The following is a 111,881-nucleotide window of genomic DNA, read 5'->3' on the forward strand; positions in this document are numbered from 1 at the left end:
CATCCCAAACCGGCCACGGTAGCCCTTACGCAGTCCGTACCAACCGCCTACGGGGTTGTCCTCACTGCGACCCCAGGCCTCTACTGTTCCAGGAGCAGCATCCTTGCCTTCGTCCGCGGCGCCGAGGGGTACCCAATCACCCTGATCTACGAGCCATGCGTGCAGGTCCTCAATGGCACGCAACTGGTACAGCAGTTTTGTGGAACCCACCTGGCAAACAAGGGTCGGAGGATCGGCGGCCTCGTCCTTGTACATTGTGTAGTCGGACGAGCCTGGGGGAGTGGTGAGCTGCCAGGGATCGTCTTTGGTGCCAGCGGCCATGGGTAAGTCCTTCCTGAGATAGTGCCCACGCTACACAGAGTCAGGCTGTGTGTCTGCAGATTCCGTGTCCACAGCGCTGGAGTCCAGGGGGTTCTCGATCTCATCCTTCATCATTCGTGCGGCGAACAGCGCCACGAAGGCCATGATGGGGCACGCCAAACCACCAATGAAGAAAATGAGCCAGATGGGGACAACTTCGGCGATCGGGCCGGCGAGAGCCATGGACACCGGCATTAGCGCTAGCGAAACGAAGAAGTCCAAGCTGGAAATCCGTCCCAGCAGATGCCGTGGCACGCGCCGTTGCAGCAACGTGCCCCAGATGACAGTTCCGATCCCCTCTGTGACTCCGAAGATGAGCATGGCAACGCCGAGCATCCAGAAGCTGTCCATGAAACCAATGGCGGCAACCGGCAGGCTCCCCAACCCCCATGTCACCACCATCACGGTCAGGTAGCGGCGGGGAAGGCGCAAGGACGCCGTTGCCAGTGCAGCTATGGCACTGCCGACACCCATGATGGCCAGGAGAAAGCCGAACATCCTCGAGTCGCCGCCCAGCTGGTCCTGGACAACGAAGGGAAGCAAGACCTCAATGGGTCCGATGAGGAACAGCACGGACAGGCAAGCCCAGATCAGCGTCCACAGAAGCCACGGTGTCCGGATGGTGTAGCTGAATCCTTCCCGGAGGTCCTTGAAGAGGGAGGATTTTGCCGGGGCCTCAACCGTCCCGGGGGTGTTTGGACCCAGCGTCCGGCGGCTCAGGAAATTCACGATCCCGAACGCCAGCAAATGGCAGACAGCAACTCCTGCGACCGCGTGCGCCGGGGAAAGCGCTGCTACCAGAATTCCCGCAAGGGCAGGACCGGCCGCCTGCTGCAAGACCGGCCGTACAGTGCCTTCCAAGCCATTCGCTGCCAGGAGGTCGTCCGCAGGCAGGATGCGCGGCAGGATGGCCGAGTACGCGGGAAAGAAGAACGCCTGGCCCACTCCCAGGACGAAAGCACCGATAGCGAGGTGCCACAGTTGAAGGACATTGAACATGGCAAGTCCTGTGATCGTGGCAATGACGGCCAGATTGGCGCCTTCCACGGCGATGATCAGGAGTCTCTGCGGGAGCCTGTCTGCCGCTATGCCTCCCGCCAACACGAAACCCACCAGTCCGATGCTGGCCGCGGTGGCAACCAAGGACAGTTCCAGCGGACCGCCACCAAGATGGATCACCTCATAGACCATCGCCACTGCCCACATGCCGGATCCGAAGATGGAAATGGACAGCGCAGAAATCAGCACCCGGAATTCCCGGTGCGCAAAGGGACGCAGCGCTCTCAACGCGGCCATCCCACTAGCCTAGACCTGCGAAATGACGCTGTGGAAGGCGCGTTGAAGCTGTGGCTGGCGTCTGCTTGGTTGGGGTTCCGGTGACCGGAACGAAGTTCGGGAGGAAGCTAAGTTATGAAGCGCCCGACGGCGGGGCGTCGTCGTCGATGTCCGGACCTTCCGCTGCGTCCTGGCTGTGTATGCCGGTATCGTGCGAAACCCAGCCTTCCGTTTCACCCTCCGCCGGAGCGTCGGTGTGGTGCCGGATGACATGCTCGGTTTTGTCTGTCGCCTTCATTACGGATACTCCCTGTCCTCGCTTGGACTGCTTCCGTGAATGCATCCCAGTCTACGCCGCAGGACCCTGGTTTTGGGGTCAGCTCTGCGCGGAATACTGTCCACATACGGCGCAGAACAGGTCTCGCCACGTGGAGGCGTGGCATAGGCTGAAGCCAGCAGTTCCCCGTGAAACGACTAACTGCCAAGGAGAGGTGAAGATGCCCAAGCGCCCCAACCCGGCGGTGAAGATCGCCCAGGAAACAGCCCACAACGCAGTGTTTGACACCGAAGGCAACGCCAAGCCCGGAGTTCACAATGTGCTTCTGAAGGCTGTCGAAGTCCAGCGACCCCTGGTCCTGGCCAACCTTCGCAGGCTCCAACGCAGGCACCCCAACGATTCACCGGCGCAGCTTGCCGCCAAACTCGAGCGCCACTACCTACTGGCCATTTCCGGCGGGGGTGCAGCAGTGGGTGCTACCGCCGTCGTGCCTGGAATTGGAACCGCGGCGTCGCTGGGACTTTCCGCGCTCGCAACGGTGGGCTTCCTGGAGACCACCGCGCTGTATGCGTCGTCCCTGGCGGAGCTCCACGGCATCCGGCTCACTGACCCTGTGCGTGCCCAAACAATGGTTATGGCCATCATGCTGGGCGAGGAAGGCACGTCCATGCTGGGCGCCCTGAGCGGACAATCGCTAGGACGCGGTAAGGGCGTGACCAACGCCTGGGGCCGGACGCTTACCAAGAAGATTCCCGGGAGTGGCTTCGGTGTCATCCGCGACTCCATCCAGCGCGCATTCCTGAAGAACCTCGTGAAACGCCAAGGTACGGCGTTCCTCGGCCGTGCCCTGCCGTTCGGCGTCGGCGCCGTGGTGGGTGGTGCGGGCAACCTGATGATGGGCCGTGCCGTGGTGTCCACCGCAAAGGAAGCTTTCGGCCCGCTGCCGGATACCATCCCTGGCGAATTGCTCCCGAACGCACCAAAGAACGTCTTGGACAACACAACGCTGGAAGGCGGTAACGGTGGATCTGAACGCTGACCTGGGGGAGTCATTCGGCTCCTGGACCATGGGAGACGACGCCTCGATGTTCCGCATCGTGAGCAGCGCCAACGTGGCCTGCGGCTTCCACGCTGGTGATCCCCTCACCATGCTGGACAGCTGCCGTGCGGCGTTCGAACTGGATGTCCGCGTCGGTGCGCATGTTGGGTACAGGGACTTGGCCGGCTTCGGCCGGCGCTCCTTGGATATGACCTTTGACGAGTTGTTCGGTGACGTTCTCTACCAACTTGGCGCCCTCGACGGCATGGCCCACGCGGTGGGAGCTTCGGTGGATTACGTGAAGCCCCACGGTGCGCTCTACAACAGGATCGTTCGGGACGCCGAGCAGGCGGAAGCCGTAGTGGCCGCCGTCCACGCTTACGATCCCGGGCTGCCGGTCCTGGGTTTGCCGGGCTCGGCGTGGCTGACGCTTGCTGAGGAATCCGGGCACCCGGTGTTCCGTGAAGCATTCGTGGACCGCGCCTACCTGCCCGACGGAACGCTGGTACCGCGCACCCAGGAAGGCGCCGTGCTGCATGACCCGGACGCCGTGGTGGCTCAGGCGGTGCGTCTCGCAACACGCAAGGAGGTTCTGGCCATCGACGGAACCGTGGTGCCAGTGCTAGCCGACTCGTTGTGCATCCACGGCGATACACCCGGTGCGGTAAACATGGCTGCTGCCGTGAGGGAGGGCCTTGAACAGGCCGGCGTTCAGATTGAAGCGTTCGCCTAAAGCTGTGGCTGGGGAGGCCCTATGGGTGCGGTAGTGGTGGAGCCGGGATCGGCCACGTTGGTTCTCGGCCCGGAGCAAGTACTGGACCGCGCGTCCATGCACATGGCCAATGCCCTACTGGGTAACCCGGACTCTGCGGCCGGACTTGAGGTGCTGTTGGGTGGGTTGAAGTTGAGGTTCGTCACGGGGTCGGCCGTGGCAGTCACCGGGGCCGAGGGCATGGTGAGACTCAACGGCAACGAACTGCCCTTCAACAAGGCTGTACGGGTGGCGCCCGGCGCTGTGCTTGAGTTCGGCCCAGCCCTGTTTGGTCTGCGATATTACGTGGGGGTCCAAGGCGGCATTGCGGCCCAGGCAGAGCCGCTGCGAGCTGGTGCGGCGCTGACATTTGGTCGTCCGCACGGGCACCGTTTCCCCGAGGTGACGCACCCTGCACGGCGTGCTTTGGACCCGGAACGTCCTGTGGTTGCCAGAGTTTCGCCTGGGCCTCAGGCACGGAATTACGACGCCGGTACGTGGCTTCGGCTGACCAGCGAACCATGGATTCTCTCGCCTGAGTCGGATCGGGTAGGTGCGCGCTTGGCCGGCAGGCCGCTTGATGTTGCAGCGGCCTCTAAGGACGCCGGCGGTGAAGCACCCCAGCCCCAGCCGCTGGTATCAGGCTCCGTCCTGTTACCGGCGTCGGGCCTTCCGGTTATCGCGTTGGCCGCCCATCCGGATACTGCAGAGTCACCGGTGTTCGCAGTGGTCCGGGACGAGGACCTGGACTTGATCGGACAAGCAAGGCCTGGTCAGATGGTGCACCTGCTGGGCTGAACGGGAGAAGAGTTCTACGCTGAACCTGTTCATACTCTCGAAGAGAGGCTGCCATGGCACAGGATCCAAAACCGACGTTAGAGCAACTGAACATCCTCATTGGCGAATGGGAAACGTCCGTCCCTGGATTGGAAGTCCCCGGCCGGACCACCTTTGAATGGCTGGAAAGCGGAGGCTTCCTTATCCAGCGCTCTACTGTCGAGCGGTCCGAGTATCCCAATGCGGTCAGCATCATCGGTGGCACCGGCTCGGATGGTGCCTTCCAACAGCACTACTTCGACTCGCGTGGCGTCGCACGGATCTACGACATGACGCTCAAGGACAACGTGTGGACCCTTTTTCGGGATGGACCTGACTGGCCTCAACGCTTCGTTGGCCGCTTCAGTGCGGACGGCAACACCATCCATGCACGCTTGGAACGGGGAAGCTACCCTGGTGGTCCCTTGGAACACGACTTTGACATGGTGTACACGCGGATCCTGCCCTGAACTACTTCGTTCCTCTTTCTGCCAACCGCTGGAGTTGCCATGAATGCACGTCCGGCAGCCAATCCAAGGGGGCAGATGGGCCGACGCGCGGGTCCTTGGGATCTCGGCCAACCTGCAGTGCCTGCACGTAGGCGCGATCCATGGCAATGCGTTCCCGCAGCTGCGCAACGCCACCCACGGAACCATGGCCGGGGACCACAGCAGCAACGTTGCCAGCCACGGTCTCGAACTGGTCCAGAGCTTTGAGATAGTCATTGAGCGGATCCGCTGCTTCCAAGTCGAGGAACGGCATGAGGATGTCAGAAAGCATGTCGCCCGCGACGAGCACGCCGGATTCTCCAACCAAGAGAGCTGCGTGGCCTGGAGCGTGGGCTTGGTGCTCCAGGATGCGGACGGTGGGCCCATCCCACGGAATCTCCGTAGCGCCGGCGGGTAGGCCGGTGATGAGTCCGAGCAGATCCATGGGGATCTCCCCGGCGTGCTCCGGCGGCAAACCCTCAGCCACTTGGTCCCTCCAGTCCGCCTGGGACAGGACGTCCCGGATGGAAGCCGCGCAACGGGCTGTGCCGTAACGTGGCGCATCGCCGAAGTCCGGGTGCCACAGCACATGGTCCCAATCAGGATGCGTGGAGAAACCTGCGACGACGGGTTGGCCCACGTCGCGAAGGTCGCTGGCGATACCCGCCATCTCATTGACGGTGATACCGGGGTCGATCAGCAACACACCGTCCCGCCCCTGCACCACCGTGCAGTTGCTCTGGATGAATTCGCTCTCGTGCACCAGAACGCCTTCAGCAACTTGCTTCAGCATGGCCCTGCCTTCCCTAGAGCTCTTGCGCCAGCATGACCAGGATGCCGCTGGGGCCGCGAAGATACGTCAGCTTGTAAACGTCCTGATAGTTCGCCACCCCACGCAGTGGATGGCATCCGTGCTTTGCAGCGATCTCAAGGGCATGGTCGATGTCGTCAACTGAGAAGGCGACACGGTGCATTCCGATCTCGTTGGGAAGCGTTGGGTTCGTCTCGATTGCGTCAGGGTGGAGATATTCGAAGAGCTCAAGTTGACCGTTGCCGTCCGGGGTTTGGAGCACCGCAATCTTGGCATGGTTGCCATCCAGCCCAACGGCAGTGTCGGCCCACTCGCCACTGACCGTGTCCCTGCCCAGAACCGTGAGGCCGAGATCCGTGAAGAAGGCGATTGCTTCCTCAAGATCGCGAACAGCTATACCGACGTTCTCAAGTTTGATAGGCATGCGTTGAAGCTACCAAGGCCCATCGGATAGCTCCAGTGCTGCCGATTACCCAAACAGCAGATGCGCCACTGTGAAAATCGCCAATCCGGCCAATGCACCCACCACTGTTCCGTTGATGCGGATGTACTGGAGGTCTTTGCCCACCTGGAGCTCAATCTTCTGGGACGTTTCCTCGGCATCCCAGCGGGCTACGGTGTCTGAGATGACCCCGGCGATGTCAGAACGGTACGTATTCACCAGATAGCCTGCAGCATCACCGATCCAGGTGTTGACCTTGCCGGCCAGTTCTTCGTCGTTGACCAGGCGAGTGCCGAAGTCCCGGACGGCGCTCTTGAAACGCTGGCTCAGTTCGCTGTCGGGATCGTCGACGGCGTTCAGCAGCGCAGTCTTCACCGTTCCCCACGTGCGTGACGCCAGTTCGCGGACCTCGGGATCACCGAGGATCTGGGCCTTGATGGATTCCGCGCGCTCGATCATCGCGGGGTCGTGCTGCAAGTCCTGGGCCAGATCAGTCAGGTAGGCGTCGATCGACTGCCGCACCTGGTGGTTCTGGTCCGCCTGTACTGCGCGGACAAACTTGGACAGTTCCACGTAGACGCGGTCACCCACCAGGCCATCAACGAATGTCGGCACCCACAGAGGCGAGCGATCCGAAACGAGCCTGTTCACCGTTGTATGGTTGGCGTCCACCCAGTCGGCTGCCCGGTCAACCAAGAGGTCAACCAAGGTGTGGTGGTGGCCGTCGGCGAAGATCCGTTCGGCCATCCTGCCCACCGGTGGCCCCCAGGGCGGCGTGAGGAGGTGCTTGCGGACCATGCCCTCGATTACTGCCTGGACGTCGTCGTCGTTCAGTACTGTGAAGGCGCCTCTAATCACGGCCCCGCCTTCCTTGGCCACGCGCTCGGCACCTCCTGGCCCGGATAACCAGCGCCCGGCCTTGCGGGCAATATCAATGCTTGCCAGCTTGTCGTGGACAACCTCTTGGGACAGGAAGTTGCTCTCGACGAAGTCGCTGAGTGATTGCCCGATCTGGTCCTTGCGACGCGGAATGATGGCCGTGTGCGGGATCTTCAGGCCCATGGGGTACTTGAACAGCGCAGTGACAGCGAACCAGTCTGCCAGCGCACCCACCATGCCGCCTTCGGCTGCCGCCCGGACGTATTCGAGCCACGGGTACTGCTTCTGGAACGCGAACGCCACGGTAAAGATCACTGCCATCGCGATCAGCAGCGCCACTGCCAAACGTTTCATCCGGAGCAACGCGGCCGCTTTTTCCATATCTCCCGCGGAGGGAGCGACGACGGCGGATGCGCCTCGTGCGGGTGCGGCGCCGGCGGTGGGAGCGGGGTTGGTGACGTCTTCGGTTGGGATTTGTTCAGAGTTCACCTGCATTAGCCCAGCGTAGCCCCCGAGCGTCCGGCAGGGTGGGCTAACGTGTCTGCATGACTAGCGACGACTTCACCCCGAGCCGGCCCAAGGTCTACGCCCACCGCGGCGCCAGTGCCGCCTTCGCCGAGCACACCCGTGCTGCCTATCTGAAGGCCCTCGCCGATGGCGCCGACGGTGTTGAATGCGATGTCCACCTGACGCGGGACCAGCATGTGGTGCTGCTGCACGACGCGAACCTGGACCGGACCTCCACGGGCACGGGCCCGGTTGGTGAGCACACCCTCGAGGAGCTCCGGGCTTTGGACTTCTCGTCGTGGAAGGGTGCCCGCATACCGGATGCTTACGGGGGAGTAGCTGACCAGTTCCTTACCCTGCCGGAGTTGCTGGATATCCTCCGTGCAGCCGGGCGCGACATTGGTTTGGCCATTGAGCTCAAGCACCCCAGCCCGTACGGACTGAAACTGGAGGATCGTGTTCTTGCCCTGCTGAAGGAGGAGGGTTGGACACCTGAGGAATCCCGGCTGGAGAACATTCGGGTCTCCTTCATGAGCTTTGACACCGACTCCGTTCAGCGTTTGCTGCAGACCGTTCCCAAGGAGTACATCTGCCAATTGGTGGACGATTTCACCGTGAAAGAGATCCGACAGGAGCTCGGCCTCGGGTTCCTTACTGGCGGCGCAGTAGCGAACGTTATGCGGGCAACTCAGCTCGAGGCCGAACGCGTCCTGGATGCAGGCGAAGTAGCTATCGCCGGCCCGGGCATCGATTACGTGAGGGAGCATGCGCGGAACGTTCAGCGCTGGTTGGAGTCAGGCCGCATCTTCCGGGTGTGGACCGTTGACTCGGAGAAGGACGTCGCCCTGTGCCAAGGACTCGGCATCCACGAAATCACCACCAACAGGCCAGCCCAGGTGCTCGCGCAGCTGATGGTACCCAACTGAGTCGCAGCAAAGCGCGTTTTGAGCCGTCAAAACGCGCTCTGCTGCTACATAGTTGGGTCTCGCTTTGGGGGTCACCGCGCTTGTGATTGAGTGGTCTCATGTCTTTTCGCTGGTCAGCACAAGCAACCCGAACCGCCTCAGCATTAGCTTTGAGCACACTGCTCCTGGCCAGCGCCGCCAAGCACTTCCGTACTCCCAAGTTCTTTTACCCGGTGGTTCCGGATTACCTGTGCCGCAAGGATGAGCCGGGAAGCCGTCCAAACGGCCCCTTGGCAGTTATGTCCCGCGAGGAATGGATTGCGTCGTCCGGCCTACTTGAGGTGACCGCCGCCGTCGGACTCTTGCTCCCTGCTACCCGCAAGATTGCCGCGAACGCCACCACAGCGATGTTCACTGCATTCCTTGCAGGGCATATAGATGCGCTCCGACGCGCGTATGGCCCCAACGGTACGGCCGCCGAACGCCGCATCCACACGGTTCGGCTGCCCCTGCAGATTCCGCTCATCCTGTGGTCCTGGAGCCTGCGGAAATGAGCGCCGGTACTGCCCCTATAAAACTTAGGGAGTCGCCGGCATTCAAGGTCGCACTGTCCCTCAGTATTGCCACCGGACTGTATGGCGTGTCATTCGGTGCTTTGGCTGTGGCGTCAGGGTTCGATTTCTGGCAGACGATGGTGCTGAGCTTGCTGCTGTTCAGCGGAGGTTCGCAGTTTGCCTTCATCGGTGTCGTTGCCGGCGGCGGCTCGGGGGTCGCAGCCATGACGGCCAGTGCGTTGCTGGGTTTGCGCAACGGCATTTACGGCATGCAGATCAACGCCATGCTTCGCCCCGGTGGGTGGAAACGTTACGCTTCCGCGCATGTAACCATCGATGAATCAACGGCGACGGCGTCCGGCCAGTCTGAACCAGACGAGCAACGCCGCGGGTTCTGGACAGCCGGCATAGGAATATTCATCTTATGGAATATCTTCACCGCCATTGGTGCGTTGGCTGGTGACGCCATGGGTGATCCCAAACAGTGGGGCCTGGATGGTGCTGCAGTTGCGGCGTTCCTGGCGCTGCTGTGGCCGAGGCTGAAAGGCCGGGAACCCTGGGCAATCGCCGCAGCCTGTGCGCTGGCCACCATCCTGGCCGTGCCGTTCGTTCCCTCCGGAGTCCCCATCCTCGTGGCGGCAGTAGTGGCGGGCGTCATCGGTTGGTTCAGCCACGCACGCATGGATGAAGGACTGGAACCGGACGTGGATCCGTATGCCGAGAAGCACCAGCGTGAACGCGGAGGCAAGAAATGAACCTCTGGCTTTGGATCCTCATTGCCTGTGCGCTGGCGTATTTGACCAAGCTGGTGGGCTACTTCGTCCCGGCCAAACTGCTGGAAAACCCGCGCATCATGCACATCGCCGGCACCATGACCATTGGGCTGCTGGCATCCTTGACGGTTGTTAATGCTGTGGCTTCAGGGCAAGGCCTGGTCCTCGATGCGCGCATCGGCGCCTTGGTTGCCGCCGCCGTCGCGCTTTGGCTCCGCGCGCCGTTCCTCGTCGTAGTGATTTCAGGCGCAGCAGCCGCAGCATTGCTGCGGCTGCTGGGTTGGGGCTAGACGGCCTCGGTGAACGTCACGCCCGGGATGCCCGACTGATCGGGGAGCGGCCGCGAGGGGCGTTCGGTCCGGATGGCATCCTCAATCAATGCCACGGGACGCTTCCAGGCTTCGGATCCAGGTTCCATGGTGTCCACTGCGCCGATCAGCATCGCCAGCAGCCTGACCATGTCCTCGATGGTGATATCGCGGCGCAGGGTGCCTTGGCTTTGCCCTCGCTTGAGCAGGAACTCCATGGATCCGATGAGGCCGCCCGTGATGCCCATGAGGAGGCCGCGTCGGCCTGCGACCGCGTCGAGGAGGTTCGCGTCATCGCTGGCGACCTTCATCACGGCGTCGATGACGTTGATGAGACCTTCGGCGGCGTCCATGCCGTCAGCCGCGGCGGCGGCAACCGGGTCAACATGGAGGCGTAGCTGGCGCGACAGTGCCGCAAGCACCAACTGTTCTTTGTCCGAGAAGTTGCGGAACAGCGTTGCGGGGCCAACTCCAGCGGTGGCGGCGATGGTCTGAAGGGGTACGTCGGGGCCGTGTTCCCGGAAGCACTGCCTGGCGGCGGTGATGATTTTGTCCACATTACGTGCGGCGTCTGCCCTGAGGGGCTTGCGTTCAGAGGGCTGTTCCATGCTTGTCAGGGTAGCAATGGAGGCCTCCCGGCCCCTTGTTACGCGGGAGTAGGTTGTTTTGTGACAAACCGGCACGTGAAACACTGGATTTCATGTTGCTTGCATTTTCAGTCGCCCCTTCGGGCCAGCCTGCTTCCGCCGCCAACGGCGGACCCACCCCCGACGCCTCCGTGCACGACGCCGTCGCTGCGGCGGTCAAGATCGTCCGCGAGTCGGGTTTGCCCAACCAGACGGATTCAATGTTCACCACTATCGAGGGCGAGTGGGATGAGGTCTTCGACGTCGTCAAGCGCGCCACTGAGGCTGTTGGCCGTTACGGCAGCCGCGTCTCGCTGGTGATCAAGGCTGACATCCGTCCCGGATTCAGCGGAGAGCTGACCGGCAAGGTGGAGCGCTTGGAAGAAGCCATTTCCGCCACGGACTAGATCCTTTCCCCGAGCTGCGGTGAGTGCCAGACTGGGGGCCATGATTGAACACGGAACCGAGCCTGGTTGGGTTGACGTCGAGCATTACCTGACTGACGTCGTCGTGCGTCCTGATCCGGTCCATAAGCGCGCCGTGACTTCTGCCGCTGAGGCAGGAATGCCTGCCATTGAAGTGGCACCCAACGCCGGCAAGCTGCTGCGCATGCTGGTTCAAATGTCGGGGGCCAGGCGGGTCCTCGAAATTGGGACCCTTGCGGGGTTCAGCAGCATGTGGATGGCCCAGGGACTGCCCGACGACGGCAGGATAGTCACGTGCGAATTCCTCCAAAAGCACGCCGACGTGGCGCGCGCCAATTTGGATGCTGCCGGAGTGGGGCACAAGGTGGACATTCGCGTTGGTGCTGCGTTGGACACCCTGCCAACCTTGGCCGGCCAGGAATCGTTCGACTTCGTGTTCATCGACGCCGACAAGGAAAATGACGCCAACTATCTCGACTGGGCCATCCGTCTAGGTCATCCGGGAACGGTGATCGTGGTGGACAACGTGATTTGGGATGGGGCCATCCTGGCGCCCGAGCGGGACGAGGTCAACGCACCAGGCATTGTGGCCATGCTGGAAAGAATGGGTCAGGATCCGCGACTCGATGCCACCGCCATCCAAACTGTGGGCAGCAAGGGTTGGGACGGTTTTGCGATAGCGCGGGTGCGTTAAGTGGATTTCACGATTCGGCCGGCAACGGTGGATGACGCCGAGGCCATGGCGCTCATGCATGTTCAGTCGTGGAGGGAGAGCTACGCGCATTTGCTGCCTCCGGAGTTCTTCGAGAAACAGGAAGCGGCGTTGCCCGACCGGATCGAACGGTACCGGGCCTTCATCGCTGCAGGCCACATCCGGATGCTGGCCCACGATCCCGATGGCCAACTGGTTGGCCTCGGCGCAGCTGGTCCCGGACAGGACGAGGACGCTCCCTACGATCGGGAGCTCTACATGCTCTACACCTTGGAACGCATCCATGGCCGGGGTGTTGGGCAGGCGTTGGTGGAGGCGCTGATCGGCGATGGACCGGCGTACTTGTGGGTGCTGGACGACAATCCCCGGGCCCAGGCTTTCTATCGTCGCAACGGTTTTGTGCCGGACGGCAAACGTCAGCTCTGCGACCCATCCTGGTACTCGTTGCCCGAACACCGGATGGTGCGCCCCGCAGCCGGGACGTAGCGGAATCCCAGCGCTCGCGAGCTGTTCCCACAGCTGACTCATGTCGATATGGTGATCACGGGCGGTGTCGGTGACGACCCGTCCGGTTGGAATCAGGCGTCGATAACCGGAGCCTGTGTACGCCATTCGATTCTCGGGAGGAAGCATGACCATTCCAGAGCAGGATCCAAGCGAGCAGGAAGGCCCGGCAGACGGCGGCGCGGCCGGTGTCCCGGGAACGCACGACGGCGGTGCTGACGGTGGTGCCGATGGCGGCGCTGATGGTGGTGCCGAAGGCCCGGCGGACGGTGGCGCCGCTGGAGTCCCGGGAACGCACGACGGCGGTGCTGACGGTGGTGCCGATGGCGGCGCTGATGGTGGTGCCGAAGGCCCGGCGGACGGTGGAGCGGGCGGCGTCCCAGGTACCCACGACGGCGGTGCTGACGGCGGCGCTGATGGCGGCGCCGGACAACAAGGCAGCTAAGTTTGAGCTCTACCAGTACTGATTTCCAAGACCCCGGCGCTGTGAAGGAGGCCGGGGTCTTGGAAAGACGCCTGATCGACATCGGTCAGGAGAGGTTCGCCAGCGAGGTCTGGGGGCGCACCGCGTTACTCACGCGTGGTGCCAGCGATTTCTCCGATTTGTTCTCGGCCAACGCGGTTGACGAGCTGATTTCGCGCCGGGGTCTGCGGACACCCTTCCTGCGCGTCGCCAAGGGTGGCTCCACTCTTCCCGAGTCCTCCTACACTTCTCCGGCAGGCGTTGGTGCCACCATCTCCGACCAGCTGGACGACACAGCGCTTTGGCGCAAGTTCGGCGACGGAGCCACCCTCGTGCTGCAGGCGCTGCATCGCACGTGGGAGCCTGTGTCGAGCTTCAGCACAAAGCTAAGCACCGAGCTCGGACATCCTGTGCAGGCCAACGCATACGTCACCCCGCCTCAGAACCGTGGTTTCGACGATCACTACGATGTCCACGACGTCTTCGTCCTGCAGATCGAGGGGACCAAGCGTTGGATCATCCATGAGCCGGTCCACGTGGACCCACTGCGTAGCCAGCCGTGGACGGATCGCCGCTCCGCCGTCGAAGAAGCCGCTCAAGGTGAGCCTTATATTGACACCGTCTTGGAGCCCGGCGACGTCCTCTACCTGCCGCGCGGTTGGCTGCACGCCGCACAGGCGCAGGGGAAGGTCTCGATCCATCTCACCCTGGGGATACACAGCTGGACCCGCCATGCGCTGGCCGAACACCTGGCGCAGGCCGCTCTTGCGGCCCTATGCGACGATCCCGGGATGCGACGGTCCTTGCCAATGGGCGTGGATGGTCCTGAAGGGGAGATCGCCGCGATTCGCGAACGTCTCGCCGCCGCTGTCCTGGAGGCTGATACCACTTCCCTTTTCCAGCGTGCACGGCGAGGTCAGGGACGCCCGGCCCCGCTTGGCCCGGTGGCCCAGCTTGCGGCCGTCGAGGGCCTCGGCCCGGAGACGCTGGTGCGGCTTCGGGAAGCACTTGAAGCCCGGTTTGAGGGCTCACGTTTGACTACCCGCGTCGGCTGGCTCGACTTCCCGGAGGTGGATCTGCCGTCCGTGCGGCGCCTGCTGGACGGCGAGGCTCACCGCGCGGCTGATCTCGGCGTTGAACTTGTGGAGAGGCTGTTACGCGCAGGAGTTCTCGTCCCCATTGAACAGTGATGTCGGCGTGAACAGTGATCTCGGCGTGAACTGCGACCCTAACGCGAACTGCGACCCCGAACCGTGACATCCCCAGCTGCCGCAACGGGCCGTTTCTTCTGCGCGGAACGTGCCCGGCTGCGTGGCGACTCGATGGCAGGCACGGCGTCACCGGGCCTGGTCTGGGTTCTCGTAGAGTATCCGGGCGCCTGGCCGCCCAACGGTTTCGAGGGCCTTGATCTTGACGCCGGGACCAAGGTCCTGGTCAGCTCCGCCGCGCGGACTGCGAATGCACGGATCCTCCTTGTGCGGCGTCCCGGCCCCCGGCGGCTCGGTGCTCGTCAGCGCCACGGTCCGGGCAGCTGGGCCGTACTCCGCCATCAAAGCTCCGGCGCCTATCAACAGCTATGGGGAACATGGAACCGCGACGAGGACCTTGCAGGGATCGTTTCAGCTCTGGCATCTCCCGGGGATCCCGGCCTTCCGCCGGTCATCCTGGTCTGCGCTCATGGGCAGCATGACGCCTGCTGCGCAGTGCGGGGCCGGCCTGTGGGGCGTGCGCTCAGTGAGCGATGGCCGGAATTGGTGTGGGAGTGCTCCCACATTGGCGGTGACAGGTTCGCGGCCAACGCGGTCATCGTCCCCGACGGTGTGTACTACGGAGGGCTCGACGCCGGTAGCTCCGTCGCCACTGTTGAGGGTCACCTCGCCGACCGCATCGGAGCAGAGCACTTGCGCGGTTACACGGACCTCCTCCCGCCGCAGCAGGCTGCCGTCGCGGCCGTGATTGAACGTTTCGGCCCTGCCGGGCGGCATGATTATCTGGTCACGGAGACGCTGCGCGAGGGCGACCACTGGCGCATCCACATCACTGGCAAGCCGCCCCAACCGGCGCATATCGATGTAGAATTGCACGCCCGCCGCACGCCATTACGTCAACTCACCTGCCGGGCGCCCATGGAGGGCTCGGTGATAGTTTACGAACCCACTTCCGTCCGTAGAACCTGACATTTGCGGACGGTGGCACGGATTACCAGGCTCTAGCGGGGCTCTGGATCTTCAGGGTGATCCATATCCCGCGGTGAACCCTCCAGTGGTGAATCGAGGAGGCTCGGTGGCTTAGGGACGCGAGCGAGTATCAGGCAGACCACCGTCAGCCATGCGACTGCGACCGTCAAAACCTCCGCCCACACCGATGCTCCGAGTTCCATGTAGAGATCATATGGCTCCTGAAGGCAAAACGGTAAGTAGCCTTACTTTCAATGTGGACGTTCGGAGTAATGTGGCGCTCCACTAGGCTTGGAGCATGACTCATGCAGGGCTGAAGTAGTGGCGAAACGCGGCAAGGCAAACAGGTCCCAGAGGTCGACGACGGGAGTCGTCGAAGTGCCTTCCGGCACCCGTCCTGACGGTCCGGTCGCGGGGGTCTACTACATCGATACCGGCGACTGCGAGCTGCTGCAGGACCAGGACAACTCCAATGGCTGGCTTCTCAGAATCAACGGCGTCATGAGCTCGCACATTGACCTGGCTGACCCCCTGTTCCTGGACTTTGAGTACATGCGCTGGATCGCTGCCCTGGTTGAATCGCGCTGGCCGCGCGAGCAGAAGCCCAAGCTACGTGGCCTTCATCTAGGTGGGGGAGCTTGCTCCATGGCACGCTACTTCCACGCGGCCTACCCTGAAGCGCGGCAGGTACTTGTTGAGCTCGACGGCAAACTGGCTGACTACGTGCGCGGCTGGTTCGATCTACCCAAGGCGCCCTTCCTCCGGATCCGCGTGGGTGAAGCCCGGCAAGTCACTGAATCCCTTACTCCGGACAGTCGGGATCTCATCATTCGCGACGTCTTCGCCGGAGCTTTCACGCCCCGCGCCCTGACCACCCGGGAGTTCACAGCGCACGCGGACTCGGTTCTCGCACCCGACGGACTGTATGTGGTGAACTCGGGCGATGCCCCGGACCTCAAGAACGCCCGGGCTGACGCTGCCACCATCGCGGACACTTTCGAGCACACCATGATCATTGCCGATCCGGCCATGCTGAAGGGGCGCCGCTACGGCAACATGATCATGGCGGGCAGCCATGCGCCGTTCGGCGATGACCCCACGTTGGCCCGCAAGCTCCTGGGCGGAGGCGTCCCCGCGCACATTTGGGATGACGCAAAAGTGCGCGCATTCGCCAGGGGAATCCCGGTGCGGCACGACCCGGCGGCCGAGCCATTGGTTGAAGCCTCAGTTCCGGCTGAGTGAACTGTTCCAGGCTTCCCACAGGTGTGCGTAGCGGCCGCCGCCGGACAGCAGTTCCTGGTGCGAACCCGACTCGACAATCCGCCCCTGCTCCATGACCACCACGGTGTCCGCCGACGCTGCCTGGGACAATCGGTGCGCGATCACCACGGACGTCCGGCCCGCCAACGCGGCTTCGGCAGCCTGATCGAGCATGGTGGCAGACCCGGTTCCCGCTTCGGCCGTGGCTTCGTCGAGCACTGCAATGGGCGGGTCCTTGAGCATCAGCCGAGCCAAGGCCAGCTGTTGCGCCTGCTCAGGTGTGAGCTGATGCCCGCCTGCGCCTACGGAAGTCTCCAAGCCGTCGTCGAGCGTTTCAACCCAAGCAGCCCCGACAGCCTGCAGGGCGCGTGTGAGTTCCGCGGGGGAAGCGTCCGGTTTGGCAAGCTTGAGGTCCTCGGCCAGCGTTCCGGAGAAGACGTGCACCTCCTGGCTGACCATGGCAATGCGCTGATGCAGGTCCGTCGGGGCAGCGGCGGCTGAGTCCAGTCCGCCCACCCAGGCTGTCCCGCTGCCGGGGTGCTCCAAACCCATGATGATTTTGGCCAATGTGGTCTTGCCCGCACCGGAAGTGCCGACAATCGCCACCCGCTCGCCCGAGGCAATCGTGAGGGAAACTCCTTTGAGGGCCGGCCGCTGGCCCGGGTAAGCAAAGGTGACATCGTCCAGGACGATGCCGGCATCAGAGGCAGCTGGCGATACCGGGGCAGTGGTTTGCCCCGCGGACATCGTCAGGCCGAACATGCGCCCCAATCCGGCTGCGGCTTTCTGAAGCTCATCGAACTGCCCCAGAACCAGCCCGATCGGATCGAACAGCCGGTAGAAGTAAAGTGCGGCCGCCGTCGCCGCGCCGATGGTGACGGCGCCTTCGGCGTGGAGCCAGAATCCCACTAGTAGAACCGCGGAAAGTCCGATCAATTCCGCAAGGTTGAGGCGGTTGTAAAAACGGGTCAGGTAACCAACCCCGCGCAGCGAATGGCCGATGTTCTCGTGCGAGGCGGCTGCCACAAGATCCGCATGGCGTGACCCGAGGCCCAAGGCCACAACAGACGGGGAGCCATGGACGGTCTCGATGATCTGCTCGGTTCGGCTGGCCTCTGTGATCCTGACCGTCCGGTAAATGGGTGCTGTTCGCTTGAGGAACCAGCGAAGGGTGAAGATCTGCAGGGGTGCTGCGATGAGCACGGCCACCGCGAAGCGCCAGTCGATGACGCCCAAGCCCAGCAGGGTCACCCCAATGGTGAAAGCTGCGCTGGTGAACGCGGGCAGCACCCCGGAAATGGCCTCGCTGACAGCCTCTACATCGCCGGACACCCGGGCCACGACGTCGCCGATGCCCGCCTTTTCCAGTTGTGCCAGCGGCTTCCGAACGGCTGCCGCGAACACTTCCTCGCGCAGCCCGGCGAGCGCTTCCTCGCAGATACGGGCCAACAGGTTCTGGCCCGCGATGCCCAGCAGTGCGCCCAGGCCACCGGCCACCAGCAAGCCGATGGCCAGCCACAGCAGGGACAGGACGTCCCCTCCGGATGCTGCAATGTTGACCATGACGCCCAGAAGTGCCGGGGCTGCCAAGCCGCAGCAGGATGCCGCCAGCAACACGAAGATGGTGAGGGTGAGCCTACCGGGGCGTTGCGCCAACAGGAGCCACATTGCTTTCCGGGTCTCGCGAGGGGTGGCTATAGGCAGGATTTCCGAGTTCACGAGCCCACCACTTCCCGGTAACCAGCCGACTTGGCGAGAAGTTCCCGGTGCGTCCCGGTCTCCGGTGTCCCACCGGCTCCGCCTACCACCACCCGATCGCAGATGGCCAGCAGGGTGGGGCTTGTGGTGATCAGCACCAATGCTTTGTCCGGGAAGTTCCGCAGACCGTCCGCGATGACGGCTTCGGTGGCAGTGTCGACGGCGGTTGTGGGGTCATGCAGCACCAGCACCGGCTGTTGCTGGTGCAGCGAGCGGCCAAGAACCAGCCGCTGGCGCTGCCCACCGGACAGGCTCTGGCCATGCCCGGTCAGGACGGTCTCGGTGCCTTCCGGCAGTTGTGACACGAAATCCTCGACGGCGGCAGCCGCCATGGCGCGTTCCGTCAGTTCGGCGTTGGCTACTGCCACGTTGTCGCGGATACTGCCGCTAAACAGGACCCCGTCGTGGTTGTCTGCGAAGACCCTTGAACGGGCGTGGTGGGGGTCGAGGTCTGCGGCGTCGTGGCCGTCGATGGACACTACGCCGCGGGGTGCTGGGGTGCGAAAGCCCAACGTGTCTACCAACTGCCGCGCTTGTGTGCTGTCCGGAAGGACGACACCCACGATTTCGCCGGCGGACGCCGTGAAGGGCGGGAAAGTAATGTGCGTAGCGCTTGGCTGGAGCTCCAGCAGCGGAGCTGGTCCGCCCGGTGGGTTTGCCGGCGAGACTGAGCCGATTGCCGTCGTCGAACGTTCCGCTGCTTCGGGTGCGGGCACCGCCTCGGGTTCTTCCAGCAACACTGCTATGCGTGCGGCGGAGGCGCGTTTGCGGGCGAGTTCGACGCTCACGAAACCGAGCCCGGTCATGGGTCCCTGAACAAACTGCGCCACTCCAACAACGGCCACCAACTGCCCCACCGTGATGCTGCCTTGGAGTGCAAACCACGCTGCAAAGAAGGCGATACCGGCCAGGAACGCTGCGGACAGTGCGGTGCTCGCGCCCGTGTAAGCGGACTTGGCGCGGATGGCCTTCAGGGCGGAAGTCAGCGACGCCCGGCTTTCGGCGCGATAGCGCGCGATGGCAGCGTCCTCTGCGCCTAGCCCTTTCAACGGGCGGGAGCCGGTTATGAAATCCGTGGCCAAGGCGCCCGCGCGAGCTGCTGTGGACTGCTCCACGTCGCTGCGGTTTTCGAGCGGTTTGGTGAGCCGGTGCATCACCAGCAGCATCACCGGTGTTGCCAGGAGAACGGCAAGCCCCAGAGGTACTGAGATGAGCAGGAGGGTGACGGCGGATGTGATCACACCGGCGGCCGCAGCAAGACCACCGCTGATCAGCCAGGACAGCCCGGCAACCCTGTCGGCGTCGGAAGAAGCGATGGCTACGATTTCGCCCGGTGCCCGTCGGGCGGCCATGCCGCGGGGATGAAGTGTCCGCTCCACCACCAGTTGGCGGAGATCATGCGAGCCGTAGTTAAAGGAGCGCTCCGTGGCCAGGGTGCCGAAGCGCCACGAGAGAGCCAGCACGACGAACACCATAGCCAAGGCGCCGAGCCACCCCAGGAGGGCGCCGGCGTCGTTCGGTTCAATGGCGTTGTCCACCGCGGCTCCGATGGTAGCTGGCACCAAAGCCTCGCTGACCTGATGCAGGGAGAGTCCGGCGCAGCCCGCCAACAGCAGCTTCCAGCGGCCGTTGGCGAACAAGGTGAAGCTGAAGAGCCGGGAGGCCGAACTGGAGGGCATGCTTACCATAGTAAGGCTTGCCTTACTTCAAGATGGCCACATTACCCGCCCACCTCCCGCCGAGATGGCAGTTGATGTCCATGTTTCCGGCAAACATCGGCATTAAGTGCCACCTCGGCGCGGTCTGCCACCTCGGCGCGCTACTCAGCGCCGAGCAGCTCCTCCCGCCGCTGCTCCGTCTCCTCCCGCAAAGCCTGCACGACGGCGGCTACCGCAGGGCGGCGCATCGAGTCCGGGCGGAGGACCATCCAATAGGGGAGCAGCTCGGCGAAGTCGAAAGGTAGGAGGCGCACCAGGTCAGCGTGCCGGTCGGCCATGAAGCAGGGGAGGAAGCCCACGCCGGCGCCGGCCCGGGTAGCTTCCACATGCACGAAAACGTTGGTGGAACTTAGGCCATCACGCATGGTCGGGACAAGCCTGCGGGGAGCGTCCAGGTCATCCACTTGCAGCATGGAGTCAACAAAATAGACCAGCTGGTGCTGCGTGAGTTCCTCAATGCTGGAAGGCGTTCCGTTGTCCGTCAGGTAAGCGCGCGAGGCATACATGCCCAGCCGATACTCGCCTAGTTGGATCGCCTCGGCCCGGTGAACCTGCGGCGTCCCCACCACCACTTCGATGTCCAGCCCCGAGCGCTGTTGCAACGCCCTTCGCGTCACGGTCACGATCTCAACGCTGAGTCCGGGATGTTCGCGTCGCAAGCGGGCCACTGCTGGTGCGGCGATATAGGCGCTGAAGCCATCAGTCGCGGTCATGCGTACGACGCCGGTGATGGGGTCGGGGGCGCGGTCGCTTGGTCCCAGCGCGCTCACCGCAGCTTCAATCCGCTCAGCGACAAGTACGGCTTCGGCACCCAGCTCTGTCACTTCCCAACCACCGGCCGCACGCGCGAGGACCCTGCCGCCCAGCGCCTTCTCCAACGCCGCTATCCTGCGCGAAACGGTGGTGTGGTTGAGCCCCAAGGCTTGGGCCGCCGTCGTGAATTTTCCTGAACGTGAGACGGCCAGGAAGATGAGGAGGTCATCCGGGTTGGGATTCATATCTGCAATTCTGCACACATAGGGTGCCACTTTGGTCATTGAGCGCGGGAGAATCTGCAGCAATACTCAGTGGAGCATTTCGCGTTGTGGATCACATCACGTTCACAAGGGTCAAAGAGGACACTGAGGAGATGGATATGAGCGTAGAGCAGCGCTCCGCATCAAAAGCAGGGAAAGGCGCCGGCGAAGGTTCCGGACTCAAGAAGATCGTCGCGGCGTCGATGGTGGGCACCGTGGTGGAGTGGTACGAGTTCTTCCTGTACGCCACGGCCGCCACATTGGTTTTCGGCAAGTACTTCTTCCCGAGCACAGGCAACGAACTGGACGGCATCATCCAGGCGTTCATTACCTACGCGGTTGGCTTCGTGGCCCGTCCGCTCGGCGGCATCGTGTTCGGCCAGATCGGCGACAAGCTGGGACGCAAGCCCACCCTGCAGCTGACCATCGTGATCGTGGGCGTTTCCACCTTCCTGATGGGCTGCCTCCCGGGCTTCGTGGAGATCGGCTACTGGGCACCGGCCATGCTGGTGGCGCTCCGTTTCATCCAAGGCTTCGCGCTCGGCGGCGAATGGGGAGGTGCTGTGCTGCTGGTGGCTGAGCACAGCCCCAACAAATCCCGCGGGTTCTGGTCCTCGTGGCCGCAAGCAGCAGTGCCGGTAGGTAACCTCCTGGCCACAGCCGTCCTGTTCACCATGTCCACAGTGCTCAGCAGCGAAGCCTTCCTCGGTTGGGGCTGGCGCGTAGCGTTCTGGCTGTCCGCAGTGATCGTGTTCGTCGGCTACTACATCCGCACCCACGTCACCGAAGCCCCCATCTTCCTCGAAGCCAAGGCACAGGTGGAAGAGTCCAAAGCCATCAGCTACGGCGTCGGCGAAGTCATCCGCAAGTACCCCAAGGGCATCCTCCAGGCCATGGGCCTCCGCTTCGCAGAGAACATCATGTATTACCTCGTGGTGAGCTTCGCGATCGTGTACCTCAAGAGCGTCCACAAGTACGACACCTCATCGCTCCTCCTGGCACTCCTGATAGCCCACGTCATCCACTTCCTGGTCATCCCGCAGGTCGGGCGCCTGGTGGACTCGTGGGGACGCAAGCCCGTGTATCTGGTGGGCGCGATCACCGGCGCAACCTGGCCGTTCTTCGCCTTCCCCATGTTCGACACCAGGAACGCCGTGATCATCGTTCTCGCCGTGACCATCGGCTTGTGCTTGCACGCGTTCATGTACGCAGGTCAGCCGGCCATCATGTCCGAGCTCTTCCCCACCCGGATGCGCTACTCCGGTGTTTCGCTCGGCTCGCAGGTCACGTCGATTTTCGCCGGCTCGCTCGCTCCGCTGCTGGCCACACAATGGCTCAAGGACACCGGTTCCTGGGTTCCCACAGCGATCTACCTCGTGGTTGCTTGCGCCGTCACCGTCGTCGCAGTTGTTTCGCTGAAGGAGACCAAGGGCATCGCCTTGCAGGAAGTGGACCAGGCCGACGCCATCCGTCACGGACTGGCCACTGCATCTACTTCGAAAGGCTAGCTCCATGGATAACTCCCTGAACGGACGCAAGGCACTGGTTACCGGCGGGGCGAGCGGAATCGGGGCAGCCTGCGCGCGTGCGCTCGCCGCCCGCGGGGCGAAAGTAGTAGTGGCCGACGTCGATGCCTCCGGAGCTGCGGCCCTCGCCGACGAGTTGGGCGGCACCGCCTGGACGGTGGATCTCCTGGACGTCGACGCCCTGGCCGCCCTCAGCCTCGACTGCGACATCCTGGTCAACAACGCCGGCATCCAGAAAGTTGCCCCGATCGAGGAGTTTGAACCTGCGGAGTTCCGGCGGATCCTTGCCCTGATGCTGGAGGCGCCGTTCCTCCTCATCAGGGCCGCCCTCCCGCACATGTACGCCAACGGATTCGGCCGGATTATCAACATCTCGTCCGTCCACGGCTTGCGCGCCTCCGCCTACAAAAGCGCTTACGTGTCCGCCAAACATGGGCTTGAAGGGCTGAGTAAGGTCACCGCCTTAGAGGGTGGAGAGCATGGCGTCACGTCCAATTGCATCAACCCCGGTTACGTGCGGACGCCCTTGGTGGAGAAGCAGATCGCCGATCAGGCCCGGCTCCACGGCATCCCCGAAGCCGAGGTCCTGGCCAAGGTGATGCTCACGGAGTCCGCTGTGAAACGGCTCGTGGAGGTGGAGGAAGTCGCGTCGCTGGCAGCGTGGATGGCCTCCGACGACGCCGGCATGGTCACCGGCGCGAGCTACACCATGGACGGGGGATGGTCCGCGCGATAGTTCCGCCCCGCCCCGCGCCCCGCGCCCCGCGCCCGCGCCCCGCGCCCCGCGCCCGCGCCCCGCGCCCGCGCCCCGCGCCCCGCGAGGTGACAGTTAATGCCAATGTTCGGCGTGAACATTGGCATTAACTGTAGTTTCGGCGCGGGGAAATCAGGCTGTCTCGTCCACCAGCTCTGCCCGGCGCAGCCCACCACCGCGAACCCACAGCTTGTAGGCCACGAAGAGGAGCACCAGCCAGGTGCCGCCAACATAGAGCGCAACCCGAGTGTCCTCGAAAACGCCCAGGATCACGATCACCATGGCCATGAACGCCATGGTCAGGATGGATGCGAGCGGCCACAGCGGAGAGCCGAATTCCGACGCCGGCAGGCCCTTGCGCTTGATCTCCCGTTTCATGGCGACGTGCGAAGCGAGGATCATCACCCAGACCCATACGGTGGCAAAGGTGGCGATGGAGGCGATGAGCACGAACACGTCCTCCGGAATGACCGCATTCAGCACGACGCCCACCAGCAGGATGCCGCCCATCATCACCACGGTCATCCATGGAACGCCGTGTCGGGAGATCTTGCTGAAGCTCTTGGGTGCGTGTCCCTGCTGGGCCAGGCCGAAGAGGATGCGTCCGGCCCCGAAAATGTCGCTGTTGATCGCCGAGAGAGCGGCTGTGATGACCACGGCGTTGAGAATGTGAGGTGCGGCAGGAATGCCCAGGCCGTCAAAGATCTGCACGAACGGACTGCCGCTGCTTCCGATTTCGTTCCACGGGAAGATGCTCATCAGCACGCCCAGGGTCAGAACGTAGAACAACAAAACGCGGACGGGCACAGTATTGACTGCCTGCGGGATGACCTTCTTGGGGTTTGTGGCTTCGCCCGCCGTGATACCGATCGTTTCGATCCCGCCAAAGGCAAACATTACGACGGCGAACGCGGCCAGGAGCCCCTCGAAACCGTTCGGGAACAAACCACCGTGATTCACAAGGTTCCCAAGTCCCGGTGCCACGCCACCGCCGTCGCCCGTTTGGAAGCCGAACACGACGATCGCTGCGCCGCCCACGATCATGGCGATGATCGCCACCACCTTGATGAGCGAGAACCAGAACTCGAGTTCCCCAAACACTTTCACGCTGAGCAGGTTCATGGCGCCCAGAAACAGGATGATCGCGAGCACCCAGATCCATCTGTCCACCTGTGGGAACCAGAAGCCCATATAGATACTGAAGGCGGTGACGTCGGCTATGGCCACGATCGCCATCTCGAACACGTACGTCCACCCGGTCACGAACCCGGCGAACGGCCCCAGATACTTGCTTGCGTACTGGCCGAACGAGCCGGAAACAGGGTGTCGGACGGCCATCTCACCGAGGGCGCGCATCACCATGAACACGGCCGCACCGCCGATGATATAGGCCAGCAGGACGGCAGGACCGGCTTTCTGGATGGCGGAGGCGGAGCCGTAGAAGAGGCCGGTGCCGATCGCAGAGCCGAGCGCCATGAAGCGTATGTGACGGACGTTGAGGCCTCGGCTGAGCGCCGTACCTGCGGCTTGGAGGACAGAGCTCTCCGCAGCCAGCTTGGTTTGTTGCATAGTAAAACCTTCTCGTCTTTGGGAGGGGATCGCTATCCAGCAGATCACTTTTGGGCGCCTTGTGATCGGACTCACGAGGCTTTGGTGTCTTTGATCGCAGACAGTGGGCCAACGGCAGCCGCTCACCGGGAGCATGGTTCGGGGGGTGTCCGGTATTCCGGACGCTGTTGACCGGTCCGTGCTGGTGATTGGCCTGCGAAGGGTGCACGCTAGAGTACGGGATACCGGACAGCAACGGTTCGACGATCCCGAAATCCGAGCAGCGAGGAACCATGACAAGCACGCCAACCGCATCAGGCAAAGCCACGTCCAAAGTCCCGGCTGCCGAAAATACGCTGCGCATCCTCAAGCTGTTGGCCTCGCGCCGTGGTCCCATGGCGGCGTCGAACATTGCAACAGCGCTCGGCCTGCCGCGATCCAGTGTGTACCACCTGCTCGGCGTGATGGAGGCGAACGGCTTTGTCCTCCACCTGCACGAGGAACAGCGTTACGGGCTTGGCATCAGCGCATTCGAGCTCAGCTCGGCGTACTCGCGGCAGGAGCCGTTATCGCGGCTAGGGCGGCCGATGCTCGCCTCGCTGGTTGACGTCATCGGTGAGAGCGCGCACTTGGCGGTGCTCCACGGGCGCGACGTTCTCTACATCGTGGAGGAACGCGCCAAGAACCGCCCGAGCCTGGTGACCGACGTCGGCGTCCGCCTGCCTAGCCACCTCACTGCCTCGGGCCGCGCGATCCTTGCCGCGCTACCAAAATCGCAAGTTCGCGCGCTGTATCCGAATGCCGCTGCCTTCACCTCGCGGCACGAAGTCGAGTTTCCCATCATGAAGTACTCCGCGTTGTCATCCCATCTGGATCAGGTTCGGCAACGCGGCTACGCCACGGAAAACGGCGAAATCACGCCGGGTTTCGGTTCCATCGCGGCCGCTGTGACGGACCATGTGGGATGGCCGACGGCGGCAGTCGCCGTCACGTTCCTGGAGGACAAAGTGCCGGCTGAGCAATGGCCGGTCCTGGCTGCCCGCATCCGTAAAGCGGCAGACGAACTATCGGTGCGGATCCACGGCCGCCCCGCGGGCTAACCCGGCCCCAAGGCATCGCGCTCGACGAGTTTTCGGAAAGTCTCCAGCTCGCCCCGGAAGCTGCCGCGGTAGGAGCCCATGGCGAACAGCCGCCCGAAGATTCCGGCGATAAACCCCCGGGTCACGAACTCCTGGTGGATGCGCGTGCCCTGTCCCTCGCTGGCAAACCGCACATCTGACTCGCCCTTCAGGATGGCATTGCCGAAGCGGGTGCGGATGTGCCAAGGCCGCTCGACCTCAAGGATTTCGGTGGGGCTGGCCATCCGCCCGAACCAGACCGTGTAGCGGCTGCCAGCCTGGTCGGTGGAGCCCACGCGGTCTGTCACGCGGGTTACTCCGCCGATCCATTCCGGGAACCGGTCAAGATTCGTCCATGCTGCGAAGACGCGCTCGGGCGGCGCGGCGACGAGCGTGGTTACCCGGTGCGTTCCCATGGGTCCAGCATGCTCTTTTTGTCGGGCGAATGCGAGGGGTTGGGCGGGTCTGTAATCCCGGACAGCACCACTCAAAAAGCCGTTCCGGCCGCAGGATAAAGGGGCTTTAGTAGAAGCAGAAGATCTTTCCACCACATACTTCCCACAGACGAAGGAGTCACCATGGCACCCGCCGATTTCACTACTGGTGCCCGTCCGGTTAAGGCCGCGCGGGGTACTGAGCTTACTGCCAAGTCGTGGCAGACCGAGGCGCCGTTGCGCATGTTGATGAATAACCTGGATCCGGAGGTTGCTGAGCGTCCGGATGATCTGGTGGTTTACGGCGGCACGGGCCGCGCGGTCCGTTCGTGGGCTGCGTTCGATGCGATCACCCGGACCCTGGAGACGATGGAGAAGGACGAAACGCTCCTGGTGCAGTCGGGCAAGCCGGTGGGTGTGTTCCGTACTCATGAGTGGGCTCCGCGGGTGTTGTTGGCGAACTCGAACCTGGTGGGGGATTGGGCGACGTGGCCTGAGTTCCGCCGTCTCGAGGCCGAGGGCCTGATGATGTATGGGCAGATGACGGCCGGGTCGTGGATTTATATCGGCACGCAGGGCATCCTGCAGGGCACGTATGAAACCTTCGCCGCGGTGGGGAACAAGCTGGCCGCGGAGGGCCGTCACCCGGCCCCGGCAGTTGAGGGTTCCACGGAGGGCCCGTTGGCCGGGACGCTGACGTTGACGGGTGGGTGTGGTGGCATGGGTGGCGCCCAGCCGCTCGCGGTGACCCTGAACGACGGCGCGTGCCTGATCGTGGACGTGGATGAGTCCCGCCTGCGTCGCCGGGCCGGGAAGCGGTACCTGGACGAGGTCGAAACGGATCTGGATGCTGCGATCAAGAAGGTCCAAGCCGCGAAGGACGAGCGCCGCGGCTGGTCGGTGGGGTATGTGGGCAACGCCGCCGAGGTGTTCCCGGAACTGCTGGCCCGGCATAAGGCCGGGGAGGTGACCTTTGATGTGGTCACGGACCAGACCAGTGCCCATGATCCCCTGTCCTACCTTCCGGAGGGTATTACCGTGGCGGAGTGGCATGTTGAGGCCGGGGCGGATCCGGAAGGGTTCACCAAGAAGGCCCAGGCGTCGATGGCACGGCAGGTCCAGGCGATGGTGGAGTTCCAGGACGCCGGTGCTGAGGTGTTCGATTACGGCAACTCGATCCGTGACGAGGCACGCACGGGCGGGTACGAGCGGGCGTTTGAGTTCCCCGGTTTCGTCCCGGCGTATATTCGTCCGTTGTTCTGCGAGGGCCTGGGCCCGTTCCGCTGGGTCGCGCTCTCCGGGGACCCGGAAGACATCGCCGTCACGGACAAAGCCATCAAGGAACTCTTCCCGGAGAACAAGCACCTGCACAAGTGGTTGGATGCTGCTGCGGACCGGGTGGAGTTCGAGGGCTTGCCGGCACGTATTTGCTGGCTTGGGTACGGCGAACGAGCCAAGGCCGGGTTGTTGTTCAACCAGCTCGTGAAGGAGGGCAAGGTCAAGGCCCCGATCGTGATCGGCCGTGACCACCTGGATTCGGGCTCGGTGGCGTCTCCGTACCGGGAGACCGAGTCCATGGCCGATGGTTCGGACGCGGTTGCTGACTGGCCGTTGCTGAACGCCCTGATCAACACCTCTTCGGGTGCTACCTGGGTGTCGATCCATCACGGTGGCGGTGTCGGTATCGGCCGGTCGCTGCACGCCGGTCAGGTCTCTGTTGCTGACGGCACGGACCTGGCCGCGGAAAAGCTCGAACGGCTCCTGACCAACGATCCCGGCATGGGCGTCATCCGCCACGTCGACGCCGGCTACGACCGCGCCGTCGAGGTCGCCAACGAACGCGGCGTCCGCATCCCCATCCCCCCGAGCACCCTAACCTCGCAAGCTCGGTCAGGGAACCCTGCTCGCGTGGCCCCAGAGAAGTAGGCTACAAAGTGACTACCACAACCCACGAACAGCTCACCGTCACCCTCGGCTCCAGCGGCGTCACCCCGGAAGACGTCGTCGCCGTCGCCCGCCACGACGCCAAGGTGACCATTTCCCAAGACGCCCTGGTCAACGTGGCCAAGGTCCGCGCCCACATTGACGAGCTCGCTACCAGCGATGTCCCGGCGTACGGCATCTCCACGGGCTTCGGTGCCCTGGCCAACCGCCACATCCCCAACGATCTCCGCACGCAGCTGCAGAAGTCGTTGATCCGCAGCCATGCCGCCGGCATGGGCCCGGCCGTGGAACGTGAAGTGGTCCGCGGCATCATGTTCCTCCGCGCCAAGACCCTCGCCTCCGGCCGCACAGGCGTCCGGCCGGTGGTCCTGCAGACCATGGTGGACGTCCTCAACGCCGGCATCACCCCGCTGGTCCGCGAGTTCGGTTCGCTGGGTTGCTCCGGCGACCTCGCGCCGCTGTCCCATTGCGCGCTGGTCCTCATGGGCGAAGGCGAAGCAACGGGTCCCGACGGCGAACTCTACGGAATCGCTGGCAAGCCGCCTGTCGCTGAGCTGCTCGCGCAGCACGGCATCGAGCCGGTTACCCTCGCTGAGAAGGAGGGCCTGGCCCTCGTCAACGGCACCGAAGGCATGCTCGGCATGCTCCTGATGGCCATTGCCGACATCCGATTGCTGCTTGCGACGGCGGATGTCACCGCAGCGCTGAGCGTCGAGGCATTGCTCGGCACTGACCAGGTATTCCTCCCGGAGCTCCACGCAGCACTGCGTCCCCACCCGGGCCAGGCTGCCAGCGCTGACAACATGCTGCGCGTGCTGTCCAATTCGCCCATCGTCGCGTCCCACCGGATCAACGACACCAAAGTGCAGGACGCCTACTCGCTGCGTTGTGCCCCGCAGGTTGCCGGGGCTGTCCGCGACACCGTGGACCACGCCGCACTGGTGGCTTCCCGCGAACTCGCTGCAGCGATCGACAACCCGGTGGTCCTGCCCGACGGCCGCGTCACGTCCAACGGCAACTTCCACGGAGCTCCCGTGGCCTACGTCCTGGACTTCCTGGCCATCGCTGTGGCGGACCTCAGCTCCATCGCCGAGCGCCGCACGGACCGCATGCTTGATCCGGCCCGCTCGCACGGACTTCCGGCTTTCCTCGCCGGAGACCCCGGCGTCGATTCCGGCCTAATGATCGCCCAGTACACGCAGGCAGGCCTGGTTTCGGACAACAAGCGCCTCGCCGTTCCGGCATCCGTGGACTCAATCCCGAGCTCCGCAATGCAGGAAGACCACGTCTCCATGGGCTGGCACGCTGCCCGGAAGCTGCGCAAGGCGGTGGAGAACCTCCGCCGCGTGCTCGCCGTCGAGCTTGTCACCAGCGCCCGCGCCATTGACATGCGGACGCAAATGTCCGACGGCGAACTCACCCCGGGTCCCGCCGGTACGGCCGTGCTTGAAGTGCTTCGTGAAGTGGTCCAAGGCCCGGGCACCGACCGGTTCCTGTCGCCGGAACTGGAAGCAGCTGACCGTTTGGTTGGCTCCGGCGCGGTCCGCGCGGCCGCCGAATCCGCCGTCGGGATTTTGGCCTGACGTCGAATAAAACGCTCATTTGATGGGCATATTTGTCACGCCCCGGTCTTTGTTCGCAACGCAAGCACCGGGGCGTGGCAAATGTAGTAAAACTTATGGTGTACGTCACGTCCACGCCAACGATGTCGTGGGCCTGACGGTCAACCGTTTCACACAACTCAATACACAACAGAGAACATCCACAAAGGGGTAGAAGTTCAATGAAGGCACGCGGAGCAGTCCTGTCCAGGCGAAGCGCTCACACGGCTACGGTTACCGACTGGAAGACGCTGAAAGTTGGCGAGCGGGTGGAAGTGGTCAAATACGCCCACGTGATCGCCGCTGGCCGGGTCGAGGAAGTTTCCGGAAGCGGGAACGTTGTATGGCTTGAGCACGCGGGGTCGGGTGTTACCGAAGAGGGCAAGGAACTCTTCATGAAGTCCGACGGCGTGACTCTCCGCCGGGGGTAGGCACCCAACTGAGTCGCAGTTAAGCGCGTTTTGGACGCTCAAAACGCGCTTAAATGCGACCTACTTGGGTGGGGATAGTTGTTAAAACAGAAACCGGGGCTCGTTCCCTTTCCGCGGGTAGTAGATGCGGAAAGGGGACGGGCCCCGGTTTTTTGTTCGTTGCCGTGAGTGCCGTCAGGGGCGGCAATCAGGCAGCGAGTACTTCGCGGGTCTGACCGAAGGGAACGGATTCGTCCAGAGCCACTGTGTAGGTGCCGGGTTCGTGCCGGGTCACCAGAATGCCGCAGTTAGCGTCCGCTGCTGCGTTTTCGATCAGGGCATCCACGGCGCGGTCGAGTCCGTCGTGGATCTCGTCTGCCTTGGAAAAAGACAAACGAATTTCGCGTTCTGCAATCATTGCAGGGGTCATTTGGGGGCCTCCTATTACTTGCCGCATGCGAGGGCGACCCATCAATCATAGAGTGTGAGCGTCAAGTATTTGTAAGATGACCGGCAGCTCAGTGATCCGGGTCTCATCTGCGAACCATGGCGCGGAGTAGTTTTACTGCCACCGAAAGCGCGGCAATATCCACCGGACCTGGCTTGATAGCCTCCTGGATGGTCTCTTGGATGCGCGCCAGTTGTTCGATGTTTCCGTGCTCCCAATCCATGATCCTTTCCACGGGGTCAGCCGCAGCCGGGGTGCGCGGCGTGTGCCGGACCACGGCTTTGGTCATATCGGCCAGCACCAGATACATGTCGTCCCTCAACGCGGCTCTCGCCAACGACTCCCAGTGGGTATCGCGCGGGAGCATGGTGATGTGTTCCAGCAAAGGGATGGCGGAAATCCGCTCGAAGACAGCGAAGTACACCTCTGCCACCGCTTCCGCCGGTTCCTGAAGCTCCTCGGCAATAGCCGAGATGTCCAGCAAGCCATAGCTGACCAGGAGTTCTGAAGCGCGGATCCCCAAAGGGCGGGGCAACCCCACGGCGTCCGTGTGCGCAAGGCGCTTCAGGGAATGCGCAAGGTTGATACCGTGGAGGAGCCCGGTGAAGCTGCCCCGCATCAAGGACATCGGATGTTCCAGTCGTTCCAGGGCGTCGGCAATGGGTTTATCGCGGAAATCGTGGGTCACGTACCACCGCACGGAGCGGTCAAGCAGCCGGCGCATGTCCAGCGCGACGGCGGAGCCATGCTCGCTGGGTGTGCTGGCCGGCAGTTGGGCGATGGCCTGCGTGACGGAATCCAGATCCCAGATTTTCCGCATCACCACGAAGGCGCGCGCTACGGCCGCCGCTGACACGGTGGTCTCTTCCATTGCCCGGAAAGCGAAGGCGATGCCACCCATATTGATCATGTCGTTGGCCAACACTGTGGCTACGATTTCCCGGCGGAGCGGATGCGTGGAGAGATGCTCGCCGAACCGTTCCGAAACCTGTTGGGGGAAGTAGTCGCGGAGTGTCTGCGAGAACCAGGGATCGTCGGCGAGGCCGCCCTCAGTGAGCTCGCGGGCGAGCTCGATCTTGGCGTAGGCGGCCAGCACCGCAAGTTCGGGAGTGGTTAATCCCTTGCCCGTGAGGACGCGGGCCTGCAGTTCCTCGTTGCTCGGGAGAAACTCCAATCCCCGGTCCAGGTCCGTGACGGACTCCAGCCAGTCCATGGTCCTTTCGAAGCTGGGGCTCCATTCGACGGCTAATTGCTTGTCATTGAGGAGCAGGGCGTTTTGGTCATCGTTGGTCCTGAGCACCAGCCGGCCGACTTCGGCCTGCAGGGAATGAAGGAACGCCGGCCGTTCCGCCGCGGACATCCTGCCCGCGGCGATCATGCGGTCCAGGAAGATCTTGATGTTCACCTCGTGGTCGGAGCAATCCACGCCCGCAGAGTTGTCGATCGCGTCAGTGTTCACCAGGACGCCAGCCAGCGCAGCCTCGATCCTGCCGCGCTGCGTGACGCCGAGGTTGCCGCCTTCGGCGATGATGTGGGTCCGGAGCTGGTTGCCATCGACGCGGATGGCATCGTTCGCTTTATCCCCGACGTCGGCATGGGACTCCGTGGACGCCTTGACGTAGGTGCCGATTCCGCCGTTGTACAGGAGGTCAATCGGCGCCATGAGGATCGCCCTCAGAAGCTCCGGCGGGCTAAGGGCCAACTGCCCCTCTGGATCCGCGTTCTCCGTCAATCCGGGGCCCTCTTCCAAACCCAGGGCGAGTCTGACCTCTTCAGTGATCCGGATGGACTTGTCCGTGCGCGCGAAGACCCCGCCGCCGTGGCTCAGTTTGGTGCGATCGTAGTCTGCCCAGCTGGAACGGGGCAGTTTGAAGAGGCGTTCCCGCTCTGCGTAGGACACCATGGGATCTGGTCTGGGGTCCAGGAAGATGTGCCGGTGATCGAACGCGGCTACCAGCTTGATGTGGTTGGAGAGGAGCATGCCATTGCCGAAGACATCGCCGCTCATATCCCCGATGCCCACCACGGTGAAGTCCTCGGCCCGGGAATCGATCATCAGTTCGCTGAAATGGTGCCGCACGGATACCCAGGCGCCGCGGGCCGTGATGCCCATCTGTTTGTGGTCGTACCCCACCGATCCACCGGAAGCGAAGGCGTCCCCAAGCCAAAAACCGTACTCCACGGCAATGGCATTGGCGAGGTCCGAGAAGGCGGCTGTTCCCTTATCCGCAGCGACAACAAGGTAGTAGTCGTCGCCGTCGTGCCGCACCACGCGCGGCGGCGTCTCGACGCGACCGTTGGCGCCGCCGTCGGGATCCGGCACCAGGTTGTCCGTCACGTCCAGCAGCCCTCGTATGAAAGTCCGGTAGCTTTCCTGGCCCTCAGCGAGCCAGGCCGCGCGGTCCTCCATCGGATCGGGGAGCCGCTTGGGAAAGAAACCGCCCTTGGCGCCCGTGGGAACAATCACGGCGTTCTTGACTGTCTGCGCCTTCACCAGCCCAAGGATTTCCGTGCGGAAGTCTTCGCGCCTGTCCGACCATCGGAGTCCACCGCGGGCTATCGGTCCGAAGCGCAAGTGGACCCCTTCAACCCGTGGTGAGTAGACCCAGATTTCGAACCTTGGCCGGGGCGCCGGGGCAGCCGCAATGCTGGACGGATTGAGTTTGAAGCTGACGTACGGTTTATCCAGGTAGAAATTGGTGCGCAGTGTGGCTTCCACCAGGCTGGAAAGTGTCCGGAGGAGGCGGTCGGCGTCCAGGACAGGGATAGCGTCAATCGCTTCTGCCAGTTTGGTTCGGGCTGCGTGGATGGCCTGCGTCCGATGGCTCAGTTCGCTGCTGCCTTCCTCGAAAACGTCGCCGTCAGTCTGGTGCGGGTGGCTGATGAGTTCGGGATCAAACAGGTCCGGCGCGTAGTTGTCCGGGTTGAACTTCGCCTCGAAGAGCTCCAGCAGCGCATGTGTTGCCTTCGTGTTTGCCCGGAGGGTGTCTGCGATGAAGCCGTAAGAGTTAGTGCTCCCCAGCTGCCGCAGGTACTTTGCATACGCACGCAGGATAGCCACCCTCCGCCAGTCGATGCCTTCCCTGATGACCAGGGCATCAAAGGCGTCCGACTCGGCGTCCCCCCGCATAGCGGCGCAGAACGAACTGGCCAACAGATCCCCGGTGGCCAACGGGTCCACTCCGCGCGGGTACTTGAGCCCCAGGTCGTAGAGGAAGAACTGCCGGCCGTCCTCACGCTGCACGTCGAAGGGCCGTTGGTCCAGGACCTTCAAGCCAAGATTATGGAAGAACGGCAGGATCTGGGTGAGACTCTGTGGCCGGGTCAGATACAGACGGATGCGGGCATCCTCCGTGAGGACGGCAGTGCCGGGACGCTTGTAGACCGTCAGCAGCGGGTCGCTTTCTTCGCTTGGTTCGGTCGGGAAGCTCTCGAACTTCGAGATGTCCTCAACAGCGTCTTCCACCTCGTAATCGGCCTTGTAGCTGGCAGGGAACGCGGCAGCCCACCGTCGGGAGAGCAGGGCCGCTTCATCGGACGGGTATCGCGCCTGCAGCGCCTCGGCGAGGCCCTGCGCCCAGGTCCTGGTGGCGGCGATGATCCGCGGCTCCAGGACCAAAGCATTGACGACGCCGGGAGTCCCCTGATGCGCCGACGCCGCCTGCGGTAACAGCACGCGGAAGAACACCCTGGCCATGGCGGATTCGCCCAAACGGAGCTCAAACTCGATGGAGTCCGAACCGAAGGCCTCGCGCAATTCACGTTCAATGTTGAGCCTGACGGCGGTGCTGTACCGGCGGCGCGGGAGGAAAACGAGCGCTGTCATGAACCGTCCATAGGAGTCCGGGCGCAGGAACAGCCGTGTGCTATGGCGTTCCTGCAAGCGCAGGATCTCGCGGGCATGGGCAGCCAACTGCTCTGCGTCAATGTGGAAAAGTTCGTCCCGCGGATACGACTCCATGACAGCCAGGAGCTCCTTGCCGTGATGCGAGCTTGGCGGGTAGCCAAAGGCCTGCAAAACGTCGTTCACGGTGTCGCGGATGACCGGAATCTCCAAGGCTGAGTGGGACGTGGAGCTGGGGGAGAAGAGACCCACAAACGTATGCTCGCCGCCCGTTTCTGTACCGGTCGTTTCTATCCCGTTCGTGGCGATGCTTATTTCGTCGAGGTACGCCCGGCGCAGGACCGTCGAGCGCTGCGTGGACTTGGTGAGCGTGAGGAGGCGGGACTCCGCCTCTGGAAAGCCTCTGTAGGGATCTTCTCTTGGTTCCCGCAGCAAGCCAAGCCCATGCTGCCCGCGGTACCCGAGGAAGACAAAGTTCCCCTCACCCAGCCACGCCAGCAGCTCCTGGGCTTCCTTGGCTTCGGCGTCTGATGGTGCAAGTTCGCCCAATGCCCTGACGAGCCTTGCGAGTTCCTGGTGGATTGCTTCGGTGTCCTCTGCCGCGGACCGAACATCCCGCAGGACTCCCCGTAGCCGCCCGACAAGGAGCTCCGCCGCCGCCTCATCCGGGAGCCGTGGGATCTCGATCGCCATCCACGCCTCGGTGAGCAGTCCGCCGTCGTGATGCTGTTGGGTGGCCGGCCCGGCCGGGGCGCCGGTATTGGAAGGTTCGACGCCGGTGGGCAGTGCCGTGCGGTGCGGTGCCCTGTGGATGTCGGTCAGGCGGTGCGTGACGGGGTCGCGCTCGACGCTGAAGGTTGGATGGACCAGGAGCCGGATGGAAGCGGTGTCCCTGGCGATCTCCGCGGTGACGGAGGGGAGAAGATAGGGCATGTCATCGGCGACGATCGCAACAACGCTGGCATCGGACTCGTTCAAGACCCCGATCACGGCTTGCCCCGGTTCGCGCCGTTCGGCCAAAGTTCGGTGGTAGCGGGCACGTTCCAGCAGCGTTTCGGGGGTGTAATAGCGGACGTCGTCCTCTGAAACGTGCTCGTAGTAGTCGGTCAGGAATCCGTCCGCCGGCTCCACCCTGGGTGACATTTCCGTGCGCCTCCGCTGCGCAAAGGAGAGGCCGTGCGTTGCGGCCCGGCGAAGTCCCTGCGCCTCACTTCATGCTCCCGCGAGGTGGCATTTAAAGCCAATGTTTGAGGGAAACATTGGCATTAAGTGCCACCTCGCGGGGAGGTTTGCGCCCCCAAGACGTGGTGGCGGGATTCGAACCCGCGTGCGCTGCTTTGCAGGCAGCTCCCTGGCCTCTCGGGTACACCACGTGCAAACGACACTAGGCGCCGGGATGCGGCGGGATCAAAGTTCATTTCCCAGGCTTTCGCAGGGCTACGCAGGGTTTCTCTGAGCTACTGGGTGGTGTCGGCGGGCTACGGGAAGGTTGCGCCGCGTTGCCTCCAATGACGGCGGATCTGTGCCCCGGCGCCCCTGTGCCCCTGCGCCCCTGCGCCAGCGGATCAGCGGCTTGTTCGTTGAGCGACACGTTCAAGGGTGGGATTCGCGGATAAGCGCGGGATCCGCGCCAACGCGGCGCTTGGCACTCATGTCGGCCAGCTTCGTGACTCCGGCTGCGACCAAGAGTGTGAGGATGGCCGCGGCCGTGTGCGTGTAGAGCAGGAGGTGAACGGAGCCACCACTGGCTGCTGCCCCTGCCGGCGCGTCCCCCAAGACCGGGCCGCCGTGCAAGTGGTCCAGGAACCCGTTACCGGGAAAGTACCCGCCAAAGGCGTCAAAACCCAGGTGCAGCAACTGCTGGGCAAGGCCGGACAGCAGCAGCAACAGCAGGGGTCCGTGCACCCAGCGGGCAACGAGTTGGGCCGCCAGGCAGGACAGTGCGGCGAAGCCCAGAAGGACTGGAACGGCGGGAATGCTGCCGCCAGCCAGCATGTGCGCGGCCAATCCAAGGGCCACCGCGGCCAGCCCTGCAACCCAAGCCCACTTCTCCTGCACAAGAGGTGTGCGCATCGCCGTCCTTTCCTCCACACAGGCTATGTGGAGGAACGTGTCCATGAACAGGGCCTTCCAAATGTCCGCCCAAACCCGTCTACGCCAGGAGCGTGTTGATCAGCCGCGCGGCAACCTTCGCGGTCCGGGAATCAATGTCGAACTCCGGATTCAGCTCTGCCACGTCCAGGTGCAGCAGCTTTCCGCTGGCAGCAACTTGCCTGCAAATCGCACTGATCACCGGCAGCGGCACACCGTATGCGGCGGGCGCGCTCACCCCGGGTGCCACCGACGCCGGCATCACGTCCAGATCGATGGTCAGGTACAACACGTCCACGCCGGCCAGGAAGTCGGCAACAAAGACCTCCACGGCTTCCGGAGTGCACTGCTCATCCAGCAGGTACTTCACGCCCAAGCGCCGGGCCGTGTTGAAGAGCGTCCGCGTGTTGTTGGGCTCCGAGATGCCGACGACGGCGTAGTGAAGTTCACGCCCCGCGGCGGCTTCCGCGTGGGCCATCTGCAGGAAGGGCGTCCCTGAGCTCGGCGTCGGTTCATCCCGCAGGTCAAAGTGGGCGTCCAGGTTCAGGACACCCAGTCGCTTGCCGCGAACTGCTGCAGAACCGGCCACGCCCAAGTAGCTGGCGAAGGCGGTCTCGTGGCCCCCGCCCAGCACCACGGTGAGATTGCCGGCGTCGAGCAGTCCTGAGATGGCGCGTCCGGCGCGCTCTTGGCCCGCCTCCAGTGAGTCGTCCTCCACAACCACATCACCGGCGTCGAAAACGTCACGATCAAGGTGGAACGCCAGCGGCCCCAACGCAGAGCGGATGGCGGCGGGAGCGGCAGCAGCGCCAATGCGCCCCTGGTTTCGGAGGACGCCGGCGTCGCTGCAGAAACCAAGCACGACGGCGGGACGCGAGGCTGCTTCGGAGGTAGACGTCTCGTGGGGTGCTACGGCTTGCCACCACCGCCGGTGTTCATCGCCATCGCCATCAAAACGACCCGTCCAGGGGGCAGGCGCGACATCTACGGTGAAGGGGCTGGTTTCCATGCTTCAAGCACACCGGACATGGGAACCCAAAACCAGCCATTCCGTCGCGGGAGTGTCTGAAACCCCGGACTCACGCTCCCCGTAGACGCCGCGAGATGGCATTTAACACCCATGTTGGCGCCAAACACCGTCATCAAATGCCATCTCGGCGAGGACCTACTTGACGCCCAACAACTCCTCCACAGTTCCGATGCCGAAGAACAGCAGGAACGCGGCTGCCACAGCCCACATCAAGGGGTGGACTTCGCGGGCCCGGCCCTGGAACGTGCGGATCAGGACGTAGGAGATGAAGCCGGCGCCGAGGCCGTTGGCAATTGAATAGGTGAACGGCATGAGGGCGATGGTCAGGAACGCGGGAATTCCGACGCCCCAGTCCTGCCAATCGATCTTGCCTACCTGGGAGACCATCATGAAGCCCACAACCACCAGGGCGGGAGCCACGGCCTCGAACGGCACCAGGTTGATGAGCGGCGTGAAGAACATGGCCACCAGGAAGAGGACACCGGTGACGATCGAGGCGAGACCGGTTCGGGCACCTTCTCCAATACCGGCGCCGGACTCGACGAAAATCTGGTTGGAGGAAACGGAGGCTCCGCCGCCCACGATTGCACCGAGGGCGTCAACCTGAAGGACGCGGTCAACGTTGGGGATGTTGCCGTCTTTGTCCACGGTTCCGGCCTCGTTGGCCAGCCCAACCATGGTGCCCATGGCGTCGAAGAAGATGCTCAGGAGGATCACGAATGCCAGCAAAGCCGCCGCGATGAAGCCGAGGTGTTCAAAAGCACCGAAAGGGTTGGCCTTGCCGATGAGGGACAGATCCGGGGCGCCCCATTCGGTGAGAGTGGGGGCCACCAATGACCAGCCGCGGGGGTTGACGTTGGTTCCGTCAAAGCTTGGGCCGATGTGCAGCGTGAATTCGAGGATGGCGGCCAGCGCCGTGGAGACCACGATGCCAATCAGGATGGCGCCGCGGACCTTTCGGACCACCAAGGCGATGGTCAGGATCAAGCCCACTGCGAAAACGAGTGTCGGCCAGCCCATGAGCTTTCCGTCCACGCCCAGGCCCAACGGAACGGTGGTGCCGGCAGCATCAGGGATGCGGCGGACGAAACCGGCGTTGACCAGGCCAATGAGTGCGATGAAGAGGCCGATGCCCACAACAATTGCCGTCTTCAGGGCCTCCGGAACCGCCTTGAACACGGCTGTTCGGAAACCGGTCAGCACCAGGATGAGCATGGTGATGCCGGACAGCACCACGAGCCCCATCATGTCCGGCCAGGTCAATCCGGGATGGGAAGCCACCGTGACTGCCACGAAGGCGTTGACGCCCAAGCCTGTGGCCACGGCAAACGGATGTTTGGCCCACGCACCCATGAGGATGGTCAAGATGCCGGCAACGAACGCCGTGGTGGCTGCCACGGCCGTGAAGCCCAGCGACGCGCCACTCGAGTCGGGTCCGGAGAGGATCAGCGGGTTCAGCACCACGATGTAGCTCATGGCGAAGAAGGTCGCGAAGCCGCCACGGATTTCCCGCGAATACGTAGATCCACGTTCGGAGATTTTGAAGTAGCGGTCGATTGCAGAACCTTGTTTGAGCATGAAGGTCTCCGGGGATCGAGGGGAGTTTGCTCTCAAATCCTATGTTGTCCGGTGTGGGCCCTTTGAACGATTCGCCTAGTCTGTAAGGAAGCCAACACTAGGAGAAACCGCCCCATGCGTACCATCCGCCCGCTTCTGGCCGCCGTCGTCGCTGCCCTTGCTTTCGCGTCCGCCTTGCTGTTTTCCGCGGCTCCGGCGTCCGCGCACGACGTCGCCGAGTCAACCGCGCCAGCCAACGGTGCCAGCGTGGCGGAAGTCCCGGCGTCGGTCTCCATCACGTTCAACAACCGCCCGCTCGCGATTGGTTCCGGCGTCACCGTGACGTCCGGCGGTGAGAACTGGGCGGACGGTCCGGTCGAAATCATTGACAGCCAGGCTGTCCAAAAGCTTCGCGAGGGCGCTCCAGTTGGTGAATACACCGTGGTATGGCGTGTAGTCAGCTCGGATTCCCACCCCATTGAGGGCACCTTCACGTTCACGGCCACCGCGGGAAGCACGACGACGGCGACTGGCCCGGTTGGTGCCTCGCCGTCGGTGTCGGCGCCGTCAGCCGCAGTACCGACGGCGGGTACCGCAGCGCCGGGAACGGGCAGCAGCGAGCCTGCCGCTGACGCCTCCCAACCCTTCCCTTGGAGCATTGTCGGGCTGGCTGTTGTTGCTGTGGGTCTCGTTATTTACCTTGCTGTTACCGCACGGAAGAAACTTGCAGCTTCCAACAGCCCTGATGGCGATACTTCCGCGGAATAACGCGGTTTTCTACGTACCTGCGAATATCTCGAAACGGACACTGCGACACGCCAGAAGCCCACTTCCCGTTACTTAAATGTGACTTCGGAGGAATCATCGCGTACGGTAGTACCTGTGCCTGTTCCACGTAGCGGGCACTTCCGGCCTGATTGCCTAGCTCTGCCGCAGTCCGGAATCCGTTCGCAGACAAACCTACGGCAGAGACGGGGAACCCAATTTAGGCCGCTTTCGAGCGTGCCTTGGGGTGAAGTCACGAAGCTTCCGCTGAACAGCGGGGGATAGTGGCCGGGTGACTCCCATCCGAATCCGACAGCTAACCTCGCAGGCATCGGGAGAGGCTCTTTCATGTCTTCACGCATTCTTCGCGGCCGTCGTAAGGCGGACAGCGTACGTCCTAATCCGTTCATCTCCATCTCGAAGGCAGTAGCCAGCAACGCTTCCGGCGCTGGCCGCCAGGCAGCTGTTATCGCAGCAGCCTCGGGCCTCGTTTTGACCGGTTCCATTGCTGCTCACGCAGCTGAGGCACCGGTTCAGCGCGACTCCAGCCCCGCAACGGTCGCTGAGACCGTTTCCGAGGCACCCACCAAGGTTGTAACCGCCCTGGCGACGGCTACCGTCAACTTCGAGCGTCCGGCCGTTGCTTCCGTAGCAGCTCCGGTCATCGAAAAGCCGGCTCCCGTTGTTGAGGCCCCTGTGGTCCAGAAGGCAGCCGTCACCACTGCTGCTGCAACAGCTCCCGTCGCCGCCCAGGCTGCGGTTGCTGCTCCTGTGGCCGCCGCACCGGCTGCCCCTGCTCCTGTAGCTGCTGCTCCCGCCGTTGGCGGCGTCAACGCAGCCATGGTTGCCTCGGCTTACGCACAGATCGGCGTCTTCCAGGACTGCACCGCCATGGTCGAGAAGGCTCTCGGCTCCGCTGGCATCCCGGTAGGCGACCTCGGTCCCATGCAGTTCATGAACTACGGCAAGGTCGTTAGCGATCCCCAGCCCGGTGACATGATCGTCCAGTCCGGCCACGTTGCTATCTACATCGGCAACGGCCAGGCAATCAGCGGTGGCATCAACGGCAACCAGACGGGTATCCACCCGATCAGCTGGTTGACCGCAACGGGTCCCCTGACCTACGTACGCGCTGGCGCATAAAGCCTCACGCTTCAGTTCAAAGGCCGGTGCCTTCAAAGACTAATGTCTTTGGAGGTACCGGCCTTTGGCGTTAAGTTCTGTTTGTTAATGTTCAGCAGGGAGAGATTGTTCAGCGAGGAACGTTCGACGGCGGGTCGATAGTCGCGTGGGCGGCGGGGCCCGTGTGGGCCCCTAGGCGTAGTGCCCCTAGGCGAGGTGCGCCCAGGTGTAGTGCCCCTAGGCGAGGGCGATGCCCGGACCTGCGGGCAGAGCAACCTTTGAGGAGATGGCTTGGCCCACTGCCTTGGCTTGCCGCAGCACTTCCTTGGGAGACGGGGTGATGAGGTCCCCAACGCCCACCAGGTGCATCCCTACCGCCCGCATGGCGGCCGCGAAGTTCTGGCCAACGGCTATCCCAAGTTCGGCGAGCATGCGCCGCAACTGGCTTTGGGCGCAGCGTGTGACTACTACGTGGTCTGCCAAGAGGACGCCGTTGGCTGTGTGGACTGCCCACTGGCGTGGAGTGGATTCGAGGGGGCCGGATACGTGGAGGCCTGTTCTGAGACCGGCCGTGGTCATGCTGGCCGCCAATCCGTACCCGATCTGCCGGGAGGGGTCTGACCCCAGGAAATCAAGGCGGACGGCGCGGGTGGTGTTGCGAACGTCCAGTTGGTGGTTGGCGGCGTAGTTCCGCAGGTGTCGGAGGATTTCGTTGCGCTCCTGCATGGCTGCAGGATCGGCCACCTCGGTGCGTTGAAGCATGCCTGTGTGGACAGAAGGCCCTGCGGTGGACAGTGCACCAAACCCGTCTACGACGATTGAGCCCACGCCATAGCGGCTGAGCTCGCTGGCAACTGCCAAGCCGGACAGGCCGGCTCCGATGACCACGGTGGTGGTGCGCTCCGTGCCGGAATCAGGCGTGAGTGACACTGCTTGGTTCCTCCTTGACGTGTGTGCCTTACGGCATCGCGTGGGATCGCGTCCGAGTTCCCCAAGCGGCCGCAAATAAATGGCCGGAGTGTGTGGTGTGAAACACGTTTGCCGGCCATTCGGTGACTCGAACACTACCGAACTTTTTCGGCCATGGATAGCCTCCGCGACTGCGCGTTTTGTGTGTTCGTCCGCAGCGCAATGTGGGAGCCCGGGAACCGAGCCCGGACCGTTATGCACATAGCCCGATGTCGCCTTGATTCGGTACTCCTGACCGAGAATAGTTGGCCTTGGGAGGAGAAATTTCCCGGTTTCTCCTGCTCCGGCCATTGACAATGAAACAGTGAGGGAATCCGACGCGGAGAACCTCTGGCAGAATAGCCGGAACATCAAGCAGTAGGTGGAGAGGCAGGCCCCCATGGACCAGCACGGCAGACACAGTGAAGAGCCACAGGACGGCCAGGAGCAAGCCGTGGAACCCGGTGGCATCGTGGTGGGAGTGGACGGTTCAGAGCATGGTCAATGTGCTTTGGTTTGGGCCGCGCGGGAGGCCGAACGTCGGCAACTTCCCTTGCATATCGTCACGGCATATTCCGTGCCCATCTTCGCCGCCTCCGGGCTGGATGGCGGCTACGCAACGGTCGACGATTCCGTGATTCGCGAGGGCGCGGATGCGATCGTCCGGCAGGCCCTGGATAAGGTGTCCGGATATGCCATCGACGTCGACGCTTCTGTCGAGAACGGCGACGCCGCCGGTGTCCTGTTGGATCTTTCCAGCGAGGCCGCCCTCCTTGTTTTTGGCAGCCGGGGCCGCGGTGGATTCGTTGGACGTTTACTTGGCTCGGTCAGCAGTGCCTTGCCCGCCCACGCCAAATGCCCCACGGTGACAGTCCCGCTCTACTGTGCCGACCGCCTTGGTGAAAGCACTGAGGACAAACACATCAAGGCTGAACATGCCAAGGCAGGCCCACGTACTGTGGAAAACGTAGTTGCCGTAGGCGTGGACGGTTCCGAGCAGGCCCGTGTGGCCGTGCTCGAAGCTGCCGAGCAGGCACAGCGCATGGGTGCCAAACTCCGGGTGATTTGTGCTGTGCCGCAGTACAGCGGTTCCTTGGCATGGGTTCCGGCACCCTTGGACCGGGATGCCTTGTTTGCGGATATCAAAGTCCAGTTGGACGCCGGGGCTGATTGGCTCAGAAGCCACTTCCCTTCATTGCCCATGGAAACGGAACTCCGGGACGGTTCCCCGGTTGATGTTCTGGTGGAAACCAGCCGCAGCGTCGAGCTGGTGGTTCTGGGTACACGGGGCCGTGGCGGTTTCGCGGGGATGCTGTTGGGTTCTACATCGGACGGGGTCCTGCACCACTCCAAGGGACCGGTAATGGTTGTCCCGGACCGTGAAGATCCGCGACTTGCTGACCGTCAGAAGTTTGGGCCGATGCTCGGCGCTGCCTAAGCCGGAGCCTGTTACGTCCATGGACAAGAAGCAGCCCGGGGAGCCGTCGCAGGAACACGACGAGGGGCTTGGCGCGTCCGATCCGCAGTTGGTTCTGGACATCGCCGAAATCCAGGGAACCATGCTTCCCCGCGTCGGTGGCAAGGCAGCCAACTTGGGCGAACTGGCCAGCGCTGGCCTGCCCGTGCCTGGCGGATTCTGCCTCACAACTGATGCATACCGGCGGGCGCTCTCAGGTGCTGGCCTGGAGGTTGTCTTTGCAGCTTTGGCTGAAGCCAGCGCCTCCGGGACGGACGCCTTCGGCTTGGACCAGCTCAATGAGCTTGCCGCCCGCGCCCGGTCCTTGGTGCTGGACGCCGGGGTACCCGATGGAATCGCCGAAGCCGTCCGGTCTGCGTACGAAGAATTGGGGGACAACGTCCCTGTCGCAGTACGGTCTTCGGCCACTGCAGAGGACTTGCCTTTCGCCAGCTTCGCGGGACAGCAGGACACTTTCCTGAACGTCGTTGGTATTGACTCAGTCCTTGATGCCGTGAGCCGCTGTTGGGCATCGCTCTGGACAGGTCGTGCAGTGACCTACCGGACCACCAACGGGATTGACCATGGAACTGTGTCCCTCGCTGTGGTTGTGCAGGAGATGGTGAATGCCGTCACCGCGGGCGTCATGTTTACGGCTAATCCGGTGACGGGGAATCGCTATGAAACCGTGATTGATGCCAGCCCGGGCTTGGGGGAGGCCGTAGTTTCTGGTGCTGTGAATCCGGATCATTACGTTGTGGACGCCCATCGTGGTGCCATTGTGGAAAGGACCGTGGGCGATAGGCAAGTGGAGATCCGTGCCAGGCCCGGCGGTGGCACAGAACGCTTGGAACGCCCCGGCCAGCCCGGAAATGAGCAACCTCAGCCCTGCCTCAATGATCGCCAGGTCCTCGAGCTTGCCAAGTTGGGCCTTGAGGTCCAAGAGCATTACCGCGCTCCGCAAGACACCGAGTGGGCAATCGACCACGACGGAAAGTTGTGGCTTACGCAGGCGAGCCCCGTCACCACGCTGTACCCGCAAACCACACCCACGCCCCCGGCTCCCGGCGAGCACGCGTTCCTGAACTTCAGTCTCGCTCAGGGCCTCACCAGGCCCATGACGCCCATGGGGTTGGCCGGAATCCGGCTGATAGCCTCAAGCGTCGCCCAGACAGCGGCTTTCGACGTTCCCAATCCCCGGTCAGGTCCGCCTCCCTACTACGAGGCCGGACAACGAATCTTCTTCGACTTCAGCGCGGTGCTGCGAAGCCGGGTGGGCCGGACAATCGTGCCACGGGTTTTTGACGTTATGGAAGCCCGCTCCGCATCCATTATGCGTGGGCTCTTCGACGACTCGCGCTTCGCAGTGACCATCAAGACACCCAGGAAACTGATCCGCCATGTGGCTCCGGTAGCGGCTAAGTACCGTGTCCCCGAGTCACTGTTCCGTGGTCTGTTCCGCCCAAGCAAAGCAATGCAGCGTGTGGAGCGGCTCAACACGGAGTTACCCACCACCTTCTCCGTCCCCACGGAAGCCACACCCCACCAGCGGCTCGGCCACGTCCAGAGAATCCTGGGAGAGGAAGTCTTCGCCACGGTTCCCCAGGTGCTGCCCCTTCCTGCTCTCGGATTCGCGATGTTGGCACTGGTGAGGCGGATTCTTGGTGACCAAGCGCCGTACAGCGAGCTGCAAACAGTAATCCGGGGCCTACCTAACAACGTCACCACTGAGATGGACCTGGCTTTGTGGCAGCTCGCCTCTGAGATTCGTGACGATCCGGACGCCGTTGCTTCCATGGTTGGCCGAACGCCGCCAGAGCTGGTGCAAAAGTATCGGGCAGCTCAGCTCCCGGCAGCTGCACAGGCCGGCTTGGAGAGGTTCCTGCGGAAATATGGACATAGGGCGGTTGCAGAGATCGACCTTGGCATGCCCCGCTGGTCCGATGACCCAACGCACATCCTCGGTGTCATAGCCAACTATCTGAGGCTCTCGGGCGACGCCGCAGCGCCTGACCAACAGTTCAAGCAAGCAGCCCTCGACGCCGATGAACAGGTAGCGCGTTTCGTGGCCCGCGCCCGGTTGAAGAGTCCGTTGCACGCGGTGATCGTGAGACTTGCTTTGGACCGAACACGGCGCTTCGCCGGATTGCGGGAGTTGCCCAAGTACAACCTGGTTCTGGGGCTTTCAGCTGCGAGGAAGCAGTTGCTCCTGATCGGGAATGAGCTTGCGGCAGCACAGCGCATCGAACGGGCTGAGGACGTTTTCTTCCTGGACCTCGACGACGTCGAGATCGCCCTGGCAGGAGAGGGCCTCCACGAGGTCATTGCTGAACGTCGTGCTGCTTACAATCAGGAACTCCGCCGGAGGCACATTCCCAGGGTGTTGTTGTCAGACGGGACTGAACCTGAGGCTACGCCCGGCCGGAACGAAGGCAAGCAGCGCCCCGGCACTTTGTCTGGCAGTCCGGCGTCGGCAGGTCTTGTATCTGCTCCCGCTCGCGTCATCATGGATCCGGTTGGCGCCCACTTGGAACCGGGAGAAATCCTCGTGGCACCGTCAACGGACCCTGGTTGGACGCCCCTGTTCCTGACCGCGGGAGGGCTGGTCATGGAGATGGGAGGAGCCAACTCGCACGGTGCTGTGGTGGCCCGTGAGTACGGTATCCCTGCTGTGGTGGGCGTCCCGGACGCCACATCGCGCATCAGCACAGGCCAGCACATCACGGTGGACGGCGCTGCCGGGACCGTCAGCACCGAAAACTCCGGGCAGTGAAACGGTCTCAGGCGTGCTGGTGTGACTCGTGCTCGGAATGGCTCACCGGTTCCAACTGGAAGGTGCAATGCTCGGTGTCGAAGTGCCGGCCAAGGCAGGAGCCCAGCTGATCCAGGATGCTGTCCGCCCCGCTGGCATTGAGGACGGCATCCTCCACAACCACATGGGCTGAGAACACGGGAACGCCGGATGTAATGGTCCAGATGTGGATGTCATGGGCATCCACAACACCGTCCACGGCAATGATGTGCTCCCGGATCATGTTCACATCAACGCCCTTGGGTGTGGCTTCCAAAAGCACATCCACAACGTCCCGCAGCAGATGCCAGGCCCTCGGAATGATCATGAGGGCAATCAGCACGGAGGCCAGAGGGTCCGCAGCGCTGAATCCCGTGGTCATGATCACTACTGCCGCCACAATGACCGCAATGGAGCCAAGGAGGTCACCGAGGACTTCAAGGTAGGCACCACGAACATTGAGGCTTTCCTTCTGCGCTCCCTGGAGGATCAGCAAGGAAACGAGGTTGGCCACAGCGCCCAAAATGGCGGCCCACAGCATGACGTCCGTCTGGATTTCGGTTGGCTCGCCAAAGCGGCGAATGGCTTCGATCATGATCACCACGGCGATGACGATAAGGATGAGGGCGTTGGCCAAGGCGGCCAGAACCTCAGCCCTTTGGTAGCCGTAGGTTCGCTGGTCGCTCGCCGGTCGGGTGGCAATCCACGCCGCCATCAGGGCAATGAACACACCTGCCGCGTCAGAGAGCATGTGTCCGGCATCGGCCAGCAGGGCCAAGGACCCGGACACGACGGCGCCAATCACCTGGATGCCCACCACACCTAAGGTGATGGCGAGGACGGCAATAAGCCGCTTCCGGTGCTTGCCGGTTGCTGTGACTCCGTGGGAGTGGTTGTGGTCGTGCCCCATGCCTATAAGGCTAGCCCCAGCCGAGCTCATGCAAGCGGTCGTCGTCTATTCCGAAGTGGTGCGCAATCTCGTGGACCACGGTGATGGCCACCTCGTCAATGACTTCTTCGCGGGTGCTGCAGATGTTCAGGATGGGTTGGCGGAAGATCGTGATCCGGTCAGGCAGGGAGCCTGCCTCCCACCAGGAATCGCGTTCAGTCAGCGGAACTCCCTCATAGAGTCCCAACAGCACGGTGTCCGGATCTTCGCCTGGCTGTGGCGTGTAGTCGTCCTCGATGAAGATCGCCACGTTATCCATGGCGCTCGCCGCTTTGGGCGGGATCAACTGCAAGGCGTCGCTGACAGCTTCTTCAAAATCTTCGGGCGACATCTCGTAAGGCCCCGAAACATAGGCCTCATCAACGGGCTCATTCTCAACAGGGCTGTGCACCGCATTCCGTTCCCGTAGCGGCGATGAAGGGCGCTCGCCGTCGGGGACTATTGGCAGGCCGGGAGGAAGATTCGCGGGCATGATTCGACTTTAGTCCGCCTTGGCATCATTGGCGCCGTGCGTGATGGGAGATACTGAACTCAATCCTCTTTTCAACAGACACAGGAACCGCATGACCGGCACCGCTTCCCTCGCACCTGAGCCCCTCGACGTCGTCGTTGTGGGTGAGGCATTGATCGACATCGTCCAGTCGGCTGACGGGCAGAAGGAGTACCCGGGCGGATCGCCGGCCAACGTCGCTTTCGGCTTGGGCCTTCTGGACGTGAAAACGGGCCTGCTGACAGCAATTGGCCGGGACGAGCGCGGCGATGCCATCGCCGCGCACCTCCAGCGCGCAGGTGTGGTCCTGCTGCCCGGATCCATGTCGGCAGGAAAAACCGCCACGGCGACCGCCCGGATAACTGCCGACGGTTCGGCCGATTACACCTTCGACATTGACTGGGCGCTGGCTCCACTTGCCCTGCCCTATGCGCCGAGGATCCTGCACACCGGCTCCATCGCGACTTTCCTGGAGCCCGGCGCAAGTGTCGTGAGGAGTTTGCTGGAGCAGGCGCAGGGCGGATGCATGGTCACGTACGACCCCAATATCCGTCCCGATCTCCTTGGAAGCCACCATGAGGCTCTGTCCTTGTTCGAAGAGATGGTGCCGCTGACCGACGTCGTAAAAATGAGTGGCTCGGACGCCCGCTGGCTGTACCCTGGCAAGTCGTTGGAGGATACGGCGAACCACCTCTTGGCCCTTGGGACGGGGCTTGCTGTGGTGACTCAAGGAGTCAAGGGAGCGCTCATGGCAACCAAGCACATCCACATCAATATCCCGGCCGTCCCGGCTACCGTGGCAGACACCATCGGCGCCGGGGATTCCTTCACGGCTGCGCTCATCATGGGGCTGCTCTTGCGGGGCAGCGATGGAATGGCGCCCACTGTGTTGGAACGGATCGGCACCATCGCATCCATGGCCGCCTCAATTGCTGTTGGCCGCTCCGGCGCCAACCCTCCCACACACCGTGAACTTCTGGTCGGTATGGCCCGCTAGTCGCGGAGGTTAGCGGGTCCGGCGCCGGGTCAAACCGACGCCGATCAGGCAGATGACGCCGCCGATCAGTCCCCAGATGGTTGGTACTTCCTGAAGCACCGCCCAGGAAATCAAAATGGTGGTGCCTGGAACCAGGTACGTCGTGGCAGCCAGTTTTCCGGCCGAGATCAGGGATAGCGCGTAGGCCCACGTGGTGAACGCGATGGCCGTCGGGAAGATCCCCAAGTAGACCAGGCCGAGCGTGGCGGGGAGCGGCGCCGCTTGGACTTCGGAGATGAGCTGACCGGTCCACGGCAAGCAGCAGATCGCGCCTACCATGATGCCGAACCATGTCGCTTGGCCTGCCGTGAACTTCCGGAGCACGGGTTTCTGCAGGATTGCGCTCACCGAGGCGAGTACAGCGGCAAGCAGGCACAACAGCACACCGGCCACGTCCGCCGTCGAACGCTGTCCGGAACCCAAAGCGATCATCGCGACGCCGCAGAACGCCACACCGCTGCCGATCAACAGCCAGCGCGGGAAGCCCTCTTTGAGGAAGACACCGGCAAGGATGGCGATGAGGATCGGCGAGACGTTGATCAGCATGGCGCTGGTGCCGGCGTCGAGCATGTGCTCCGCGGCGTTCAGCGCAACGTTGTAGCCGCCGAACCACATCACCCCGTACGCCACAATCGGCAACCACTCACGGCCGCTTGGCCAGACCTTCAGCGTCGGCAGCACCACGATTCCAAGCACGACGGCGGCAACCGCCAACCGTCCGAGCGTCAGGGAACCGGGGGAGAAGCTGGGGCCGACTGCACGGATGCCTACGAAAGCCGAAGCCCACAGGACGACCGTGATGATGACGGCAGCGATGCCGAGTTTGCTGATGGCTGCTCCCGGCGCGGGGGTGGTGCGCGGGGGCAAGCCCGGGGAAGGCTGACCGGGTTCGGCCGGGGTGGTGGTTGTCATGAGCCAAATCTATCCGTCGGGGGCCGGGGGCGGCTGGCGGTTTTCGGACGCGTCAGGACAAGATCCTGCCAATGTTCGGCTGGCACCCTCGATGGGGCCCGTCGAGGGCCCTGATCTGTGGTCCGGGACACCATGCAGACCTCGATTTGGGAATATCGCCATCTATGCTCTAAAGTTTTAGAGTCCAGTTCGGACGAGCGAGACACGGAAAGAACGCGTAAAGCGTCCCTTTTCTTTGCGAAATCCGAATTGAGTTCAGGCCCCCATCGTCTAGCGGCCTAGGACACCGCCCTTTCACGGCGGCGGCACGGGTTCGAATCCCGTTGGGGGTACGCAAGGAAGTGGTAAACCGGATGAAAAAAGTCTGGTAAGCTAGAAGCCTTGAAAAAAACGCGGTAGAGATACTGCAAACGCAAGGCCCTGTAGCGCAGTTGGTTAGCGCGCCGCCCTGTCACGGCGGAGGTCGCGGGTTCAAGTCCCGTCAGGGTCGCTCTGAGCGCCGAAGAAATTCGGTTCTCAAGGTGACATGTCACCTAGGCTCTGTAGCTCAGTTGGTAGAGCGTTCGACTGAAAATCGAAAGGTCACCGGATCGACGCCGGTCGGAGCCACCACTGGGAAGCATCAGTTCTTCGGAACTGGTGCTTTCTTCTTTAACGCGCGGCTGGCACGGCGGTTCCCGGGGTTTCTTGTTGCCAAGGCGGATAAGGCCGATCAAGACGAATCCAATTGCTGCCTTACGGCGGGGTAAAGCCGCATCTCGCCCACGGGAGGTGCTCAGCGTAGTCGCTGCTACACTCTGCTCATGATCGGGCTTCCCTTCGCGGGAGACGGGCTGGTGCACGCCGGCCTGTTAGGGCTGGGAATCTTCGCAGCTCTGCTGTTCTACGCCTATGAGAAGCGCCGGCGCGGCCTATCCGATCCCCGGTTGTGGCCCATTGCCGGTTTCGCTATCGCCTTCGGGGCGATCGGTTCACGCGTGCTCACGTGGGATGTTTCCCGGCAGGTCTCCTTGGCGGACTGGTGGGGCAACGGCGACCGCAGCATCCTCGCCGGCCTTGTGGGCGCGTGGCTGGGCGTCCACATGGGCAAGCGCCTGACAGGTTACCGCGAATCCACCGGGGACTTGCTGGCACCCGCGGTCGCCCTGGCACTGATCATGGGACGGGTGGGCTGCCTCCTCACGGAACTGCCCGGCACCCCGACCAGGGGCGCATGGGGGATAACGCTCACGCCCGGGCAGGCTGCCATGCTGGGCGGACAGTCCGGGGTAGGGCTCCACCCGTCCTTTGCCTATGAAATCGTGTTCCATATGGCCGCATTCGGGCTCATGTGGCGTTATCGCGATCGTCTGCCCCATCCCGGCGACCTCTTTATCTGCTACGTGACGTCCTATGCCTTGTTCCGGTTCGGAGTCGAATTCGTCCGCGGCAACGAGGTGCTCTGGCTGGGGATGAGCCGTTCCCAATGGTTCCTCCTGATGATCCTCCCCCTGCTGTCCTGGCGGATGCTGCGGGTATTCGGGAAACCCCTCCGCCCGAAGGTGGAAGGAACGGTGGCATGAGCAAGGACAATTCCCGCCAAGAAGGTGATGACCCCCCTGAACCAGCGCTCGGCCCTATGGGGTATGGAATCCTGTTCGGGACTACTGCCCTTTATGCCATCTATGTCGGCGTACCGATTGCTTTCGGTGGACCCCAGAACATGCGCTTCCTGACCGGGCCGTCCGCCTTCATTCCCATCGGCGTCTACCTGTCGATAGCCGTGGTCCTGGCGGTCCGGCCACGAACATCCCGGTGGGGTGCGGGCCTGCTCATTGGCCTGGGAATCTTCACCCTGCTCGGCGGAGGAATTTGCGTCGGAAGCCTCGCCGTGCAGATGAGAAGTGACTTCTGAGATGAATCCCTTACCGTTCTCTTCCTGGCAGGTCCTGTCCGGCCGCGGCCAGCCACTCCATGGTCACTGCAAACCGCTCCGCCCAAAGTTGGAAAGAAGCATGGCATGAGCGATGACAACCCCGAAGAACCCTGGAGCCCACTGCCACCGCCCCGGGAAGAAGAGCCGCCGTCCAAACCGGGCCTCGGCCTCATGGTGCTCGGAATCTTGTTAGGGACTCCTGTCCTTTATGCCCTCTATTTTGGGACACCAAGGGGTATCGGTCCGGATGAAGGGTACAAGACTTCCCTCGCGGGGCCGTCGGCCCTCGTTCCAATCGCCATCTATCTTGCGATAGCGATTGTACTGGCGGTTCGGCCACGCACGTCCCGGCTGGGTGCGGGGCTGCTCATGGGCCTGGGAATCTTCACACTGCTCGGCGGCGGGATCTGCGTTGCATACCTCGCACAGATGAAAGGCGATATCTGAGATGAATCCGTCACCGTTCTCTTCCCGTCAGGCGTTGCCTGGCCCCGGCCAACCCCTGCGCGGGGACCGGATCCACAGATATGTCACGGCCTTCTGTCCGCTCTGCCACGAGACAAACTCTCCTCTCGCGCAGGTTCGGCGCCTCTCTGGTGCGCTGCTGATCCGCGATGACCGGGTCTGGCTTGAACGCGGTTGCCCGGACCACGGACTCATCAGTACCTTGTACGACGAGTCTCCGGAAATCCTGCGCTACCTGGAAAAATGGCAGGCGCCGACCAAGCAACACATCCCGGACCAACCTGGCAACTACCGCCAGATACCGGAGGCCTACGCCTACGGGCTGCCCGCCATGCAGACGCAGCACACGTGCATCCTCCTGCAGGACATCATCGAACACTGCAATTTGCGCTGCCCAACCTGCTTCACCGCCTCCGGCCCCCAGCTGGAGGGAGTGGCGCCGCTCAGCGAGGTGCTCACGAATATCGATACCCGGCTTTCCCGCGAAAACGGGCGGTTGGACGTGCTGATGCTCTCCGGCGGTGAGCCCACGCTTTATCCGCATCTGGCTGAACTTCTCGATGAGCTCGTCGCCCGACCGATCGTCCGGATCATGGTAAACAGCAACGGCATGCTCATAGCCACCGACGACGAACTCCTCGCACTGCTGGCAAGTCACCGGGACCGCGTGGAGGTGTACCTCCAATACGACGGCCCGTCCAAAGCAGCATCCATCCACCACCGAGGCGGAGACCTGACCCGCTTCAAAGACCTGGCCATCGCACGCCTGTCCCAGGCAGGTATTTTCACCACCCTGACAATGACAGCGGCACTGGGTGTGAACGATGGTGAGGTCGGTGCCGTCGTCATGAGGGCATTGGAAACCCCGTTCGTAGGTGGGGTTGCCCTGCAGCCGGTCTTCGGTTCAGGGCGCGGCCACGGCATCGATCCCATGGACAGGCTCACCCATACAGGCGTGCTAGAACGGCTCGAGGAGCAGACCGGAGGCGTGGTCGCATGGCACGACCTGACAGCACTCCCGTGCTCAACCACATTGCGCGTCCGTGGGCTACATGCTGAAGGACGATGCAGGAGTCTGGCGGTCGCTGACAGCCCTCATCGGGCACGATCAGCTGCTCGCCTGGCTGGAACTCAACCCTGACACCATCGCCAACCGCATCGCCGACAGCGCGATCCCGCTCGAGCTGCGAAATCTCATGAAGTCCTCCCTGCTGGACCTGCTAAGCGAGCAGTCCTCGCTGTCCCACCCGCGGACCGTGGATCTTTGGAAGAACATCTGCACCCAGTGTGACCTCGGCATCGGCACACTCACCACACTGGCAGCCGGTAAGCTGCCGGGGCAGCAACAACGTCTCCGTCGGCTCCTTGCCGAACGGGTCACCCGCATCATGGTCAAGCCCTTCATGGACATCTCCACCATGATCGAGGAACGACTCACGCAGTGCTGCATACACGTGGGTACGAAGAGCGACGCCGGCGATCATCAGTGTGCTCCTTTCTGTGCTGTCCAAGCGTGGCCAGCCCTGGCTAGGCAACGAATGAGCACAGCAACGGGCACGCGGCTTCTCCCGGTCCGCCAGGTTTCACTTAACGACAGGGAGGAATGATGAGTTCTGCTTCGGATGCACGACGCATCGCAGGCGGATCACCGCCTTCGGAACTCGTGCATCGCACGCATCCCGGGAACCAAGCCGGCGGCGGGCCCGATTCAGAGGGCCAGGCAGCGGCACCGTTCGATCCGCTGCGGCTCTGCATCTTCACCACTATTTCCTTACTGGGTTGGCTGGGAGGCCCTGTTGCCGTGGCCGTGTTCGCTGCCATCGGATTTGCCGGGTACTGGAAAGCTCGACGGAGCGGACTGGCGAAATCGAAATGCTACCTCCGCGACACGAGGCTGGTCCTGGCCTACCTCGGCACCCTGTTAGCGGCTGGGCTGTGGGGGATTTATTCGATGGCAGCTCAACTGTTCGGCCCTTAGGAGCAACATCAGTGGACTATGGTCAAGATTCTTGAACCTGAGTCGAGTGTCGAAGCCCGTCCCGATGCCCCTCATGAAGCGGCGTGCGTCTGCCGACATGCCCCGCAGAATGAGTATGGCGCACTCCAGCCGCGGTTTACGGTCCTGAGCCCGGTCAAAAGACAACGCCAGTGACATGAAGGAGGGCTGCTAGTGGATCACAGACCGCCCAGCCCCACCGACACCGTTGCCCTGAATGCCTTTCCGGGGAGGAAGGTTCCCCCAGGATGCTGGTGACACCGCGCGCGGCCTTTTAAGGAAGACGTCCAAGCGATACTCGGGATGCACCGACAGCCTCTTCCATCAATGGCAGCAAATGAAAAGTTCTTGAGCTTGCTGAACTCGGACCCGCCGGAAATCAGGTACTCCCAATCGATGACCAGATCCCCCAACAGGCGTACGGTTACTGCTACACACCCGCTTGAATCGTGCATCAAACTTTCTAAGGGGTAAAAATGCGGCATTCAGCAGGAGGACGGCGGCTCGCCGTATTCGCGACTGTACTGGCTACCACGGTTATGGCAATCGGGTTGGCGGCCATGCCGGCACAGGCGGCCCGGCCGCCCCTGCCGCTGGACTATGTTGCGCTCGGGGACTCTTACGCGTCCGGGCACGGCGCGGTCCCGTATACAGACCTCAACTGTTTCGTCAGCCAGAAAGGTTACCCTGCCATTGCGGACAAACTCCGGGACGTACAGCTGACAGCCAACACCGCATGCTCTGGATGGACCATGGACCAAGTGTTGGCCAACATTCCTGTCGCTGCTCTGGAGGAAGCGGAAATTGTCACGCTCACTGTAGGTGCGAACGATTTGAACTCCACAGAACTCCTGTTCGCATGCCTTCCAGCGCCATCATCGTCTGAATGCCTTGCAGCTCGTACGCGTGTGGAAACTATGCTGACGGACGGCAGCTTTGCCATGGAACTGGCCACTTTGGTGACCACGATCCACGTCCTCGCACCTGACGCGAAGATTGTCCTGACGGGATACCCATTCCCCTTAGACTCCAGTCACCCCCTAGCTGCCCAAGTCAATTCTTTGGCTGGTGGACTCAACGCCGTGATAGCCGGCGTCGCTCAGTTGACCAATGCTCAGTTTGGCGATGTCCAGTACGTCGACGTCACCGGAGCCTTCATCGGTCACGGAGTCGGTTCGGCTGACCCATGGATCAACCTCAACCCCGATAACCTGCAGGATCCTGCAAACTTCCATCCAACGGCGGAAGGCTACAGGCACGGTTACTTCGCCTCATTGGTCAGTCAAGATGCGTTCGTCCTGAACTAGGCCTCATGTCCGCTAACCACCCTAACGGTGCTTGCTGAATTCGCTGTTCCAGCGCCGATGTTGTCGTCAGGCAATCTAAGGCGACCATGAATGATCTTGCGTCTCGAGCGGAGAGTCACGGGCTAGAAGGGGCGCGCCGCGGAGCCTGATCCTCGTTCCGAACCAAACACGTCCGAACACGGTCATTTTTGACCGTAGCGAATTGGCCAAGTAATCCCGGTTTTGGCGACGTCATCCTCGTTCCTAGGCACCCTTTCTCCGATTCGTGCCCGGGCGGATAATCAGCACATGGACGAGTTGGAGCGCCTGCGGCGACGCGCGTACGGACGGGATGGCGACATCGCGGGGGATGTGGCGGCTCAGGCCCGGCTTTCCGAACTGGAGGCCGCCCAACACCGACAGCTGACTCCAGTCATCGATCGCGCCCCGAGCGTCCCCGCTGCACTGTGGTGGCACCGACGCCGCTGGTTGATGATCTTCGGCAGCGCCGCCGTTGCCCTCGCCCTGACGGTTCACGTTGCGTGGCTGTCGCAGCTGGGTGCTGATGAGCCGACAGCGCTCCCGTCCAATACTTTGACGGACATGGCGCAGCCCGTCCCACCTGCGCAGCGTTGGAACGACGTGCCCTCGCCGGACTTCGTGCTCGAATTGAAGCCGCCCGGCGCAGACGCCGATGAGCCGGAAGACAACCTCGGCACTCTCGACGCGCTGGGTCTCAGTGCCAATGAACTGCGGCAATACGAGAACTTCCGGGGCTTCGGCGTCTGGAGCGGAGAGTCTCGCTACGGCATCGTCTGCCTGTTCGTGGCCGACTTTGGGATTCGCGAGAGGAACGGCGCCGAAGGGTGTTCCCCCAAAGGCCTCGAGACCGTCGCGGAGGTGATGTGGGCCCAGGACCAGGGTCTCGACCGATTCGTGCTCAACGGCGACCACGTCGAGGTTTACGTGTTCCAGAGGGCGGCTGACCCGTCTGGCTAGATGGGGCGTGCCGCGGAGCCTGATCCTCCTTCAAACCAAGCAGTTCCGAAAACGGTCGTTTCTTAACTCCTAGGCATGTGTGTGATGTGGCGGGTATCGCGGGTGATCGATGTTTTCTGGACAGCAGCCTTGAACTCCTTTTCGGAGGCTATTGCTTTGCTATCGAAGTGAGAAGTTAATGGAGCTCGGAGCGCAGCCTGCGCTCTGTTAATAGAGGAGAGAGCTAATGAACCTGACCAAGAGATCGCTTGCGGTTTCTGCCATCGTTTTTCTGGGAGCTTTAGGAATTGCGCCGGCAGCGTCTGCAACGATCCACCCGATTGTAGAATCCTATGACTGCGCCTCGGAGACCGCCTTCGCACAACATCCACTTGGAGACGTCGCTGATCCGCCCGGCGTAACACCCGGATACGGCAGCCATTCAGATACAAGCTCCCTACGCTCACTGAACGTGATCACAGACGGCTTCCAGGATTTCTCGAGCCCGGCGCTTTCTGATTTCAAGCTCAATGGCGAATGCGGCCACTCTGGCCCATAACCTCCCGCTCCGGAGCCCGGACTGGGCCGGCTCCGGACCTTTCCAGCTACTCACGCCATGGATGACAGAGTACAAAATGACCCACGGGACCACTCACAAATTGCTCGATGCCTACCCCAAAGACCTTGGCGACATTGATCAGCACAAACTGGCCGAATGCATCTCGGCCTGTTTCGCATGCTCACAAGCCTGTACTGCCTGCGCAGATGCCTGTTTAAGTGAGGACATGGTGGCCGAGCTGACCAAATGCATCCGCGCAGATCTGGACTGCGCGGACATCTGCACCACGACGGGAAACATCCTCTCCCGCCATACCGGTTACGACGCCAACATCACCCGAGCAGTGCTCCCCGCCTGCGCCACGGTATGCAAGGCATGCGGCGAGGAATGCCAGCACCACGTGGACATGCATGAGCATTGCCGGATCTGTGCCGAGGCTTGCCAACGCTGCGAGCAAGCCTGCAACGAACTCTTAACTTCACTGGGCTGATTGGATCATGCACATGGGCAGCCGAGATGCTTGACCCCTTGTAGGCCGTACCAAACTTCGCGGCTTCGGTGCTCTTTGCTGTTTCATTTCTAAGGAAGTGGAAGACCAGACAGATCATCTGAATTGGCTCAGGTCGATGCTGGCCTAAAGGGCTGCCTTAAACGGTGGTCCCATTAGAAGGTGGTGAGATGGGCTCATGTTACCTAACCGTGGTTTCGACCGATGGTCGCCTTCAGTGACGCGGTCGTGGCAATCGCCATCACGCGCGTTGTTCTGCCGCTTGTCGATTTAGCCCACGATGGCACCCATGAAACGGTCGCTCAATTCCTAAGAGACAATGCCTTGGCTCTTGCTGCAGTTGCCTTGAGTTTCGTAGTGATCGGGAACTTGTGGCAGGCTCATCATGAAGTCTTCGAAAGCATCAACGGCTTTACAAGAGTGATGATGCAGATCAATTTCATTTGGCTTGCTGCGATCGTCTTTCTACCGCTGCCGACTGTGCTGATCGTATCTGAAACCAATTCGGACCAGCTCGGCACTGTGCTCTATATCGGAACAATTGTGGCCGGGCGCCCGGGAACACTTGACCGGCGCCTCCAGATAGCAAAGTGGGGTCTCGTGCCGTCCTGGGCAAAGGACACCAAGATCGGATCCAAGCTGATAAATGCCCGCAGCGAGAGCATCCTGGAGAAGCCCTCCTTCCGGTCAGCTGCGGTCAAGCGCAGGGCTATCGTTCCCGCCGAGGGCTACTACGAATGGCAGAAGACCGAGGACGGCAAGAAGATCCCGAACTATCTGTTCTCCGAGAAGGAACCGTTGCTGGGCTTCGCTGGCCTGTATGAGTTCTGGCCTGATCCTGCCCTGCCCGAGGCCGATCCAGAACGTTGGCTGCTGACCTGCACCGTCCAGACCCCAGTCACCCAGGACGCTCTGGGGCACGTCCATGACCGGCCCCCGGTCATCATCCCGAAACACCTCTTCGTGGAATGGCTTCGACCCGGACCTAACCGATAGAGCCGACGTCCAACACTTCATAGAGTCCCTGCCGGAACCCACGCTAACTCCGCGCATCGTCACCACCCGCGTGAACAGCACGGGTCAACAGCGCCCCGAGCTGATGAACCAGCTCAGGGGCGGTTCCGCGGGCAAGGTGACCTCGTCAGGGCACCCATGAGGACGCCCTAACGTTTCAGCACGCCGCGGCAACTTTCCTACTCCCAGAAAACCACCCCGGCCCCACCTATTGACGCCCCCGATTCCCCATGACACCATGATGACCACATATTGATACCGGTATCAACATGTTTCAACTCTCTCAGGCGTCATATCGAAAGGACCACCCGTGCTTGGCTTCAAAGAAGAGGAATTCCTCACGCAGACCCGCAGCGCACTGGCGTTGCAGGGGCAGATCGAATCGGTTGTTGACTCCATCCAGGAGCGGGAACTGACCAACCTGTTCCTTATCGGCGCCGGCGGAACCTACGCCGCGATGCTGCCCTACGAGCACTTCATCCGGTCCCGCTCCACCCTGCCTGTCCGCGCCTCCATCGGCAAAGAGCTCATGCTCACGGATGACCCCACATTCGGCCCCGGTTCCGTGGCTGTCTTTGCCTCCGTTTCGGGCACCACGGAAGACGTTATCGAGGCCATCGAGTTCGCGAAGGCCAAGGGCGCCTACACCGTAGGGTTCACAGGATTCGGAGATAGCCCGTTCGCCAAAGCCCTCGATGTCGCCTTGGTGACCGAACCCAAAACCTGGCCGTTCGACATCCCGATGATTCTCTTGAGCACCCGTCTCCTTGCCGCGCGGGGCGAATTTGAAGGGTACGAAGAACTGGCGGCGGAACTAAAGACCGTCCCCGAAAGCTTGGTCGGCGTCGCCCGTCAAGCAGAATCCGTGGCGGAAGCCTTTGCCGAGAAGAACAAGGACGCTGACTACCATTTCCTTGTCGGCACCGGAAACCTCTGGGGCCTCACCTACCTCTATTCCATGTGCATCCTGGAAGAGATGCAGTGGCTTCGCACAACCCGCGTGCACGGTGCAGAGTTCTTCCACGGCTCCCTGGAACTCATCGAAGAAGACACCAGCCTCATGCTGCTCCTGGGCGAGGATGAGACCCGCCCGCTGATGGACCGTGTGGCCAAGTTCGCCGAAAACTACAACAAGAACACCACTTTGCTGGACAGCAAGGACTACGAACTCCCGGGGGTCAGCCCACGATTCCGTGCACTTCTTGCCCCGCTGATTCTGGACACGGTTCTTGACCGTTTCAGCAAGCACCTCGAACGCGTCCGCAACCACTCCCTGGACCTGCGCCGTTACTACCGGGTGGTCGAATACTGACCAAAACGACGCCCGCAAAGGCATAAGGCCGCGCTGCGGGTCCGGTTCTGTCCGGGCCCGCAGCTTCGAGACAGGAAGAGCATGAAAGTAATCGGGTTCGGGGACAACATCGTGGACCGTTTTCTCGACCGCAAAGTGATGTACCCAGGGGGAAACTGCGTCAACGTCGCGGTCTTTGCCCGCCGGCTGGGCGTTGAGTCTGCCTACCTCGGCGTCTTTGGCTCGGATCCGCTGGGCGCTTTTGTCCGCGATGCCATTGATGCGGAGGGCGTTGACACGAGTCAGTGCATCATCCGCGATGGCGGCCTTAACGGGGTCACTGAAATCAAAGTGGTGGACGGCGACCGGATCTTCCTGGGCTGGAACGAAGGCGGCGTCACCACTAGTGACCCCTTCGCGCTGGAGGATGATCACCTGAAGTACCTGGCTTCAGCCGATCTGGTGCATTCGAGCGTGTATTCCGCGTCCGAAACCCAGCTGCCTGCCGTTCGAAGCACAGGGACGCTTGTCAGTTTTGATTACTCGTCCGAGCCTGAGCGTCGAACAGACTCCTATTTGATGCAGACGGCGCCCTACGTGGACCTGGCGCTTTTGTCGTGCGGAAACATGACCATTGCCGCCGTCGAAAATGACCTCAGGCGAGTACATGCGGCGGGCGTTTCACTTGTGGTGGGGACGCGCGGTCAGTCAGGCGCAGTGATGTACGACGGCGAACGCTTCCTCACGCAGGCGGCGGCACCTACCGACCCGCTTCGGTTCGCCGACACCATGGGTTGCGGCGATGCCTTCCTGGCAGGACTCGTAGTCAGCCTGCTTGGCTCCGGCTGGAGACGGGCGTACCGGCCGCCGACCGACGCTTTGCAGAAAGCCCTGGTCCGTGGGGCGGAGTCGGCCGCGGCTCAGTGTTATGTGGAGGGCGCCTTTGGATACGGCAGGGCAGTCGAGGTAGCGGCCGGGCAGCCGCGGTAGCTACTAGGATCTGATGCAAAGACAAATCAACGGACGGAACCGCAAACGCGGTTTCCACAACTGAAGGGGGCCGGATGGCGACGGATCATCAGAACCACCCGGCTGCCCCCACCATTACCGAAGTAGCAGCAGCTGCGGGAGTGGGGAGGGCCACGGTCGCCCGAACCCTTGGGAACTATGGTTCGGTCAGTGAAGCCACGCGTGCCAAGGTGATGCGGGCCGCCGAGAAATTGGGCTACCAACCGAACACGCTGGCTCGAAGCATGACCACAGGGGTCACCAAAACCCTTGGAATTGTGCTGGCGGACGTGGCCAACCCGTTCTTCTCAGGCGTGCTCAAAGGCATCTCGGAAACGGCGAAAACAGCCGGCTATGACGCCATCATTCTGAGCACCGACGAGAAGCTTGAGCTGGAGCGCGATGCCATCGCTGTCTTGCTGGCAAAGCAAGTGGATGGCCTCGTTGTGGCCTCCGCGGCAGGCCGGAGCGACGACGTCTCGCATCTGTCCAATGCCATTGATCGCGGAACTCCTGTAGTGCTTATCGACCGTTTGGTGGACAAGCTGGACACGGATTCGGTGGTCATCGACAACCGGGAAGCTGCGCGATCGGCCGTAGCCTCGCTCATTCACAACGGGCATCGGCGCATTGCGTTCGCGTGGGGGCCGGTGACCCTGAGCCCGGCGACGGACTTGAAACAGATGCACAGCATCCTGGATGAGGCCCTCTGGAGTGATGGCGAACGGTTGAGGGGTTACCTCGACGCGCTCGAAGAGGCCGGGATCCCTTTTGACACTGCACTCATCACTCACGTCCTCAAGAACGAGGGCCAGGCGACGCGGGCTGTCAGTGGAATGCTGGCTTTGGCGGACCCGCCAACTGCCATTTTCACTACCGAGACTGAGGCGACGGTTGGGGCATTGCATTCGCTCCGCGCCAAAAACCTGCGCCTGCCAAAGGACGTCTCCCTGATCGGGTTCGACGACAGCCCTTGGGCTGCCGTCATGGAACCGCCGCTGACCATGATCCAGCAACCCATGCGCCAGATGGGGGCCGTTGCTTCCCAGCAGCTCATTGCCAGGATCGACGGCGATACGTCTGCCGCGAAGAAACACGTCCTGCCTTCCCTGCTCGTCGCCCGCTCCTCGGACGGCCCTGTGCGGGCTGCCCGCAGCGACTAGAAATTCCTCCCTGTAAATTTCTGTAGCTCTCTTCCCCGCTGCCCCAAATCATGATTCACTGTGGTACCGGTATCACAAATTCCATCCCCAAGTCCCATCCCAGGAGTTACCCCTTCAGCCCGTCTCCGTGAAGCACATCCCAACGGCGGGCATGACTTCCCACTCCCATAGGGTGGCCCCCGGCTGATCGGCCCTTCGACCGAAAGAAGACATGATGCGTAAAAGCACCCAATCACTGATGGCATTGATGGCCGGCGCCGCTTTGGCGCTTACCGGCTGTTCCGACGGCGGTAGCCAACCGGCTGCTGTCCTGGATCCCAACGCTGAGCCACAGTACACAGGAACCCTCAGCATCCTCACGAAGTTTGGCGGAGACCCGCTGGAGCCGTACTTTGAGGATCTGGCTGCGGAATACAAGAAGCAGCATCCGGAAGTGTCCTTCGATCTGATCCAGGAGACGGACCAGAGCATCAAGGACAAGACCAAGACGCTGACTGCGTCCCAGGCAATGCCTGACATCTACTTCACGTGGGCTGGCAGCTGGGCCAACAACTTCATTGATGGAGGACTCGCGGCAGATTTGACCCCGGTCATTGCCCCCGGCACAGAGTGGGGGAACAACTTCGGCGAATCCGCACTGAAAGCATTTGCCAAAGACGGCAAGTACTTCGCGGTCCCGCTCTACAACAACGGCAAGTTCATGGGTTACAACCAGCGGATCTTCAAAGAACTCGGCCTGACACCGCCAACCACCTTCGATGAACTCATCTCATCGTGCTCCGTGCTCAAGGGAGCCGGCTACGAGCCGATCTCGTTCGGTAACAAGGACGGCTGGCCGGGGCTGCACTACTTGCAGCAACTTTTCGCCTACGAGGTGCCGGCCGAGACGCTGCAAGCAGACTTCAGCCCGGAAACGGCCAAGCTCGAGGACAAGGGTTACCTCAAGGCCATGGACCAGTTCACCACCCTGGTCAATGAGTGCACCGGCAGCGGCAAGGATTCCAACGGTGTTCTCTACACCACGGCGCAGCAGGCATTGGCTGAGGGGAAGTCAGGTATGTACTACCAGGAGATCCTGGAGTTCGACTCCACCGCATCTGCCGAGTCAAAGCTCAAGCAGGATGGATTGGGTATCTTCAAGCTTCCGGCGGCAACAGACGCCAAGGGCGATCCGAAAGCAATTGAAGGTTCCCCCGAGGGCTACATCATCAATGCGCGTTCCAAGAACGCCGCACTGGCAGCAGATTTCATGAAGTTTGCCACCAACAGCCAGAATGCTGCGAAACTCTCCGCTCCGCCGTATGGGCAGCCCAGCGCAGTCAAGGGCGCAGTTTCCACTGAAAATTCTTCCGGACCTGTCATCGAGGGCATCAAGCAAGTCAATGAAGCGTCCGCGGCGATAACCTGGCTGGACTCCGTAACTGTTCCCGCGGTGGCTGATGCCTGGCTCGCCGGCGGGGAGGCCTTGGTGGCCGGAACTCAGACCCCCGATCAGGTCCTTGCCTCCGTCCGAGCAGCTTCCAGTGCAGCAAAGTAGCAGGCGGAGCCATGACCGTTTCCGATACTGCCTGGAAGCCGGCGGCCCCGCCACCGGCGCCCGTTTCCACTAAGTCCCCGAAAGGCCGGGCTGCCAAGTCTGCCCGAACACGTCGCTGGCGCAACGTTGTGTGGGTGCTGCCGGCTGTCCTGCTGCTGGGCGTGTTCGCCTACCTGCCCTTGGTGCAGAACCTTGGCTTCAGTTTCCTCAAGTGGGATATCTACAGTGGCCGCCAAACCTTTGTGGGGGCGGACAATTACGTCCGCATGTTCAACGACCCCATCTTCTGGAAGTCACTCCTTAACAACACGCTCTACGCGATCATCTCCATCGCATTCCAGGTATTCGGGGCGATGCTCCTCGCTGCGATGATCGAGGGACTACGAAGCCAACGTTGGAGGGGAATCCTTCGAGCCGTCTACTTTGTACCCTCCGCGATCTCTCTGACAGTCGCTGGTCTCTTGTTCTACTTCATCTACGAACCCGAGATGGGCATCCTGAACGCGTCCCTGGACTTCCTGGGCCTCGGAAACTTCACTCAGGCCTGGCTGGGCCAGGAAAACACGGCGATCTTTGCCATCATCGCCATGAGCCAGTGGCAAGGCTTCGGGTACTGCACGCTTCTCTTCTCGGTGGCACTCCAGCGGATCCCCTCGGAGCTGTATGAAGCCGCATCCATCGACGGCGTTGGTCCCTTCCAGCGATTCTTTTCGATTTCCTTGCCGCTCGTCAGGGAAATGACCGGCCTGATGATGATTGTCACGGTGTCCGGAGCCTTCCAAGTGTTCAACGAGGTCATGGTGATGACCAGCGGAGGACCGAACAATTCCAGCCAGGTCCTCGGCACCTGGCTCTACAGAAGCGGATTCGTCCGCAACGACTTTGGCTACGCGGCCGCCGTCGCCACTGCTGTTTTCATCATCACGCTGGTCCTGGCCGTCATTCAGCTTCGTATCTCCAAGAAAAGGAGGGTCCAATGGTGACGCGCTCAGCTGTACTGCTGGTACTCGGACGGGTCCTGATCAAAGCGTTCCTGGTTGCCCTCGCCGTCGTCGTTATTTATCCGCTGGTTTGGATGATGCTGAACGGTGTCAAGTCCAACTCCGAGCTGTTCTCCAATCCCTTCGCCCTGCCCATTGCCTGGAAATGGGATAACTACGTCACTGCATGGAATCGGGGAGTGGGTGACTACCTGACTACCAGCGTTTTGGTCACGGTTGCTTCCACCGTTGCGACTGTATTCATCAGTGCTTGGGCAGCCTATGGACTGACCAGGGTGAACATCCCCTTCAACAGGGTGGTGCTCGTCCTCATCCTTGGCGGCCTCATGCTTGCTCCCACGGTGGCTCTGATCCCGCTGGTCAAGATGTTCCAGAGCTTGGGTCTCTACAACAATCTCTGGGCATTGCTGATTCTGTACACGGCGTTCCGTGTTCCGTTCACAACGTTCCTTATCCGGGCTTACATGATGGACCTGCCCGCAGAGGTGGATGAGGCAGCATCAGTGGACGGCGCTTCCAAAGCCCGGGCGTTCTGGCAGGTCATCTTGCCCATGTGCAAGCCGATCCTGGTTTCGACTGTCCTCCTCAACATCCTGTTTACGTGGAACGAGTACCTGTTTGCCATGGTCTTCACCAGCGGGGGAGCGTTGCAAACCCTGCCGGTTGGGCTGACGAATCTTATGTCCAAGCACGGCACGGACTACCCCGTGGTGTTCGCGGGCATGGCCATCGCCGCAATTCCAGTGATTGTGCTCTTCTTCGCCGGGCAGCGGTACTTTATCCGTGGACTTGCCGATGGAGTTGGTAAGTAGCCATGAGCAAACTGGGCTTGGATCAGGTCAGCGGTTCAAACTTCGCCTACCAGCACCACACGCTTGAGCGTTGCCTTGATGATATGGCCGAACTGGGAAGGACCAAGGTAGAGCTCTGGGGCATCGCCCCGCACCTTCACATACCTCAAACTGATTCAGCACATCTGCGCAAGGTGAAAGGGCAGTTGCTGGAGCGGGAGCTCGCCGTCGCCTGCCTTACCCCTGAACAGGTTGCTTATCCCGTCAATATTGCTTCGGGGGAAGAATGGCTTCGAGATCAAAGCCTGCAATTCTTCTTACGTGCGGCGGAGGTATGCAGCGAGCTGGAGTCTCCGCTTTTATTCCTGACTGCGGGACGAGGCTACGAGGACGAACCAGTTGAGGGCGCTTGGGTGCGTTCCGTGGAAGGCCTCCAAACCATCACTCAGCGGGCTGCCGAACTTGGTGTAGCTTGCGTCCTTGAGCCTCTTCAACGTGTCGAGTCGAACCTCGTCACTGACGTCGGCTCGCTTCGTTCAATGCTCGACGACGTCGGATCCTCGACTTTGGGGGTGGTGATTGACACTGTTGCCCTGGCAGCAGCGGGAGAAAGTATCAGCGACTATTCAAAGGCTTTCGGCGGGGGCATCCGACACGTTCACCTGGTTGACGGCGCTCCCACTGGACACCTGGCTTGGGGCGACGGTTTTCTGGATCTGGATGAGATTCTGCGCGAACTCAGCCAGCTGGACTACAGCGGAGCCCTGACGTTTGAACTCTTTGGCGACGGCTCCTACGCCTTGAATCCCCGCGCTGCTGTAACGCAATGCCTCGACGCTGTTGAGGTTAGCTTGGCGCAGATGGCGGCTTAACCGGCTAGAGTGCCGGGGCAAGGGATTGGGGTTCTCCTTCCGCCAAGCGAGCGTCGCACACCCTAGGGGCGGCGACGCTCGCGCGGTACATCACGCGATGCTAAGCCTTTAGTTTGGGCTTCACATCCTTGTTGTAGATACCTTCCAACGTTCCTCTGAGCTCAGTGAGAGTCGATTTCACATCCGCTTTTTCGTTCATGATTTTGGTAGCAGCCTTGGCCAACTCCTGGTCTCCGCCGGGGAGGAACGTTCGCGCGAAGTCCTGGGTCCTGGTTACCTCGAGCTGGTCCACCACGGTTTGGAACTCCGGTGTCTGAGCAACAATCGCCGAAATATCTGCTGCTGCAGCTACCGGAAGGTATCCGGTAGCTGCAGACAAAGCCGTTGTGCTCTGCGCGTTGGTCACAAAGGTCACAAATTTGGCGGCTGCCAGCTGACGTTCCGGAGAAGTCTTGCTGGCCACCACCAAGCCTGAGCCGCCGGTTGGGCAAACTTGCGTACTCGCGGCGGAGCCTCCCGGCAAGAATCCGACGCCGATCCTCATGTTTGCTTCCTTCGCCGCCTTTAAGGTGGCAGCCAGGTCTGCGGACGAGCTGATGGTGGCACTTACCGCCCCTGCCTGCAGATCCGTGATGGCGTTCTTGGACGAGACTCCCGCCCAGCCATGTTTCACAATGGAATCCTGCACCCACTGCATTGCAGCGGTGGAAGCCCCAGAATCAGCCGTAATGTCCCATTCCTTTGACCAACTGCCGCCTTGTCCCCAGAGAACGTTCTGGAGGGTCCACCCGGCATAACCCGCGATCGCCGGGTATTGATAGGCATTCTGGTATCCGGAGCCCGCCGAATTTGCCTCCTTTATCCTGGGCGCCCACTCTGCGAACTCCTCCCAGGTTGCCGGTGCGCGTTCAGGAACGCCGGCAGCCTTGAAATGGTCCTTGTTGAAGTAGAACAACGGCGTGGAGCGGGCATACGGGACGGCCCATTGCTGGTTAGCGTGTTTGTAATCGCCGATCAGGCCGGGGTTGTAGTCGGAAGTGCTCACACCGACGGCTTTCAGGAGATCGTCAATTGGCAGGATGGCCCCCGAGACGGCGTACCGGAACCACCACACGTCAGAAGCGACAACGACGTCCGGTACTTCACTGCCTGCCTGGGCGGTTTGGAACTTTTGTGCCACTTCCTCGTAGTTTGAGCCGCCCGTGATGAGGTTGACGGTGATACCCGGGTTTGCTGACTGGAAGGCTTCAATCAGCTTCATTTCCGTGTCCCGGGATTTCCCTGGGTGGCTGGACATAAAGCTGATACTTGAGGCCGGCTTGATCTTGGACCATTCGTCCGGGGAGAGAGTCTTGAGCGCCGTGCCGGCACCGTCGGTGGAGGGGCCTGCGCACGCTGCCATAGCGGCGGCGCCGATAGTGGCTCCGGCCAAACCGAGGAAGTGCTTTCGGGTAAGTGATATCGACATGGAAAAGCTGCCTTTCTAGTGGTCGAAGTGCATTGAGCAGAACTTCGATGTGGTGGGCTTCAGCCTGTGACTGAGCCTTGAGTGAGGCCGGAGACGATGTAACGCTGCAATGCAGCAAAGATGACCAGAATCGGCAGGAGGACGATCACGGCGCCGGCCATGAGCATGCCCCAGTTCTGCGTGCTGCCATCACTATTGACCAGCTGCGTCAGCCCGACGGGAAGGGTCATCATGTCCGGATGGTCCGTGACGATGAGCGGCCAGATGTACTCGTTCCACTCGGAAACGATTGTTACCAAAGCAACGGTCGCGATGCTTGGCACCGACACGGGCACAACAATCTTCCAGAGCTTTCGCCAGTGTCCCGCGCCATCGATTTCCGCTGACTCCATGATCGCCTGAGGCAGGGTAAGGAAGTGCTGCCGCAGGAGGAAGGTGCCGAACGCGGTTCCCAGGCCGGGAAGGATGATCCCCCAATAGGTATTCAGGCCTCCCATTCCAGCTATCAACACATAGTTGGGAAGAACCGAAACCTGCGGTGGGACCATCAGCGCCACCAGGATCAGCAGGAAGATGACCCTCTTGAACGGGAATCGGACAAAGACCAGGGCATAGGCCGTAAATACGGCCAGGATGCATTTGATCGTGGACCCAACAACGGTAACGATGACGCTGTTGAGGAAGAACCGGGCGAACGGCACGGTGGACGCTGCGTCCGCATAGTTCTGCAGGTTCGGGTCTTTCGGGAGCAGGGTCAGGTTTGTTGTGACTATTTCCCCTGGTGCCTTCAATGACGACAGCATCATCCACAGGAGAGGAACGAAAACGACGAGCGTTGCCAGAATGAGTGGAACGTAACCTCCCGCGATGGTCCTGCCCAGGTTTTGCCAGGAGAGCGGACGGTCGCGGGTGGGAGGAGCTTCAGTGGTATCGGTGCTCATGAGTAGTGAACCTTTCGCTCCACAAACCGCAACTGCACGGCTGTCATGATGAGCAGGCCCACAAACAAAACAACGGAGATAGCCGCCGAGTATCCCGCCCGGTTGTAGGAACCGAACGCTTGAAGGTAGGAATCGAAGATCAAAGTGCTGGTTCCGTTGCCTGACGGAGTCATGATCCGAATGATGTCGAACGCCTGCAGGGAGCTTAGTAATGAGGTGATTAGGAGGAAGAACGTGGTGGGGGATAGCAGGGGAACCACAATCGACACGAAGCGCCGGACATTGCTGGCACCGTCCAAGGCCGCTGCTTCCATGAGCTGCGTGGGAATGGACTGCAGGCCGGCTAGATACACCACAGCGCAGTAGCCGAGATTTTTCCAGACATAAACGATGGTGACCATCACAAGAGCAAGCTTCGGATCATTTACCCATTGCGGACTTGCCTGCCCCACACCGCGAAGGATCCAGGAAAGGACGCCGTACGTCGGATCGAAGATGAACAGCCATACCAAGCCGACGCCCACGCCTGATAGGACGTAGGGGGCGAAGACCACAGCCCTTGCAAAGGTCCTGCCCTTGAGTCTCTGATTCAGCGCAAGCGCCACCAGAAGACCCAGAATCATGGCGCCACCAACAGTCGTGATGGTAAATACGGCGGTGACGCCCAAGACGCTTGAAGCATCCGGAGACGTGAAGAACTCCACGTAGTTGCCTACACCCACGGCGGTGGCACTAGCGGACCCGAGGGTCCAGTCCAGAGTGGAGTAGTAGATGTTCGTAATGAGCGGACGGTAAGTGAATAGAAGGATGAGCAGGACATTGGGTGCCGCAAATGCAGCAAATACCCAGGCGTCCCTTTGCGTTCTTCGATTCCAGCGTCGCCTCTTGATGCCGGCTATTGGCGGTCTGTTGACCGACCCCCGGCTTGATTCAGCACCGTGGCTTTCCGGGTGAACCTGTTCATGCATTCCACCCGGCGCCGTAGAGGCGGCGACCGGTGCGCCATTTGTGTTTGATCTGCCCATAGAGAACCCTCACGTTGACCCCCTCGTCATCGCTGTCCGGGCGATTTAGCACTTGCTGAAAAACATCTGTTTCATATTTGACCTGACAACTTAACCTCAGGTCATTGCTCAACCTACACACTTACGAGAGCTATCACAAGACTCATTTTCGGAATTGTGGATATCGCCGATTCCGCTGCCAGCGCGGGGTTTCTGACCTCACGCGAGCGCTGAAAATAGCATGTAGTTACATTCTGACAAAGCCTTGGGTGAAGATCTGCACAAACGTGCAGATCCATTGACTGGAACGTCCACACGTTGGAAGCATTGCAGCCAGACCGGCTCACGCCGCGTTTACTTTTCGAACAGCTTCTGCCTGGAACATCCGCTATCGGACTGGGTCTTCCACTTGGACTACAGAAGAAGGGGGTCTTACCGAGTAACAGGAACAGGAGCATCAAGTGATCTTCAGCGCTGATACGCAGTGGTGGCATATGTGCTTGGCTTTGGCCGTGGCGCTTGTATTGTCGACAGCCATCGGATTTGAACGTCAAAGCAAAAACAAGTCGGCGGGTATGCGAACACACGCCATGGTGGGTTTGGGTGCAGCGCTGTTCATGGTGGTCAGCAAATACGGGTTCAGTGATGTGCTGGCGGTGGATTTGGTGAGGTTGGATCCCTCCCGCCTGGCCGCACAGGTAGTGTCGGGCATAGGTTTCATCGGGGCTGGGCTTGTATTCGTAAGGCGAAATCAGGTGCGGGGCCTCACCACGGCCGCCTCCGTTTGGGTGACTGCAGCTGTCGGAACTGCCGCGGGAGCTGGCTTGGTGTTGCCCGCAGTGTTCGTTACTGCAGCCCATTTTGTCATCGTCTACGTCTACCCTGTGGTGACCGGGAAACTTCGCTTCGGCTTTCCGAGCCAGTGGCTGCTCAGAGTTAGCTACGTGGATGGGGTCGGCGCCCTGAGGGATGTTCTCCATACATGTACCGAGCAAGGATTTCGCGTTCAGGGCTTTGCCACCATGCGGGGTTCGGGAGAATCCAAGGGCGTGATGGACCGATTGATGCAAGGCTCGGAAACCGCTGTGGCTGACCTCGTTGAAATTGAGCTGGAAATTGAAGGAACCATGGCTGCATCGGACATCGTGGCCAGGCTCTCCCAGCTCTCCACTGTTACTGAAGTTTCCGTCGTTGACGAAGCCGAATAGGGAGCACAAGTGATTGAGATTCAAGGACATCGGGGCGTATTGGCCGATCGTCATGGCAACACCCTGGCGAGCTTCGTCGAGGCGCTCCGTCTTGGCGTCGACGCCATTGAAGTGGACGTCTGGCTCACTTCTGATGGCCAGCTTGCGCTGCGCCACGATGCGGTTATCGATGACAGGGACATCAGGCTTGAGAAGCTTCGTGAAGCCAAAGTAGAGAAGCACCTCGCGACGACAACCGACGTCGATATCGAAACCCGTGTGCCATCACTTTCTGAAACCTTGGCTCTTCTGCGTTTTGCCAATGCCAGTGGCGTCATTTTGGATATTGAGGTCAAAACTGAGGGGGCAGCCTGGGACGAGTACGGTCATGGGATTGTGACGGCGCTGTCCAAGGTCTTGGCGGCCCATCAAGATGAACAAGCTTTGCGGGTCCGGAGCTTTGATCCCCAAATCATCAAGGCAATGTCCGGCGTATTGCCGGGAGTCCCTTTGGTCGCGCTCAGCAGGGCAACCCCGACCCGCTCTCCCGGACTTTACCCGTCGACTGCTCAAGACCTGGTGGACGCGGCCTTGGCCACCGGAGCGTCCGCCGTTGCGCCGGCTGTTGGAATTCTCGACGCCGGTTTGGTCGCCGCAGCCCATGCCGCTGGGCTGAAGGTGTTTCCGTGGACATTGGAGACAGGCGAAGAGATTAGCGCAGCAGCCGCTCTTGGCGTGAACGGTATATGCGTGAACGACGTCGCCATGGCCCGGCGAGCCTTGACTGAGCTGGGCAAACCGCTTCCACCAGCCCGCCCGATATCGCTGCCTCTTCTGCACCCCGCTACCTCCGCCTGATCGGGAAGGAGCCGCTGGGCTCAATGTCACTGGATTCCTGTGCCGGGGCAGCCCCAGGAGTTGGGGTTTTCCTGGCAGGTGTCGGCGACGAGTGCTTTTTCTGTTTTCCAGACTTGGATGGTTTTTGCGGGTGTGGTGATGTCCAGGGTTCCGTTGATGGGTAGTGGTGGTCCGTTGTTGACGGAGTAGGTGCCGGTGAAGCTGGTGGTGAGGGTGGCTTGGTAGTTGCCGGTGTCTGTGTAGGTGTGGCTGGTGCGTGTCTCGTTGTTGAGCCATTCGGCTTCGGGGATGGAGTATCCGGCGGCGGGTGTTGGTCCGAGGGTGGTGCCGTCGCCGAAGGTGTAGGTGTAGTTGGCGGGTGTGGCGGTCAGGTGGACTGTTTGGCCGAGGATGGTGACGTTGAAGCCTTGTTCTCCGGTGGTGGCGTAGAAGTTGGTGGGTCCGCCTTTGAGGGTGTGGGGGAAGGGCTGGGCTTCGAGGTTTCCCGGGTTGACGGGAAGTTGTCGGAAGTCGGTCAGGATCCTGGCCGCGATGTTGGCCAAGACGTTTTCGGGCTCGGGGTCGTAGAGGCAGGTGGGCCCGCTGACCGGGATCCAGTCTGTCCAACCGGGGTTGGTGATCGCCTTTGGTGCCTCCTTCCAAATGACTGGGGTGCCTTCTTCACCTGCGGGCGTGGTGGCCGGGCAGTTGAGAGCGTCGCAGCCGGGGTCCTTGGTGTCGGGTCCGTCGGCACGGCAGTGGGTATCAGCCAAGTACTGATTTGGATCCTCCGAACCTGCAGGGGAGCTTGACGTTCCACCGAGATTGGGTGTGAGCTGTCCGGTTGTAGGGTCGATTTTGAACCGGGCACCAATATCAATTCCACCATCGCCTGCATTGTGTGCAGCCCATGTGTCATCAGCATTCGCGGACGGTAATGCCAGAGTGCAACACGCTATTAACCAAAATGCGATCCCGATGGCTGCGCGGATGACCGCGGAAGTCCTAGTCGATGACGCCAAGGTCTACCACCGTCCAAGCGCCGTCAGCAAAGCTAGCGAAAAAGGCGAATGCATCATTTGATGCTTCTGATCTCGGCCGCCCGACACTTCCGTCCGCGTTGTAATAGTCGATTTGGTCTTGAATGACCTGCACCTTGGCCGTCTTCAGCCTGTCGATAGTCCACTGCATCTCTATGACCGGCACGGAAATCTTGCCACCTGCTAGCCATCGCCCATCCACAAATCCGTCCTCGCCGGACTCTTTGAGACGAAGACAAAGCCGGCAATCTTGGGAAATCAGGGGTAGCCAGGCCGACATGTCACCTGTCTCTCCTACGTAGGACAGCTGCGCATACCAGTACCCGATAAACGCCTCCAGCCCCGCCTTTGAATTCTCCTTCGCCAGCTCGGGCATAACAGGCACGGGGACATTCTGTGCTTTCCCTTGTGCATCAGCTGGCTTGTAAACGGCGGGCGTTGGCGGAGTAGCCGAAGCCTCGGGAACTGAAAAGCTTGAGGTGGGCGTCGCCGTCGTCGTGCCTGTTTCTGTCGGTGGGCTGCCGGGTGTGACGCCGCCCTGGCAGCCGCTCAAGAGCATCGCAAGAGCGAGAGCCAAAACCGCTGGACGGGCGCGAACAAAAGACGAAGACATGAACGAGTGGCGTGGCATGACAGGCTCCCCAGCAGCTGTTTTGGTGGTGTGTCGGCCAGTCTAGGTGGGGCAAACAACCGCGTCCCAGTCAGGAATTCGCGATTGTGGATAACCCGCCTATGGTCTCCGAATGTTCCCCGGCGTATTCTTGCCTCGCCGGCTTGTCATCGCACGCATCTTATTGGGGGAACCATGTCCACGATCGAACGCCCACGCCTGTCCACGTCAGGACGCCTGCTATCGGCAGCCTTGCTCGTCGTGATGCTGGTACTCAGCGCCTGCTCGTTTCCAACGCCTGTTGCGCAGTCCACGCCTGCGGCGTCGTCCGAGGCGCCAGCCGCCGATGTGGGCGCAAGCGCGAATCCTGACGCAAGCACGGGAACGGGTGGTGTCTACGGCGAGTTCGGATCTATGTCCGAGGCCTGTCTTTCGGTAAGCGCCACCATGCTGAGCGTCACCATCCTTCCGCTTGCGGCAATGGCTGGAGGCACGCCCGAGGACATCGAGAAGGCTAAGCAGGAGTTGTCCCAAATGGAGGGCAAAGTGCCGGAAGAACTAAAGCCGGCCTTCGAGAAACTTCGGGCCTTCACAGAGGCTGCGGGCTCGGACTTCAGCAAATACGGCGACGGGCAGTTTGAAGAACTGATGAAGCCCATCCAGGACTGGACCGAGAAGAACTGTAAGTAGCTGCCACCGGGCACGCTCCCTTCTCTCCGACGCTTCTCCCAAAGCGTCGGAGCTAGACGCTAGGGTGGTACTCAAGAGAAGGGGAGTGCTCCGTGGAAGACCAGAACGTGCAGCTTGATCCCGTGCCTGGGGGCGAAATCCTTGGTACCGGACGCACCATCATTTCCGAGGCGGCCGTCGCCAAAGTAGCGGGTATCGCTGCCCGCACAGTGCCCGGCGTCTACTCCTTGGGCTCGGCTCCGTCCCGCGCGCTGGGTGCCATTCGCGACGCCGTCGGCAGCTCGGACCACGCAGCAGGCGTCCGCGCCGAGGTGGGGGAGACCCAAGTGGCCGTGGACATCACGTTGGTTGCACTCTACGGTCACCCTTTGCACGGCGTCGCCAACCAGGTCCGGGCTGCGGTCTACCGGGCTGTGGAGGAACTGGTCGGCCTTCAGGTGATTGAGGTCAACATCGAGATCACTGATGTCTTCATTGCACCGCCGGCCAAACCCGCGGGTAGCAAGGCAGTGGTAGTGGAAAGGGAGGTTCTCCAATGAGCATGACCGTGGTGGGAATCGCTATCGGCGCTTTCGTGGCTTTCATGTCCTTCTCGTTCGGACTATGGGGCTTCCTGATCTCGCTGCTGTTCATGGGCATCGGCGCGCTGCTTGGCCGCGCGGCTGACGGCAAGCTGGATCTCCGCAGTGTGCTGGACGCCATTACGGGCCGGCGCTCTTCGTCATGAGCGTGGCTGAGGCTGTGGACTACACCACCAGCCTGGCCGGCCATAACCGGATCAGTACCCAGGCATTGACATCGTTGGCTCGGGCCGCTGCAGCGGAGGCGCTCGGCGTTGAGGCCCACGACATCCGAGCTGATTGGGCGGACGACGACGGACTGTTGGCTTTGTCCATCGTGGCACCTATCAGCGTCCCGGCTTTGACCGGGGTGTTGCGTGATCCGCAGCGTGTCCAAGGATTTGGAGGGTCCATCTGGGATCGTGCCGTGGCGGCCAAGGCTTTTGTTCTTGAAACGGTGACGCGGCTTAGCGGCTCCCAACTCAGCAGGGTGGATATCAGGATCAGTGGAGCGCACGTCACTGAGGGAGGCCGCGTCCAGTGACCCAGGATCAGGAAACACAACAATTGAAGTCAATGGACCCGAACGCGGGAGCCAGCCCGGTTGCCGGGGAAGACCCCGGGATGAGCCGTATCCTGCGCCGTGAGACGCATTCGTCCCGCGCTGGAGCATCCGTTATCGCGGCCGTCCTGGTCATCGTTCTGTGTGTCTACGCACTCCTCGAAGCAGGTGTCCGCGCCATCGGGCAGCCACCCTGGCTGATCGATCCCACCACTGCGGCGGAGCGCATCATCGCACTCCCGGAAGGCATCTCACCTCTGCTGCTCGGTGCGAGTGGTGCCGTCATCGCCATGGTTGGGCTCTTCTTCCTCCTCCATGCTGTTCTGCCGGGCCGGCGCGCCCGCCACTTGCTCCGGGACCCGCGTACCGCCGTCGTGGTTGATGACGAAGTCCTGGCCTCTGCGTTGGCGCGTCGTGCACGAACTGCCGCGAACGTCACCCAGGAACAAGTCATGGTGGTTGTCTCGCGACAGATGGTTGTGGTGAACGTGCGGCCAACCTCGGGCAGCCGGGTCAGCGAAGAAGCCGTGCTTACTGCTGTGCAGGCTGAACTTGAAGAGATGTCGCCGGTGCCCATGCCTGTTGTCAAGGTGAACCTGGCGTCGTCGGGGGTGATCGGGGCGTGAACGGAACACCGCGGGCCCTCAACCGTGTACTGCTCTTCATTATCGGTGTGAAACTGCTGGCCGTCGGCCTGCTTCTCCTGCTGTTGGCCACCGTCCCGGCAGTGGCCACGTGGTGGCATGGTTGGTCGGCTTCTGTTTGGGCGGGCGCCGAAGATGCCTTCAGGCAAACGCACCTCCCAGGACGTGAAGAGAGCTGGCTGTGGATCGTGGCAGGCCTCATCCTGGTGGCGATCATCATCGCGATGATCGCTTGGTTGTCGCAGCAAGGCAAAGGCAGGGCCAACCTTCTGGTGGCCAGCGACGACGACAGCGATGTGGACGGTGAAGTCCGGATCGGCGGGGGCGTCGCCGAACAGGTGCTACGGGCCGCCTTATCTGAACGGACGGACTTGGCTGGTGCATCGGTGGCGACCCTGGAGGTAAAGGGCAAACCGGGTCTACGTATTCGTATCCAACCGAGGCAAGGAGTGGCGCCTCATATCCTCGCGGCTGAAGTGTCTCAGCTCGTTGAAGCGCTGGACCTCGTGATCGGACAGAAGACCCCGGTGCTTGTCCACATGGTTTCCGGTGCCCGATCCAGGTTTACCAAAGCCGAAAGGGTCCGCTGACAAGGCCCACACAGAGAAACATCCACAAAAATACAGCGCATCCGCATCCATAGCCTGCCTTGTGTCGGTAGTAGGGGTATCAGCAAAATCCCCGCACGTCGGGCCGATTGAGGAGAAGGATATGCGCAGCAGAATACTTACGGCAGGAGCAGGAGCCAGCGCCGCAGCACTGGCAGCAGCAATCGTCTTGGCTGTCCCCGCACAGGCGGCGGAGGGTGACGCGCACCTGTCCGTACTGCACGGAGTGCCTGGGTTAACCGTTGACGTCTGGGTCAACGGAGCACGAACCCTGGACGACTTCGCTCCCGGCACTCTGGCCGGGCCATTGGCACTTCCGCCCGGTGCCTACGATCTGGCCATTACCGCCTCGGACGCTGCCGATGCCTCTGCCCCCGTTATCGGGCCAGTGACGGTGACCTTGGCAGCGAACGGCAACTACACCGCCGTCGCCAACCTCGATGCGGCCGGGAAGCCAACCGCGAACTTCTTCACGAACGACGTCTCGCGCATCGATGCCGGCAAGGGCAAGCTGACGGTCCGGCACACGGCCGCGGCGCCAGCTGTGGATGTGCTTGCCGGCGGCACAGCCGTGGTGACCAACCTGGCCAACCCCAATGAGCAAACGCTCACCCTTGACCCGGGTACGATTTCGGCCGCAGTGGCAGCAGCGGGTACGACAGCACCTGTCATTGGCCCGGCCGATGTGACGGTGGCCGAAGGCACGCACACCATCGTCTATGCGTGGGGAAGCCTGACTGACAAGAACCTTCAACTAGCGGTGCAGACCATTGACGGGCTGCATTCGGCTCCCGGATCGGTACCAGGCGCCCTGGACGGCTCATCGGGCAGTGTCCCGACAGAACAGATGATTCTGGGCGGCGGACTCGCGGCGGCAACGTTGCTGCTGATCGTCGTGGGGCTTGGAAAGGTTCGCACGTCCGCCGCAAGGAAGTCCTAAGGCCAAGGCAACAGCATGACATAAGAGCGGAACAGGTCCTGGTCGTCCGATAACGACGGCCAGGACCCCGCATCAATCACGGCAGCCGGAGCATCCTGCCGTAGACCGCCAGGAAACAACCGTAATGACACCAAGTAAGCCAAGCCGAAGCCGCCGGATGGCGGCGCTCGCCGGGATGGCAGTGCTCGTTCTGACGGCATGCGGAACCGCGACACCGTGGACGGCCGGTAGTTCTTCCAGTGAGGCGAGCGGCCCGAACCCCAGCCAGCAGCAGACCCAACCGTCGCTGCCCCCTGCCGAGCCTTCCCGACCACCTGCCGAAGTCTGGCTGAAGGGCACAACTCCCACGCAGCCCGCGGCGGCTCCCCCTCCTGTGTCGCTCAAGGTGGCCGGAACGTCGATTGACATGGCCGTTATCCCCGTGGGGGTCGCGCCCGGTGGGGCTATGGAGATACCGGAGACCTTCTACCAGGCCGGATGGTACCGATTCGGATCCGCCCCTGGAGCCGCGGAAGGCACAGCTGTCCTGGCCGGACACATCGACACCACCTCTGACCAAGCGCCGTTTTCCCAGCTGAAATCCTTGCCGGCCGGAACCTTGATAACCGTAGGGCGGGAGGGTGCTCCCGCACTCAACTATCGGGTTGTCTCCGTCACGCTGATGGCCAAGGACGCCTTTGACGGCGACTCGCTGTTCCGCCGGACCGGACCGCACGAACTCAAGGTGGTCACCTGCGGCGGCAGATGGCTGGACGAACGAATGGACTACAGCGACAATGTGATTGTCACCGCGGTCCTTGAATAAGCACCCCAACCCGGCCGTGGTCCTCGTCGCTGACGCCGGGAAGGAGTCTCCTTTGGTATCCCCAAACGAGGTTTCTTCCGAGTGGGACGATACGTTGACCGCCTCATTCATAGCGGGGGATGAGTCTGCACTTGTGGCTGCTTACAGGCAGTTTGCCCCGCTGATTCACACGCTCGCTTTGAGGTCCTTGAGGGACCGTGCCGCGGCCGACGACGTCACCCAAGAGGTGTTTCTCCGGGTGTGGCGTTCGCGGGACACCTTCAACCCCGAGGTCGCGCGCCTGCCGGCATGGATAGTGGGCATTGCACGCCACGTCATTGCGGACGCCCACTCAGCGTCGAACCGGGAAGTTCGTAGAGTCCTTGCCGTCGCCCAGGTGCAAGACACCGGCGGCGGAGGTCCTACGGAGGTAACTGTCGAGGTGCTGGCCGACAAGCTGCTGCTGGACGGCGAACTCGACCGGCTTGGTGAACCGCAGGGTGCCATCATGAAATTGGCATTCTACGAAGACCTGACGCATGAGCAGATTTCCCGCAGGCTTGAACTACCGCTTGGTACCGTCAAGAGCCACATTCGGCGCAGCTTGATCCACCTAAGAAGCAGACTGGAGGTTGACCATGCCGCACATTGATCCGGAAGAGTTGAGCCTCCTGGCGCTATACGGTGACTGGCTCGATGAGGAGGGCCGGCAGCACCTTAGCGGCTGCGATGCCTGCTCGGCGGAGTACGCCGCATTGCGCCGCGCCGTTGACGCCATGAAAACCACGCCGGACAGCAGCACCCTTGAGGTGCCCGGGCCCAGCGTGTGGAGTGGTATTCACCGGGAACTGGGTTTGTCGGACGCAATCCGGGAAGACCCCTTGGGCTCCGCAGCGGGCCCTGCAACAGGAACTGAAGCCAGCAAGCCCGGCATTAACGGTCCAACCGAACCAGAGCAACCAGCAGCACCACCCGCGAACATACGTTCCGTCAAGAAACGTCCCCAAGGGTGGCAACGCCGCGGGACCTGGCTGGCGGTCGCCGCAGCAGGTGCCTTGGTCATCGCCGGTGCAACCCTATGGAACATCAACCAGGCGGCAACTCCGTTGGCGCGAGCAGAGTTGTCGCCACTTGCCCAGCACACTGCTACAGGATCGGCGACAGTCCTTGAGTCCCCTGATGGAACGCGAACCCTGGAAGTGAAACTGAGCAAAGAAGAAGCGCAGGGCTACCAGGAGGTCTGGCTTATTGGCACGGACCTCACACGGCTGATCAGCCTGGGAATCATGAAGTCGGACTCAGGTACCTTCCCGCTTCCGGCGGACCTGAATCTGGCCGATTTCCCCATCGTCGACGTTTCGGATGAACCACTGGACGGAAATCCCGGCCACTCCAGCGTCAGCATCGTCAGGGGCTCGCTCACTTCCTGAGGGCCCTTCACTGGTGTGAATCGCATTGGCGTGGGCGGCCCTGGCGCTCTCAGTTGCGGGTAGCCTGAATCCCATACCGAAGGACAGGAGGCCCCAGTGGCTGGAACAACAGTGGCTTCAACATCTGCGCCTGACAATTCTCTGCTCGAGACCACCGTGGCCGGGCTTATGGCGGAACTGGCGGCACTGGAAGAACCCCGCGCCCGCGAGGTGAATGAGAAGCATGGTGATGACCATGGGGTAAACCTCAGCAAACTGCGGGCCGTCGCGAAGCGGCTGAAGACCCAGCAGGATCTCTCGCGGGAGCTCTGGGACACGGGTGACACCGCCGCCAGGTTGCTGGCACTCCTGATCTGCCGACCTAAGGCTTTTGAGCGGGCCGAATTGGACAGCATGCTGCGCGAAGCTCGGACTCCCAAAGTGCAGGACTGGCTAGTGAACTACGTCGTCAAGAAAAGCCCGCACTCTGAAGATTTGCGGGTGGCATGGTTCTCCGACCCCGATCCCGTGGTGGCAAGTGCCGGCTGGGCGCTGACCTCCGAACGAGTTGTCAAGAAGCCCGAAGGCCTGAACCTCGTGCAACTGCTCGATGTTATCGAGGCAGACATGAAGGGCGCTCCCGACCGCCTCCAATGGGCCATGAACCACTGTCTGGCCCAGATCGGGATTGAGTTCCCGGAGCACCGGGCCAGGGCCTTGGACATTGGTGAGCGCTTGGAAGTGCTCAAGGACTATCCCACGCCGCCTAACTGCACCTCGCCGTTCGCGCCGGCCTGGATCAATGAGATGGTGCGGCGCAAAGGCTGACCATCCGCGAGGATTAGCCCCTGTTCCGGTGCATCATCCGGTAGGTGAGTTCGGCAAGGAGCTCTTCGTCGGAGAGGTGCGAGGCCCGGGCAACGGGAGCGCTCGGAACGGAAACGCGGGGAGGTCCGGGGCGTGATTCCTCACCTGAGCGCATGTCGTCAGGGGTGATCATGTCCGGTGCGAAGTTCGACTTACCTTTCAGGACCTCCGATACGGATCCTGCCCTCCAGCCCAAGGCGTGCTCAAGCTTGCGTTGGTTGATCTCCTGCGTCCGGCGGGTCCCGGATTCCAGTGTTCGCACTGTCTTGATGGCAGTACCAGCCTGCTTGGCCAACTGAACCTGGCTCAGGCCTTGGGCCAGTCGTTCTTCTTTGATCAGGCGGCCTATAGTCTGCAGTGCTTCAAGTTCATCCACGATTCCCAGTTTTCCATAGGCAATAGTAGGCAATCAAATCAGGGTGCGGAATGGTGGGGCAGGGAGCCCTTCCGCCACTGCCTGTTCGAGCCCCCGAGGGGCGCCTCTGCGCAGACAAGCGAAGGCTACTTGGTATCAATGCGGTTACTTTATGTGTAAGCGCTTGCATTGCGTTGCGGATCATGGCTAGTGTGAGCGTCACCACATCAATTGCGCCGCCGAATCTTTGTACTCAGCGAGGAGTCTTTAGCATGAAGAAAACCAAGTACCTGCTACCGGTCGCAGCCGCCGGTGTTCTGGCACTTACCCTTTCCGCCTGTAGTGGAGATGGTGGCGGTGGAGGATCCACCGCCGGATCGGATGATTGCTCCGCCTACGAAAGCTATGGCAAGCATGACGGCAAGACCGTCTCCGTCTACTCGACGATCGTCGACATCGAAGCCACCAACCTCGAAGAATCCTGGAAGCAGTTCGAAGACTGCACAGGTATCACCATCAAGTACGAGGGCAGCAAGGAATTCGAAACTCAGATTGGCGTGCGTGCCCAGTCCGGCACCGCCCCTGATGTGGCGATCTTCCCGCAGCCCGGCCTTCTTGCCACCCAGGCACGGGCAGGCTACTTGAAGCCCGCTCCGAAGACCGTCTCTGATCTTGTAGATAAGAACTGGTCCCCGGACTGGAAGAAGTACGGCACCGTGGACGGTACGTACTACGCCGCTCCGATGCTTGCGAACGTCAAGGGCTTTGTTTGGTACGCGCCCAAGACCTTCAAGGACAAGGGCTGGGAAGTTCCCAAGACGTGGGACGAAATGATCGAACTGTCCAAGAAGATCGCCGCGGATGACCCGAACATGAAGCCTTGGTGCGCCGGCTTCGAATCCGGTGAGGCAACCGGCTGGCCCGGCACGGACTGGATCGAAGACGTGGTCCTGCGCGCCCACGGACCCGAGGTCTACGACCAGTGGGTAGCTCACCAGATCCCCTTCAACGACCCCAAGATTGTTGACTCCTTCAACAAGGCCGGCGACATCCTGCTCAACCCGGACATGGTGAACGGTGGCTTCGGTGACGTTCGCACTATCCTTAGCACCGGTTTCGCGCAGGCTGGCCAGCCCGTTCTGGATGGCACTTGCGCCATGCACCACCAAGCCAACTTCCAGGCAGCCAACTGGCCTGCAGGAACCAACGTTGCTGAAGATGGCGACGTATGGGCCTTCATGACCCCGCCGATTGACGAAAGCAAGGGCAAGGCAGTCACTGGTGGCGGCGAGATGGTAGGCGCCTACAAGGACAACGCTGAGGTTCAGTCGTTCCTGGCTTACCTGGCCAGCGCCGACTTCGCCAACAACCGCGTCAAGCTTGGCGGCGTAGTCAGTGCAAACAAGGGGTTGGACCCCAACAACGCACAGTCGAACCTGGACAAGCTGACCGTTCAGATCCTCCAGGACCCTGACACCGTCTTCCGTTTCGATGGTTCGGACCTTATGCCGAGTGCAGTTGGTTCCAACTCCTTCTGGAAGGGAATCGTGCAGTGGATCAACGGCACGTCCTCGCAGGATGTTGCCAACAGCATCGAATCCAGCTGGCCTAAGAGCTAACTCCCAAAGTGCTGCCTCCCCTGACTGGAACTCCCAGCCGGGGAGGCAGTGCTTTTCCCGGAACTTAGTGATTCACTCACGCCCCGGAGGTTGGGTATGGAATTTATTGGAGAAAAACTCCTACAAGTAGTGATAGCCCTGGCGATATTCGCAGCGGTTATCGGCCTCATCATGCTGCTGGTGGACAGGGCACCCAAATCGGTCAAGGACAAAGTAACCGTCGCGGGCTTCCTTGCCCCCGCGGCCATCCTGATGCTGGTGGGCCTGGTTTATCCGGCCATCCGCACGTCAATGTTGGCCTTCACGGATGCCAGTGGCAATGGCAATGGTCTTGACAACTTTGTATGGATGTTCACGCAGCCCGAGGCTCTGACCACGCTGCGGAACACCGTGATTTGGACCGTCCTGGTTCCCCTGCTGTCTACGGGCTTCGGACTCGCCTACGCAGTATTTATTGACAAGGCCCGCGGCGAAAAAGTACTCAAGTCGCTCGTCTTTATGCCAATGGCTATCTCCTTCGTGGGAGCCGGCATCATCTGGAAGCTCGTCTACGACTACCGCGGTCCGAACATCGAACAAACCGGTGTGATTAACTTCTTCCTCGTCGCCTTGGGGATGGAACCCAAACAGTTCCTCCTTGATGCACCGGGAAACACCATGTTCCTCATCATTGTGATGGTCTGGATTCAGACCGGCTTCGCAATGGTGATCCTGTCGGCAGCCATCAAGGGAGTGCCGGTGGAACTCACCGAGGCAGCCCGCCTGGATGGTGCCAACGCCTGGCAGCAGTTCCGTAACGTCACGATCCCGGGTATCCGTGGAGCTCTGGTGGTTGTCCTGACCACCATTACGATTGCCACGCTCAAGGTCTTCGACATTGTGAGAACCATGACCGCCGGAAACTACGACACCTCGGTAGTTGCCAACGAAATGTACACTCAGGCCTTCCGGGCCGGCGAGCCGGGACGCGGTGCGGCTCTGGCCTTGATCCTGTTCCTGATGGTGCTGCCCATCGTTGTGTACAACGCACGAGTCCTTCGTAAGCAAAGGGAGATCCATTGACAGCCACGCCAGCCCCGAAAGAGGCCTCGAAGGGCGCCACCCGGCAGCGTCCTGGATCCGATCCCACCGAGGACGCCCAGCCGATGATGCGGCGGGTGAAGACCAAGCTCACGTCCAAGTGGGCAACAGCGGCAGCGATCATTATCGCCGTCGTATGGTCTGTGCCGACGTTCGGTCTCTTTGTTACCTCTTTCCGTCCCGCCGCCAAGCAGGTTGGCCCCCGCTCCGACGGTTGGTGGAATGCGTTCACTGACTGGCAGTTCACGTTCAAGAACTATACGGACGTCCTGGTCCCGGCGGGGTCGCAATCTGCCAACCTTTCCCAGTACTTCGTCAACTCCATAGCGATCGTCATCCCGGTCACCATCTTCGTGCTGGTGCTGGCGTCCATGGCCGCATACGTCTTCGCATGGGGGAAGTTCAAGGGGCGCGACGCACTCTTCATCTTCGTCTTCGCACTGCAGATCATCCCCCTGCAGATGGCGCTGATTCCGCTTCTGCAGTTCTTTACGCAGACTTTGCAGCTCCCCGCGGGTTCGTACGCGCAGTTGTGGATCGCCCACACCATGTTCGGCCTTCCGCTGGGCATCTTCCTGCTCCACAACTTCATCTCGGAAATTCCCGGTGAAGTCATCGAAGCAGCAAGGGTGGACGGTGCCGGACACAGCACCATCTTCTGGCGGATTATCCTGCCGCTCTCCGTCCCGGCATTGGCATCACTGGCTATCTTCCAGTTCCTCTGGGTCTGGAATGACCTGCTGGTGGCCTTGGTGTTCTCCGGCGGAACGGCGGACGTGGCTCCGATTACGCAGCGTTTGGCGGAGCTTTCAGGTACCCGTGGTGCCAGGGACTACCTGAACCCGGCAGCAGCATTCGTCTCCATCATCATCCCGCTCCTGGTGTTCTTCGGATTGCAGCGCTACTTCGTGCGCGGCCTGCTGTCCGGCGGCCTCAAGGGCTAGGAACTGCGCCCTCGGTTACGCAGCGCATTACATCGCTGCGTAACCGAGGGCGGCAAAGCACAAGTCCACATTTAAGGTGAAGGCGGAGCAACGGCGGCCGGAGAGGGGAGCCTGTGTCAAAAACAACGGGTAGGTCCCAACGCGGCGGCCATACCGGCGTCAGTATTGAGGACGTCGCCGCAGCTGCCGGAGTTTCCACGGCGACAGTTTCCAGGGCGGTCCGGGGACTGCCCCGGGTATCGCCCACGACCCGGGAAAAGATCCTCGAAGTCGCCAGTTCTTTGGGGTATGTGGCGTCGTCGTCGGCGTCGGGCCTGGCGACGGGCCGTACACGCACCATCGGCGTGCTTGCCCCTTTCGTTAGCCGCTGGTTCTTCTCCAAGGCCATTGAAGGCGCGGATCGGGAACTGCATTCACGCAAGTACAACCTTTCCCTCTTCAACCTGGGCGGCCACGGCAGCAACCGTGAGCGGCTCTTCAGTTCCACCATGGTCTACAAGCAGATCGACGCCCTGCTGGTGTTGTGCATGTCTTTGACCGAGGAAGAGCTGGAACACCTCCACAAGATCGATATCCCGCTGGTTGTGGTGGGTGGCCACGTGGAGGATTGCGCATACATCGGCATCAATGATTACGACGCCGCGTCCACCGCCGTGCGGCATCTGCTGGACCTGGGGCACAAAGACATCGCCCTGCTCCATGGCGACGACGAAACGGACCTGAACTTCGACGTCCCCCGCGTGCGTATCCGCGCCTTCCAGGAAGTTATGACCGACGCCGGCCTGGAAGTCCGCCCGGAGTGGGACCAGTGGGGGGATTTCACCGTAGCCAGCGGGCAGCAGGCTTTCAATCGTCTCTGGAGTCAGCCCGGCCGCAAGCCAACGGCCATTTTCTGTTCCTCGGACGAGATGGCGATGGGTGTCATTTTCGAAGCAGCCCGCCACGGTGTCCGCGTACCGGAGGACCTCTCGGTCATCGGGATCGACGACCACGACTTCTCGTCGTCCATCGGGCTCACCACCGTCGGGCAGCGTCCAGACAACCAGGCCGAGCTCGCCACCAAGATGCTGCTGGATGAACTGGACGGCAACCCGGGAGCAGTGCATTCAGAGGTGGCCCCCCACAAACTGATCGTGCGCGAGACAACGGCCCCGCCAAGCTAGCGCCAGAGCCAAGCTAGCGCCGAAGCCAAGCTAGCGCGGAAGCCAAGCTAGGAAGCGCGCGCCAACTGCCGGATGGGAATCCACCGCGAGGCGAGCCGACGGTAGGCGGCGGCCGCACCTGTCATGTCGCCTTCAGCCAGGCACTCGATCCCCAACCGAACATCCATGGGGGACTCGTCCGGATACACCTTGTCAGCTACGGCACCGTAATCGAGCTCCACCATGGACTGGACGTGGAAAAGTTCCAGCCATTCCGTGAGCTGTGTCAGGTCATCCAGCATGTCCAAATCCGGTGCTGCCAACGCCAGGTGGGCAACGGCGAACCGTGCCCGGTCCAGGGCCTCAGTCAGGGGCGTCCATACCCGGACGGTCAGGATGCGCCCCTCGGATTCCACTACGTCCTTGCGGTCGGACTCGTTGAAAAGCGAGAACCAGCTGAACGGGATCCCCCATGTTGAGGCACGGGTATGCACGCGTTTGGCGGCCTCCCCGGCGTTGATGCGATCGATCCTTGCCTGGTGCTTGTCGCGCTGCGAGACCGGAATGAGGAGGTCGGCCAGGGGACTGTGCACGCCGTCCATCAGCGCGTTGGCCGCCAAACCAGCCCTAATCACCAGCTGGCTGGGGCAGTAAAGCAGCCGCCCGGCGTCGTTATCTTCTTTCCCGGACACCGCGGCGTGACGCCCGCTGGGCACGCGCGTCATCCGGACCAGGTCCGTGCGGCCCGTGGGGAAAGGATCGCCGCCGGAGCGCGTGATGCGTCCCAGCGACGCCTGGAGTTCAGCATTTTCGACGGCGGCCCGGGATCCGTTCTTGCTGCCCTCCGCAACGAGTTGGCGCTGCTGTTCAGGCGGGAACGCGTCCAGGGGCTCGTAAATGCGCAGCGACGAAGAGAACGGCAGACCTGCCTGGCCCCGATACAGGTTTCCAGTCATGTCAGCCGCCCCTTTCGTTAGTGACCTTGTACTTGGTCTGCGAGGTACTTAGTCTGCGATTTCCACGATGACGGGAGCGTGGTCCGAAGCACCCTTGCCCTTGCGCTCTTCGCGGTCGATGGAGGCTCCGGTGACGCGTGAAGCCAACGCCGGGGAGGCCAGGCAGAAGTCGATGCGCATGCCTTCCTTCTTGGGGAAGCGAAGCTGCGTGTAGTCCCAGTACGTGTACACGCCGGGGCCCGGAGTATAGGGACGGACGACGTCGGTGAACCCTGCGGTTTCGAAAGCGTGGAACGCGGCGCGCTCGGGTTCGCTGACGTGGGTGTAATTGTTGTTGCGGAAGAGCTCGATGTCCCACACGTCGTCGTCGAACGGGGCGATGTTCCAGTCACCCATGAGCGCGATCTGGGTGGTGGGATCGGACTTCACCCATTCGGCCGCGTGGCCCTGCAGAACGTCAAGCCACTTGATCTTGTACGGCATGTGTTCGTCGTCCAGCGAGCGGCCATTGGGAACGTAGAGGCTCCAGATGCGGATGCCGCCGCAGGTGGCTGCGATGGCGCGGGCTTCCTGCGCGGGATCCTTGCCTGCCTTGCCGAACGCAGGCTGGTCCAGGAAGGTTCGCTGCACGTCCTCCAGGCCCACCCGGGAAGCGATGGCAACACCGTTCCACTGGTTGACGCCAAAGTGAGCAACCTCGTAACCCATGCGCTCGAAGAGCTCCCACGGGAAGTTCTCGTCCTTGCACTTGGTCTCCTGGATGGCCAGGACATCACAGTCGCTGCGCTCAAGCCAGGCTTCTACGCGGTCGGCACGGGCGCGGAGGGAGTTCACATTCCAGGTTGCTATCTTCACAGCCACTAACTTACCGAACTTGGCGCTGAGCGCATCCCCTGCTGCCCTTTTTGCCGTTCACAACCACCGTAGAACCAGCGTGCAACTAGCGCGCGAACAGCGGCGGTGAACTGGCCAGCTTGCGGAGCCCGATGCCCGAGGCGATGAGGAGCAACCCTGTCAGGATCGCGAACCCGGCCAGCATCCACACCAGGCTTAGGAAGCCCAGCCCCGGGTTGAAAAGGACAACGATCCCAAACACAGTGGTGACGAGTCCCGTCAGGAACCAGATGCCCCAGCTCCGGATGAAGCTCCTCGCGGCGAGCGCCAGAATGATTTGCGACAGACCCAGGACCAGGGCCCACAATCCGATGAGGACGCCAATTGCTGCTGCCGTTATTCCCGGCAACGCAATTGCCACGATGCCGGCCGCGATGGAGATAAGGCCGCCCACTACAGTCCAGCGGGAACGGCCTGCGGGATCGTAGAAATAATGCGCCACGCTGGTAATGCCGTCAATGATTGCGAAAATGCCGAACATGACAACTACCACCAAGGCAGTAGCGCTCGGTAAAACAGTGATCAATAGACCAAAAACTATGGAAAGGACTCCCCGGACCAGCAAAGCAGTTCCCGGGTTTTTGAACATTTTGCGATCCGCTACGTCCGACATACGGTCAGCGTAACCAACGGCGTGCCTTTACCGCATCCCCTCGCGCCGGATAGCTGTGGCAATTGCTGCGGCCCGCGTCTCCACACCCAGTTTGGCGTAGATGTGGGCGAGGTGGGTTTTGACTGTTGCCTCGGAAATGAACAGGCGTTTACCCAGATCGCGGTTGCTGAGTCCTTCTGTGAGGAGGCTGAGTAACTCGGCTTCGCGGGGAGTGAGGATCTCGTCAGGATTCCGCAATTGCTGGAACAGGCGTGAGGCCACCGGTGCACTCATCACGCTCTTCCCCTGCACAGCGCCGCGCACGGCTGCGAAGATCTCCTCCGGTGCGGCGTCCTTGAGCAGATAGCCCATTGCTCCGGCATCAACTGCGCGGACGATGTCGGCGTCGGAATCGTAGGTGGTGAACACGATGACGGCCTGCTTCGGGTTCCACTGCCTGAGTTGCTTGATTGCTTCGATGCCATCCATTCCGGCGCCCATCGCGAGGTCCATGAGGACTACCCCGGGCGTATGCTCGTGCGCAGCTTCCAGTGCTTCCTCGCCAGAGGCTGCTTCCCCGACGACGGCGATATCACCTTGGGTGCCCAACAGCGCCTTGAGCCCGCTCCGGACTACGGTGTGGTCGTCCACGAGGAGCACGGAGATGGTGTTCACAGGGCCTCCTTCAGGGCATTTGCCGGATCAGCAAGCCGGGTCAGCGGGAACTGCGCCGCAATGATGGTTCCTTCGCCGGGCGAGCTCTCCACAGACAATTCTCCGCCCAACTGTTCCACACGCTGTCGCATCGCCCGCAGGCCGTATCCTCCGTTAGCAGAAGGCGGAGGTACTGCGTCGGGATCGAAGCCGCGGCCGTCGTCGAACACGTCCAAGGTGACGGCATCCGGAAGGTACCCCAAGGTCACACTGGCGTGCTCCGCGCGGGCATGGAGTTTGATGTTGGCAACGGCGCTTTGGGTGACGCGGAGCAAGGCATGCCGCACCTCGGAAGGAAGGGGGCGCACTTCACCCGTGACCTGAATGTTGACGGTCTCAACGTACTGCCGGGCTGCGTGTTCCAAGGCCTCCGGGAGCGGGCCTGTTTCCAGGCCCGGGGCGGAAAGTTCGTGCACCAGGCTACGGGTATCGGCGAGGTTGCGCCGGAGCAAATCTGTTGCCTTGCGTACGTCTTGGTGGGCGGTTTCAGCGGGCCACGCGCGCTGGGCGGCCTCGAGGAGGAGCAGGCTGCTGGCCAAGCCTTGGGTGACGGTGTCGTGAATCTCGCGGGAAACACGCTCGCGCTCAGAAGCGACTCCGGCTTCACGTTGCTTGGTGGCCAGCTGCTCCTGGGCTTGGGTGACGTCGTCGAAAAGTTTGCGTTGCAGGGCCGCGTCGCGCTCGATCTTGTCGTAGATCAGGGTGAGCAGGGCGCCCGCTGCGAGCGGGCCGAGCAGCATGGCGATGTCCGTCCAGTCGCTCATCCGGAAGAGCCCGACGGCGGTAGCGGCCGCCGTCGCGCCTCCCGCCACGTAGCCGGCCCAGCCTCGGAAAGCCGTCCGCGTGAGGAAGAAGATGGCGAAGGAACACCACGCGAAGCTCGGGGCGATCACCACCAACGCGGCCCAGGCTGCAATCAACGCCACCATCCACGGAATCCACAGCTGTTGCTTGCGATGGTCCGGGTGCTGACGGTGGACCAACACGGCGGTGACCGCGTACAGGGCACACACCGCAACGGCCAGGGCAACGGTCCACAAGTTGTCCGCGGGGGAGTGGCGCATGACGTACCTGACCGCAGAGGCCACCATCAGGACGGCAAAGCCCAAGTGCACAACTACATCAATGCGGCCATCGATCCTGTTGCCCGGCTCTGGCCGTGGACGTGCTGTTGGCATGGGTGGTTCCCGTTTCCGGTTTTCGGTGGAAGGCGTTCTTTCCATGCTAGATCCCGGCGCTGTCATTGGTCTCTCCACCTTTTGGCTGATACCGGTGGCGGAAAGGCTGAGGGCGGGAGGGGCGCCCGGCCGATGTGGCTGCGCGCCGTCCGCGGAAGCATGGAGGTGTACCCGATGCTCACAACGAGGAGACCCCGTGAAGAAGTCCAACAAGATGATTGCCGCCGCTGCTGCCGGAGCATTGTTGCTCACCGGCGGTGTCACTGCCGTTGCCAACGCAGTGTCACCCGCAGCCGCGCCTGCTGCCGCGCCGGTGAAGGTTGCCGCAGACGTTCTGCCTGCCCCGGAGAACGTCGTAGCCCAGAACCGCATCTCCGTGGGGGCGTCCAGCAAGGCCGTCAACGCCGCCCTCGCAAAGTGCCAGGCCGACAAGCTGCCGTTCGTGACCGTGGCACTGGTTGACCGCTTCGGCACCGTCCAGGCCCTCCTCCGTGGTGACAACGCCGCCGAGCACACCATCGAAGCCGCCAAGCAGAAGGCCTACACGGCAGCAGCTTTCGGTGCCACCACCAGTGAACTCGCCAAGCGCGTCAATGGTAACGGCCCGTCCATCGCCGACCTTCCCGGCACCTTGTTCCTGCCCGGCGGCGTTCCGCTGAAGGTCAACGGCGTTTCAGTGGCCGGCATCGGAGTTGGCGGCGCCCCCGACGGCGCCCTCGACGAGGCCTGCGCCACAGCCGGTGCCGATGCGTTGGCTGCGGCCGCGAAGTAGCCTCGACAGTATGGATTCCCTGAAGGGGCGGGGCCTGGCCGCGGGTTCGGTGATCGGCGCTGGTTTGCTGATCGCCGGGCTCGTGGCCGGCTGTGCTCCGTCGTCGCCTCTGCCGGCAGGGACAGGCACGACGGCGGCCCAGCCTTCCAGCCCGGCCCCGACTCCCGTAGCCCCCAGCCCGACCGCGACGTCGAGCGCAAGTCCCGGCCCGACGTCGTCGGCTGCTGTGCCACCCAAACTGTCACCGGAGGCCCAAATCGAAACCGACCGGCTCCTGATTCTCGCCGCGAAGGCCAACGATGTTGCCCGAGTCCGGGAATTGATCGCGGCGGGTGGGAACGTCAATGCCAAGGACGACATCCAGGACTCCGCGTTCCTCTACGCCGGCGCTGAAGGCTTCAACGAGGTCCTGCAGCTGACGTTGAATGCTGGAGCGGATGTTCGCAGCACCAATCGGTACGGCGGCACCGCGCTGATCCCTGCGAGCGAACATGGGCATACGGAAACGGTCAGGATTCTGATCGCAGCGGGTGTGCCCGTGGACCACGTCAACAATCTGGGCTGGACCGCCATGCAGGAAGCCATCCTGCTCAACAACGGCGGGCCCAATCAGCAGGACGTGGTCCGGCAACTCCTGGCTGCCGGAGCCAACCCGGACATCCGTGACCCCCAAGGCCGAACCGCCCTGCAAAATGCAGAGCGGCTCGGGTTTACGGAAATCGCGGCGCTGATCCGGAACCGCTGACCCGACTGAGTCGCATTTGTGCGCGTTTTCAGCCCTCAAAACGCGCTGTGCTGCTACTTACTTGGGTTAGAGGGCTTCCAGCACGCTCACGTAGTTGGCGATGCCCACTCCGCCCATGTTCTGGACCGCGCCTCGGCGGGCATTGGACAATTGCATATCGCCCGCGGTGCCGCTGAGCTGCATCGCGGCGATGACGTGCTGCGACACACCAGTGGCACCCACCGGGTGGCCCTTCGCCTTGAGTCCGCCGGAGACGTTGACGGGCAGCTTGCCGTCCTTATAAACCCAGCCTTCCTGGACGGCTCGCGCGCCCTCACCGCGGGGAGTGAGGCCCATGGCTTCGTACATGATGAGTTCGGCGATGGTGAAGCAGTCGTGCACCTCCGCGAAGTCCAGGTCCTGGATCCCAACTCCCGCCATGCCCAGCGCACGCTCCCACGAAGCCCTGGTGGCAGCAAACTCGGTGGGGTCGCGCTTCTCCGCCGGGAAGAAGTCGTTGGCGTGGCCGAAACCAGTCAGACGTACCGGCGCGGTTGCGCCTCCGGTAGCGGACGTGGAAAGCACGACGGCGGCGGCACCGTCCGAGACCGGCGAACAGTCCGTGCGGCGCAAGGGTTCGGCCACCATGGGGTTCTTCTCTGAGATGGTCCGGCAGAACTCCTCGCCGAAGTCGCGGTGCATTTGGGCGTAGGGGTTGTCCATGCCGTTGTGGTGGTTCTTGGCAGCGATGGAACCTAGGACATCACCGAGGCCGCCTTCGAATCCCGGGCCGGTGATGCCGGCCCCGTAGCGCTTCCCGTAGTGCTTGGCGACCTCAGCGAACAAACCTGTGAATCCCGTGGAAGAGGCTTTTCCTGCCATCTCGTACGAAGCACCGAGCAATGCCGCCCCCACAACGTCGGCGCCGGCGTCGGTCATCTTCTCAGCCCCGATCACCAGGACGTTGCGGGCAGTCCCGGCCAGAACGGCTTTGACGCCCTGCTGGAAAGCCGCGGAACCGGAAGCGCAAGCATTCTCGGTGCGCGTCGCGGGAACGTTAGCCAGATCTGCGGACAACTGAAGTGCCAGCGACGACGTGAATCCCAGAGGCTGCATTCCGGAGTTGAACTGCCCGAGGTAAATTTCGTCGATGTCCTTGGGATCGAGCCCAGAGTTCTTAATCGCTTCGCCGGCAACCTGGACGATGAGCGACTCCAAGGTGTCATCAGTCAGTTTGCCGAACTTGCTGTGCCCCCACCCTGTGAGCAGGATGTCCTTGCCGAATTGGTCCTTCAGGCTCATGCGTTTACTCCTTCAAGTGCGTGTTCCTCAGAGGCGAGCGCCACCGTGAACTCTGCCTCGGTCTTGCTGCGGATCTCTTCCACCGTGACGCCAGGGGCGAGGCGGGTCAGCAGCAGCTGCGTGCCGCCGTCGGGTGTTTCCGCTGTGGACGGTGTTTCCTCGATGTCGAAAACGGCGAGGTCCGTGATGATCCGGTCAACGCACTTGAGTCCCGTCAGCGGGAGCGTGCATTCGGCCACGATCTTGGCCGAACCGTCCTTGGCGTTGTGCTCGGTGAGGACCACCACCCTCGGTGTACCCGCCACCAGGTCCATGGCTCCGCCCATGCCTTTGACCATCTTGCCGGGGATGGTCCAGTTGGCCAGGTCGCCCGAGCCGGACACCTGCATGGCGCCCAGGATGGCCACCTTCACGTGTCCGCCGCGGATCATGCCGAACGACGTGGCGGAGTCGAAGATGCTGCCACCGGGGGTGATGGTGACGGTCTGCTTGCCTGCGTTGATAAGGTCGGCGTCTTCCTCGCCCTCATACGGGAAAGGGCCCATGCCGAGCAGGCCGTTCTCGCTCTGGAGGACCACCCGCACGCCGTCGGGCAGGTTGTTGGCCACCAACGTGGGAATGCCGATGCCGAGGTTGACGTAATCGCCGTCGTTCAGTTCTTCGGCCGCGATGGCGGCCATTTGGTCTCGTGTCCATGCCATGGTGATGTGCTCCGTGTTCTTAGGCCGTTACTGATTCGGCGTGCTGTGCCTCGAGTCGCTGCCGGACCGTGCGCTGTTCAATGTCCTTGACCCGATCCGTGGCTTGGACCAGCCGCTGGACGTAAACGCCCGGGGTGACAATGTGATTCGGGTCCAGCTGGCCGGGTTGAACAATGACCTCAGCCTCGGCGATGGTCACTGCACCCGCTGTGGCAACCACCGGGTTGAAGTTGCGGGCCGTGTAGCGATAAATCAGGTTCCCGTCCGTGTCTGCAGTGTGGGCGTGGACCAGGGCGACGTCGGATGTGATGGCGCGCTCGCGGACGTACGTCACGCCGTCGAACTCTTCCAGCGGCTTGCCTTCGGCAACCAGGGTCCCCACTCCCGTTCGAGTGTAGAACGCCGGAATGCCGGCGCCGCCAGCGCGGAGACGCTCGGCGAGTGTGCCCTGCGGCGTGAACTCGACCTCAAGCTTCCCGGCCAGGTACTGCTCGGCGAACAGTCTGTTCTCACCGACATAAGATGCGATGACCTTCCGGACCTGGCCCGCCTCGATGAGGACGCCTAGCCCCTTGCCGTCCACGCCCATGTTGTTGGACACGATGGTGAGATCCTTGGCGCCGGACTCACGGACGGCGTCGATGAGGTCGGCGGGAATGCCGCTGAGTCCAAAACCTCCGACGGCGATGGTCAGGCCGTCTGCCATCAGGTCATGTAAAGCTTGGGCTGCGCTCGCTTGGATCTTGGTCATGCTCGACTCCTCTTTGAGTTCATTTCCGGTGCATCCACTTTGTGGACTGCTCTCACTCTTGAGGAGGAGCCTAGGTTGCCTTTGTTGGGCGGTCAATGCACGTACCTTCCAGATACTCAGGGTATGGACACTACACTGGAGGGTGTCCATATTATGGATGAAATCTGATGGAGGGTGCTGTGGTGGTACAAGGAGCGCAAGTGGTGGGCCGGGTGGCCCTGTTGCTTAGGCTGGTGGGACGCAGGCCCGAGGGCACCTCTTTGGCGGGCTTGGTGCGCGAGTCCGGGCTGACCCGGCCAACCGTCCACCGGCTACTGACGTCACTGGCCGCGGAGGGCTTGCTGGAACACGATTCCACCTCCGGGAAGTGGGTGTTGGGTCCGGAGATCTTCCTGCTGGGATCAGTGGCCGCTGCACGTTTCCCTATGGAGGACATTGCGCGGCCCTCGCTGCGCAGGTTGGCTGCGGAGACCGGGGAGAGCGCCTTCTTCTCCATTCGTCGTGGTAACGAAACAGTGTGCGTGCTGCGGGAAGAAGGCTCCTTCCCCGTGCGGTCCTTCGTGCTGCACGAAGGGGTGCGCTTTCCCTTGGGAGTCGCTTCGGCCGGCACTGCCATCATGGCTTTCCTGCCTCCCGACGAACAGGAAGCGTTGTTGGGCGACTGGGCTACGCATGCCGGCGACTTTGCGGCGGGCCATCCTGCAGACGTGGTGCGGGGCAATCTGGAACGGACGCGGCTGGCTGGCTACTCCGTCAATCCCGGGTTGATCCTGGAAGGTAGCTGGGGCATGGGAGCGGCTGTGTTTGATCAGCAGGGACGGCCAGCATGGGCTCTTTCCTTGACGGGAATTGAGCCGCGATTCCGTGCGGACCGCCAGGAGTTCCTCGGGAAACTGCTGCTCGAGGAAGCACACAGGATGACGGCGCGCCTGCAGGGGTCCCAACCCAACTAGGTCGCATTAGTGCGCGTTTAGACGGCTCAAAACGCGCACAAATGCGACCTAGTTGGGGGAGTTAAGGTCCAGCCGCATCAGCACTCTCGGGAAACCGTTCAGGACCGACGTCGTCTCGGCCACCTTTTTGAAACCGGCCTTCTCGAAAAGCCTCCGGGTGCCAACGTAGGCCATGGTCAGGTCCACCTTGCCGCCTTTGTTGTCCACGGGATAACCCTCAATCGCGGGCGCGCCGTGGCTTTTTGCGAAGTCAATCGCGCCGCGGAGCAGCTCGTGGGAAATTCCCTTGCCGCGATGCCCGGGCCGCACCCGGATGCACCAGACCGACCACACCTTGGTCTCATCCACGTGGGGAATCTTGCGGTTTTTCGCAAAAGTAGTGTCCTCGCGAGGGTGGACCGCTGCCCACCCAACTACTTCGTCGCCGTCGTACGCCAGAACGCCGGGAGGCGGGTCCTCGGCCACCAGCTTCTTCACGAACTTCCCGCGCTCCTGTTTTTGGAGCTCCTGGTTCAGTTTCGATGGAATCCTGTAGCTGAGGCACCAGCACACGTTGGCATCGGGGCTCTTGGGCCCCACCATGGTCTTCACGTCGTCGAACACCGTCGCTGGGCGAACCTCGATAGCCATTCGCCCATCCTGTCATCGGGATGAACCCCTCCACTAGGCCTGCGGAGACTGGCTCAAAAAAACTTTTTCAATCCGCACCCATCCACCCTGTCCCGACCTCCGAATAGCTGGTGAGACACAAACCGCTGGTGAAGCAAAAGCAACACCCGCAGCCCGTGTCCCACCACCCACTGGACCCAACGCCCTGGTTCCAAAAACAAGGAGAATGACATGTTGTCCACAAAGCGCCCCGCCCTCGCCTTCGTTGGCCTCACTGCAGCCGCCCTTCTCGGTCTCACTGCCTGTGGTGGTTCCAACACCTCCAGCACACCGGCTGCTTCATCTGCCGCCCCGGAAACCTCCATGGCGGCACCGTCGCCGTCGGCCTCCGCCATGAGCAGCGCCGCCATGGATCCGGCCGCTAACCTTGTGGGCCCCGGCTGCGCCGGTTACGCCGCACAGGTTCCGGACGGTGCCGGATCGGTCATGGGCATGGCCCAGGACCCGGTAGCCGTAGCAGCATCGAACAACCCGCTGCTCAAGACCCTGACCGCCGCTGTTTCGGGCAAGCTCAACCCCAAGGTGGACCTGGTTTCCACCCTGAACGGCAGCGAATTCACGGTGTTCGCACCGGTTGACGATGCCTTCGCCAAGATCGACCCCGCAACAATCGAGACGCTCAAGACGGACGATGCCCTGCTGAGCAAGATTCTCACCTACCACGTAGTCCCCGGTCAGCTGACCCCGGACCAGATCGTCGGCACCCACAAGACTGTCCAGGGTGGCGAAGTGACGGTTGCCGGCACCAAGGATGCCCTCACGGTTGACGGAGCTTCCAATGTGATCTGCGGTGGCGTCCAGACCGCCAACGCCACGGTCTACCTGATCGACTCGGTGCTGATGCCCAAATAGGCTTTAGCTTCCACCAGTACTAACAAAAAGCAGGCGCCGGAATCCCGGCGCCTGCTTTGTTGTGTTGGAATCAGCGTGTTGTTGCTAGCGGCTGAAGTCAGTGTCGACGTAGGAACCGGCCCTGTTGTGTTCCGATCCGCAGGGGCAGCGGTCAACCTCGATCCGGACTGTCACCGGTTTGGAAGCGTCCAGGGTGAGGGTCACGTCCTCACTGGCCTGGTTGCTGGGGCTGGCCTGGGTGTTGAGACGGAGAGTTCCGTTGGCAGAAGTGTTGGACATGGTGGACCTTACTGACGTGTGAATGGGGGTCAGCCAAAAAGCTGGGTTATTTGTGGTCGGAATCCTGTTGGGGCTTGCCGACCAGGGGAATGGTTCCCGTGGGCGTTCCCCCGGCGCAATCGGAGTCCGTGCACTTTTCGGCGCAGTCGTGTTTGGTGACGAGGTCGAACTGAACGCCGCCATGTTGCTCAACGCCCGTTCGGATGGCTCGTTCCACCACCGAAGTGGCCAATCGCTTGTGCAACTGGAGCGGGTCCCGGCGAAGGTCCTTGACCAGTGCGAAGCAGAGCAACAGCATGACGATCACGAAAGGCAGGGCTGCCACGATGGTGACTCTTTGCAGGCCCGACAAGGCTTCCGATGGTTTATCGCCGCCGGCAAGCAGCATGACTGCTGCCACTGCGCCCGTGAGGCTTCCCCAGAAGATCACCACTCCTCGACGCGGGTGCTCGGCACCATTGGAGCTGAGGGATCCCATCACGATAGAGGCGGCATCGGCGCCGGTGACGAAGAAGATCGCCACCAGGACCATGGCCAGGACGATGACCGCTGCTGTCAGCCAGCCAGGCATGCCCAGGTTCTTCACGAGGTCGAAGAGGGCGCCATCGAAGTTGATGGAGGGTGCGCCGTCCACCATGGTCACAAGCCCGGGCGTGCCGGCCTTGTCTGCCTCTTGCTGGACGTGGAAAGCGGCGCCGCCGAAGATGCCGAACCAGATGACGCTGACAACGCTGGGCACCAGCAGGACACCGGTGACGAACTGGCGGATGGTGCGTCCGCGGCTGATGCGGGCGATGAACATCCCGACGAAGGGCGTCCAGGAGATCCACCAGGCCCAGTAGAAGATGGTCCAGCTGGTCATCCAGCTACGCAGGGACTCGTCTCCCACAGCTTCGGTCCGTGATGACATTTCGGCGAGGTCCCTGGCGTAGTCGCCTACAGCGGAAGGGATCAGGTTAAGGATGAACAGGGTGGGTCCTGCTACAAACACAATCAGGGCGAGAATAACAGCCAGGACCATATTGATGTTGGAGAGCCACTGGATGCCTCGGCTGATGCCTGACACAGCGGATGCCACGAAGCAGAAGGTCAGGATGGCCACAATAACCACGAGCACCGGAGTGCCGATCTCACCCAGCCAGCCATTTGACGTCATGCCGCTGCCGATCTGGAGGGCGCCGAGGCCAAGCGAAGCGGCAGTTCCGAAGAGTGTGGCGAAGATGGCCAGGATGTTGATGAACTTCCCCAGCGGCCCTTCCACCATGCGGATGCCGAAAAGCGAGGTGAAGGCTGCCGAAACCAGTTGCTTGCGGCCCAGGCGGTAGGTGCCGTATGCCATGGCGATACCGACCACTGCGTACATGGCCCACGGGTGCAGGGTCCAGTGGAAGATCGATGTGGCCATGGCGGTTTGGATGGCTGCCGGAGTGCGGCCGTCCACGGTTCCCGGCGGCGGCGAGATGTAGTGGTAGAGGGGTTCGGCCACACCGTAGAACATGAGCCCGATGCCCATGCCGGCGGCGAACATCATGGCCACCCAGGAAATGGTCCGGAACTCGGGCTTCTCGCCGTCCTTGCCCAGCGGTATGTTGCCAAACTTGCCGAGGGCAAGCCACAGGACGAAGACGACGAACAATGAGGCGAGGACCATGAAGAGCCAGCCGGTGTACTCCATAACCCAGTTCAGGGCGCCTTTGGAGGTATCTGAGAGGCTGTCGCGCCCGACAAATCCCCAGACCACGAAGGCGACGGCGATGGCGCCCGTGATCCCGAAGGTGACTTTGTCGAGGGTAAGTTTGCGGTTCCGGCGGGCCGAAACGGCCTGCTCGGTCTTGGCGTGGCGCAGCTCTTCCATGATCTGTTCGTATTCTTCGGAATCCGGAAGGGTTTCAGCGCCTCCGTCCTCAGCGTCGAGGGCTGCCAAGTTGGTGTCGTCGGTGGAGATCCTGATGATTTCCTCAGGGTTCTCCGCGTGGGCAGGGCTGGTTGATGTGGTGGAACTGGCTGCTGTTGAAGCACCCGCCAATTGATCGTCGGCAGGTAACTCCTCTGGTGTTAAGGATTTTGTGTCGCTGTTTATAGCCATGAGCGGGTCCTTTGCTCGGCGAGTCATGGGTTTGCGTTTATACATGGCCCTGGAGGATGAGGCCGAAGGGAAGGCTGGGGGGCTTCCCCGCTGACCATGATTTGCTGTCCCGGATCTGCACTTCAGGAGCGTAGATGGGCAGTTTCATGGGGCACCTTTTTGGTCGGACGGGTTGGTTGAACGCTGGGCTCATGGAGCCCTTAAGGGCGTTCCGCATGAATCAACAACATTCGCGCTAAGCAACAGAGTGCGCCCCGTCACACTCAAAGTCAAGGACTTTTCCTTGCTTGCCGACAGTTTGACGCAACGAATGGGAGGGGAAGTGTTCGTTGCGTATGATGGCCCGTGTTGCGCCTAGAGCATCGTAGACCCGCGCAGGGCAGGGCAGGGCTTAGCGGTGCCTGTAACCCATCCGGGCGCTGATGGTCAGCCCGGCCTCGCGAAGGCCGTCGATAAGCCCCGGCTGGTCCTCGGGTGAAAAGCGGAACGCCGGGCCGGAGATACTTACCGCAGCGATGACGGTTCCCGAGTGGTTGAAGATGGGCACGGCAATAGCGGTGAGGCCGATTTCAAACTCTTCGTGAACTGTCGCGTAGCCGTTGCGGGCTACGTCCAGCAGCTGCTTTTCCAGCTCTCCGCGGTTGGTCACCGTACGTGGCGTTCGAGCGGGCAAGCCCACTGCCTTGAGGACCTGGGTTCTTTCATCGGCGGTCAACGCGGCCAGAAGGACCTTGCCGCTGGATGTGGCATGCAGCGGCGTCAGGCTGCCCACCCAGTCGTAGGTGGCAAGTGTTGAGGGCCCCATCGCCTGGTCCACGTTGACGGCATAGTTGGACCGCAGCACAGCCAGATTGACGGTTTCCTTGTATTCGGCCGCCAAGGCCTCCAGGACTTGGCGCGCCTCATGAACCACGCTCAGTCTGCCGGGGATGGAAGAAGCCAAACGGAGGATTCCAAAGCCCAACTGGTACTTGCCGCGTTCGCTGTTCTGCCGGACCAGTTCGCGGTTGACCAAGGAGCCAACCAGCCGGGACACGGTGGACTTGTGGACGCCCATCTCCTCAGCGATGTCGCTCACGCCGGCATCGCCTTCCCGGGCCAGGATTTCCAGGATTTGGAGTGCGCGGTCTACTGACTGGACGCCTCCGCCCTGGGCGTCTACGTCCTTGTCGAAGTCCGGGTTGCTGCGTGCGGCCATGGTGCCTCGTGTCGTTGTCCAGGCAAGCCACCCTGAGCTGGTACCCCGTGTGGCCTGCACCCTCGTCTTTCCTCATCCTAGACGGAGTTTTGCGCGGACCTTTTCACATCATGGATGATTCACCCGCTCATGGCAGCCTCCTGGACAGCCTTTCGTGGGTTGCTCAGGCGCTCCCTTCCGGCATAGACGTTGAGGCTATGTCCCCGGCTGAAGCCAACCAGGGTCACCCCGGTCTCGGTGGCAAGATCGACGGCGAGGCTGGAGGGGGCGCTGACGGCCGCGAGAACCGGGATGCCGGCCAAGGCTGCCTTCTGGACGAGTTCGAACGATGCCCTGCCCGAGACCTGCAGGACCAGGCCGGTCAAGGGCAGCAGGTCCTGCCGAAGGGCCCAGCCCACCACTTTGTCCACCGCATTGTGCCGGCCGACGTCTTCCCGCAGACACAACAGCTCCGGGCTGGCGCCATCCACTTTGAACAGTCCAGCTGCGTGGACCCCTCCGGTTCTGTCGAAGACGGCCTGCGCTTCGCGGAGCCGGTCCGGGAGCTCGGCTAGGACATCCACGGGAACCTGTAGACGGTCCAAGGACGGATCGAAATGGATGGTCTTGCGTACGGCTTCAATGGAGTCCGTGCCGCAGATGCCACACGAACTCGACGTATATACGTGGCGCATGGTGTCCGGCAGGGGAACGTCCGGCCGTAGCTGGGCTTCCACCACGTTGAAGGTCTGCACCCCGTCCTTCTCGCCCGCACAGAACCGGAGGGAGATCAGCTCGGAAGGGCTGCGGATGATGCCCTCGGACACCAAAAATCCAGCCACCAGATCAAAGTCGTCGCCCGGCGTCCTCATGGTCACGGCAAAAGAGGTGCCTCCGATCCTGATTTCCAAAGGTTCTTCGGCGGCCAGAACATCCTCCTTGAACCGCACGGAATTTTCGGTGTCCGCCGCGTCCAAGCGGAAACGATGGATTTTCCTGCGCTGGGTCATGCGGGCCATCCGGCGTACCCTCCTGATTGGTCCGGGAAATAGATGGGTGCTGTCCACGGCAGCGGCAGGACGGGTACGGGCGCTCCGGCTGCGACGCCTTCGGGGGGAACAGCCATATATCCGTCTGCCCAGGCAAGCCCGCGCATCATCCCCGGACCCGTGCGGGAGGCAGGGAGCGCTAGATCATGGATACGGGTGCAGGGCATGAGGCGTGTCCGCCCTGGGTCCGGATCGATGTCGGCCCCGGAGGTCATCAGCACAGCTCCCCGGAGAGGTCGGCTTCCCATAGCGGCCAGCAAGGGTTCCCCGAGGGTCATCAGCGCCATCATCGCGGCCAGCGGATTGCCCGGAAGGCCGATGACGAAACGACCATCAGGAAGTTCGGCCAGCACCGCCGGATGTCCCGGCCGCATGGCGATTTCGTCCAGGAGGAGCCGACCCCCGAGCGCCGCAACGGCATTGCGGAAGTGGTCTGTCCCGGATTTTCCCGTCCCGCCGGTGGTGATCGTCACGTCGGCCGGTAAGCCATCAGGAACGCGGCCAAGCGCCGCCATCCACTCTTCGTATGAGTCGCCTATCCTGCGCTGGCCACCCGGCTGCCCGCCCAATTGCGATATCACGGCATCCAGCTGCGGGCCGAACGCGTCGCGGACCTGTCCTGGCGCCGGCTCGCCTGAGGTGACCACTTCAGAACCGGTAAGTACGACGGCGACCCTCGGCTTGCGCTGCACCTGAACGTGATCGTGGCCTGCCACTGCGGCCAGGGCAATATGAGCCGGATTGAGGAGCGTGCCGGCGGGTATGAGGACCTCTCCGGCTGCGGCTTCTTCTCCGGCGGGCCGAATGTGCCGGCCTGGGAGTGTCTCACCCGGCTTGGCGTCGTGTCTGAGAGAGAGGTGCCCGTCCGCGGATGCGTGGCCGCTTTCCTTGCGCAGGACTGCCGTGGCGCCGGTTGGAACGAGCCCGCCGGTGGCGATGACGCTGGCTTCGCCCGGCGACAGCGGCAGCCCCGCCGTCGTTAGTATCCAAGGGCCGCTGCCGTTGATGGCCCAGCCGTCCATGGCTGACGACGCGTAATGGGGCAGGTTCCGTTGAGCGGTGACGGGGCTGGTCAGGGTGCGCCCGATCGCCTCGCCGAGGGTGACTTTCGACGACGGGAGTGGACCGGCACACTGGTAGGCCAGTTCACGTGCTTCGGCCCACGAGGGTGCGTGACGCGGTTCGCCGCTCACCACGAACCCTTCGTGAGAGTCGGTGAAGGTTGCTTGTGCAAGCATGGATGCCCGCTTCCTGGGGTGGTGCTTCCTGTGAAACGCAGATACCGGGGACTGCCCGGCCTTCCCGTAATTCTTGCCGTGCAGTCCCCGGTATCCGTGTGGTGCGTGCTGTTCAGACGTGTATTAGGACTTCACATAACCGTTCGGATTCAGCACGAACTTTGTTGCCGCTCCGGCGTCGAATTCGGCGTAGCCGCGCGGAGCGTCCTCGAGCGGGATGGCTTGGGCGTTGACTGCCTTGGCGATCTGGACCTTGTCATGGAGGATCGCCATCATCAGCTGCCGGTTGTATTTCATGACCGGGCATTGGCCGGTGGTGAAGGACAGGGATTTGGCCCAGCCGGTACCAAGGGACAGCGAGAGTGAGCCGTGCTTGGCGGCATCGTCGATTCCGCCCGGGTCGCCGGTGACGTAGAGCCCCGGAATGCCCAGGGATCCACCGGCGGCAGTGATATCCATGAGGGAGTTCAACACAGTGGCAGGAGCCTCGTGTGAGGCATCCTTGCCGTGGCCGCGGGCTTCAAAGCCCACCGCGTCCACACCGCAATCCACTTCCGGAACGCCGAGGATCTGTGCGATCTGCTCCTTCGGATCGCCGTTGGACACGTTGACTGTTTCACAGCCGAAAGAACGCGCCTGTGCCAGGCGGTCCTCGTTCATATCGCCCACAATCACGACGGCGGCGCCAAGCAGCTGCGCGCCCACGGCAGCAGCAAGGCCCACGGGCCCGGCACCTGCGACGTAAACTGTTGACCCCACGCCGACGCCGGCAGTGACGGCACCATGGAAGCCAGTGGGGAAGATGTCCGAGAGCATGGTCAGGTCCATGATTTTTTCCAGGGCCTGATCGCGGTCCGGGAAGCGCAGCAGGTTCCAGTCGGCGTAGGGGACCAGCACGAACTCTGCTTGTCCGCCCACCCAGCCTCCCATGTCCACGTAGCCGTAGGCGCTGCCGGGGCGGTCGGGGTTGACGTTGAGGCAGATGCCGGTCTTCTGCTCCTTGCAGTTCCGGCAACGGCCACAGGAAATGTTGAACGGCACCGAGACGATGTCGCCTACCTTGATGAACTCGACGTCGGGTCCCACCTCCACCACTTCGCCCGTGATTTCGTGGCCGAGGACCAGGTCCTGCGGAGCAGTGGTGCGTCCACGAACCATGTGCTGGTCCGAACCGCAGATGTTGGTGGTTACAGTGCGGAGGATCGCGCCATGAGGCACTTTCCGGCCGACGTTGGCCGGGTTGACGCCCGGTCCGTCCTTAAGCTCAAACGTTGGGTAGTCGGTGTCGATGATCTCGACGACACCAGGTTCCTTGTAGGCGACTGCTCTGTTTCCTGACATGGTCACTCCCTCTTCTTTGGCTATTGCTGAACTGCTGCCCAATGGTCCGAAAGCGGTGCTTCGATGAGGAAATACCTCCCCAGGTTTCAGGCCATCGAAGCACCATTCACGGACAACCGGACAGCTGATATTTCCATCAGTGCGTGATAGATATATCAGTCATACTATGTGACGCAGCTCATGGTGTACAGCGGGTCTTACGCCCTCTCCAATCGGATGATCACGGACTTGGAGGTGGGCGTTCCGCTGGTGTCCGCCACGGAGTCCAGAGGGACCAGGACATTGGTCTCCGGGTAGTACGCGGCGGCACAACCTTTCGGCGTTGAATACGAGACGATGCGGAAGTTCTCGGCCCGCCGGTCCGTTCCTTGGAATTCGGAGATCAGGTGCACCATGTCGCCGTCGGCAAAGCCCAGCTCGGTGATGTCGTCAGCGTTGATGAGCACCACGCGACGCCCACCATGGATGCCACGATAGCGATCGTCCTTGCCGTAGATGGTGGTGTTGTACTGGTCGTGTGAACGCAGGGTTTGCAGGACCAAGCGGCCAGTCGGGATCTTGATGAACTCCAGCTCATTGCCGGTGAAGTGTGCTTTTCCTGATGCGGTGTCGAACTTCCTGGCATCGCGCGGCGGGTGTGGCAGGACAAAACCGCCCGGGTGCTGAATCCGTGCTTCGAAGTCTTCAAAGCCGTCAAATACCGCTTCAATATGTTTGCGGATCAGCGAGTAGTCATCCCTCATGGCCAGCCAGGAAGCCTGCGGGGTGTTGGGCAGGCGCTGGTGGCCGTCTCTGAACAGCCTGTCTGCAAGGTTGCACACAATTGCTACTTCGGAGTGGAGGTGCTCACTTGCAGGCTTGAGGCGTCCCCGTGATGCGTGGACAGCGCTCATGGAGTCTTCCACGGTGACCCGCTGGTCTCCGGTCCGCTGGGTATCCTTCTCGGTGCGTCCCAGGGTAGGCAGGATCAGGGCCCGGCGACCCGTGGACAAATGCGAGTGGTTCAATTTCGTGGAGATCTGAACGGTCAGCCGGGTGTTGGCCAGGGCTTGCTCGGTGACGTCGGAATCGGGGGCAGCCCGGACGAAGTTGCCGCCCATGCCCATGAAGAAACGGACTTTGCCGTCCCGCATGGCGCGGATGGCTGCCACGGTGTCAAAGCCGTGCTCGCGCGGAGACCGGAACTCGAATTCCTGGTCCAGCCGGTCGTGGAACGTCTCCGGCATCTTCTCGAAGATGCCCATGGTCCGGTCACCCTGGACGTTCGAGTGGCCGCGCACAGGACAAACGCCGGCCCCGGGCTTGCCGATGTTGCCCTGAAGCAGGAGAACGTTGACGACATCGCGGAGGGTGGGTACGGAGTGTTTGTGCTGGGTCAGGCCCATGGCCCAGCACACGATGGTGGCGCTGGAGGCGAGCATCCGTTCACCTGTCGAATGGATCTGCTCAAGGGTGAGGCCGGTTGCCTCCACAATGTCTTCCCACTCCACCTTTTCCAGATAGCGCAGGTAGTCGTCGATGCCCACGGTGTGGTTGTTGATGAAGTCATGGTCCAGGACAGTTTGCAGGCCCGGGGTGTTCCGTCCGGCAGCTTCGGCTTCAAGCAGGTATTTGCCCAGGCCTTGGAAGAGGGCCTGGTCGCCGCCGGCACGGATCTGCAGGAAGTCGTCCGTCAGTTGGGTCCCTTGAATCATGCCGGCCACGTGCTGCGGGTTCTCGAAGTGCAGGAGGCCTGCTTCGGGAAGGGGGTTGACGGACACGATGACTGCGCCGTTTTTCTTCGCCTTTTCCAGCGCGCTGAGCATGCGCGGGTGGTTGGTACCGGGATTCTGCCCGGCCACGAAGATCAGTGACGCCGTCTCCAGGTCCAACAGACTGACGGAACCCTTGCCGATGCCGATGGTTTCCACCAGTGCGGAACCGGAGGACTCGTGGCACATGTTGGAGCAGTCCGGGAGGTTGTTGGTGCCCAGGCCGCGAACCAGGAGCTGGTAAACGAATGCTGCTTCATTGGAGGTCCGGCCGGAGGTGTAGAAGACGGCTTCGTCGGGGTGTTCCAGGCTCCGCAGCTCCTCAGCCATGAGGTCATAGGCTTCCTCCCAGTCGATGGCCCTGTAGTGGGTAGCGCCTTCGTCCAGGAACATCGGGTGGGTGAGCCGGCCTTGCTGGCCCAGCCAGAAGTCGTCGCGCGTCTTGAGGTCGGCGATGGAATGCTGAGCGAAAAACTCCGGCGTGACACGGCGCCGGGTGGCTTCCTCGGCCACTGCTTTGGCACCGTTCTCGCAGAACTCTGCCGCGTTGCGCTTTTCGTGCTCGGGCCAGGCGCACCCCATGCAGTCGAAGCCATCCAGCTGGTTCACTGCCAGCAGGGTCTGAACACTGCGCAGTGGTCCCATCTGTTCCAGCGAAATCTTCAAGGCGTTGGCAACAGCGGGGATGCCCACGGCCTTGGTCTTGGGTTTGGTGACGGTCAGCTTTGACTCGTCGATGTTCTCGCGGGGGGCTTTGGAATGCATGGGGGAACCCTTCAGATCCGGGAAGTGGAAGCAGTGAGCAGCGTGGTGCGGGACTGTTGCCGGGCGGCTTCAACCGTGTGCAGCAGCAAAAGCGCGGTGGTCACTGACCCGACGCCGCCCGGAACCGGACTCAGGCCCGCCGCGACGCCGGTGACGCTGGCTTCGTCGACATCACCCACCAGGGAACCATCGGGCAGGACGTTCGTGCCGACGTCGATCACCACAGTCTCCGGGGAAAGGTGGCTGCCCTTCAGCAGCCCGGTCCGCCCGGCGGCAACAACCGCGACGTCGGCCGGCTGGGTATAGCGTTCCAGCGGCCCTGATTTGGAATGGCAGATGGTGACGGTTGCGTCCCTTTCGAGGAGGAGCAGGGACAGTGGCTTGCCCACCACGGCGGAACGCCCGACGACGGCCACGTTACGCCCGGCAACCGGAATCTGGAAGTGGTCCAGCAACTCCACCACGGCCTGGGCAGTAGCGGGTGCGAAGGCGGGCTGCCCCACGGCCAAGCGGCCGAGGCTGAGCGGATTGGCGCCGTCGATATCCTTTTCCGGAGCGATGATGCCCACCAGCCGGTCAGCGCGGACAGCCGCAGGCAGGGGAGTCTGGAGGATGATGCCGTGGACGGATGGCTCGGCGCTGAGGTCGGCCAGGACGCTGGCCAGCACTTGCTCGGTGGCATCGTGACCAAGATCGACGATCCTGCAACCAATACCGGCACGTCCGGCTGCACGCTCGATGGACCGGACGTACCAGTGCGTCGCTTCGTCGTCCGTTGCAACAACAACAGCCAGGACCGGGCGAATGCCCTCGTCATCGAGGAGGGCAGTCTCCTCATGGGCGCGCTGCTGGATAAGGGCAGCGAGCGGCTTGCCGGAAAGCAGTTTGGTGGTCATGAGAGGATCCTTTCGCGTACGCGCTGCACCAGGGCATCGGCGGCGAGAACCACTTTGTCCTCAATGCCGTTCGTCTGTTCCGCCAGGCGGGAACGGGCTTCGCCGTGCTTGATGGCGACTACATTGATGTCGATGTTGACCCGGGCCGTGGTGGCAGCTGCTCGGGCTGCATCGGCAGCAGCGGCGATGTCGCTGATGACGTTGGGATTCGCCACCTCAAAGAGTTCCGTGGCAAGATCCACCACTTCGCCGGCAACTTTGATGAGCTGCGCGGGGGTATGGGCGGCCTGAACCAGGGCCTCCTGGATGGCGGCGGTCTTTATTGCCTTGAGTTCGTCGGATTCCGAGGGGAGCTTGTAGGAGTCGATGACTGACTGGAAGGCGTGCTCGTCGGCGTCCGCGAGACGCAGGGCCTCGACGATCAGGTGGTCGGCGGCGCTGGTGATCCGGGTTACCAGTGCTGCGTGCTCCTCATACTTGGCGCCGGTGGTGTACCTGGCCACCATGGCTACCAAGGCAGCACCTTGGGCGGCATGCAAGGCAGCGGCTGCGCCTCCACCGGGAGTGGGCTGACGTGAAGCGAGCCTGGAGAGGTAATCATGGATGGTTTCTGAACTGATCATGGGTCTTCCTGGCTGAAGGGGGAAAGCAGCGGCCCGGACCCGGTCGGTGCGAGGGGAAGGGTCCGGGCCGCATGCGTTGGTGGCTGCGTGGGCTGTTAGCCCCGGAGCCGGCTCATGGTGGGGTCGTACAGCGGATCTTCGGTCACGGTGGCTTGGATGCGGCGTCCGAAGTACTCAATTTCCACGGAGTCTCCGAGGGACACTGCAGAGGGCAAGTAGGCGTAGGCAATCGGCTTGCGGACGGAGTAACCGTAGGCTGCGCTGGTGACGTAACCCACCGCCTGGTCCTTGTAGAACACCGGTTCCTTGCCCAGCACCAGGCTCCTGCCGTCGTCGACGGTCAAGCAGCGCAGGCGGCGGGCCGAGCTTTCCTCACTGCGCCCTTCCAAGGCGGCTTTGCCGACGAAGTTCTCCTTGGTCATCTTCACGGCGAAGCCAAGGCCGGCCTCATAGGGGTCGTGCTCAGTGGTCATGTCCGAGCCCCAGGAACGGTAGCCCTTTTCGAGTCGCAGCGAGCTGAACGCGGCACGGCCCGCGGCGATGACGCCGAACGGCTGGCCGGCCTTCCACAAGGCGTCCCAGAGGCGCTGCCCGTTGTCGGCGCTGGTGTAGAGCTCCCAGCCGAGTTCGCCCACGTAGGAGAGCCGCATCGCGGTGACAGTGACTCCTCCGATGGTGACCTTCTTGGCACGGAAGTACTTCAGGCCGTCGTTTGTGAAGTCGTCGCTGCTCACCGTGCTGATGAGGTCACGGGCGAGGGGACCCCACAAGCCGATGCAGCAGGTGCCGCCCGTGGTGTCGCGGACCTGGACCCAGTCTCCGGCGCCTCCATTTTCGGTCTGGTGCCGGGCCGCGCGCTCGAAGTAGGCGGTGTCCATGTTGCCGTTGGCGCCAAGCTGAAAAGTGTCTTCACTTAGGCGGGCCACGGTGATGTCGCTTCGTACGCCACCGGCTTCATCCAGAAGCAGCGTGTAGGTCACGGCACCGGGCTTCTTGGCAAGGTCGCCGGTGGTCAGTTCCTGCAGCAACTTCAAGGCTCCAGGGCCGGACACTTCGAGGCGCTTCAGCGGCGTCATGTCGTACATGGCAACTGCTGTGCGGGTCTTCCAAGCCTCAGCCGCGGCGATGGGGGAGCTGAACATACCGGACCAGGCGTCGCGGGCCGGCGGCTGCCAGTCGTCCGGCATTTCCTTGAGGAGCTCGGCGTTGGCTTCGAACCAGTAAGGGCGCTCCCATCCGGCACCTTCCAGGAAGTAGCCGCCCAACTGCTTGTGGCGGGCGTGGAAGGGGCTGACTCGGAGGTTGCGGGGAGAAAGCTTTGGCTGGAGCGGGTGCATCACATCGTAGATCTCCACGAAGTTCTGCTGGGAGGTTTCGCTGACGTATTCGGGGGTCAGCTGGACCTCTTCGAAGCGGTGGATGTCGCAGTCACCGAGGTCAATCTGCGACTTTCCTTCGATCAGGAGCTCAGCCACGGCACGGGCGATGCCGGCGGAGTGAGTGACCCACACGGCCTCGGCAACGAAGAAGCCGTCAACTTCCTTGGACTCGCCCACCAGGGAGCCACCATCCGGGGTGAAGGAGAAGATGCCGTTGAAGCCATCCTCGATTTCGCTTTCACGCAGTGCCGGCAGGATCTGCTTGGTTGCTTCCCACGCGGGAAGGAAGTCTTCCAGCGTGAAGTCCAGGCGCGAGGGCATGTTGTGTTCGGTGATGCTGCTGGGCTCGTAGCTTCCGAGTTCATCGAGATCCACGGGCATGGGGCGGTGGGCGTAGGAGCCAATGCCGTAACGGTCACCGTGCTCGCGGTAGTACAGATCCTGGTCCTGGTGGCGCAGGATCGGCAGCTGGGCGCCGTTGGGAAGTTCGTTCTTGCCCTTCTGGGCGGGGACCGGCGTCGTTTTTACGTACTGGTGGGCCAGCGGGAGGAGCGGAACGGACATCCCGATCAACTCGCCCACCTTGGCGCCCCAGAAGCCGGCACAGGAAACCACGATGTCCGCCGGGATCACGCCGTCGGGGGTCTCGACGCCGGTCACGCGGCTGTTTGACTGCTCGATGCCGGTTACTTCGGTGTTGCCGATGTACTTCACGCCGGCGGCTTCAGTGCGTTTGATGAGCAACTGCACGGCGCGGGCAGCAAGAGCCAGGCCATCCGTGGGGATGTGGAGGCCGCCCAGAATGTCTTCCTCATTGATCAGGGGGTAGAGCTCCTTGCATTCCTCGCGGGAGAGGATCTTGCCGTCGATGCCCCATGACTGTGCGTAGCCGAGCTTGCGCTTCAGGTCGGCCAGACGGGTCTCGGTAGTGGCGACTTCAAGGCCGCCCACCTGGTTGAAGCAGCTTTGGCCGTCCTCCGTGAGGGACAGCAGCTTCTCCACTGTGTACTTGGCGAAGAGTGCCATGGACTTTGAGGGGTTGGTCTGGAAAACCAGGCCCGGTGCGTGGGACGTTGAGCCACCGGGCATGTTCAGGGGTCCTTGGTCCAGGACGGTGATGTTGTTCCAACCGCGGGTGACCAGTTCGTCGGCGAGGTTGGTGCCAACAATCCCAGCTCCGATGATGACAATGCGAGGCGTGGATGCCATGGGGGTTCTCCTGCTGAAGTTAATAGGGGTGAGTCTGCTGGTGTTCTGGTGCTTGGTTTAGCGGAAAACCACGGTGCTGGTCTGGTCCAGCAGCACGCGGTGTTCGCAGTGCCACCTGACAGCGCGGGACAATGCCAAGGCTTCGGCGTCCTGGCCCACGGTTGAGAGTGTGGTGGGACCGTAGCTGTGATCGACGCGGATGACTTCCTGCTCGATGATCGGCCCCTCGTCCAAGTCAGCGGTGACGTAGTGGGCAGTGGCACCCACCAGCTTCACGCCGCGGTCATAGGCCTGGTGGTAGGGGCGGGCCCCCTTGAATCCCGGCAGGAAGGAGTGGTGGATGTTGATGGCGCGTCCTTCGAGGGCACGGCACAGGTCGTCCGAAAGTACTTGCATGTACCGCGCCAGCACTACGAGGTCTACGTTGTACTCTTCCACCAGGTCCAGGAGCCGCTGCTCAGCGTCCGCCTTGGTATCCGGGGTGACAGGAATGTAGACAAAGGGCAGGCCAGCGGCTTCAGCCATGGCGCGGTGGGTTTCATGGTTGGAGGCAACCACAACGATGTCACCGCCGAGGCTGCCGCCCCGCCAGCGGAAGATGAGGTCATTGAGGCAGTGCCCGAACTTGGACACCATTACCAGGACCCGCTTCTTGGTTTGGTCGTGGAAGCTGAACTTCATCTCGAAGCGGTCAGCAATCGCTCTGAATTCCTCTTCGAGCCGCTCCGGGGAGTAGGACAGCGGGCCGGAGAAAGCGGTCCGCAGGTGCAGTGTCTGGCGGAGTCCGTCGTCGAACTGCTGGTGCTCTTCGATGTTGAAACCGCGCTCGAAAAGGAAGGTTGTGACTGCCTGGACAATTCCGGCGCGTTCGACGCACGACAATGTGAGTACGAACTTCTGTGCTTGCTCTTCTTTGAGCATTTCGGGCTTCGGTAGGGTGCTTACCGGTGAGTCTGTCGCCACGAGGGTCATGTCTCCTCCTTAAGATATATTCCTGGGTCCTGTACTGATATATTAGGATTGGATTCAGCGTATACTGGTGTTCAGGGCAGGTCAATAGATTTTTTGGTTGTGAAGAAAGGGATGGCGCAGTGGCTTTTGGAACTCTGGCAGTCACCGGCGAGGCCACGAAGAAATCCTTGGCTGACGTCGCGTACGAACGCCTCCGGGATCGCTTGTTGATGCTGGACATCAAACCTGGCGACCTCCTCAATGATGACCAACTCGCAAGGGACCTGGAGATTGGCCGGACGCCGGTGCGTGAAGCATTGAAGCGCCTGGAGTTGGATCGGCTTGTCATTACATATCCGAGGCGGGGGACCTTTGCCACCCGCGTGGAAGTAACTGACCTTGCCTTTATATCGGAGATCCGCGCGCAGCTGGAACCCCTGGCTGCTGCAAGGGCTGCACGCGTTGCTTCGGCAGCCACCAAAGAACACCTCCGCGAAGTTATGCGCGCAGTGGAGGACTTTGACGTCAGTGCGGCATCCGTGGTTGAAACCCTGCGACTGGACGCCAGTGTTCACCAGGGCATCTATGCGGCGGCCGCGAACCCGCACCTTGAAGACATTCTGATCCGGTATGACAATCTGGCTACCCGCATCTGGTGCATGGTCTTGGACCGGTTGCCTGATCTGGAGCACCATGTGCGCGAGCACCTGGACCTGCTGAGGGCCGTCATTGATGGTAATGAGGATCAGGCTGCCGAGTTGGCCCGAGTCCATGTCAGTGGCTTCG

At 62.1% G+C, this 111,881-nt stretch carries 113 protein-coding genes, 4 tRNA genes and 1 riboswitch (2 of these 118 running past the window's edge); of the genes, 69 read left to right on the forward strand and 48 right to left on the reverse strand.

Going from position 1 to position 111,881, the window contains the following annotated elements; all coding sequences use genetic code 11:
• The 3 genes from AC6CH8_RS07885 to AC6CH8_RS07895 all read right to left on the reverse strand — a co-directional run.
• Positions 1-321 carry the 5' portion of a DUF6855 family protein gene (locus AC6CH8_RS07885; protein ID WP_420179812.1) on the reverse strand. The gene continues 87 nt to the left of window position 1, outside the view, so the window shows 321 of its 408 coding nt (coding positions 1-321); the start codon lies at positions 319-321; its stop codon lies off the left edge, out of view.
• Positions 322-351: 30 nt separating this feature from the next.
• A complete protein-coding gene (locus AC6CH8_RS07890) occupies positions 352-1,656 on the reverse strand; it encodes an MFS transporter (RefSeq protein ID WP_420179813.1) in 1,305 nt (434 codons plus the stop codon).
• A 112-nt stretch (positions 1,657-1,768) separates the two neighbouring features.
• A complete protein-coding gene (locus AC6CH8_RS07895; protein WP_402936927.1) occupies positions 1,769-1,933 on the reverse strand; it encodes a hypothetical protein in 165 nt (54 codons plus the stop codon).
• Between the two features lie 199 nt (positions 1,934-2,132).
• Here AC6CH8_RS07895 and AC6CH8_RS07900 point away from each other — a divergent pair, with 199 nt between their 5' ends.
• Genes AC6CH8_RS07900 through AC6CH8_RS07915 form a run of 4 tightly spaced genes read left to right on the forward strand, consistent with a single transcriptional unit; the run spans position 2,133 to position 4,988 of the window.
• On the forward strand, positions 2,133-2,951 hold the full coding sequence (locus AC6CH8_RS07900) for a hypothetical protein (RefSeq protein WP_498189783.1): 819 nt from the start codon (positions 2,133-2,135) through the stop codon (positions 2,949-2,951).
• On the forward strand, positions 2,935-3,684 hold the full coding sequence (locus tag AC6CH8_RS07905) for a LamB/YcsF family protein (protein WP_091464778.1): 750 nt from the start codon (positions 2,935-2,937) through the stop codon (positions 3,682-3,684). The genes AC6CH8_RS07900 and AC6CH8_RS07905 overlap by 17 nt, the downstream gene beginning before the upstream one ends.
• Positions 3,685-3,705: 21 nt before the next feature.
• The gene (locus tag AC6CH8_RS07910; RefSeq protein WP_498189785.1) at positions 3,706-4,500 is read left to right on the forward strand and encodes a 5-oxoprolinase subunit C family protein; all 795 of its coding nucleotides are present in this window, start codon (positions 3,706-3,708) and stop codon (positions 4,498-4,500) included.
• A gap of 53 nt (positions 4,501-4,553) precedes the next feature.
• A complete protein-coding gene (locus AC6CH8_RS07915) occupies positions 4,554-4,988 on the forward strand; it encodes a hypothetical protein (protein ID WP_420179818.1) in 435 nt (144 codons plus the stop codon).
• Position 4,989: 1 nt separating this feature from the next.
• Here the strand turns inward: AC6CH8_RS07915 and AC6CH8_RS07920 are convergent, their stop codons facing one another.
• Genes AC6CH8_RS07920 through AC6CH8_RS07930 form a run of 3 tightly spaced genes read right to left on the reverse strand, consistent with a single transcriptional unit; the run spans position 4,990 to position 7,633 of the window.
• A complete protein-coding gene (locus AC6CH8_RS07920) occupies positions 4,990-5,799 on the reverse strand; it encodes an MBL fold metallo-hydrolase (RefSeq protein WP_498189787.1) in 810 nt (269 codons plus the stop codon).
• Positions 5,800-5,812: 13 nt separating this feature from the next.
• The gene (locus AC6CH8_RS07925; RefSeq protein WP_498189789.1) at positions 5,813-6,241 is read right to left on the reverse strand and encodes a VOC family protein; all 429 of its coding nucleotides are present in this window, start codon (positions 6,239-6,241) and stop codon (positions 5,813-5,815) included.
• A 45-nt stretch (positions 6,242-6,286) separates the two neighbouring features.
• Positions 6,287-7,633, reverse strand: a complete 1,347-nt coding sequence (locus tag AC6CH8_RS07930; protein ID WP_498189791.1) for a DUF445 domain-containing protein — start codon at positions 7,631-7,633, stop codon at positions 6,287-6,289.
• A gap of 50 nt (positions 7,634-7,683) precedes the next feature.
• On the opposite strand from AC6CH8_RS07930, the gene AC6CH8_RS07935 reads away from it, so the two are divergent.
• From AC6CH8_RS07935 to AC6CH8_RS07950, 4 genes are all read left to right on the forward strand, one after another.
• On the forward strand, positions 7,684-8,571 hold the full coding sequence (locus AC6CH8_RS07935) for a glycerophosphodiester phosphodiesterase (RefSeq protein ID WP_498189793.1): 888 nt from the start codon (positions 7,684-7,686) through the stop codon (positions 8,569-8,571).
• A gap of 98 nt (positions 8,572-8,669) precedes the next feature.
• Entirely contained in the window at positions 8,670-9,104 is a 435-nt protein-coding gene (locus AC6CH8_RS07940; RefSeq protein ID WP_498189795.1) for a DoxX family protein, read from the forward strand.
• Positions 9,101-9,859 carry an AzlC family ABC transporter permease gene (locus AC6CH8_RS07945; protein ID WP_498189797.1) on the forward strand — a complete coding sequence of 253 codons (759 nt, stop codon included), beginning with the start codon at positions 9,101-9,103 and terminating at the stop codon, positions 9,857-9,859. The genes AC6CH8_RS07940 and AC6CH8_RS07945 overlap by 4 nt, the downstream gene beginning before the upstream one ends.
• Positions 9,856-10,167, forward strand: coding sequence for an AzlD domain-containing protein (locus AC6CH8_RS07950; protein ID WP_091464797.1), 312 nt, complete (start codon positions 9,856-9,858; stop codon positions 10,165-10,167). Before AC6CH8_RS07945 ends, AC6CH8_RS07950 begins: the two co-directional genes overlap by 4 nt.
• On the opposite strand, the gene AC6CH8_RS07955 is transcribed toward AC6CH8_RS07950, so the two are convergent.
• The gene (locus AC6CH8_RS07955) at positions 10,164-10,793 is read right to left on the reverse strand and encodes a TetR/AcrR family transcriptional regulator (RefSeq protein ID WP_091464799.1); all 630 of its coding nucleotides are present in this window, start codon (positions 10,791-10,793) and stop codon (positions 10,164-10,166) included. The genes AC6CH8_RS07950 and AC6CH8_RS07955 overlap by 4 nt on opposite strands.
• A 92-nt stretch (positions 10,794-10,885) precedes the next feature.
• On the opposite strand from AC6CH8_RS07955, the gene AC6CH8_RS07960 reads away from it, so the two are divergent.
• The 7 genes from AC6CH8_RS07960 to AC6CH8_RS07990 all read left to right on the forward strand — a co-directional run bounded on the left by AC6CH8_RS07960 (position 10,886) and on the right by AC6CH8_RS07990 (position 16,334).
• Positions 10,886-11,218: a thiamine-binding protein gene (locus AC6CH8_RS07960; RefSeq protein ID WP_178992977.1), complete on the forward strand. Its 333-nt coding sequence runs from the start codon at positions 10,886-10,888 to the stop codon at positions 11,216-11,218.
• A 40-nt stretch (positions 11,219-11,258) separates the two neighbouring features.
• Positions 11,259-11,930: an O-methyltransferase gene (locus tag AC6CH8_RS07965; RefSeq protein ID WP_498189800.1), complete on the forward strand. Its 672-nt coding sequence runs from the start codon at positions 11,259-11,261 to the stop codon at positions 11,928-11,930.
• Entirely contained in the window at positions 11,931-12,434 is a 504-nt protein-coding gene (locus AC6CH8_RS07970; RefSeq protein WP_498189802.1) for a GNAT family N-acetyltransferase, read from the forward strand. It begins immediately after the preceding gene.
• A gap of 145 nt (positions 12,435-12,579) precedes the next feature.
• The gene (locus AC6CH8_RS07975; protein ID WP_498189804.1) at positions 12,580-12,897 is read left to right on the forward strand and encodes a BatC protein; all 318 of its coding nucleotides are present in this window, start codon (positions 12,580-12,582) and stop codon (positions 12,895-12,897) included.
• Positions 12,898-12,899: 2 nt separating this feature from the next.
• Entirely contained in the window at positions 12,900-14,105 is a 1,206-nt protein-coding gene (locus tag AC6CH8_RS07980) for a cupin domain-containing protein (RefSeq protein WP_498189806.1), read from the forward strand.
• 132 nt (positions 14,106-14,237) lie between these two features.
• Positions 14,238-15,092 (forward strand): ferredoxin family protein, encoded by an 855-nt coding sequence (locus AC6CH8_RS07985; protein WP_498189959.1) that lies wholly within the window; start codon positions 14,238-14,240, stop codon positions 15,090-15,092.
• Between the two features lie 321 nt (positions 15,093-15,413).
• Complete coding sequence (locus tag AC6CH8_RS07990; protein ID WP_498189808.1) at positions 15,414-16,334, forward strand: spermidine synthase; 921 nt, start codon at positions 15,414-15,416, stop codon at positions 16,332-16,334.
• On the opposite strand, the gene AC6CH8_RS07995 is transcribed toward AC6CH8_RS07990, so the two are convergent.
• The 3 genes from AC6CH8_RS07995 to AC6CH8_RS08005 all read right to left on the reverse strand — a co-directional run bounded on the left by AC6CH8_RS07995 (position 16,317) and on the right by AC6CH8_RS08005 (position 20,826).
• Positions 16,317-18,071, reverse strand: coding sequence for an ABC transporter ATP-binding protein (locus tag AC6CH8_RS07995; protein ID WP_498189810.1), 1,755 nt, complete (start codon positions 18,069-18,071; stop codon positions 16,317-16,319). The two genes, AC6CH8_RS07990 and AC6CH8_RS07995, sit on opposite strands and share 18 nt — an antisense overlap.
• Entirely contained in the window at positions 18,068-19,789 is a 1,722-nt protein-coding gene (locus AC6CH8_RS08000) for an ABC transporter ATP-binding protein (protein ID WP_498189811.1), read from the reverse strand. Before AC6CH8_RS08000 ends, AC6CH8_RS07995 begins: the two co-directional genes overlap by 4 nt.
• Positions 19,790-19,929: 140 nt before the next feature.
• A complete protein-coding gene (locus AC6CH8_RS08005) occupies positions 19,930-20,826 on the reverse strand; it encodes a LysR family transcriptional regulator (protein ID WP_498189813.1) in 897 nt (298 codons plus the stop codon).
• A 137-nt stretch (positions 20,827-20,963) separates the two neighbouring features.
• Between AC6CH8_RS08005 and AC6CH8_RS08010 the strand changes: the two genes are divergently transcribed.
• Together AC6CH8_RS08010 and AC6CH8_RS08015 are read left to right on the forward strand one after the other, a co-directional pair.
• Entirely contained in the window at positions 20,964-22,352 is a 1,389-nt protein-coding gene (locus AC6CH8_RS08010; RefSeq protein ID WP_091467451.1) for an MFS transporter, read from the forward strand.
• A 4-nt stretch (positions 22,353-22,356) separates the two neighbouring features.
• Positions 22,357-23,106 carry a 3-hydroxybutyrate dehydrogenase gene (locus tag AC6CH8_RS08015; protein WP_091464813.1) on the forward strand — a complete coding sequence of 250 codons (750 nt, stop codon included), beginning with the start codon at positions 22,357-22,359 and terminating at the stop codon, positions 23,104-23,106.
• A gap of 150 nt (positions 23,107-23,256) precedes the next feature.
• Here AC6CH8_RS08015 and AC6CH8_RS08020 read toward each other — a convergent pair whose 3' ends face one another.
• Positions 23,257-24,693, reverse strand: a complete 1,437-nt coding sequence (locus tag AC6CH8_RS08020; RefSeq protein ID WP_420179833.1) for an amino acid permease — start codon at positions 24,691-24,693, stop codon at positions 23,257-23,259.
• A gap of 272 nt (positions 24,694-24,965) precedes the next feature.
• Between AC6CH8_RS08020 and AC6CH8_RS08025 the strand changes: the two genes are divergently transcribed.
• The gene (locus AC6CH8_RS08025; RefSeq protein ID WP_054809310.1) at positions 24,966-25,772 is read left to right on the forward strand and encodes an IclR family transcriptional regulator; all 807 of its coding nucleotides are present in this window, start codon (positions 24,966-24,968) and stop codon (positions 25,770-25,772) included.
• On the opposite strand, the gene AC6CH8_RS08030 is transcribed toward AC6CH8_RS08025, so the two are convergent.
• On the reverse strand, positions 25,769-26,206 hold the full coding sequence (locus AC6CH8_RS08030) for an SRPBCC family protein (protein WP_498189816.1): 438 nt from the start codon (positions 26,204-26,206) through the stop codon (positions 25,769-25,771). The two genes, AC6CH8_RS08025 and AC6CH8_RS08030, sit on opposite strands and share 4 nt — an antisense overlap.
• 162 nt (positions 26,207-26,368) lie before the next feature.
• Here AC6CH8_RS08030 and hutU point away from each other — a divergent pair, with 162 nt between their 5' ends.
• The 3 genes from hutU (at position 26,369) to AC6CH8_RS08045 (ending at position 30,200) form a co-directional block, all read left to right on the forward strand.
• A complete protein-coding gene (gene hutU, locus AC6CH8_RS08035) occupies positions 26,369-28,150 on the forward strand; it encodes a urocanate hydratase (RefSeq protein ID WP_498189818.1) in 1,782 nt (593 codons plus the stop codon).
• 8 nt (positions 28,151-28,158) lie between these two features.
• Complete coding sequence (gene hutH / locus AC6CH8_RS08040) at positions 28,159-29,751, forward strand: histidine ammonia-lyase (RefSeq protein WP_498189820.1); 1,593 nt, start codon at positions 28,159-28,161, stop codon at positions 29,749-29,751.
• Positions 29,752-29,951: 200 nt separating this feature from the next.
• On the forward strand, positions 29,952-30,200 hold the full coding sequence (locus AC6CH8_RS08045; RefSeq protein WP_091464823.1) for a hypothetical protein: 249 nt from the start codon (positions 29,952-29,954) through the stop codon (positions 30,198-30,200).
• A 187-nt stretch (positions 30,201-30,387) separates the two neighbouring features.
• Here the strand turns inward: AC6CH8_RS08045 and AC6CH8_RS08050 are convergent, their stop codons facing one another.
• The 6 genes from AC6CH8_RS08050 to AC6CH8_RS08075 all read right to left on the reverse strand — a co-directional run bounded on the left by AC6CH8_RS08050 (position 30,388) and on the right by AC6CH8_RS08075 (position 39,170).
• Positions 30,388-30,609, reverse strand: coding sequence for a hypothetical protein (locus AC6CH8_RS08050; RefSeq protein WP_017198995.1), 222 nt, complete (start codon positions 30,607-30,609; stop codon positions 30,388-30,390).
• A gap of 103 nt (positions 30,610-30,712) precedes the next feature.
• Positions 30,713-35,614, reverse strand: coding sequence for an NAD-glutamate dehydrogenase (locus tag AC6CH8_RS08055; RefSeq protein WP_498189822.1), 4,902 nt, complete (start codon positions 35,612-35,614; stop codon positions 30,713-30,715).
• Between the two features lie 159 nt (positions 35,615-35,773).
• Positions 35,774-35,844, reverse strand: a tRNA-Cys gene (locus AC6CH8_RS08060).
• A gap of 220 nt (positions 35,845-36,064) precedes the next feature.
• On the reverse strand, positions 36,065-36,544 hold the full coding sequence (locus tag AC6CH8_RS08065; protein WP_498189824.1) for a hypothetical protein: 480 nt from the start codon (positions 36,542-36,544) through the stop codon (positions 36,065-36,067).
• Positions 36,545-36,623: 79 nt separating this feature from the next.
• Positions 36,624-37,571 (reverse strand): formimidoylglutamase, encoded by a 948-nt coding sequence (gene hutG / locus AC6CH8_RS08070; protein ID WP_498189826.1) that lies wholly within the window; start codon positions 37,569-37,571, stop codon positions 36,624-36,626.
• 156 nt (positions 37,572-37,727) lie between these two features.
• Positions 37,728-39,170, reverse strand: a complete 1,443-nt coding sequence (locus AC6CH8_RS08075) for an NCS2 family permease (RefSeq protein WP_091464829.1) — start codon at positions 39,168-39,170, stop codon at positions 37,728-37,730.
• Positions 39,171-39,284: 114 nt separating this feature from the next.
• Here AC6CH8_RS08075 and AC6CH8_RS08080 point away from each other — a divergent pair, with 114 nt between their 5' ends.
• Complete coding sequence (locus tag AC6CH8_RS08080) at positions 39,285-39,917, forward strand: copper resistance CopC family protein (RefSeq protein ID WP_498189828.1); 633 nt, start codon at positions 39,285-39,287, stop codon at positions 39,915-39,917.
• A gap of 174 nt (positions 39,918-40,091) precedes the next feature.
• Positions 40,092-40,259, forward strand: a riboswitch (cyclic di-AMP (ydaO/yuaA leader).
• 3 nt (positions 40,260-40,262) lie between these two features.
• On the forward strand, positions 40,263-41,057 hold the full coding sequence (locus AC6CH8_RS08085) for an NlpC/P60 family protein (RefSeq protein WP_091464833.1): 795 nt from the start codon (positions 40,263-40,265) through the stop codon (positions 41,055-41,057).
• A gap of 216 nt (positions 41,058-41,273) precedes the next feature.
• On the opposite strand, the gene AC6CH8_RS08090 is transcribed toward AC6CH8_RS08085, so the two are convergent.
• Entirely contained in the window at positions 41,274-41,966 is a 693-nt protein-coding gene (locus AC6CH8_RS08090; RefSeq protein WP_364307399.1) for an NAD(P)/FAD-dependent oxidoreductase, read from the reverse strand.
• A 418-nt stretch (positions 41,967-42,384) separates the two neighbouring features.
• Here AC6CH8_RS08090 and AC6CH8_RS08095 point away from each other — a divergent pair, with 418 nt between their 5' ends.
• Positions 42,385-43,422 (forward strand): universal stress protein, encoded by a 1,038-nt coding sequence (locus AC6CH8_RS08095; protein WP_498189831.1) that lies wholly within the window; start codon positions 42,385-42,387, stop codon positions 43,420-43,422.
• 19 nt (positions 43,423-43,441) lie between these two features.
• Positions 43,442-46,213, forward strand: coding sequence for a PEP/pyruvate-binding domain-containing protein (locus tag AC6CH8_RS08100; protein ID WP_498189833.1), 2,772 nt, complete (start codon positions 43,442-43,444; stop codon positions 46,211-46,213).
• A 7-nt stretch (positions 46,214-46,220) separates the two neighbouring features.
• On the opposite strand, the gene AC6CH8_RS08105 is transcribed toward AC6CH8_RS08100, so the two are convergent.
• Complete coding sequence (locus tag AC6CH8_RS08105; RefSeq protein WP_498189835.1) at positions 46,221-47,141, reverse strand: cation diffusion facilitator family transporter; 921 nt, start codon at positions 47,139-47,141, stop codon at positions 46,221-46,223.
• Positions 47,142-47,151: 10 nt separating this feature from the next.
• Positions 47,152-47,652 (reverse strand): metallopeptidase family protein, encoded by a 501-nt coding sequence (locus AC6CH8_RS08110; protein WP_498189836.1) that lies wholly within the window; start codon positions 47,650-47,652, stop codon positions 47,152-47,154.
• A gap of 91 nt (positions 47,653-47,743) precedes the next feature.
• Here AC6CH8_RS08110 and AC6CH8_RS08115 point away from each other — a divergent pair, with 91 nt between their 5' ends.
• A complete protein-coding gene (locus tag AC6CH8_RS08115; RefSeq protein WP_498189838.1) occupies positions 47,744-48,667 on the forward strand; it encodes a carbohydrate kinase family protein in 924 nt (307 codons plus the stop codon).
• Between the two features lie 9 nt (positions 48,668-48,676).
• Here the strand turns inward: AC6CH8_RS08115 and AC6CH8_RS08120 are convergent, their stop codons facing one another.
• A complete protein-coding gene (locus AC6CH8_RS08120) occupies positions 48,677-49,618 on the reverse strand; it encodes a DMT family transporter (RefSeq protein ID WP_498189839.1) in 942 nt (313 codons plus the stop codon).
• Between the two features lie 259 nt (positions 49,619-49,877).
• Here AC6CH8_RS08120 and AC6CH8_RS08125 point away from each other — a divergent pair.
• The 21 genes from AC6CH8_RS08125 to AC6CH8_RS08225 all read left to right on the forward strand — a co-directional run bounded on the left by AC6CH8_RS08125 (position 49,878) and on the right by AC6CH8_RS08225 (position 66,002).
• Positions 49,878-49,950 (forward strand) — tRNA-Glu (locus AC6CH8_RS08125).
• 84 nt (positions 49,951-50,034) lie between these two features.
• Positions 50,035-50,108: transfer RNA gene (locus tag AC6CH8_RS08130), tRNA-Asp, on the forward strand.
• Positions 50,109-50,154: 46 nt separating this feature from the next.
• Positions 50,155-50,230 (forward strand) — tRNA-Phe (locus tag AC6CH8_RS08135).
• A gap of 191 nt (positions 50,231-50,421) precedes the next feature.
• Complete coding sequence (locus AC6CH8_RS08140; protein ID WP_498189841.1) at positions 50,422-51,180, forward strand: prolipoprotein diacylglyceryl transferase; 759 nt, start codon at positions 50,422-50,424, stop codon at positions 51,178-51,180.
• A complete protein-coding gene (locus tag AC6CH8_RS08145) occupies positions 51,177-51,512 on the forward strand; it encodes a hypothetical protein (protein WP_498189843.1) in 336 nt (111 codons plus the stop codon). Before AC6CH8_RS08140 ends, AC6CH8_RS08145 begins: the two co-directional genes overlap by 4 nt.
• Positions 51,513-51,617: 105 nt before the next feature.
• A complete protein-coding gene (locus tag AC6CH8_RS08150; protein ID WP_498189845.1) occupies positions 51,618-51,980 on the forward strand; it encodes a hypothetical protein in 363 nt (120 codons plus the stop codon).
• Between the two features lies 1 nt (position 51,981).
• Positions 51,982-53,139 (forward strand): radical SAM protein, encoded by a 1,158-nt coding sequence (locus AC6CH8_RS08155; protein ID WP_498189847.1) that lies wholly within the window; start codon positions 51,982-51,984, stop codon positions 53,137-53,139.
• Positions 53,051-53,605, forward strand: coding sequence for a hypothetical protein (locus AC6CH8_RS08160; RefSeq protein WP_498189848.1), 555 nt, complete (start codon positions 53,051-53,053; stop codon positions 53,603-53,605). Before AC6CH8_RS08155 ends, AC6CH8_RS08160 begins: the two co-directional genes overlap by 89 nt.
• The gene (locus tag AC6CH8_RS08165; protein ID WP_498189849.1) at positions 53,605-53,976 is read left to right on the forward strand and encodes a hypothetical protein; all 372 of its coding nucleotides are present in this window, start codon (positions 53,605-53,607) and stop codon (positions 53,974-53,976) included. Before AC6CH8_RS08160 ends, AC6CH8_RS08165 begins: the two co-directional genes overlap by 1 nt.
• 494 nt (positions 53,977-54,470) lie before the next feature.
• Positions 54,471-55,301, forward strand: coding sequence for an SGNH/GDSL hydrolase family protein (locus AC6CH8_RS08170; protein ID WP_498189850.1), 831 nt, complete (start codon positions 54,471-54,473; stop codon positions 55,299-55,301).
• 288 nt (positions 55,302-55,589) lie between these two features.
• Complete coding sequence (locus tag AC6CH8_RS08175; RefSeq protein ID WP_498189852.1) at positions 55,590-56,279, forward strand: hypothetical protein; 690 nt, start codon at positions 55,590-55,592, stop codon at positions 56,277-56,279.
• 226 nt (positions 56,280-56,505) lie between these two features.
• Complete coding sequence (locus AC6CH8_RS08180; RefSeq protein ID WP_498189854.1) at positions 56,506-56,817, forward strand: hypothetical protein; 312 nt, start codon at positions 56,506-56,508, stop codon at positions 56,815-56,817.
• Between the two features lie 76 nt (positions 56,818-56,893).
• Entirely contained in the window at positions 56,894-57,307 is a 414-nt protein-coding gene (locus AC6CH8_RS08185; protein WP_498189855.1) for a four-helix bundle copper-binding protein, read from the forward strand.
• Positions 57,308-57,529: 222 nt separating this feature from the next.
• Positions 57,530-58,321: an SOS response-associated peptidase family protein gene (locus AC6CH8_RS08190; protein WP_498189856.1), complete on the forward strand. Its 792-nt coding sequence runs from the start codon at positions 57,530-57,532 to the stop codon at positions 58,319-58,321.
• A gap of 328 nt (positions 58,322-58,649) precedes the next feature.
• Positions 58,650-59,651 carry an SIS domain-containing protein gene (locus AC6CH8_RS08195; RefSeq protein ID WP_178993485.1) on the forward strand — a complete coding sequence of 334 codons (1,002 nt, stop codon included), beginning with the start codon at positions 58,650-58,652 and terminating at the stop codon, positions 59,649-59,651.
• Between the two features lie 81 nt (positions 59,652-59,732).
• Positions 59,733-60,620: a PfkB family carbohydrate kinase gene (locus AC6CH8_RS08200; RefSeq protein WP_498189858.1), complete on the forward strand. Its 888-nt coding sequence runs from the start codon at positions 59,733-59,735 to the stop codon at positions 60,618-60,620.
• Between the two features lie 74 nt (positions 60,621-60,694).
• Positions 60,695-61,801, forward strand: coding sequence for a LacI family DNA-binding transcriptional regulator (locus AC6CH8_RS08205; RefSeq protein WP_498189860.1), 1,107 nt, complete (start codon positions 60,695-60,697; stop codon positions 61,799-61,801).
• A gap of 214 nt (positions 61,802-62,015) precedes the next feature.
• Positions 62,016-63,338, forward strand: coding sequence for an ABC transporter substrate-binding protein (locus AC6CH8_RS08210; RefSeq protein ID WP_091467455.1), 1,323 nt, complete (start codon positions 62,016-62,018; stop codon positions 63,336-63,338).
• Positions 63,339-63,349: 11 nt separating this feature from the next.
• Positions 63,350-64,321 (forward strand): carbohydrate ABC transporter permease, encoded by a 972-nt coding sequence (locus AC6CH8_RS08215; protein ID WP_498189862.1) that lies wholly within the window; start codon positions 63,350-63,352, stop codon positions 64,319-64,321.
• Positions 64,315-65,151 (forward strand): carbohydrate ABC transporter permease, encoded by an 837-nt coding sequence (locus AC6CH8_RS08220; protein ID WP_017199573.1) that lies wholly within the window; start codon positions 64,315-64,317, stop codon positions 65,149-65,151. The genes AC6CH8_RS08215 and AC6CH8_RS08220 overlap by 7 nt, the downstream gene beginning before the upstream one ends.
• A 2-nt stretch (positions 65,152-65,153) precedes the next feature.
• Entirely contained in the window at positions 65,154-66,002 is an 849-nt protein-coding gene (locus AC6CH8_RS08225) for a sugar phosphate isomerase/epimerase family protein (protein ID WP_498189864.1), read from the forward strand.
• Between the two features lie 100 nt (positions 66,003-66,102).
• Here AC6CH8_RS08225 and AC6CH8_RS08230 read toward each other — a convergent pair whose 3' ends face one another.
• Genes AC6CH8_RS08230 through AC6CH8_RS08240 form a run of 3 tightly spaced genes read right to left on the reverse strand, consistent with a single transcriptional unit; the run spans position 66,103 to position 69,379 of the window.
• Complete coding sequence (locus AC6CH8_RS08230) at positions 66,103-67,470, reverse strand: ABC transporter substrate-binding protein (RefSeq protein WP_498189866.1); 1,368 nt, start codon at positions 67,468-67,470, stop codon at positions 66,103-66,105.
• Between the two features lie 59 nt (positions 67,471-67,529).
• Positions 67,530-68,411 (reverse strand): carbohydrate ABC transporter permease, encoded by an 882-nt coding sequence (locus tag AC6CH8_RS08235; RefSeq protein WP_091464863.1) that lies wholly within the window; start codon positions 68,409-68,411, stop codon positions 67,530-67,532.
• The gene (locus AC6CH8_RS08240; protein ID WP_498189961.1) at positions 68,408-69,379 is read right to left on the reverse strand and encodes a carbohydrate ABC transporter permease; all 972 of its coding nucleotides are present in this window, start codon (positions 69,377-69,379) and stop codon (positions 68,408-68,410) included. Before AC6CH8_RS08240 ends, AC6CH8_RS08235 begins: the two co-directional genes overlap by 4 nt.
• A 497-nt stretch (positions 69,380-69,876) precedes the next feature.
• On the opposite strand from AC6CH8_RS08240, the gene AC6CH8_RS08245 reads away from it, so the two are divergent.
• Positions 69,877-70,623 carry an MgtC/SapB family protein gene (locus AC6CH8_RS08245; protein WP_498189868.1) on the forward strand — a complete coding sequence of 249 codons (747 nt, stop codon included), beginning with the start codon at positions 69,877-69,879 and terminating at the stop codon, positions 70,621-70,623.
• A 9-nt stretch (positions 70,624-70,632) separates the two neighbouring features.
• Positions 70,633-71,460, forward strand: a complete 828-nt coding sequence (locus AC6CH8_RS08250) for a glycerophosphodiester phosphodiesterase (RefSeq protein ID WP_498189870.1) — start codon at positions 70,633-70,635, stop codon at positions 71,458-71,460.
• 26 nt (positions 71,461-71,486) lie between these two features.
• Here AC6CH8_RS08250 and AC6CH8_RS08255 read toward each other — a convergent pair whose 3' ends face one another.
• Both AC6CH8_RS08255 and AC6CH8_RS08260 read right to left on the reverse strand, forming a co-directional pair.
• Entirely contained in the window at positions 71,487-72,212 is a 726-nt protein-coding gene (locus AC6CH8_RS08255) for a PKD domain-containing protein (protein WP_498189871.1), read from the reverse strand.
• Between the two features lie 232 nt (positions 72,213-72,444).
• Positions 72,445-73,110 (reverse strand): DUF6318 family protein, encoded by a 666-nt coding sequence (locus AC6CH8_RS08260; protein ID WP_498189873.1) that lies wholly within the window; start codon positions 73,108-73,110, stop codon positions 72,445-72,447.
• A 174-nt stretch (positions 73,111-73,284) separates the two neighbouring features.
• On the opposite strand from AC6CH8_RS08260, the gene AC6CH8_RS08265 reads away from it, so the two are divergent.
• From AC6CH8_RS08265 to AC6CH8_RS08315, 11 genes are all read left to right on the forward strand, one after another.
• Complete coding sequence (locus AC6CH8_RS08265) at positions 73,285-73,779, forward strand: hypothetical protein (protein ID WP_498189875.1); 495 nt, start codon at positions 73,285-73,287, stop codon at positions 73,777-73,779.
• 92 nt (positions 73,780-73,871) lie between these two features.
• Positions 73,872-74,318 (forward strand): Asp23/Gls24 family envelope stress response protein, encoded by a 447-nt coding sequence (locus AC6CH8_RS08270; RefSeq protein WP_498189877.1) that lies wholly within the window; start codon positions 73,872-73,874, stop codon positions 74,316-74,318.
• Positions 74,315-74,506, forward strand: coding sequence for a DUF2273 domain-containing protein (locus AC6CH8_RS08275; protein ID WP_026542624.1), 192 nt, complete (start codon positions 74,315-74,317; stop codon positions 74,504-74,506). The genes AC6CH8_RS08270 and AC6CH8_RS08275 overlap by 4 nt, the downstream gene beginning before the upstream one ends.
• Positions 74,503-74,883: a hypothetical protein gene (locus tag AC6CH8_RS08280; RefSeq protein WP_498189879.1), complete on the forward strand. Its 381-nt coding sequence runs from the start codon at positions 74,503-74,505 to the stop codon at positions 74,881-74,883. Before AC6CH8_RS08275 ends, AC6CH8_RS08280 begins: the two co-directional genes overlap by 4 nt.
• Positions 74,884-74,915: 32 nt before the next feature.
• Positions 74,916-75,527, forward strand: coding sequence for a DUF6286 domain-containing protein (locus AC6CH8_RS08285; RefSeq protein WP_243836650.1), 612 nt, complete (start codon positions 74,916-74,918; stop codon positions 75,525-75,527).
• Positions 75,524-76,135, forward strand: coding sequence for a hypothetical protein (locus tag AC6CH8_RS08290; RefSeq protein ID WP_498189881.1), 612 nt, complete (start codon positions 75,524-75,526; stop codon positions 76,133-76,135). The genes AC6CH8_RS08285 and AC6CH8_RS08290 overlap by 4 nt, the downstream gene beginning before the upstream one ends.
• Positions 76,136-76,256: 121 nt before the next feature.
• A complete protein-coding gene (locus AC6CH8_RS08295) occupies positions 76,257-77,093 on the forward strand; it encodes a DUF4397 domain-containing protein (RefSeq protein WP_498189883.1) in 837 nt (278 codons plus the stop codon).
• Positions 77,094-77,217: 124 nt separating this feature from the next.
• Positions 77,218-77,898: a class F sortase gene (locus tag AC6CH8_RS08300; RefSeq protein ID WP_498189885.1), complete on the forward strand. Its 681-nt coding sequence runs from the start codon at positions 77,218-77,220 to the stop codon at positions 77,896-77,898.
• A gap of 52 nt (positions 77,899-77,950) precedes the next feature.
• Positions 77,951-78,529, forward strand: a complete 579-nt coding sequence (locus AC6CH8_RS08305) for an RNA polymerase sigma factor (RefSeq protein ID WP_498189886.1) — start codon at positions 77,951-77,953, stop codon at positions 78,527-78,529.
• Positions 78,516-79,307 carry an anti-sigma factor domain-containing protein gene (locus tag AC6CH8_RS08310; RefSeq protein WP_498189887.1) on the forward strand — a complete coding sequence of 264 codons (792 nt, stop codon included), beginning with the start codon at positions 78,516-78,518 and terminating at the stop codon, positions 79,305-79,307. Before AC6CH8_RS08305 ends, AC6CH8_RS08310 begins: the two co-directional genes overlap by 14 nt.
• A gap of 96 nt (positions 79,308-79,403) precedes the next feature.
• The gene (locus AC6CH8_RS08315) at positions 79,404-80,114 is read left to right on the forward strand and encodes a DNA alkylation repair protein (protein WP_498189889.1); all 711 of its coding nucleotides are present in this window, start codon (positions 79,404-79,406) and stop codon (positions 80,112-80,114) included.
• A gap of 13 nt (positions 80,115-80,127) precedes the next feature.
• Here the strand turns inward: AC6CH8_RS08315 and AC6CH8_RS08320 are convergent, their stop codons facing one another.
• Positions 80,128-80,562 carry a helix-turn-helix domain-containing protein gene (locus AC6CH8_RS08320; RefSeq protein ID WP_243836651.1) on the reverse strand — a complete coding sequence of 145 codons (435 nt, stop codon included), beginning with the start codon at positions 80,560-80,562 and terminating at the stop codon, positions 80,128-80,130.
• 218 nt (positions 80,563-80,780) lie between these two features.
• Here AC6CH8_RS08320 and AC6CH8_RS08325 point away from each other — a divergent pair, with 218 nt between their 5' ends.
• The 4 genes from AC6CH8_RS08325 (at position 80,781) to AC6CH8_RS08340 (ending at position 85,314) form a co-directional block, all read left to right on the forward strand.
• Positions 80,781-82,127 carry an ABC transporter substrate-binding protein gene (locus AC6CH8_RS08325; protein WP_498189890.1) on the forward strand — a complete coding sequence of 449 codons (1,347 nt, stop codon included), beginning with the start codon at positions 80,781-80,783 and terminating at the stop codon, positions 82,125-82,127.
• Positions 82,128-82,223: 96 nt separating this feature from the next.
• Entirely contained in the window at positions 82,224-83,189 is a 966-nt protein-coding gene (locus AC6CH8_RS08330) for a carbohydrate ABC transporter permease (protein ID WP_091464888.1), read from the forward strand.
• A complete protein-coding gene (locus AC6CH8_RS08335) occupies positions 83,186-84,151 on the forward strand; it encodes a carbohydrate ABC transporter permease (RefSeq protein WP_091464890.1) in 966 nt (321 codons plus the stop codon). Before AC6CH8_RS08330 ends, AC6CH8_RS08335 begins: the two co-directional genes overlap by 4 nt.
• A 113-nt stretch (positions 84,152-84,264) precedes the next feature.
• Positions 84,265-85,314, forward strand: coding sequence for a LacI family DNA-binding transcriptional regulator (locus AC6CH8_RS08340; protein WP_498189892.1), 1,050 nt, complete (start codon positions 84,265-84,267; stop codon positions 85,312-85,314).
• A gap of 47 nt (positions 85,315-85,361) precedes the next feature.
• Here the strand turns inward: AC6CH8_RS08340 and AC6CH8_RS08345 are convergent, their stop codons facing one another.
• The 5 genes from AC6CH8_RS08345 to AC6CH8_RS08365 form a co-directional block, all read right to left on the reverse strand.
• A complete protein-coding gene (locus AC6CH8_RS08345) occupies positions 85,362-86,249 on the reverse strand; it encodes a DUF8083 family protein (RefSeq protein ID WP_091464893.1) in 888 nt (295 codons plus the stop codon).
• Between the two features lie 48 nt (positions 86,250-86,297).
• The gene (locus AC6CH8_RS08350) at positions 86,298-87,104 is read right to left on the reverse strand and encodes an exodeoxyribonuclease III (protein ID WP_498189895.1); all 807 of its coding nucleotides are present in this window, start codon (positions 87,102-87,104) and stop codon (positions 86,298-86,300) included.
• Positions 87,105-87,189: 85 nt separating this feature from the next.
• Positions 87,190-87,756, reverse strand: coding sequence for an HdeD family acid-resistance protein (locus AC6CH8_RS08355; RefSeq protein ID WP_498189896.1), 567 nt, complete (start codon positions 87,754-87,756; stop codon positions 87,190-87,192).
• Positions 87,757-87,783: 27 nt separating this feature from the next.
• Complete coding sequence (locus AC6CH8_RS08360; protein WP_498189898.1) at positions 87,784-88,410, reverse strand: response regulator; 627 nt, start codon at positions 88,408-88,410, stop codon at positions 87,784-87,786.
• A complete protein-coding gene (locus AC6CH8_RS08365; RefSeq protein WP_498189900.1) occupies positions 88,407-89,627 on the reverse strand; it encodes a sensor histidine kinase in 1,221 nt (406 codons plus the stop codon). Before AC6CH8_RS08365 ends, AC6CH8_RS08360 begins: the two co-directional genes overlap by 4 nt.
• Before the next feature lie 196 nt (positions 89,628-89,823).
• Here AC6CH8_RS08365 and AC6CH8_RS08370 point away from each other — a divergent pair, with 196 nt between their 5' ends.
• Both AC6CH8_RS08370 and AC6CH8_RS08375 read left to right on the forward strand, forming a co-directional pair.
• Complete coding sequence (locus tag AC6CH8_RS08370; protein WP_498189902.1) at positions 89,824-90,399, forward strand: GlcG/HbpS family heme-binding protein; 576 nt, start codon at positions 89,824-89,826, stop codon at positions 90,397-90,399.
• A 10-nt stretch (positions 90,400-90,409) separates the two neighbouring features.
• Entirely contained in the window at positions 90,410-91,144 is a 735-nt protein-coding gene (locus tag AC6CH8_RS08375) for an ankyrin repeat domain-containing protein (RefSeq protein WP_498189904.1), read from the forward strand.
• A 66-nt stretch (positions 91,145-91,210) separates the two neighbouring features.
• Here AC6CH8_RS08375 and AC6CH8_RS08380 read toward each other — a convergent pair whose 3' ends face one another.
• The 3 genes from AC6CH8_RS08380 to AC6CH8_RS08390 are packed head-to-tail and all read right to left on the reverse strand — an operon-like array spanning position 91,211 to position 93,877.
• The gene (locus AC6CH8_RS08380; protein ID WP_498189906.1) at positions 91,211-92,425 is read right to left on the reverse strand and encodes an acetyl-CoA acetyltransferase; all 1,215 of its coding nucleotides are present in this window, start codon (positions 92,423-92,425) and stop codon (positions 91,211-91,213) included.
• Positions 92,422-93,126 (reverse strand): CoA transferase subunit B, encoded by a 705-nt coding sequence (locus AC6CH8_RS08385; protein ID WP_498189908.1) that lies wholly within the window; start codon positions 93,124-93,126, stop codon positions 92,422-92,424. The genes AC6CH8_RS08380 and AC6CH8_RS08385 overlap by 4 nt, the downstream gene beginning before the upstream one ends.
• A 19-nt stretch (positions 93,127-93,145) precedes the next feature.
• Positions 93,146-93,877 carry a CoA transferase subunit A gene (locus AC6CH8_RS08390; protein ID WP_498189909.1) on the reverse strand — a complete coding sequence of 244 codons (732 nt, stop codon included), beginning with the start codon at positions 93,875-93,877 and terminating at the stop codon, positions 93,146-93,148.
• Positions 93,878-94,044: 167 nt separating this feature from the next.
• On the opposite strand from AC6CH8_RS08390, the gene AC6CH8_RS08395 reads away from it, so the two are divergent.
• The gene (locus AC6CH8_RS08395; RefSeq protein ID WP_498189911.1) at positions 94,045-94,830 is read left to right on the forward strand and encodes an IclR family transcriptional regulator; all 786 of its coding nucleotides are present in this window, start codon (positions 94,045-94,047) and stop codon (positions 94,828-94,830) included.
• Positions 94,831-94,878: 48 nt separating this feature from the next.
• Here the strand turns inward: AC6CH8_RS08395 and AC6CH8_RS08400 are convergent, their stop codons facing one another.
• On the reverse strand, positions 94,879-95,460 hold the full coding sequence (locus AC6CH8_RS08400) for a GNAT family N-acetyltransferase (protein ID WP_454809326.1): 582 nt from the start codon (positions 95,458-95,460) through the stop codon (positions 94,879-94,881).
• A gap of 210 nt (positions 95,461-95,670) precedes the next feature.
• Here AC6CH8_RS08400 and AC6CH8_RS08405 point away from each other — a divergent pair, with 210 nt between their 5' ends.
• A complete protein-coding gene (locus tag AC6CH8_RS08405; RefSeq protein ID WP_498189913.1) occupies positions 95,671-96,351 on the forward strand; it encodes a fasciclin domain-containing protein in 681 nt (226 codons plus the stop codon).
• An 84-nt stretch (positions 96,352-96,435) separates the two neighbouring features.
• Here the strand turns inward: AC6CH8_RS08405 and AC6CH8_RS08410 are convergent, their stop codons facing one another.
• The 11 genes from AC6CH8_RS08410 to purU form a co-directional block, all read right to left on the reverse strand.
• Positions 96,436-96,630, reverse strand: a complete 195-nt coding sequence (locus tag AC6CH8_RS08410) for a hypothetical protein (protein WP_364307478.1) — start codon at positions 96,628-96,630, stop codon at positions 96,436-96,438.
• A 46-nt stretch (positions 96,631-96,676) separates the two neighbouring features.
• Positions 96,677-98,716: a BCCT family transporter gene (locus AC6CH8_RS08415; protein ID WP_498189915.1), complete on the reverse strand. Its 2,040-nt coding sequence runs from the start codon at positions 98,714-98,716 to the stop codon at positions 96,677-96,679.
• Positions 98,717-99,107: 391 nt separating this feature from the next.
• Entirely contained in the window at positions 99,108-99,914 is an 807-nt protein-coding gene (locus AC6CH8_RS08420) for an IclR family transcriptional regulator (RefSeq protein ID WP_420179924.1), read from the reverse strand.
• A 119-nt stretch (positions 99,915-100,033) separates the two neighbouring features.
• Positions 100,034-100,912: a formate dehydrogenase accessory sulfurtransferase FdhD gene (fdhD, locus tag AC6CH8_RS08425; RefSeq protein ID WP_498189917.1), complete on the reverse strand. Its 879-nt coding sequence runs from the start codon at positions 100,910-100,912 to the stop codon at positions 100,034-100,036.
• Positions 100,900-102,180, reverse strand: coding sequence for a molybdopterin molybdotransferase MoeA (locus tag AC6CH8_RS08430; RefSeq protein ID WP_498189919.1), 1,281 nt, complete (start codon positions 102,178-102,180; stop codon positions 100,900-100,902). The genes fdhD and AC6CH8_RS08430 overlap by 13 nt, the downstream gene beginning before the upstream one ends.
• A 123-nt stretch (positions 102,181-102,303) precedes the next feature.
• Positions 102,304-103,521, reverse strand: coding sequence for a formaldehyde dehydrogenase, glutathione-independent (fdhA, locus tag AC6CH8_RS08435; RefSeq protein ID WP_179016476.1), 1,218 nt, complete (start codon positions 103,519-103,521; stop codon positions 102,304-102,306).
• Positions 103,522-103,718: 197 nt separating this feature from the next.
• Complete coding sequence (locus AC6CH8_RS08440) at positions 103,719-106,037, reverse strand: FdhF/YdeP family oxidoreductase (RefSeq protein ID WP_498189921.1); 2,319 nt, start codon at positions 106,035-106,037, stop codon at positions 103,719-103,721.
• Positions 106,038-106,048: 11 nt separating this feature from the next.
• On the reverse strand, positions 106,049-106,933 hold the full coding sequence (locus AC6CH8_RS08445) for a bifunctional 5,10-methylenetetrahydrofolate dehydrogenase/5,10-methenyltetrahydrofolate cyclohydrolase (RefSeq protein ID WP_498189923.1): 885 nt from the start codon (positions 106,931-106,933) through the stop codon (positions 106,049-106,051).
• Positions 106,930-107,556, reverse strand: a complete 627-nt coding sequence (locus AC6CH8_RS08450) for a cyclodeaminase/cyclohydrolase family protein (RefSeq protein WP_091464926.1) — start codon at positions 107,554-107,556, stop codon at positions 106,930-106,932. Before AC6CH8_RS08450 ends, AC6CH8_RS08445 begins: the two co-directional genes overlap by 4 nt.
• Before the next feature lie 95 nt (positions 107,557-107,651).
• The gene (locus AC6CH8_RS08455) at positions 107,652-110,144 is read right to left on the reverse strand and encodes a GcvT family protein (RefSeq protein ID WP_498189925.1); all 2,493 of its coding nucleotides are present in this window, start codon (positions 110,142-110,144) and stop codon (positions 107,652-107,654) included.
• 57 nt (positions 110,145-110,201) lie between these two features.
• A complete protein-coding gene (purU, locus tag AC6CH8_RS08460; RefSeq protein WP_091464930.1) occupies positions 110,202-111,116 on the reverse strand; it encodes a formyltetrahydrofolate deformylase in 915 nt (304 codons plus the stop codon).
• Between the two features lie 119 nt (positions 111,117-111,235).
• On the opposite strand from purU, the gene AC6CH8_RS08465 reads away from it, so the two are divergent.
• Positions 111,236-111,881: the 5' portion of a GntR family transcriptional regulator gene (locus tag AC6CH8_RS08465; protein ID WP_498189927.1), read on the forward strand. The gene runs 35 nt beyond the window's last position; 646 of the gene's 681 nt are visible here — the first part of the coding sequence; the start codon lies at positions 111,236-111,238; its stop codon lies off the right edge, out of view.

The organism is Paenarthrobacter sp. GQ52, from assembly GCF_059759005.1.

Coding starts and splice junctions, on each gene's coding strand:
- AC6CH8_RS07890 (WP_420179813.1), bottom strand. CDS start 1,656: ATGGCCGCGTTGAGAGCGCTGCGTCCCTTTGCGCACCGGGAATTCCGG.
- AC6CH8_RS07895 (WP_402936927.1), bottom strand. CDS start 1,933: ATGAAGGCGACAGACAAAACCGAGCATGTCATCCGGCACCACACCGAC.
- AC6CH8_RS07900 (WP_498189783.1), top strand. CDS start 2,133: ATGCCCAAGCGCCCCAACCCGGCGGTGAAGATCGCCCAGGAAACAGCC.
- AC6CH8_RS07910 (WP_498189785.1), top strand. CDS start 3,706: ATGGGTGCGGTAGTGGTGGAGCCGGGATCGGCCACGTTGGTTCTCGGC.
- AC6CH8_RS07915 (WP_420179818.1), top strand. CDS start 4,554: ATGGCACAGGATCCAAAACCGACGTTAGAGCAACTGAACATCCTCATT.
- AC6CH8_RS07920 (WP_498189787.1), bottom strand. CDS start 5,799: ATGCTGAAGCAAGTTGCTGAAGGCGTTCTGGTGCACGAGAGCGAATTC.
- AC6CH8_RS07925 (WP_498189789.1), bottom strand. CDS start 6,241: ATGCCTATCAAACTTGAGAACGTCGGTATAGCTGTTCGCGATCTTGAG.
- AC6CH8_RS07930 (WP_498189791.1), bottom strand. CDS start 7,633: ATGCAGGTGAACTCTGAACAAATCCCAACCGAAGACGTCACCAACCCC.
- AC6CH8_RS07935 (WP_498189793.1), top strand. CDS start 7,684: ATGACTAGCGACGACTTCACCCCGAGCCGGCCCAAGGTCTACGCCCAC.
- AC6CH8_RS07940 (WP_498189795.1), top strand. CDS start 8,670: ATGTCTTTTCGCTGGTCAGCACAAGCAACCCGAACCGCCTCAGCATTA.
- AC6CH8_RS07945 (WP_498189797.1), top strand. CDS start 9,101: ATGAGCGCCGGTACTGCCCCTATAAAACTTAGGGAGTCGCCGGCATTC.
- AC6CH8_RS07950 (WP_091464797.1), top strand. CDS start 9,856: ATGAACCTCTGGCTTTGGATCCTCATTGCCTGTGCGCTGGCGTATTTG.
- AC6CH8_RS07955 (WP_091464799.1), bottom strand. CDS start 10,793: ATGGAACAGCCCTCTGAACGCAAGCCCCTCAGGGCAGACGCCGCACGT.
- AC6CH8_RS07960 (WP_178992977.1), top strand. CDS start 10,886: ATGTTGCTTGCATTTTCAGTCGCCCCTTCGGGCCAGCCTGCTTCCGCC.
- AC6CH8_RS07965 (WP_498189800.1), top strand. CDS start 11,259: ATGATTGAACACGGAACCGAGCCTGGTTGGGTTGACGTCGAGCATTAC.
- AC6CH8_RS07975 (WP_498189804.1), top strand. CDS start 12,580: ATGACCATTCCAGAGCAGGATCCAAGCGAGCAGGAAGGCCCGGCAGAC.
- AC6CH8_RS07985 (WP_498189959.1), top strand. CDS start 14,238: ATGGCAGGCACGGCGTCACCGGGCCTGGTCTGGGTTCTCGTAGAGTAT.
- AC6CH8_RS08000 (WP_498189811.1), bottom strand. CDS start 19,789: ATGCCCTCCAGTTCGGCCTCCCGGCTCTTCAGCTTCACCTTGTTCGCC.
- AC6CH8_RS08005 (WP_498189813.1), bottom strand. CDS start 20,826: ATGAATCCCAACCCGGATGACCTCCTCATCTTCCTGGCCGTCTCACGT.
- AC6CH8_RS08010 (WP_091467451.1), top strand. CDS start 20,964: ATGAGCGTAGAGCAGCGCTCCGCATCAAAAGCAGGGAAAGGCGCCGGC.
- AC6CH8_RS08015 (WP_091464813.1), top strand. CDS start 22,357: ATGGATAACTCCCTGAACGGACGCAAGGCACTGGTTACCGGCGGGGCG.
- AC6CH8_RS08020 (WP_420179833.1), bottom strand. CDS start 24,693: ATGCAACAAACCAAGCTGGCTGCGGAGAGCTCTGTCCTCCAAGCCGCA.
- AC6CH8_RS08025 (WP_054809310.1), top strand. CDS start 24,966: ATGACAAGCACGCCAACCGCATCAGGCAAAGCCACGTCCAAAGTCCCG.
- AC6CH8_RS08030 (WP_498189816.1), bottom strand. CDS start 26,206: ATGGGAACGCACCGGGTAACCACGCTCGTCGCCGCGCCGCCCGAGCGC.
- hutU (WP_498189818.1), top strand. CDS start 26,369: ATGGCACCCGCCGATTTCACTACTGGTGCCCGTCCGGTTAAGGCCGCG.
- AC6CH8_RS08045 (WP_091464823.1), top strand. CDS start 29,952: ATGAAGGCACGCGGAGCAGTCCTGTCCAGGCGAAGCGCTCACACGGCT.
- AC6CH8_RS08050 (WP_017198995.1), bottom strand. CDS start 30,609: ATGACCCCTGCAATGATTGCAGAACGCGAAATTCGTTTGTCTTTTTCC.
- AC6CH8_RS08055 (WP_498189822.1), bottom strand. CDS start 35,614: ATGTCACCCAGGGTGGAGCCGGCGGACGGATTCCTGACCGACTACTAC.
- AC6CH8_RS08065 (WP_498189824.1), bottom strand. CDS start 36,544: ATGCGCACACCTCTTGTGCAGGAGAAGTGGGCTTGGGTTGCAGGGCTG.
- hutG (WP_498189826.1), bottom strand. CDS start 37,571: ATGGAAACCAGCCCCTTCACCGTAGATGTCGCGCCTGCCCCCTGGACG.
- AC6CH8_RS08075 (WP_091464829.1), bottom strand. CDS start 39,170: ATGCTCAAACAAGGTTCTGCAATCGACCGCTACTTCAAAATCTCCGAA.
- AC6CH8_RS08080 (WP_498189828.1), top strand. CDS start 39,285: ATGCGTACCATCCGCCCGCTTCTGGCCGCCGTCGTCGCTGCCCTTGCT.
- AC6CH8_RS08085 (WP_091464833.1), top strand. CDS start 40,263: ATGTCTTCACGCATTCTTCGCGGCCGTCGTAAGGCGGACAGCGTACGT.
- AC6CH8_RS08095 (WP_498189831.1), top strand. CDS start 42,385: ATGGACCAGCACGGCAGACACAGTGAAGAGCCACAGGACGGCCAGGAG.
- AC6CH8_RS08100 (WP_498189833.1), top strand. CDS start 43,442: ATGGACAAGAAGCAGCCCGGGGAGCCGTCGCAGGAACACGACGAGGGG.
- AC6CH8_RS08105 (WP_498189835.1), bottom strand. CDS start 47,141: ATGGGGCACGACCACAACCACTCCCACGGAGTCACAGCAACCGGCAAG.
- AC6CH8_RS08110 (WP_498189836.1), bottom strand. CDS start 47,652: ATGCCCGCGAATCTTCCTCCCGGCCTGCCAATAGTCCCCGACGGCGAG.
- AC6CH8_RS08115 (WP_498189838.1), top strand. CDS start 47,744: ATGACCGGCACCGCTTCCCTCGCACCTGAGCCCCTCGACGTCGTCGTT.
- AC6CH8_RS08120 (WP_498189839.1), bottom strand. CDS start 49,618: ATGACAACCACCACCCCGGCCGAACCCGGTCAGCCTTCCCCGGGCTTG.
- AC6CH8_RS08140 (WP_498189841.1), top strand. CDS start 50,422: ATGATCGGGCTTCCCTTCGCGGGAGACGGGCTGGTGCACGCCGGCCTG.
- AC6CH8_RS08145 (WP_498189843.1), top strand. CDS start 51,177: ATGAGCAAGGACAATTCCCGCCAAGAAGGTGATGACCCCCCTGAACCA.
- AC6CH8_RS08150 (WP_498189845.1), top strand. CDS start 51,618: ATGAGCGATGACAACCCCGAAGAACCCTGGAGCCCACTGCCACCGCCC.
- AC6CH8_RS08155 (WP_498189847.1), top strand. CDS start 51,982: ATGAATCCGTCACCGTTCTCTTCCCGTCAGGCGTTGCCTGGCCCCGGC.
- AC6CH8_RS08160 (WP_498189848.1), top strand. CDS start 53,051: ATGCTGAAGGACGATGCAGGAGTCTGGCGGTCGCTGACAGCCCTCATC.
- AC6CH8_RS08165 (WP_498189849.1), top strand. CDS start 53,605: ATGAGTTCTGCTTCGGATGCACGACGCATCGCAGGCGGATCACCGCCT.
- AC6CH8_RS08170 (WP_498189850.1), top strand. CDS start 54,471: ATGCGGCATTCAGCAGGAGGACGGCGGCTCGCCGTATTCGCGACTGTA.
- AC6CH8_RS08175 (WP_498189852.1), top strand. CDS start 55,590: ATGGACGAGTTGGAGCGCCTGCGGCGACGCGCGTACGGACGGGATGGC.
- AC6CH8_RS08180 (WP_498189854.1), top strand. CDS start 56,506: ATGAACCTGACCAAGAGATCGCTTGCGGTTTCTGCCATCGTTTTTCTG.
- AC6CH8_RS08185 (WP_498189855.1), top strand. CDS start 56,894: ATGACCCACGGGACCACTCACAAATTGCTCGATGCCTACCCCAAAGAC.
- AC6CH8_RS08190 (WP_498189856.1), top strand. CDS start 57,530: ATGGTCGCCTTCAGTGACGCGGTCGTGGCAATCGCCATCACGCGCGTT.
- AC6CH8_RS08200 (WP_498189858.1), top strand. CDS start 59,733: ATGAAAGTAATCGGGTTCGGGGACAACATCGTGGACCGTTTTCTCGAC.
- AC6CH8_RS08205 (WP_498189860.1), top strand. CDS start 60,695: ATGGCGACGGATCATCAGAACCACCCGGCTGCCCCCACCATTACCGAA.
- AC6CH8_RS08210 (WP_091467455.1), top strand. CDS start 62,016: ATGCGTAAAAGCACCCAATCACTGATGGCATTGATGGCCGGCGCCGCT.
- AC6CH8_RS08215 (WP_498189862.1), top strand. CDS start 63,350: ATGACCGTTTCCGATACTGCCTGGAAGCCGGCGGCCCCGCCACCGGCG.
- AC6CH8_RS08220 (WP_017199573.1), top strand. CDS start 64,315: ATGGTGACGCGCTCAGCTGTACTGCTGGTACTCGGACGGGTCCTGATC.
- AC6CH8_RS08225 (WP_498189864.1), top strand. CDS start 65,154: ATGAGCAAACTGGGCTTGGATCAGGTCAGCGGTTCAAACTTCGCCTAC.
- AC6CH8_RS08230 (WP_498189866.1), bottom strand. CDS start 67,470: ATGTCGATATCACTTACCCGAAAGCACTTCCTCGGTTTGGCCGGAGCC.
- AC6CH8_RS08235 (WP_091464863.1), bottom strand. CDS start 68,411: ATGAGCACCGATACCACTGAAGCTCCTCCCACCCGCGACCGTCCGCTC.
- AC6CH8_RS08240 (WP_498189961.1), bottom strand. CDS start 69,379: ATGCATGAACAGGTTCACCCGGAAAGCCACGGTGCTGAATCAAGCCGG.
- AC6CH8_RS08260 (WP_498189873.1), bottom strand. CDS start 73,110: ATGCCACGCCACTCGTTCATGTCTTCGTCTTTTGTTCGCGCCCGTCCA.
- AC6CH8_RS08265 (WP_498189875.1), top strand. CDS start 73,285: ATGTCCACGATCGAACGCCCACGCCTGTCCACGTCAGGACGCCTGCTA.
- AC6CH8_RS08275 (WP_026542624.1), top strand. CDS start 74,315: ATGAGCATGACCGTGGTGGGAATCGCTATCGGCGCTTTCGTGGCTTTC.
- AC6CH8_RS08280 (WP_498189879.1), top strand. CDS start 74,503: ATGAGCGTGGCTGAGGCTGTGGACTACACCACCAGCCTGGCCGGCCAT.
- AC6CH8_RS08285 (WP_243836650.1), top strand. CDS start 74,916: ATGGACCCGAACGCGGGAGCCAGCCCGGTTGCCGGGGAAGACCCCGGG.
- AC6CH8_RS08295 (WP_498189883.1), top strand. CDS start 76,257: ATGCGCAGCAGAATACTTACGGCAGGAGCAGGAGCCAGCGCCGCAGCA.
- AC6CH8_RS08300 (WP_498189885.1), top strand. CDS start 77,218: ATGACACCAAGTAAGCCAAGCCGAAGCCGCCGGATGGCGGCGCTCGCC.
- AC6CH8_RS08310 (WP_498189887.1), top strand. CDS start 78,516: ATGCCGCACATTGATCCGGAAGAGTTGAGCCTCCTGGCGCTATACGGT.
- AC6CH8_RS08325 (WP_498189890.1), top strand. CDS start 80,781: ATGAAGAAAACCAAGTACCTGCTACCGGTCGCAGCCGCCGGTGTTCTG.
- AC6CH8_RS08330 (WP_091464888.1), top strand. CDS start 82,224: ATGGAATTTATTGGAGAAAAACTCCTACAAGTAGTGATAGCCCTGGCG.
- AC6CH8_RS08345 (WP_091464893.1), bottom strand. CDS start 86,249: ATGACTGGAAACCTGTATCGGGGCCAGGCAGGTCTGCCGTTCTCTTCG.
- AC6CH8_RS08355 (WP_498189896.1), bottom strand. CDS start 87,756: ATGTCGGACGTAGCGGATCGCAAAATGTTCAAAAACCCGGGAACTGCT.
- AC6CH8_RS08365 (WP_498189900.1), bottom strand. CDS start 89,627: ATGCCAACAGCACGTCCACGGCCAGAGCCGGGCAACAGGATCGATGGC.
- AC6CH8_RS08375 (WP_498189904.1), top strand. CDS start 90,410: ATGGATTCCCTGAAGGGGCGGGGCCTGGCCGCGGGTTCGGTGATCGGC.
- AC6CH8_RS08380 (WP_498189906.1), bottom strand. CDS start 92,425: ATGAGCCTGAAGGACCAATTCGGCAAGGACATCCTGCTCACAGGGTGG.
- AC6CH8_RS08385 (WP_498189908.1), bottom strand. CDS start 93,126: ATGGCATGGACACGAGACCAAATGGCCGCCATCGCGGCCGAAGAACTG.
- AC6CH8_RS08390 (WP_498189909.1), bottom strand. CDS start 93,877: ATGACCAAGATCCAAGCGAGCGCAGCCCAAGCTTTACATGACCTGATG.
- AC6CH8_RS08395 (WP_498189911.1), top strand. CDS start 94,045: ATGGAGGGTGCTGTGGTGGTACAAGGAGCGCAAGTGGTGGGCCGGGTG.
- AC6CH8_RS08400 (WP_454809326.1), bottom strand. CDS start 95,460: ATGGCTATCGAGGTTCGCCCAGCGACGGTGTTCGACGACGTGAAGACC.
- AC6CH8_RS08405 (WP_498189913.1), top strand. CDS start 95,671: ATGTTGTCCACAAAGCGCCCCGCCCTCGCCTTCGTTGGCCTCACTGCA.
- AC6CH8_RS08410 (WP_364307478.1), bottom strand. CDS start 96,630: ATGTCCAACACTTCTGCCAACGGAACTCTCCGTCTCAACACCCAGGCC.
- AC6CH8_RS08415 (WP_498189915.1), bottom strand. CDS start 98,716: ATGGCTATAAACAGCGACACAAAATCCTTAACACCAGAGGAGTTACCT.
- AC6CH8_RS08420 (WP_420179924.1), bottom strand. CDS start 99,914: ATGGCCGCACGCAGCAACCCGGACTTCGACAAGGACGTAGACGCCCAG.
- fdhD (WP_498189917.1), bottom strand. CDS start 100,912: ATGGCCCGCATGACCCAGCGCAGGAAAATCCATCGTTTCCGCTTGGAC.
- AC6CH8_RS08430 (WP_498189919.1), bottom strand. CDS start 102,180: ATGCTTGCACAAGCAACCTTCACCGACTCTCACGAAGGGTTCGTGGTG.
- fdhA (WP_179016476.1), bottom strand. CDS start 103,521: ATGTCAGGAAACAGAGCAGTCGCCTACAAGGAACCTGGTGTCGTCGAG.
- AC6CH8_RS08440 (WP_498189921.1), bottom strand. CDS start 106,037: ATGCATTCCAAAGCCCCCCGCGAGAACATCGACGAGTCAAAGCTGACC.
- AC6CH8_RS08445 (WP_498189923.1), bottom strand. CDS start 106,933: ATGACCACCAAACTGCTTTCCGGCAAGCCGCTCGCTGCCCTTATCCAG.
- AC6CH8_RS08450 (WP_091464926.1), bottom strand. CDS start 107,556: ATGATCAGTTCAGAAACCATCCATGATTACCTCTCCAGGCTCGCTTCA.
- AC6CH8_RS08455 (WP_498189925.1), bottom strand. CDS start 110,144: ATGGCATCCACGCCTCGCATTGTCATCATCGGAGCTGGGATTGTTGGC.
- purU (WP_091464930.1), bottom strand. CDS start 111,116: ATGACCCTCGTGGCGACAGACTCACCGGTAAGCACCCTACCGAAGCCC.